This is a genomic window from Variovorax sp. KK3, from assembly GCF_001984055.1.
In the GTDB taxonomy this organism is placed as follows: domain Bacteria; phylum Pseudomonadota; class Gammaproteobacteria; order Burkholderiales; family Burkholderiaceae_C; genus Variovorax.
Map to the genome: position 1 here is coordinate 54,393 of NZ_LYVO01000003.1, position 109,302 is coordinate 163,694.

119 protein-coding genes and 1 pseudogene (2 of these 120 running past the window's edge) are annotated in these 109,302 nt (G+C 67.8%); 52 read left to right on the plus strand and 68 right to left on the minus strand.

Annotation, left to right across the window (positions count from 1 at the left end):
• A protein-coding gene (locus B0W80_RS02330) for a 3-keto-5-aminohexanoate cleavage protein (protein WP_076997491.1) crosses the window boundary here: on the plus strand, positions 1-388 show its final stretch. Its footprint begins 503 nt before the window's first position; the window shows 388 of its 891 coding nt (coding positions 504-891); its start codon lies off the left edge, out of view; its stop codon occupies positions 386-388.
• A 43-nt stretch (positions 389-431) separates the two neighbouring features.
• A complete protein-coding gene (locus tag B0W80_RS02335; protein WP_076997492.1) occupies positions 432-1,430 on the plus strand; it encodes a Bug family tripartite tricarboxylate transporter substrate binding protein in 999 nt (332 codons plus the stop codon).
• Between the two features lie 11 nt (positions 1,431-1,441).
• Here B0W80_RS02335 and B0W80_RS02340 read toward each other — a convergent pair whose 3' ends face one another.
• Both B0W80_RS02340 and B0W80_RS02345 read right to left on the minus strand, forming a co-directional pair.
• Positions 1,442-2,296 carry a fumarylacetoacetate hydrolase family protein gene (locus B0W80_RS02340; protein WP_076997493.1) on the minus strand — a complete coding sequence of 285 codons (855 nt, stop codon included), beginning with the start codon at positions 2,294-2,296 and terminating at the stop codon, positions 1,442-1,444.
• A 10-nt stretch (positions 2,297-2,306) separates the two neighbouring features.
• A complete protein-coding gene (locus B0W80_RS02345) occupies positions 2,307-3,122 on the minus strand; it encodes an alpha/beta fold hydrolase (RefSeq protein ID WP_076997494.1) in 816 nt (271 codons plus the stop codon).
• A 122-nt stretch (positions 3,123-3,244) separates the two neighbouring features.
• Between B0W80_RS02345 and B0W80_RS02350 the strand changes: the two genes are divergently transcribed.
• Entirely contained in the window at positions 3,245-4,231 is a 987-nt protein-coding gene (locus B0W80_RS02350; RefSeq protein WP_179106812.1) for a LysR family transcriptional regulator, read from the plus strand.
• A 25-nt stretch (positions 4,232-4,256) separates the two neighbouring features.
• On the opposite strand, the gene B0W80_RS02355 is transcribed toward B0W80_RS02350, so the two are convergent.
• From B0W80_RS02355 to B0W80_RS02365, 3 genes are all read right to left on the minus strand, one after another.
• Positions 4,257-5,222 (minus strand): tripartite tricarboxylate transporter substrate binding protein, encoded by a 966-nt coding sequence (locus tag B0W80_RS02355; RefSeq protein ID WP_076997496.1) that lies wholly within the window; start codon positions 5,220-5,222, stop codon positions 4,257-4,259.
• Positions 5,219-5,776, minus strand: coding sequence for a hypothetical protein (locus tag B0W80_RS35340; protein WP_076997497.1), 558 nt, complete (start codon positions 5,774-5,776; stop codon positions 5,219-5,221). The genes B0W80_RS02355 and B0W80_RS35340 overlap by 4 nt, the downstream gene beginning before the upstream one ends.
• A 97-nt stretch (positions 5,777-5,873) precedes the next feature.
• Positions 5,874-6,320 (minus strand): SRPBCC family protein, encoded by a 447-nt coding sequence (locus B0W80_RS02365; protein ID WP_076997498.1) that lies wholly within the window; start codon positions 6,318-6,320, stop codon positions 5,874-5,876.
• Between the two features lie 172 nt (positions 6,321-6,492).
• Between B0W80_RS02365 and B0W80_RS02370 the strand changes: the two genes are divergently transcribed.
• Positions 6,493-7,572, plus strand: a complete 1,080-nt coding sequence (locus tag B0W80_RS02370; RefSeq protein WP_076997499.1) for a hypothetical protein — start codon at positions 6,493-6,495, stop codon at positions 7,570-7,572.
• Between the two features lie 5 nt (positions 7,573-7,577).
• Here B0W80_RS02370 and B0W80_RS02375 read toward each other — a convergent pair whose 3' ends face one another.
• The 5 genes from B0W80_RS02375 to B0W80_RS02395 are packed head-to-tail and all read right to left on the minus strand — an operon-like array spanning position 7,578 to position 12,668.
• Positions 7,578-8,420, minus strand: coding sequence for a citryl-CoA lyase (locus B0W80_RS02375; protein WP_076997500.1), 843 nt, complete (start codon positions 8,418-8,420; stop codon positions 7,578-7,580).
• Positions 8,417-9,619, minus strand: a complete 1,203-nt coding sequence (locus B0W80_RS02380; protein ID WP_076997501.1) for a CaiB/BaiF CoA-transferase family protein — start codon at positions 9,617-9,619, stop codon at positions 8,417-8,419. Before B0W80_RS02380 ends, B0W80_RS02375 begins: the two co-directional genes overlap by 4 nt.
• A 12-nt stretch (positions 9,620-9,631) precedes the next feature.
• Positions 9,632-10,594 carry a tripartite tricarboxylate transporter substrate binding protein gene (locus B0W80_RS02385; protein ID WP_076997502.1) on the minus strand — a complete coding sequence of 321 codons (963 nt, stop codon included), beginning with the start codon at positions 10,592-10,594 and terminating at the stop codon, positions 9,632-9,634.
• 25 nt (positions 10,595-10,619) lie between these two features.
• A complete protein-coding gene (locus tag B0W80_RS02390; protein WP_083745140.1) occupies positions 10,620-11,594 on the minus strand; it encodes a tripartite tricarboxylate transporter substrate binding protein in 975 nt (324 codons plus the stop codon).
• 39 nt (positions 11,595-11,633) lie between these two features.
• Positions 11,634-12,668, minus strand: a complete 1,035-nt coding sequence (locus tag B0W80_RS02395) for an amidohydrolase (RefSeq protein ID WP_373038106.1) — start codon at positions 12,666-12,668, stop codon at positions 11,634-11,636.
• A gap of 234 nt (positions 12,669-12,902) precedes the next feature.
• Between B0W80_RS02395 and B0W80_RS02400 the strand changes: the two genes are divergently transcribed.
• A complete protein-coding gene (locus B0W80_RS02400) occupies positions 12,903-13,715 on the plus strand; it encodes an IclR family transcriptional regulator (RefSeq protein WP_076997504.1) in 813 nt (270 codons plus the stop codon).
• Positions 13,716-13,742: 27 nt separating this feature from the next.
• Here B0W80_RS02400 and B0W80_RS02405 read toward each other — a convergent pair whose 3' ends face one another.
• From B0W80_RS02405 to mnmH, 3 genes are read right to left on the minus strand one after another with little or no spacing between them, the layout of a single operon-like run.
• Entirely contained in the window at positions 13,743-14,279 is a 537-nt protein-coding gene (locus B0W80_RS02405) for a TlpA disulfide reductase family protein (protein ID WP_143684445.1), read from the minus strand.
• 20 nt (positions 14,280-14,299) lie between these two features.
• The gene (locus tag B0W80_RS02410) at positions 14,300-15,412 is read right to left on the minus strand and encodes a transglutaminase-like domain-containing protein (RefSeq protein WP_076997506.1); all 1,113 of its coding nucleotides are present in this window, start codon (positions 15,410-15,412) and stop codon (positions 14,300-14,302) included.
• A gap of 50 nt (positions 15,413-15,462) precedes the next feature.
• Positions 15,463-16,569, minus strand: a complete 1,107-nt coding sequence (gene mnmH, locus B0W80_RS02415) for a tRNA 2-selenouridine(34) synthase MnmH (RefSeq protein ID WP_076997507.1) — start codon at positions 16,567-16,569, stop codon at positions 15,463-15,465.
• Between the two features lie 59 nt (positions 16,570-16,628).
• On the opposite strand from mnmH, the gene selD reads away from it, so the two are divergent.
• The 5 genes and pseudogenes from selD to B0W80_RS02440 all read left to right on the plus strand — a co-directional run bounded on the left by selD (position 16,629) and on the right by B0W80_RS02440 (position 20,242).
• A complete protein-coding gene (gene selD / locus B0W80_RS02420; protein WP_179106813.1) occupies positions 16,629-17,696 on the plus strand; it encodes a selenide, water dikinase SelD in 1,068 nt (355 codons plus the stop codon).
• Positions 17,697-17,894: 198 nt separating this feature from the next.
• Positions 17,895-18,028: pseudogene (locus B0W80_RS36115) on the plus strand (Fe-Mn family superoxide dismutase); the annotation flags it as partial.
• Between the two features lie 30 nt (positions 18,029-18,058).
• Positions 18,059-18,967, plus strand: a complete 909-nt coding sequence (locus B0W80_RS02430; RefSeq protein WP_143684446.1) for a ZIP family metal transporter — start codon at positions 18,059-18,061, stop codon at positions 18,965-18,967.
• The gene (locus B0W80_RS02435) at positions 18,964-19,425 is read left to right on the plus strand and encodes a DUF2325 domain-containing protein (RefSeq protein ID WP_256856450.1); all 462 of its coding nucleotides are present in this window, start codon (positions 18,964-18,966) and stop codon (positions 19,423-19,425) included. Before B0W80_RS02430 ends, B0W80_RS02435 begins: the two co-directional genes overlap by 4 nt.
• Positions 19,426-19,600: 175 nt before the next feature.
• Positions 19,601-20,242: a dihydrofolate reductase family protein gene (locus tag B0W80_RS02440; protein ID WP_076997608.1), complete on the plus strand. Its 642-nt coding sequence runs from the start codon at positions 19,601-19,603 to the stop codon at positions 20,240-20,242.
• On the opposite strand, the gene B0W80_RS02445 is transcribed toward B0W80_RS02440, so the two are convergent.
• Genes B0W80_RS02445 through B0W80_RS02460 form a run of 4 tightly spaced genes read right to left on the minus strand, consistent with a single transcriptional unit; the run spans position 20,223 to position 23,656 of the window.
• Complete coding sequence (locus tag B0W80_RS02445; protein ID WP_076997509.1) at positions 20,223-20,480, minus strand: hypothetical protein; 258 nt, start codon at positions 20,478-20,480, stop codon at positions 20,223-20,225. The two genes, B0W80_RS02440 and B0W80_RS02445, sit on opposite strands and share 20 nt — an antisense overlap.
• A gap of 59 nt (positions 20,481-20,539) precedes the next feature.
• Entirely contained in the window at positions 20,540-21,718 is a 1,179-nt protein-coding gene (locus B0W80_RS02450; RefSeq protein ID WP_076997510.1) for a CoA transferase, read from the minus strand.
• 42 nt (positions 21,719-21,760) lie between these two features.
• A complete protein-coding gene (locus B0W80_RS02455) occupies positions 21,761-22,756 on the minus strand; it encodes a tripartite tricarboxylate transporter substrate binding protein (protein WP_256856451.1) in 996 nt (331 codons plus the stop codon).
• Between the two features lie 30 nt (positions 22,757-22,786).
• The gene (locus B0W80_RS02460) at positions 22,787-23,656 is read right to left on the minus strand and encodes a CoA ester lyase (protein WP_076997511.1); all 870 of its coding nucleotides are present in this window, start codon (positions 23,654-23,656) and stop codon (positions 22,787-22,789) included.
• Between the two features lie 76 nt (positions 23,657-23,732).
• Here B0W80_RS02460 and B0W80_RS02465 point away from each other — a divergent pair, with 76 nt between their 5' ends.
• Positions 23,733-24,593: a LysR family transcriptional regulator gene (locus tag B0W80_RS02465; RefSeq protein ID WP_076997512.1), complete on the plus strand. Its 861-nt coding sequence runs from the start codon at positions 23,733-23,735 to the stop codon at positions 24,591-24,593.
• Positions 24,594-24,602: 9 nt separating this feature from the next.
• Here B0W80_RS02465 and B0W80_RS02470 read toward each other — a convergent pair whose 3' ends face one another.
• Positions 24,603-24,959, minus strand: a complete 357-nt coding sequence (locus B0W80_RS02470) for a nuclear transport factor 2 family protein (RefSeq protein ID WP_076997513.1) — start codon at positions 24,957-24,959, stop codon at positions 24,603-24,605.
• A 123-nt stretch (positions 24,960-25,082) separates the two neighbouring features.
• Between B0W80_RS02470 and B0W80_RS02475 the strand changes: the two genes are divergently transcribed.
• Positions 25,083-25,757, plus strand: a complete 675-nt coding sequence (locus tag B0W80_RS02475; RefSeq protein ID WP_076997514.1) for a GntR family transcriptional regulator — start codon at positions 25,083-25,085, stop codon at positions 25,755-25,757.
• 5 nt (positions 25,758-25,762) lie between these two features.
• Entirely contained in the window at positions 25,763-26,425 is a 663-nt protein-coding gene (locus B0W80_RS02480) for a hypothetical protein (RefSeq protein ID WP_143684447.1), read from the plus strand.
• A gap of 51 nt (positions 26,426-26,476) precedes the next feature.
• Here the strand turns inward: B0W80_RS02480 and arr are convergent, their stop codons facing one another.
• Together arr and B0W80_RS02490 are read right to left on the minus strand one after the other, a co-directional pair.
• Positions 26,477-26,872, minus strand: a complete 396-nt coding sequence (gene arr, locus B0W80_RS02485) for an NAD(+)--rifampin ADP-ribosyltransferase (protein WP_076997516.1) — start codon at positions 26,870-26,872, stop codon at positions 26,477-26,479.
• Between the two features lie 45 nt (positions 26,873-26,917).
• On the minus strand, positions 26,918-28,000 hold the full coding sequence (locus tag B0W80_RS02490; protein WP_256856452.1) for an AraC family transcriptional regulator: 1,083 nt from the start codon (positions 27,998-28,000) through the stop codon (positions 26,918-26,920).
• A gap of 128 nt (positions 28,001-28,128) precedes the next feature.
• On the opposite strand from B0W80_RS02490, the gene B0W80_RS02495 reads away from it, so the two are divergent.
• The 9 genes from B0W80_RS02495 (at position 28,129) to B0W80_RS02535 (ending at position 36,508) form a co-directional block, all read left to right on the plus strand.
• The gene (locus B0W80_RS02495) at positions 28,129-29,700 is read left to right on the plus strand and encodes a long-chain-fatty-acid--CoA ligase (RefSeq protein WP_076997517.1); all 1,572 of its coding nucleotides are present in this window, start codon (positions 28,129-28,131) and stop codon (positions 29,698-29,700) included.
• A gap of 36 nt (positions 29,701-29,736) precedes the next feature.
• Positions 29,737-30,921, plus strand: coding sequence for a lipid-transfer protein (locus tag B0W80_RS02500; protein ID WP_076997518.1), 1,185 nt, complete (start codon positions 29,737-29,739; stop codon positions 30,919-30,921).
• Positions 30,922-30,925: 4 nt separating this feature from the next.
• Positions 30,926-31,366 (plus strand): MaoC family dehydratase N-terminal domain-containing protein, encoded by a 441-nt coding sequence (locus tag B0W80_RS02505; protein WP_076997519.1) that lies wholly within the window; start codon positions 30,926-30,928, stop codon positions 31,364-31,366.
• 24 nt (positions 31,367-31,390) lie between these two features.
• Entirely contained in the window at positions 31,391-31,810 is a 420-nt protein-coding gene (locus B0W80_RS02510) for a MaoC family dehydratase (RefSeq protein ID WP_076997520.1), read from the plus strand.
• Positions 31,811-31,879: 69 nt separating this feature from the next.
• A complete protein-coding gene (locus tag B0W80_RS02515; RefSeq protein ID WP_076997521.1) occupies positions 31,880-32,710 on the plus strand; it encodes an SDR family NAD(P)-dependent oxidoreductase in 831 nt (276 codons plus the stop codon).
• 28 nt (positions 32,711-32,738) lie between these two features.
• Complete coding sequence (locus B0W80_RS02520; RefSeq protein WP_076997611.1) at positions 32,739-33,890, plus strand: acyl-CoA dehydrogenase family protein; 1,152 nt, start codon at positions 32,739-32,741, stop codon at positions 33,888-33,890.
• Positions 33,891-33,942: 52 nt separating this feature from the next.
• On the plus strand, positions 33,943-35,154 hold the full coding sequence (locus tag B0W80_RS02525; protein WP_076997522.1) for an ABC transporter substrate-binding protein: 1,212 nt from the start codon (positions 33,943-33,945) through the stop codon (positions 35,152-35,154).
• A gap of 243 nt (positions 35,155-35,397) precedes the next feature.
• A complete protein-coding gene (locus B0W80_RS02530) occupies positions 35,398-35,616 on the plus strand; it encodes a hypothetical protein (RefSeq protein WP_076997523.1) in 219 nt (72 codons plus the stop codon).
• A gap of 64 nt (positions 35,617-35,680) precedes the next feature.
• Positions 35,681-36,508: a transglutaminase family protein gene (locus B0W80_RS02535; RefSeq protein WP_076997524.1), complete on the plus strand. Its 828-nt coding sequence runs from the start codon at positions 35,681-35,683 to the stop codon at positions 36,506-36,508.
• Between the two features lie 243 nt (positions 36,509-36,751).
• Here B0W80_RS02535 and B0W80_RS02540 read toward each other — a convergent pair whose 3' ends face one another.
• The 5 genes from B0W80_RS02540 to B0W80_RS02560 all read right to left on the minus strand — a co-directional run bounded on the left by B0W80_RS02540 (position 36,752) and on the right by B0W80_RS02560 (position 40,398).
• Positions 36,752-37,459: an RNA ligase family protein gene (locus B0W80_RS02540; RefSeq protein WP_076997525.1), complete on the minus strand. Its 708-nt coding sequence runs from the start codon at positions 37,457-37,459 to the stop codon at positions 36,752-36,754.
• Positions 37,456-37,983, minus strand: coding sequence for a hypothetical protein (locus B0W80_RS02545; RefSeq protein WP_076997526.1), 528 nt, complete (start codon positions 37,981-37,983; stop codon positions 37,456-37,458). Before B0W80_RS02545 ends, B0W80_RS02540 begins: the two co-directional genes overlap by 4 nt.
• A complete protein-coding gene (locus tag B0W80_RS02550) occupies positions 37,983-39,386 on the minus strand; it encodes a DUF3696 domain-containing protein (RefSeq protein WP_076997527.1) in 1,404 nt (467 codons plus the stop codon). Before B0W80_RS02550 ends, B0W80_RS02545 begins: the two co-directional genes overlap by 1 nt.
• A 46-nt stretch (positions 39,387-39,432) precedes the next feature.
• On the minus strand, positions 39,433-39,882 hold the full coding sequence (locus tag B0W80_RS02555) for a hypothetical protein (RefSeq protein ID WP_076997528.1): 450 nt from the start codon (positions 39,880-39,882) through the stop codon (positions 39,433-39,435).
• Between the two features lie 324 nt (positions 39,883-40,206).
• Positions 40,207-40,398 carry a helix-turn-helix domain-containing protein gene (locus B0W80_RS02560; protein ID WP_076997529.1) on the minus strand — a complete coding sequence of 64 codons (192 nt, stop codon included), beginning with the start codon at positions 40,396-40,398 and terminating at the stop codon, positions 40,207-40,209.
• 196 nt (positions 40,399-40,594) lie between these two features.
• On the opposite strand from B0W80_RS02560, the gene B0W80_RS02565 reads away from it, so the two are divergent.
• On the plus strand, positions 40,595-40,834 hold the full coding sequence (locus B0W80_RS02565) for a hypothetical protein (protein ID WP_143684448.1): 240 nt from the start codon (positions 40,595-40,597) through the stop codon (positions 40,832-40,834).
• Positions 40,835-40,955: 121 nt separating this feature from the next.
• Here B0W80_RS02565 and B0W80_RS02570 read toward each other — a convergent pair whose 3' ends face one another.
• Positions 40,956-41,414: a DUF3237 domain-containing protein gene (locus B0W80_RS02570; RefSeq protein WP_076997531.1), complete on the minus strand. Its 459-nt coding sequence runs from the start codon at positions 41,412-41,414 to the stop codon at positions 40,956-40,958.
• 371 nt (positions 41,415-41,785) lie between these two features.
• Between B0W80_RS02570 and B0W80_RS02575 the strand changes: the two genes are divergently transcribed.
• From B0W80_RS02575 to B0W80_RS02585, 3 genes are all read left to right on the plus strand, one after another.
• The gene (locus tag B0W80_RS02575) at positions 41,786-42,022 is read left to right on the plus strand and encodes a hypothetical protein (protein WP_076997532.1); all 237 of its coding nucleotides are present in this window, start codon (positions 41,786-41,788) and stop codon (positions 42,020-42,022) included.
• Positions 42,023-42,101: 79 nt separating this feature from the next.
• Entirely contained in the window at positions 42,102-42,545 is a 444-nt protein-coding gene (locus B0W80_RS02580) for a hypothetical protein (RefSeq protein WP_143684449.1), read from the plus strand.
• A 131-nt stretch (positions 42,546-42,676) separates the two neighbouring features.
• On the plus strand, positions 42,677-42,880 hold the full coding sequence (locus B0W80_RS02585; protein ID WP_256856453.1) for a DUF3606 domain-containing protein: 204 nt from the start codon (positions 42,677-42,679) through the stop codon (positions 42,878-42,880).
• A gap of 28 nt (positions 42,881-42,908) precedes the next feature.
• On the opposite strand, the gene B0W80_RS02590 is transcribed toward B0W80_RS02585, so the two are convergent.
• The 10 genes from B0W80_RS02590 to B0W80_RS02630 form a co-directional block, all read right to left on the minus strand.
• Positions 42,909-43,787, minus strand: a complete 879-nt coding sequence (locus tag B0W80_RS02590; protein WP_179106814.1) for a DnaJ domain-containing protein — start codon at positions 43,785-43,787, stop codon at positions 42,909-42,911.
• Between the two features lie 62 nt (positions 43,788-43,849).
• The gene (locus B0W80_RS36120) at positions 43,850-43,972 is read right to left on the minus strand and encodes a hypothetical protein (RefSeq protein WP_256856454.1); all 123 of its coding nucleotides are present in this window, start codon (positions 43,970-43,972) and stop codon (positions 43,850-43,852) included.
• Positions 43,973-44,134: 162 nt separating this feature from the next.
• A complete protein-coding gene (locus B0W80_RS02595; RefSeq protein WP_076997536.1) occupies positions 44,135-45,049 on the minus strand; it encodes a LysR family transcriptional regulator in 915 nt (304 codons plus the stop codon).
• 36 nt (positions 45,050-45,085) lie between these two features.
• Positions 45,086-45,433, minus strand: a complete 348-nt coding sequence (gene fdxA, locus B0W80_RS02600; RefSeq protein WP_076997537.1) for a ferredoxin — start codon at positions 45,431-45,433, stop codon at positions 45,086-45,088.
• Between the two features lie 10 nt (positions 45,434-45,443).
• On the minus strand, positions 45,444-46,220 hold the full coding sequence (locus tag B0W80_RS02605; protein ID WP_076997538.1) for an enoyl-CoA hydratase-related protein: 777 nt from the start codon (positions 46,218-46,220) through the stop codon (positions 45,444-45,446).
• 55 nt (positions 46,221-46,275) lie between these two features.
• Positions 46,276-47,451: a CaiB/BaiF CoA-transferase family protein gene (locus tag B0W80_RS02610; RefSeq protein ID WP_076997539.1), complete on the minus strand. Its 1,176-nt coding sequence runs from the start codon at positions 47,449-47,451 to the stop codon at positions 46,276-46,278.
• Positions 47,448-48,827, minus strand: a complete 1,380-nt coding sequence (locus tag B0W80_RS02615; protein ID WP_076997540.1) for an FAD-dependent oxidoreductase — start codon at positions 48,825-48,827, stop codon at positions 47,448-47,450. The genes B0W80_RS02610 and B0W80_RS02615 overlap by 4 nt, the downstream gene beginning before the upstream one ends.
• A gap of 124 nt (positions 48,828-48,951) precedes the next feature.
• Complete coding sequence (locus B0W80_RS02620; protein ID WP_076997541.1) at positions 48,952-49,797, minus strand: ABC transporter permease; 846 nt, start codon at positions 49,795-49,797, stop codon at positions 48,952-48,954.
• Positions 49,798-49,831: 34 nt separating this feature from the next.
• Positions 49,832-50,614, minus strand: coding sequence for an ABC transporter ATP-binding protein (locus B0W80_RS02625; RefSeq protein WP_076997542.1), 783 nt, complete (start codon positions 50,612-50,614; stop codon positions 49,832-49,834).
• Positions 50,615-50,616: 2 nt separating this feature from the next.
• Positions 50,617-51,651 carry an ABC transporter substrate-binding protein gene (locus B0W80_RS02630; protein ID WP_076997543.1) on the minus strand — a complete coding sequence of 345 codons (1,035 nt, stop codon included), beginning with the start codon at positions 51,649-51,651 and terminating at the stop codon, positions 50,617-50,619.
• Positions 51,652-52,000: 349 nt separating this feature from the next.
• Between B0W80_RS02630 and B0W80_RS02635 the strand changes: the two genes are divergently transcribed.
• Positions 52,001-52,243, plus strand: a complete 243-nt coding sequence (locus B0W80_RS02635; protein WP_076997544.1) for a DNA-directed RNA polymerase subunit alpha C-terminal domain-containing protein — start codon at positions 52,001-52,003, stop codon at positions 52,241-52,243.
• A 7-nt stretch (positions 52,244-52,250) separates the two neighbouring features.
• Here the strand turns inward: B0W80_RS02635 and B0W80_RS02640 are convergent, their stop codons facing one another.
• From B0W80_RS02640 to B0W80_RS02685, 10 genes are all read right to left on the minus strand, one after another.
• Complete coding sequence (locus B0W80_RS02640) at positions 52,251-53,453, minus strand: beta-ketoacyl synthase (RefSeq protein ID WP_076997612.1); 1,203 nt, start codon at positions 53,451-53,453, stop codon at positions 52,251-52,253.
• A 9-nt stretch (positions 53,454-53,462) separates the two neighbouring features.
• Positions 53,463-53,717, minus strand: coding sequence for an acyl carrier protein (locus B0W80_RS02645; protein ID WP_076997545.1), 255 nt, complete (start codon positions 53,715-53,717; stop codon positions 53,463-53,465).
• A gap of 40 nt (positions 53,718-53,757) precedes the next feature.
• Positions 53,758-54,465, minus strand: coding sequence for a phosphatase PAP2 family protein (locus B0W80_RS02650; protein ID WP_076997546.1), 708 nt, complete (start codon positions 54,463-54,465; stop codon positions 53,758-53,760).
• A 184-nt stretch (positions 54,466-54,649) separates the two neighbouring features.
• Positions 54,650-55,975, minus strand: coding sequence for a fumarylacetoacetase (gene fahA / locus B0W80_RS02655; RefSeq protein ID WP_076997547.1), 1,326 nt, complete (start codon positions 55,973-55,975; stop codon positions 54,650-54,652).
• Positions 55,972-56,781 carry a cyclase family protein gene (locus B0W80_RS02660; RefSeq protein ID WP_076997548.1) on the minus strand — a complete coding sequence of 270 codons (810 nt, stop codon included), beginning with the start codon at positions 56,779-56,781 and terminating at the stop codon, positions 55,972-55,974. The genes fahA and B0W80_RS02660 overlap by 4 nt, the downstream gene beginning before the upstream one ends.
• Before the next feature lie 25 nt (positions 56,782-56,806).
• Complete coding sequence (locus B0W80_RS02665) at positions 56,807-57,586, minus strand: ABC transporter permease (protein WP_076997549.1); 780 nt, start codon at positions 57,584-57,586, stop codon at positions 56,807-56,809.
• Entirely contained in the window at positions 57,583-58,365 is a 783-nt protein-coding gene (locus B0W80_RS02670; RefSeq protein ID WP_076997550.1) for an ABC transporter permease, read from the minus strand. The genes B0W80_RS02665 and B0W80_RS02670 overlap by 4 nt, the downstream gene beginning before the upstream one ends.
• Complete coding sequence (locus B0W80_RS02675; RefSeq protein WP_076997551.1) at positions 58,358-59,134, minus strand: ABC transporter ATP-binding protein; 777 nt, start codon at positions 59,132-59,134, stop codon at positions 58,358-58,360. The genes B0W80_RS02670 and B0W80_RS02675 overlap by 8 nt, the downstream gene beginning before the upstream one ends.
• A 19-nt stretch (positions 59,135-59,153) precedes the next feature.
• A complete protein-coding gene (locus B0W80_RS02680) occupies positions 59,154-60,098 on the minus strand; it encodes an ABC transporter substrate-binding protein (RefSeq protein ID WP_076997552.1) in 945 nt (314 codons plus the stop codon).
• Positions 60,095-60,832, minus strand: a complete 738-nt coding sequence (locus B0W80_RS02685; protein ID WP_076997553.1) for a TetR/AcrR family transcriptional regulator — start codon at positions 60,830-60,832, stop codon at positions 60,095-60,097. Before B0W80_RS02685 ends, B0W80_RS02680 begins: the two co-directional genes overlap by 4 nt.
• 186 nt (positions 60,833-61,018) lie before the next feature.
• Between B0W80_RS02685 and B0W80_RS02690 the strand changes: the two genes are divergently transcribed.
• The 8 genes from B0W80_RS02690 to B0W80_RS02725 all read left to right on the plus strand — a co-directional run bounded on the left by B0W80_RS02690 (position 61,019) and on the right by B0W80_RS02725 (position 71,746).
• Positions 61,019-63,007, plus strand: a complete 1,989-nt coding sequence (locus B0W80_RS02690; RefSeq protein ID WP_076997554.1) for a sigma-54-dependent Fis family transcriptional regulator — start codon at positions 61,019-61,021, stop codon at positions 63,005-63,007.
• 205 nt (positions 63,008-63,212) lie between these two features.
• Positions 63,213-64,340 carry an ATP-NAD kinase family protein gene (locus tag B0W80_RS02695; RefSeq protein ID WP_076997555.1) on the plus strand — a complete coding sequence of 376 codons (1,128 nt, stop codon included), beginning with the start codon at positions 63,213-63,215 and terminating at the stop codon, positions 64,338-64,340.
• Positions 64,337-65,341, plus strand: coding sequence for a thiamine pyrophosphate-dependent dehydrogenase E1 component subunit alpha (locus B0W80_RS02700; protein WP_076997556.1), 1,005 nt, complete (start codon positions 64,337-64,339; stop codon positions 65,339-65,341). Before B0W80_RS02695 ends, B0W80_RS02700 begins: the two co-directional genes overlap by 4 nt.
• A gap of 24 nt (positions 65,342-65,365) precedes the next feature.
• A complete protein-coding gene (locus B0W80_RS02705; RefSeq protein ID WP_076997557.1) occupies positions 65,366-66,385 on the plus strand; it encodes an alpha-ketoacid dehydrogenase subunit beta in 1,020 nt (339 codons plus the stop codon).
• The gene (locus B0W80_RS02710; protein WP_076997558.1) at positions 66,385-67,509 is read left to right on the plus strand and encodes an acetoin dehydrogenase dihydrolipoyllysine-residue acetyltransferase subunit; all 1,125 of its coding nucleotides are present in this window, start codon (positions 66,385-66,387) and stop codon (positions 67,507-67,509) included. The genes B0W80_RS02705 and B0W80_RS02710 overlap by 1 nt, the downstream gene beginning before the upstream one ends.
• 39 nt (positions 67,510-67,548) lie before the next feature.
• Positions 67,549-68,295: a hypothetical protein gene (locus B0W80_RS02715; protein ID WP_076997559.1), complete on the plus strand. Its 747-nt coding sequence runs from the start codon at positions 67,549-67,551 to the stop codon at positions 68,293-68,295.
• A gap of 34 nt (positions 68,296-68,329) precedes the next feature.
• Positions 68,330-70,342 (plus strand): acetoacetate--CoA ligase, encoded by a 2,013-nt coding sequence (locus tag B0W80_RS02720; RefSeq protein ID WP_076997560.1) that lies wholly within the window; start codon positions 68,330-68,332, stop codon positions 70,340-70,342.
• A 168-nt stretch (positions 70,343-70,510) separates the two neighbouring features.
• Positions 70,511-71,746 (plus strand): MFS transporter, encoded by a 1,236-nt coding sequence (locus B0W80_RS02725; RefSeq protein ID WP_076997561.1) that lies wholly within the window; start codon positions 70,511-70,513, stop codon positions 71,744-71,746.
• Positions 71,747-71,753: 7 nt separating this feature from the next.
• Here the strand turns inward: B0W80_RS02725 and B0W80_RS02730 are convergent, their stop codons facing one another.
• Positions 71,754-72,155, minus strand: a complete 402-nt coding sequence (locus B0W80_RS02730; protein ID WP_076997562.1) for a phage holin family protein — start codon at positions 72,153-72,155, stop codon at positions 71,754-71,756.
• Between the two features lie 4 nt (positions 72,156-72,159).
• Positions 72,160-72,756 (minus strand): hypothetical protein, encoded by a 597-nt coding sequence (locus tag B0W80_RS02735; RefSeq protein ID WP_143684450.1) that lies wholly within the window; start codon positions 72,754-72,756, stop codon positions 72,160-72,162.
• Between the two features lie 494 nt (positions 72,757-73,250).
• Between B0W80_RS02735 and B0W80_RS02740 the strand changes: the two genes are divergently transcribed.
• The 3 genes from B0W80_RS02740 to B0W80_RS02750 all read left to right on the plus strand — a co-directional run bounded on the left by B0W80_RS02740 (position 73,251) and on the right by B0W80_RS02750 (position 75,619).
• Entirely contained in the window at positions 73,251-74,066 is an 816-nt protein-coding gene (locus B0W80_RS02740) for a hypothetical protein (RefSeq protein WP_076997564.1), read from the plus strand.
• A gap of 197 nt (positions 74,067-74,263) precedes the next feature.
• Complete coding sequence (locus tag B0W80_RS02745) at positions 74,264-74,632, plus strand: hypothetical protein (protein WP_143684451.1); 369 nt, start codon at positions 74,264-74,266, stop codon at positions 74,630-74,632.
• Between the two features lie 33 nt (positions 74,633-74,665).
• The gene (locus tag B0W80_RS02750) at positions 74,666-75,619 is read left to right on the plus strand and encodes a LysR family transcriptional regulator (protein WP_076997566.1); all 954 of its coding nucleotides are present in this window, start codon (positions 74,666-74,668) and stop codon (positions 75,617-75,619) included.
• Positions 75,620-75,631: 12 nt separating this feature from the next.
• On the opposite strand, the gene B0W80_RS02755 is transcribed toward B0W80_RS02750, so the two are convergent.
• The 5 genes from B0W80_RS02755 to B0W80_RS02775 form a co-directional block, all read right to left on the minus strand.
• A complete protein-coding gene (locus B0W80_RS02755) occupies positions 75,632-76,120 on the minus strand; it encodes a RidA family protein (RefSeq protein ID WP_076997567.1) in 489 nt (162 codons plus the stop codon).
• Between the two features lie 107 nt (positions 76,121-76,227).
• Positions 76,228-77,043, minus strand: coding sequence for a phytanoyl-CoA dioxygenase family protein (locus B0W80_RS02760; protein ID WP_076997568.1), 816 nt, complete (start codon positions 77,041-77,043; stop codon positions 76,228-76,230).
• 4 nt (positions 77,044-77,047) lie between these two features.
• Complete coding sequence (locus B0W80_RS02765; RefSeq protein ID WP_076997569.1) at positions 77,048-78,088, minus strand: rhodanese-like domain-containing protein; 1,041 nt, start codon at positions 78,086-78,088, stop codon at positions 77,048-77,050.
• A 13-nt stretch (positions 78,089-78,101) separates the two neighbouring features.
• Entirely contained in the window at positions 78,102-78,761 is a 660-nt protein-coding gene (locus B0W80_RS02770; RefSeq protein WP_076997613.1) for a peroxiredoxin, read from the minus strand.
• Between the two features lie 131 nt (positions 78,762-78,892).
• Entirely contained in the window at positions 78,893-79,801 is a 909-nt protein-coding gene (locus B0W80_RS02775; protein ID WP_076997570.1) for a LysR substrate-binding domain-containing protein, read from the minus strand.
• A gap of 176 nt (positions 79,802-79,977) precedes the next feature.
• Between B0W80_RS02775 and B0W80_RS02780 the strand changes: the two genes are divergently transcribed.
• The 4 genes from B0W80_RS02780 (at position 79,978) to B0W80_RS02795 (ending at position 84,849) form a co-directional block, all read left to right on the plus strand.
• Positions 79,978-81,174, plus strand: a complete 1,197-nt coding sequence (locus B0W80_RS02780; RefSeq protein ID WP_076997571.1) for an acyl-CoA dehydrogenase — start codon at positions 79,978-79,980, stop codon at positions 81,172-81,174.
• A gap of 125 nt (positions 81,175-81,299) precedes the next feature.
• Positions 81,300-82,544, plus strand: coding sequence for a CaiB/BaiF CoA-transferase family protein (locus B0W80_RS02785; protein WP_076997572.1), 1,245 nt, complete (start codon positions 81,300-81,302; stop codon positions 82,542-82,544).
• A gap of 199 nt (positions 82,545-82,743) precedes the next feature.
• On the plus strand, positions 82,744-83,202 hold the full coding sequence (locus B0W80_RS02790) for a type III secretion system chaperone (RefSeq protein ID WP_076997573.1): 459 nt from the start codon (positions 82,744-82,746) through the stop codon (positions 83,200-83,202).
• Positions 83,203-83,469: 267 nt separating this feature from the next.
• Positions 83,470-84,849, plus strand: coding sequence for a hypothetical protein (locus B0W80_RS02795; protein ID WP_143684452.1), 1,380 nt, complete (start codon positions 83,470-83,472; stop codon positions 84,847-84,849).
• A 44-nt stretch (positions 84,850-84,893) separates the two neighbouring features.
• Here the strand turns inward: B0W80_RS02795 and B0W80_RS02800 are convergent, their stop codons facing one another.
• Positions 84,894-86,330, minus strand: a complete 1,437-nt coding sequence (locus B0W80_RS02800; protein WP_076997575.1) for a PLP-dependent aminotransferase family protein — start codon at positions 86,328-86,330, stop codon at positions 84,894-84,896.
• A gap of 98 nt (positions 86,331-86,428) precedes the next feature.
• Between B0W80_RS02800 and B0W80_RS02805 the strand changes: the two genes are divergently transcribed.
• Together B0W80_RS02805 and B0W80_RS02810 are read left to right on the plus strand one after the other, a co-directional pair.
• Entirely contained in the window at positions 86,429-87,175 is a 747-nt protein-coding gene (locus B0W80_RS02805) for an NAD(P)-dependent oxidoreductase (protein ID WP_076997614.1), read from the plus strand.
• The gene (locus tag B0W80_RS02810; RefSeq protein WP_076997576.1) at positions 87,172-87,693 is read left to right on the plus strand and encodes a cupin domain-containing protein; all 522 of its coding nucleotides are present in this window, start codon (positions 87,172-87,174) and stop codon (positions 87,691-87,693) included. Before B0W80_RS02805 ends, B0W80_RS02810 begins: the two co-directional genes overlap by 4 nt.
• A 17-nt stretch (positions 87,694-87,710) precedes the next feature.
• Here the strand turns inward: B0W80_RS02810 and B0W80_RS02815 are convergent, their stop codons facing one another.
• From B0W80_RS02815 to B0W80_RS02835, 5 genes are read right to left on the minus strand one after another with little or no spacing between them, the layout of a single operon-like run.
• A complete protein-coding gene (locus B0W80_RS02815; protein ID WP_076997577.1) occupies positions 87,711-88,691 on the minus strand; it encodes a tripartite tricarboxylate transporter substrate binding protein in 981 nt (326 codons plus the stop codon).
• A gap of 44 nt (positions 88,692-88,735) precedes the next feature.
• Positions 88,736-89,737 carry a zinc-binding alcohol dehydrogenase family protein gene (locus B0W80_RS02820; protein WP_076997578.1) on the minus strand — a complete coding sequence of 334 codons (1,002 nt, stop codon included), beginning with the start codon at positions 89,735-89,737 and terminating at the stop codon, positions 88,736-88,738.
• Positions 89,738-89,739: 2 nt separating this feature from the next.
• Entirely contained in the window at positions 89,740-90,627 is an 888-nt protein-coding gene (locus tag B0W80_RS02825) for a 3-keto-5-aminohexanoate cleavage protein (RefSeq protein WP_076997579.1), read from the minus strand.
• Complete coding sequence (locus tag B0W80_RS02830) at positions 90,624-91,394, minus strand: SDR family NAD(P)-dependent oxidoreductase (protein ID WP_076997580.1); 771 nt, start codon at positions 91,392-91,394, stop codon at positions 90,624-90,626. Before B0W80_RS02830 ends, B0W80_RS02825 begins: the two co-directional genes overlap by 4 nt.
• 25 nt (positions 91,395-91,419) lie before the next feature.
• A complete protein-coding gene (locus B0W80_RS02835; protein WP_076997581.1) occupies positions 91,420-92,286 on the minus strand; it encodes a dioxygenase in 867 nt (288 codons plus the stop codon).
• Positions 92,287-92,444: 158 nt separating this feature from the next.
• Here B0W80_RS02835 and B0W80_RS02840 point away from each other — a divergent pair, with 158 nt between their 5' ends.
• The 4 genes from B0W80_RS02840 (at position 92,445) to B0W80_RS02855 (ending at position 97,229) form a co-directional block, all read left to right on the plus strand.
• Entirely contained in the window at positions 92,445-93,470 is a 1,026-nt protein-coding gene (locus B0W80_RS02840; protein WP_076997582.1) for a LacI family DNA-binding transcriptional regulator, read from the plus strand.
• Between the two features lie 312 nt (positions 93,471-93,782).
• On the plus strand, positions 93,783-95,612 hold the full coding sequence (locus B0W80_RS34635; protein WP_076997583.1) for a serine/threonine-protein kinase: 1,830 nt from the start codon (positions 93,783-93,785) through the stop codon (positions 95,610-95,612).
• Complete coding sequence (locus B0W80_RS02850; protein WP_083745144.1) at positions 95,603-96,793, plus strand: OmpA family protein; 1,191 nt, start codon at positions 95,603-95,605, stop codon at positions 96,791-96,793. The genes B0W80_RS34635 and B0W80_RS02850 overlap by 10 nt, the downstream gene beginning before the upstream one ends.
• Positions 96,794-96,818: 25 nt before the next feature.
• The gene (locus B0W80_RS02855; protein WP_076997584.1) at positions 96,819-97,229 is read left to right on the plus strand and encodes a hypothetical protein; all 411 of its coding nucleotides are present in this window, start codon (positions 96,819-96,821) and stop codon (positions 97,227-97,229) included.
• 15 nt (positions 97,230-97,244) lie between these two features.
• On the opposite strand, the gene B0W80_RS02860 is transcribed toward B0W80_RS02855, so the two are convergent.
• Positions 97,245-97,439: a DUF1127 domain-containing protein gene (locus B0W80_RS02860; protein ID WP_076997585.1), complete on the minus strand. Its 195-nt coding sequence runs from the start codon at positions 97,437-97,439 to the stop codon at positions 97,245-97,247.
• A gap of 90 nt (positions 97,440-97,529) precedes the next feature.
• Between B0W80_RS02860 and B0W80_RS02865 the strand changes: the two genes are divergently transcribed.
• Positions 97,530-98,426, plus strand: a complete 897-nt coding sequence (locus B0W80_RS02865) for a LysR family transcriptional regulator (RefSeq protein WP_076997586.1) — start codon at positions 97,530-97,532, stop codon at positions 98,424-98,426.
• A 15-nt stretch (positions 98,427-98,441) separates the two neighbouring features.
• Here the strand turns inward: B0W80_RS02865 and B0W80_RS02870 are convergent, their stop codons facing one another.
• From B0W80_RS02870 to B0W80_RS02895, 6 genes are all read right to left on the minus strand, one after another.
• Positions 98,442-99,356 (minus strand): glutaminase, encoded by a 915-nt coding sequence (locus B0W80_RS02870; protein WP_076997587.1) that lies wholly within the window; start codon positions 99,354-99,356, stop codon positions 98,442-98,444.
• Between the two features lie 28 nt (positions 99,357-99,384).
• Complete coding sequence (locus B0W80_RS02875) at positions 99,385-100,323, minus strand: DMT family transporter (protein WP_076997588.1); 939 nt, start codon at positions 100,321-100,323, stop codon at positions 99,385-99,387.
• Between the two features lie 63 nt (positions 100,324-100,386).
• Positions 100,387-100,920 (minus strand): BON domain-containing protein, encoded by a 534-nt coding sequence (locus B0W80_RS02880; RefSeq protein ID WP_083745145.1) that lies wholly within the window; start codon positions 100,918-100,920, stop codon positions 100,387-100,389.
• Between the two features lie 31 nt (positions 100,921-100,951).
• Positions 100,952-102,361, minus strand: coding sequence for an amidohydrolase family protein (locus B0W80_RS02885; RefSeq protein ID WP_076997589.1), 1,410 nt, complete (start codon positions 102,359-102,361; stop codon positions 100,952-100,954).
• A 20-nt stretch (positions 102,362-102,381) separates the two neighbouring features.
• Complete coding sequence (locus B0W80_RS02890) at positions 102,382-103,131, minus strand: sulfite exporter TauE/SafE family protein (RefSeq protein WP_256856456.1); 750 nt, start codon at positions 103,129-103,131, stop codon at positions 102,382-102,384.
• Between the two features lie 24 nt (positions 103,132-103,155).
• A complete protein-coding gene (locus B0W80_RS02895; RefSeq protein ID WP_076997590.1) occupies positions 103,156-104,142 on the minus strand; it encodes a tripartite tricarboxylate transporter substrate binding protein in 987 nt (328 codons plus the stop codon).
• Between the two features lie 122 nt (positions 104,143-104,264).
• On the opposite strand from B0W80_RS02895, the gene B0W80_RS02900 reads away from it, so the two are divergent.
• Positions 104,265-104,984 (plus strand): GntR family transcriptional regulator, encoded by a 720-nt coding sequence (locus B0W80_RS02900; RefSeq protein ID WP_076997591.1) that lies wholly within the window; start codon positions 104,265-104,267, stop codon positions 104,982-104,984.
• A 16-nt stretch (positions 104,985-105,000) separates the two neighbouring features.
• On the opposite strand, the gene B0W80_RS02905 is transcribed toward B0W80_RS02900, so the two are convergent.
• Together B0W80_RS02905 and B0W80_RS02910 are read right to left on the minus strand one after the other, a co-directional pair.
• Positions 105,001-105,546 carry a flavin reductase family protein gene (locus B0W80_RS02905; RefSeq protein WP_179106815.1) on the minus strand — a complete coding sequence of 182 codons (546 nt, stop codon included), beginning with the start codon at positions 105,544-105,546 and terminating at the stop codon, positions 105,001-105,003.
• 37 nt (positions 105,547-105,583) lie between these two features.
• Positions 105,584-106,813 (minus strand): nucleoside recognition domain-containing protein, encoded by a 1,230-nt coding sequence (locus B0W80_RS02910; RefSeq protein WP_076997618.1) that lies wholly within the window; start codon positions 106,811-106,813, stop codon positions 105,584-105,586.
• A gap of 87 nt (positions 106,814-106,900) precedes the next feature.
• Here B0W80_RS02910 and B0W80_RS02915 point away from each other — a divergent pair, with 87 nt between their 5' ends.
• Together B0W80_RS02915 and B0W80_RS02920 are read left to right on the plus strand one after the other, a co-directional pair.
• Positions 106,901-108,478, plus strand: coding sequence for a phospholipase D family protein (locus tag B0W80_RS02915; protein WP_076997593.1), 1,578 nt, complete (start codon positions 106,901-106,903; stop codon positions 108,476-108,478).
• A gap of 14 nt (positions 108,479-108,492) precedes the next feature.
• A protein-coding gene (locus tag B0W80_RS02920) for an alkaline phosphatase (protein ID WP_076997594.1) crosses the window boundary here: on the plus strand, positions 108,493-109,302 show its 5' portion. It continues 732 nt past the right edge of the window; the window shows 810 of its 1,542 coding nt (coding positions 1-810); it begins with the start codon at positions 108,493-108,495; the stop codon falls past the right edge of the window.

Consider the following 109,302-nt stretch of genomic DNA (forward strand, 5'->3'; position numbering starts at 1 on the left):
CCTGGTGCAGGACGTGCCACGGGCGCTGGCCGAGGGCGTGGACGAGGCGCCGCATTTCATCAACATCGTGATCGGCGCGAATGCCTTCCAGGGCGCCCTGCCTTACACGCCCAAGATGCTGCAGCTCATGGTGGACCACCTGCCGCCGCGCTCGGTCTTCAACGTCAGCGCGATCGGCGCGGCGCAACTGCCCGCCGCGATGAACGCGCTGCTGCTCGGCGGCCACGTTCGCGTGGGACTGGAGGACAACCTGTACTTCGAGCACGGCGTGCTCGCGACCAACGTTCAGCTGGTCGAACGCATCGTGCGGCTCGTGCGCGAGATGGGCTACGAGCCTGCCACGCCCAGCGAGGCGCGCGAAATCATCGGGCTGCGGCCCCTGCGCTGAGATGGCGCCCGTTCACACCTTCATCCGTCATCGAGAGACACCCATGTTCACCCGCCGCCACCTCATCACCACCGCGCTGTCGACCCTCGGCACCGCGACCCTTCTCGCAGCCGCTGCACCGGCCGGCGCGCAAACCGTGCTCAACAAGCCCGTCAAGACCGTCGTCGGATTCCCGGCCGGCGGCGCGGCCGATTCCGTGGCACGGCTGCTGGCCGAGCAATTGCGCGGCAGCTATGCGCCGACCGTGCTCGTCGACAACAAGCCCGGCGCCGGCGGGCGGCTGGGCGCGCAGACCGTGAAGGCCGCCGAGGCGGACGGCAGCGTGATCCTGCTGACCCCGGCATCGATCCTGACCATCTACCCGCACGTCTACAAGAAGCTGGGCTACGACTCGCTGGCGGACTTCACGCCCGTGGGCTCGGTCGCGAAGGTGACCTTCGCGCTCAGCGTGAGCCGCGCCGTGCCGGCCAGCGTCAAGACGGTGTCCGACTACGTCGCCTGGGCCAAGGCCAACCCCAAGGACGCCAACTTCGGTTCGCCCGCGGCGGGCGCCACGCCGCACTTCGTCGGCACCATGCTGGCCCGCGCAGGGGGAGTGCCGCTCAATCACATCCCCTTCAAGGGTGGTGCGCCACTGGTGGCCGACCTGTTGGGCGGCCAGGTGCAATCGGGTGTGAACGTGTTGCCCGAAGTGCTGCCTCACGCGCCCGACGGAAAGCTCCGCATCCTGGCCGTCAGCGGCGCGAAGCGTTCGCCCTTCCTGCCGAACGTGCCGACCATGGCCGAGAGCGGCTTCAAGGACGTGGCGGCGGACGAGTACTTCGGCGTGTTCGCGCCGGCGAAGACGCCACCCGCGGTGGTGGCCCGACTCAACGCCGCCATCCGCACAGCGTTGAAGGCCAAGCCGATGATCGCCGGGCTGGAGAAGCTGTCCTTCGAGGTGGCCGGCGAACCGGCGCCCGAGTTCGACAAGATCGTCCGCGACGAACTCGTGCGCTGGGGGCCGGTCGTCAAGGCATCGGGCTTTTCGTCGGAGGACTGAGGGCGGAGAGGTCAGTCGATGCTGGCCTGCACCGCACGCTGGCGTTGCTCGCCGAGCCCGTCGATCCCGAGCCGCATCGTCTGCCCTGCACGCAGGTACACCGGCTCCGGCTTCTGGCCCATGCCCACGCCGGGCGGCGTGCCGGTGGCGATGATGTCGCCGGGCTGCAGGCTCATGAAGCGGCTCACGTAGGCCACGAGGGTCGGCACGTCGAAGATCATGGTTCGCGTGTGGCCGGTCTGGTAGCGCTTGTCGTCCACGTCCAGCCACAGCGCGAGCGCTTGCGCGTCGGGCAGTTCGTCGCGAGTCACCAGCCAGGGGCCGAGCGGCGCGAAGGTGTCGCAGCCCTTGCCCTTGTCCCATTGGCCGCCGCGCTCGAGCTGATACGAGCGCTCCGACACGTCGTTGACGATGCAGTAGCCGGCGACGTGCTGCAGCGCGTGGTCCTTCGCGATGTAGCGGCCCGGCTTGCCGATGACGATGCCGAGCTCGACTTCCCAGTCCACCTTCTCGGCGTCCGGCGGAATCTCGACGTCGTCGTTCGGGCCGCAGATCGCGCTGGTGGCCTTGAGGAAGACGATCGGCTCCTTGGGCAGCGGCATGTTCGCCTCGGCGGCATGGTCCGAGTAGTTGAGGCCGATGCAGACCAGCTTGCCGACCTGCGCCACGCAGGGCCCCAGGCGCGGGTTGCCTTGCACAAGCGGAAGCGCGTCGATGTCCAGGGTGGCGAGGCGGTCCAGCGACGCGGGCAGCAGGGCGCTGCCGTCCAGGTCCGGCAAGTACGCGGAAAGGTCGCGGATGCGGCCCTGCGCGTCGAGCAGGCCCGGCCGTTCCTGGCCGGCGATGCCATGGCGAAGCAGTTTCATCGCAGCTCCCTCACTCGGCGTCGGCTTGGTCGCCGAAGTGCTGCTGGAGCGCGGCGATGAACTCTGCCGGGTTCAGCAGGGCCGGGTAATGTCCGCCCGTCGCGAAGCGGAACTGGCGGCTGTCGGCATAGCGCTCGCGCATGGCGGCGCGCGTGGGGCCGTCCACCACCGGATCGTCGTCGGCGTCGAGCACGGCGATCGTCTCCGCGGGCTTCGACACCTTCGGCAGCACCTTCGTGCCGAGCACCGCCAGCAGCACCGCCTTCGCCATCTCGGCCGTCTGCGCGGGGCCGACCAGCGCCAGCATGGTCTTCTTGAAGTCGGCCTTCTCGGGCGTGTCTTCCGGCGCCGACTGCAGCTGCTTGATCGAGTTGGCCAGGTGCGTGTCGGCCGGCGTCTTGCGCAGCGCGTCGCGCGACATCTTGTTGCGCAGCCAGGCCGCGTCGTAGAAGGTGTTGGCGAACATGCAGCGGCGAACGCGCTCCGGCGCCTGCAGCGCACAGGCCTGCGCGAGGTAGCCGCCGAGCGAGCTGCCGAAGAGATCGAAGCGCTCGATGCCGGCCTCCGACAGCGCGGCCAGCAGGCCCGTTGCCAGCAGGTCCGCATCGTCGAGCGCGGGGTAGCTCACGCTCACGATGCGCCGCGTGTCGCGCAAGCCTTCGATCGCGCGGAAGAGCACGTCGCCCGTCGCGCCCGCGCCGGGCAGCATCACGAGCGGGATGCGATCGGCGTCCTGGTCGGTGTCGCGAAAGACCCAGGTGGCGCCTGCGACGGTGCAGGAGGTGGAGGGGAAGCGGCGTTGAAATTCGGCCAGTGCAATGTTCACGAGAGTCCTTCGGGAAAAGCGTCATTCGACCAGCGGCCGCCGCTGCCCACAAGAAAGCCGGTCGAATGGCGCCATTCGGCAGACCGATGCCCGAATGGGCGATCCGCGGCCAGAATGCCGGGGTGATCCCGCCCAGAAAGAACATCGACCTCAACCTGCTCGTCTGCCTGGACGCGCTCTTGACGGAGGGCTCGGTCACCCGCGCGGCCGAGCGGCTGAACATGAGCCAGCCCGGCATGAGCCACGCACTGTCACGCCTGCGCACGTTGACCGGCGACGCGCTGTTCGTGCGCACCGGCAACGACTTCATCCCCACCGAGCGCGCGCAGGTGCTGAGCGGCAAGGTGCGCTCCAGCCTAGCGGCGCTGGAAGAGATCTTCTCCGAGGAAGGGCCGTTCGACCCCGCGTCGACGGCCGGCACGCTCACGGTGGCCGCGGTCGACTCGGTCAGCTTGATGATCGTGCCGCGGCTCACGCAAGCGTTGGCGCAGCAGGCACCCCTGATCAAGCTGCACGTGCGGCTGCCCGATCCCGACAAGCTGCACGGATGGCTGGCCGAGGGCGAGTGCGACATCGCACTCGGCTACTTTCCCGACCCGATGCCCGAGCTGCGCGCGAGCGAGCTGTTCGGCCAGACGCTGTCGTGCATCAGCGGCCCCCGGTACCCGGGCCACGGCCAGCCCATGGATGTGGCGCGATACGTGGCGGCGAGCCACGTCGTCTTCGGTTCGCCGTTCTCGCTGCGCTCGCCCATGGAAAGCGCCATCGACGACGCGCTGGCCGCGCAGGGCATGGAACGAACGCGCACGGTGCAGGTGTCGTCGATGCTGCTGGTGCCGTACGTGGTCGCCAACTCGTCGCATGTTGCCGCGCTGCCGGATGCGCTGGCCCGCCATTGCGCGAGCTTCCTGCCGCTGGCGCTGTGTCCGTTGCCCGTGAAGGTCGAGCCGATCGTCATTCGCATGCTGTGGCACGAGCGCACCCATCGCGTCGGCTTGCAGCGCTGGGTGCGCAGCCTGATCCGGTCGACCATGCAGGAAGTGGCGCGGGACCAGGGCGTGTCGCCGCTGGCCGCCGGTGCCGACGACCTCCCTGCGATCGACGGCTAGGGCGGCTGGGGCCTGTCAACAGGCCCTAGTCCATCGAGATGTGGCGGGCCTTGATGATGCGCCCCCACTGCTCGGATTCGCGCTCGATGGCTGCCGCCATCTCCTGCGGCGAACTCGTCATCGGCGTGGAGGCCAGGTCCGCGATGCGCTTCTGCATCTCGGGCGTGCGCGTGATGCGGGCGAATTCGGCGTTGAGCTTGGCGATCACCTCGGCCGGCGTGCCCGCTGTGACCCACACGCCCTGCCATCCGGTGAGGTTGAGGCCCGGCACGGCCTCGTTCATGGCCGGCACGTTGGGCAGGTCGGCCACGCGCTTCTCGGAGGTCACGGCCAGCCCCTGCACCTTGCCCGACTTGACGAGCGGCACGCCCGATGGAAACGGCTCGAAGAGCATTGCCACCTGGCCGCCCATCACGTCCGCCACCATGCCCTGCTTGTAGGGCACGTGCAGCATCTGCACCTTCGCGCGGTCCTGGATCAGCTCGAAGCCCAGGTGCGAGGCCGTGCCCGGGCCGTAGCTGGCATAGGCCACCTTGCCCGGGTTCTTGCGGGCATAGTCGATCACGCCGGCCAGGTCGTGCGCCGGCAGGTCGTTGTTGCCCAGCAGCACGTAGGCCGTCGACAGCGTCTGCGTCACGGGCGCCAGGTCACGCACCATGCTGTAGCCGAGCCTGGAGAACAGGTGCGGGTTCATGGTGGGAATCTGGTTGTAGGCGTAGAGCACCCTGTAGCCGTCGTGCGGCGCCTTGGCCACGAACTCGGCGCCGATGTTGCCCGAGGCGCCGGCCTTGTTCTCGACCGTGAAGGGCTGGCCCAGCGAGCGGCCCAGCTGTTCGGCGTAGAGCCGCGCCAGCACGTCGGGGCCGCTGCCCGCCGGTGCGGGCACGATGATGCGAACCGGCCGCGTGGGGTAGGGCGCCTGTGCCGAGGCGGTGCCGGCCAGCGCTGCGGCGCCGAGCCCGGCGATCAGGATGCGTGCGAAGGTCTTCATGCCGCGATCTTCTGCTGCCCGGCCGCCTCGGCCTGCGCCATCCGCGCCACGCCTTCGGGCGAATACTCTGCGCCCGGCGAATCGCCGCCGATGATGCCCAGCAGAAGGCCTTCGCGCTCGCCTTCGGCGGCCTCGATGCATTCGAAGCGGCGCTGCGCGCCGATCGGGCAGGCGATGAAGTCTTGCGGCCCCAGGGCTACCGCTTCGATGCCGTGCTCGCCCTCGAACTCGATCTTCCAGCGGCCCTTGATGACGAGAAAGGTCTCGACCGTGTCGTGGTTGTGCATGAGCACGCCCTTGCCCGGCTCCGCCGCGACGTAGGCCACGCCGAAGCCGGCCTTCAGGTGCGTGATGCGTGCGCGCGCCTTGTCGCCGAAGGGCGAGTACTGGCCTTCCGCCTTGGGCTGCTCGAAGCCCAGCACGTTGAGAAAGGTGCGCCGGCTTTCGGGCAGCACCATGTCGGGCAGCCCTTCGCTGCAGCGGCTCAGGTCGGCGAAGCGTGCGACGCAGCGCTCGATCTCGCGGGTGGTGGGCTTGATCACGGGGATGGGCATGTCTTTCCTTGGAGTGTGTGGCGGCTATTCGAGCAGCCCATCGACATGCGCACAATCAAGCACGGTGAATGGACGCATTCGCGCGCCCGATGCCTGGCTACCCGGGGATGTCGGGCTCCACCAGCTGCGCCAGCGAGATCAGCGACTCCTGCCAGCCCAGGTAGCACATCTCGACCGGAATCATCTCGGGAATGCCTTCCTGCACCACCGACATGTCGGTGCCGCAGGACACCGCGGTCAGCGTCACGCTGGTCTTCATGGTGCCCGGCAGGTTGGGGTCGTCGAAGCTCGCCTCGTAGGCGATGCGCTTTCCGGGCACGAGCTCCAGGTACTTGCCGCCGAAGGAATGGCTGTTGCCGCTGCCGAAGTTGGTGAAGGACATGCGGTAGCTGCCGCCGACCACGGCGTCCATGCTGTGCACCTTGCCGACGAAGCCGAAGGGCGGCAGCCAGCGCTCGAAGGCGCCGGCGTCGGTGAAGGCGCGGTAGAGGCGATCGGGCGGGCAGCGCAGCACGCGGTGCAGGCGGACGGTATGGGTGGGCATGGCGCGGTCTCCTGTCATGAAGGGGTGAATGCCGATCTTGCGGCGGACGGTGTCGGGCACTGTAGCCGTTGAGTCGACCCCAAGCCAACCCTGCCGGCGCACGGCGAGCGGCAGCTGCTTTGACATCCTCGAGCGCAGGCCCTAGCCTTGCGCAAACGCTGGAGGTACCCGCATGACGTTTCAGGAGTGCGAGAAGATGAGGGCGAAGTGGGCCGCGGACCTCAAGGCCGCCGGCAAGCCAACCCCATCGGGAAAGCTGCTCGACATCAGCGACGCCCTCGGCGCGCTCTGGAGCACCTACCAAGGTTCCAAGCTCGGGCTGTCGATCCTGCTCGAGATGATCGACAGGTGGCACGCCGACAATGCGAGCCCATCGTCGACCGACAAGACATGGCTGGCCGTCACGGCGCTCGAAAGATGGGCGACGACGCTCGTGCACAAGAGCAGCGCTGCCGTCAACGCGCGTGGCGCCGATTTCGGCCAGAAGGTGGTTTCGCAGCGGGCCGCGGTCCTCAAGACCGTCCGGCTGCCGCTCAAGGTCTGCTACGCGATCCGCCAGAAGCAGCAGTGGCCCTCGGAGCGCTTGAAGACCTTCAGTTGGGACACCTACCTGGAGGTGTCGGAGCACGGCCCGGTCATGCTCGTTCGCGTTTTCGCTGCCTACGACCCGGGCGGGCCGCACAGCCAGGCAATCCAGCAGTCGATGAAGAACGTGATCGAGAGTTTCTGGAACGTCGCTCGGGTGAATCTCGGCGACGGACGCAAGGCCCGCGACCTGCAGTTCGACCTGACCTGGGTCGACCCCAGTGCCGGCGCGTATCACCAGCGCATCGTGCCCAAGACCACGCCCATCGGTCCGCCGCCCAAGCCGCTCGACCAGATGAATGCGGCAGAGCTGAAATCATGGCGCGACCAGGTGTCGGAGACCCGCGGCGGCGGCGCCAGCCTCAGCACGTGGGACGTCGAAGATCGCGTCGAGGTGATTCACGAGTTCGGGCACATGATCGGCAACCCCGACGAGTACTACGTCAAGAGCTTCGAGAACGTTCCGACGCCCTACCGTGCGGACATCTACGACAAGCCGGGCTTCACCACCGACAGCATCATGAACAACACCGACAACTACGACAAGAACAACAACAAGTCGTACGGGAAGATTCACCTCCGGCACTTCGACACGGTCAAGCGCGCCGTTCAGGAGTACTTGTCGAACACCGGGCGATCGGGCAACACGGTGACGATCACGCTTTGATTCGGCTACTCGCCGTCGGGCACTTCGCGCTGCGCAGGCCCGTCGTAACGCCAGATGTACTCGCGCGGGATCGGCCCCTTGTTGCGGCCGCCCTGCTGCGTCTGCTCCCAGGCATGCGCCAGGATGCCGACGGAACGTGAGAGGCAGAACAAGCCGCGGGCCAGCGGCGCCGGAAAGCCCAGCTCGGCGTAGATGACGGCGGTCGCGCCGTCGATGTTCATCGGAATGCGCTTGCCGCCCTTGCGGGAGGCCAGCTCGGCTTCGACGCCGCGTGCGATCTTCGCGAAGCGACCGGCGACGTGGCCTGCAGCGGCCGCCTCGTCGACGAGCTCCAGCAGCCGCGGCGCGCGCGGATCGATGGGGTGGAAGCGGTGGCCGAAGCCGGAGACGAACTTGCCGTGCAGCGCGATCGCGTCGTCGAGGCCCGCGCGCACCGCGGCCGCTTCGTCCTCGCCGCGGTCGATGCGGGCCGCGATGTTCATGTACATGTCCACCGCCTGCTCGCCCGCCCCGCCGTGCACGTCGCCGAGCACGTTGACGGCCGAGGCCATCGCGTTGTTGAGGCCGACGCCGCAGGTGGCCGCCATGCGCGCGATGCCGATGCTGGGCGCCTGCGGGCCGTGGTCGACGGCCGACATCAGGGCCGCATCGAGCAGGCGGCCCTGGCCCTCGGTGGGCAGCTCGCCGCGCGTCATGAGCCAGATCATCTGCGCGAAGCTGACGCGGCCGATCAGTTGCTCGATGGGGTAGCCGCGGTAGCGGATCTCGCCGGGCGCCATGTCGATGATCGACGTGCGCCACCAGTCGCGCACGCCTTGCTGGACGTCTTCGACGGTTCTTGTGCTCATATGGCTTGCTCCTGTTGCAGGGATTGGATGTCTTCGGCGCTGAAGCCCAGGTCCGCGAGGATCTCGTGGGTGTGCTGGCCCAGCTCCGGCGGGGGCGCGTCGACCGACGGCGCCTCGCCGTCGAGCTTGAAGCCGGTGCGCACCAGGCGCACGTCGCGCCCCACGCCCGGCACGTTCTTGTAGGTAGCGACCATGCCGCGGCTCGCGATCTGGGGTGCTTCGAGCACTTGCGGCACAGAGTACACCGGGCCGGCCGGCACGCCCACTTCGTTGAAGGCCTGCCACCAGTCTTCGGTCGACCGGCTCTGCATGGCCTGCTCCAGCAGTGCCTTGAGTTCGGTGCGATTCTTGAGCCGCGCGAAGCGATCGGCGAAACGCTCGTCCGCGATCCATTCGGCATGGCCCACGACCCGGCAGACGGCCTCGAACTGCTCCTGCTTGTTGGCTGCGATGTTGATCAGCCCGTCGCCGGTCTTGAAGGTGCCCGAGGGGCTGGCGGTGACGTTGTCGTTGCCCATCGGCGCCGGCACGCGGCCGGCCACCAGGTAGTTGGAGACGGCCCATCCCATGGTGGCCATCGTGGCCTCGAGCATCGACACGTCGATGAAGACGCCCTCGGTGCGCTGCCGGTTGGCCAATGCGGCCGCCACCGCGAACGCGGCGGTCATGCCGCCGATCGTGTCGGCCACCGGGTAGCCGACGCGCAGGGGCGCGCATGCGTCGTTGCCGGTGATGCTCATCACGCCCGACATGCCCTGGATGATCTGGTCGTAGGCCGGCAGGTCGCGCAGCGGGCCCGACTGGCCGAAGCCGGAAATGGCGCAGTAGACGAGGCGCGGGTTCTCTTCCAGCAGCGCGGTGTAGCCCACGCCCAGGCGGTCCATCACGCCGGGCCGGAAGTTCTCCACCACCACGTCGGCGGTCTTCACGAGCTTGCGAAAGACGCTCTTGGCCCGCGCGTTCTTGAGGTTCAGCGTGATGGAGCGCTTGCCCGGGTTCTGGGCCAGGAAGGACACGCCCATGTTGCGGCGGTTGAGTTCGACGTCCGCGCCGAGCTGCCGTGCCAGGTCGCCGGTCTCGCGGGCTTCGACCTTGATGACGTCGGCGCCCATGTGGGCCAGCTGGTGGCAGCAGAAGGGGCCGGCCAGAACGTTGGTGAGGTCGAGGACGCGGACGCCCTTCAGCGGTTGAATGGCCATGGCACGCTCCGCCTACTCGGGCTTGATGCCGGCTTGCTTGATCACGGCGCTCCAGCGCTGGATCTCGCTGGCGACGAGCTGCGTGGCCTGCGCGGGCGTGTTGCCGACCACGGTCAGGCCCATCTCGGCGATCTTCTTGCGTGCTTCGGGTTGCGCCAGTGCCGTGTTGATGTCCTTGTTGAGCTTGTCGACGACGGCCTGCGGCGTGCCGGCGGGCGCACCGATGCCGATCCAGTAATCCATGTCCATCTTCGGAATGCCGGCCTCCTTGGCCGAGGGCACGTCGGGCAGCATCGCGTTGCGCTCGTTGCCCGTCACCATGAGCGCCTTGAGCTTGCCGCTCTTGATGTGGGGCAGTGCAGTGGGCACCGACGTGATCAGGGCCTGCACCTGGTTGCCCATCAAGTCGGTCAGCACCGCGCCGGCGCCCTTGTAGGGCACGTGCACGATGTTCGTTCCGGTCGTGCTCTTGAACAGCTCGCCGGCCAGGTGGGTGTTGGTGCCGTTGCCGCCCGAGCCGTAGTTGAGCTTGCCGGGCTGCGCCTTGGCCAGCGCGATGAATTCCTGCACGTTCTTGGCGGGCACGGACGGATTCACCACGAGCACGTGCGGCACTTTCACGGCCGTCGTGATCTGGGTGAAGGCCTTCTGCGGGTCGAAGGGCATGCTCGGCAGCAGCCCGGCGGCGATCGCGTACGACAACTCGACCGTCAGCAGGTTGGTGCCATCCGGCGCGGCGCGTGCCGCGGCGCCCCAGCCGATCAGGCCGCCGCCGCCCGTGCGGTTGTCGACGATCATGGGTTGTCCCACGGTCGGCGCGGCGAACTGCGCGATGACGCGGGTCGCGAGGTCCGCGCTGCCGCCGGGTGCATACGGCACGATGATCGTGATGGGCTTCTGGGCGAAGGCAGGGCTGCCGAATAAGAGGGCCGCGCCGGCGATGGCGAGGCTGCGGCGAACGAGGTCGATGCGCATGAGAGGTCTCCGTTTGGTTGGGTGGTCAATCGAGCTTGGCGCCCGACTCGCGAACCGCGGCGCCCCAGCGCGTCTGCTCGCTTTTCATGAAGCTGCCGAGCTCGGCCGGCGTGCCGCCGCGCGCCACGCTGCCTTCGTCCTTGAGCCGCGCGATCACCTCGGGGCGCGTGAGCGCGGCGTTCATTACCTGGTTGATGCGGGTGATGGCCTCGGGCGGCGTGCCGGCCGGCGCGACGACGGCCTTCCAGTCTTCGGCCACGAAGCCCGCATAGCCCGACTCGGCGATGGTCGGCACATTGGGCAGCACCTCGAGGCGCTTCTGCGAGGTCACGGCCAGCGCGCGCAGCTTGCCGCTCTTGATCAGCGAAATCACGCTGGGCGGCGTGGCGAAGTAGTAGTCGGTGGTGCCGCCCATCAGGTCGGTGGTGGCGGGGCCGGCGCCCTTGTAGGGCACGTGCATCATCTTGACGCCGGCCCGCTTGGCGAACATCTCGCCTGCGATGTGGCCCACGGTGCCGGTGCCGGCCGATGCCATCGTGAGCTGCTTCTGTTCCGACTGCGACTTCAGGTCGGCCAGGGTCTTGATCGGTGACTCGGCGCGCACGACCAGCACCACGGGCTGCGATGCCAGCAGCACCACCGGCGCGAAGTCCTTGGCCGCATCGAAGGGCATCTTGGTGTACAGCGTCGGGTTGATGGCGAGGTTGGCCGTCTGCCCCGTGCCCAGCGTGTAGCCGTCTTTCTTCGCCTTCGCCACGGCGTCGAGGCCGATGTTGCCGCCGGCGCCCGGCTTGTTGTCGACCACGAAGCTCAGCTTGTCCTTGAGCGTCACTTCGTTGGCCACGAGCCGCGTCAACACGTCGGTGCCGCCGGCGGGCGGGAACGGCACGATCACCTTGATGGGCTGGCTTGGGTAGCCGGCCTGGGCCAGGGCACTGGCTGCCAAGAAAGACGCACCGATGGCCAGTGCGCCGCGAACCAGGATCTGTCGAGCTTGCATGAGGTCTCCGTTGGAAAAGAGGGTGAGATGAGGGGCGGGTCAGTCCAGCCGGTACACGCGGCTGGCCGTGCCTTCGAAGAGGGCCTGGCGTTCGTCCGCGCCGGCGCCGGCGGCCAGGCGCTTGAAGGCGTTCCACAGCGTGCGGTAGCCGTACGAGCCCTTGTCGACGGGGAAATTGCTTTCGAACATGCAGCGCTCGGCGCCGAAGGCTTCGATGCAGGTTTCCATCCACGGACGCCAGGTGTCTGCGAGCTGCTGCGAGCTCGGCGGCCGTTCGCCGAGTTCGAATTCGAATCCGTTGATGCGCATGCCCAGGCCGCCCAGCTTGACGAACACGTTCGGCAGCGTCGCGAGTTCGCGGATAGAGGTCGACCAGAGGCCGAAGATCTCTGCGCGGCGTTCTTCGTAAGCGCCGATGCGCACGATGCCGCCGCAGTGGTTGATGACGATCGCGGTGTCGGGGAAGGCCTTGGCGAGGTCGAGCAGTTCGGGCAGTTGCGGGAAGAACAGCCATGCGTCGTACGACAGGCCCAACGGGGCGAGCTGTGCGACGCCCTGGCGGTACACCTTGTCGAGCAGCAGGCCGCGCGGTGCGGCCGACAAGGGGTTCACCAGCGAAGGATGCGCGTCCCAGGTCGTGAGATGCCGCACGCCGCGGAAGCGGCCGGCGCCCGCCTCGATGTGGGCCTCCAGCACCTCGCGCACGTCCGCGCCGAGGCGCAGGTTGCCGTAGCCCACGATGCCGTGGGCGAGCTTCGGGGCCTCGCCGTTCGGCGTAGCGGTCGAAGCGACGACGAAGCTTGTTTCACCGATCGGCTTCAGGGCCTCCGGGCCTTCCGTGCGGTAGCGCGTCAGCGCCTGCATGTAGACGGAGGCGCGCACGTCGTGGCCCGTGCGCGTGTCGGCCAGGTAGTCGTCGGCGAGGTAGACCCAGCCCAACCGGTCGTAGAAATGGTGGTGCGCGTCGACGATCGGCAGCTCCGGCAGCAGGACGGGCTCTTCCGGCGCCAGGGCCAGCCAGTCGTCGCGCACGGGCAAGTAGTTGCCGCTCATGAACGCGTCCCTCGGCCGCATGGGGTCGGGTGCGAGCGAGCTGGGCTCGGAGGCATGTTGGAGGGCTGGTTCATTTGTCTCTGGACTGAGCGTTGAGTTCTGTTAGAAAGAACTGTGATCTATCAAACAGAACTATAAGCGGACTCTAACGCATGGTTTCGAGGGTTAACCCTGGTTGGAGCCGCGCTGGCGACGCCGGTCGTGACCCACATCGACCCGTGCCAAACTCCGCGCTTGCCCTTCACATCCACAGCCATGACCGCAGACGCGCTCGATCCACCCGCCGCGGAAACGGCCCCTGCAGACACCAGCGGCGTCGCGGTCCTCGACCGCGCCTTCGCGCTGCTCGCGGCCTTCGGTCCGGCCGACGAACGGCTCACCATGACCGAGCTGTCCCGCCGCACCGGCATGTACAAGAGCACGGTGCTGCGATTGCTCGCCGCGCTCGAACACGGCGGCTTCATTCGCAAGCTGCAGGACGGGCAGTACGCCGTCGGCCCGCAGCCGTTGCGCCTGGCCGCCATCTACCAGCGCTCGTTCCACGTCGGACACGTCATCGAGCCTTTGCTCAAGACCCTGAGCACCACGAGCGGCGAGACCGCGTCCTTCTACGTCCGGCATGGCGAGTCGCGCATCGCGGTGTTTCGCGTGGAGCCGGCCCGCTCGGTGCGCGCGTCCGTCGCGATCGGTCAGGCCTATCCGGTGGCCCAGGGCGCGTCGGGCAAGGTGCTGCTCGCCTTCACCGAAGCGCCGAGCGCGGCCAGCGAGTCGATCCGCGATCGGCTCTGGGCGGTGTCGTACGGAGAGCGCGACCCAGACACGGCCTCCGCCTCGGCGCCGGTCTTCTCGGTCACGGGCGAACTGCAGGGCGCCATCGCGATATCGGGGCCGCGCCAGCGGCTCGCGCCGCCCGAGGCCATGCTCGCCGCCTGCCGCGACGTGCTCAGGGCCGCGGGCGAGGCCACGCGAGGCTTGGGCGGCGATGCCGCGCCTTACGAAGCCAGCGCGAGCGGGCTCCGTTCGGACATGTTCGGCCAGCCGGCCTCAGGCTCGCCTGCCGGCACTTAGCGTCGACGCGGGCTGCGTCGTTTCGCGTTATCCGGCGCCGACGCTTTCGAGCGCCTCCAGCACAGGCGGCGCGGTCCAGTCGATCTCGCCGAAGGCACTGAAGCGCGGCCGTCCCTTGGCGTCGAGCACGAAGCTCGCCGGCAATCCGCGCGCACCCCAGGCGCGCAGCTGGGTCTGGCTGCGGTCGAGCAGCACGGTGCCGTGGATCGGCACCTCTTGCAGAAAGTGGTCGACGCGCTCCGGCATCTCGCCATGGTTGACGGCCAGCAGCCGCAAGCCTCGCGCGGCGTAGCGGTCCATCGCCGCGTTGAGCGTGGGCAGCTCGAGCCGGCACGGCGCGCACCAGCTTGCCCAGAAGTTGATGACGAGCGCGTGGCCGACGAAGTCGGCGAGGGAGCGGGCCTCGCCCGACTTCAGGTCGACGGCCTGCAGGCCGGGCCGCGCCTTGGGCTGCCAGGGCGACAGCGTGTTGGCGCTTTCGGCTGCGGCGCATGCACTCGGCAATGCCATCGCGAAGCCCGCCGCCAGCACCGCACGCCGACGCGGCTCGACTGGCGTGCGCACTCTGCGACGGCCTGCGCCGATCAGGCCGCCACGCGGGTCGAGCGGATGGCGTACCTGAAGGTCGCCGGGTCCAGGCTGTCCAAGCGGCCCTTGACGGTCTCGCCGTTCGGGTACATCAGGAACGCGACCGGCGGGCTCTGCCGGCTGCTGCCGGGCAGGCGAAGGTCTTCAGCGCTGCTGTAGCCCATCCAGTTCATTTCCCACGCGCCGAACAGCATCGCATTGGCGGCGCGCACGCGGGCATCGGTGGCGGGCAGGCCGCCTTTTTCTTCTTCGAGCATGACCTTGCGCACGTCCGCCGGGTCGACGGGCACCCAGCCGATGCCCTGTGCGTAGAACTCGGCGCGGCAATGCTGGGCCCGGGAGATGTCGCCGCTCTTGCCCATGCTCTTGTAGCCGCGTGCCGAATCGTCCACGCGCACGCCGTACACGTCGCGTGCGGGCACGCCGCCGGCACGCGACAGCGCGACGAACAGGCCGTTGAGGTCGGCACACTTGCCGCCCAGGTTGCCGGTGGTCAGCAATGCCTTCACGTCGCCCGTGCCACAGCCGCGCACGGCGCCTTCGCGGTGGCAGTTGGCGACGATCCAGTCGTAGATGGCCTTGGCTTTTTCGATGTCGGTCTGCGCACCGGCGTCGCGCACGATCTTGCGCGCGGTGTCCGCCACGACGCCATCGAGCGGCTTGTAGTCGCTGGCACGCAGCCAGGGCCGCAGCGACTGGGCGCTCGCAGGATTCGCGTTGGGGGCGGCATCGCCCAGGTCGACGGCCCGGTCGCGCAAGGCCACGCGGTTGCTCAGCGTGAGCTGTTGGGCGGCGCCCGGGTCGGCCCACTCGACCATCAGCATGCGGGCCCCGTCGTTGCCCGTGACCACCTTGGCCTGCTTCGCGCCCGGTGCGTCGAAGCGGGTGTCGAGGAGGCGCTGGTAGGCACCCGACGCGTCGGCCAATTGCCGGGCCGGCAGCGGCACCCACACGCGGCCTTGCGCCGTGCGCTCGCTCAGCTCGACGGTGGTGACGACGTCGTAGGCGCGCCAGTCCGCGGCGGCCGCCTGGGTGGACGACAGGGGGCGTGCCACGGCCAGCGAGGGCAGGGCGATGGCGGAAAGGCTGAGGAAGTGGCGGCGTTGCATGTGAAGTCTCCTATCGGTGGATTGGATGTCTGGAACGCGCACCGCATTATTCACGCGGGCGGCGCAGACGTGTGTGGATGAGTCGAACGCCGGTCCCCGAGCCGCTGGATCGCGTCGGCCACGTCGTCGATGCCCGATGGCGTCAGCTCGGAAGCCTGCACGCGGTCGCGCAGTTGCCAACCCGCGAAGTGCCGCGCCTGAGAGCGCCCGTAGTGCGGATCGTAGTGCAGGCGCATGAGCTCGCCGAAGAGCGGCGGCAAGTCGCCTGCCAGCGCCCAGGCCTGCCAGCGTTGCACGGTCTCCTTGCCCTGCATTTCCTTGAGCCGCCCCAGCGTCGCTGCCAGTGCGTCGCGATCGTCGCCCAGGTACGCGTAGTCGCGCAGCAGAAAGGCGAGTCGCGCCTCGGGCGATGCCTCGATCTCGATGCAATGCGCCGCGCGCATCTTCTCCACCAGCGGCACCGGCAGCGCGATGCGGCCGATGCGTGCGCTCTCGCCTTCGACGTAGAGCGGGCGTGCCAGGTCCACCGCTTCGAGCACGGTCGCCAAGCGCGTCTCGAACTGCTTTTGCGAGGGCTGCGGCACGCCGGGCCAAGCACCCAGCAGCGAGCCCTTGTGGCTGGCGCAGTGTTCCAGGTCGAGCACCTGCTCGCCGCGCGCGGCCAGTGCTTCGAGCACGCGCGTCTTGCCGCTGCCGGTGGCGCCGCAGATCACCTGCAGGCGCAGCAGCGGCACGACCGCCTCGACGATTTCGAGCACGTGCCGGCGAAAGGACTTGTAGCCGCCGGCGAGCTGGCGCGCGTCCCAGCCGACCAGGCGCATCCAGTTCACCATCGAGCCGCTGCGCAGCCCGCCGCGCCAGCAATAGACCATCGGGCGCCAATCGGCGGGCTGCTCGGCCCATCGCTCGCGCAGGTGGCGCGCAAGGTTGGCGGCGACCATCGCGCCGCCCACGCGCCGCGCTTCGAAGGCGCCTGTCTGCTTGTAGAGCGTGCCGACGATCCGGCGCTCGTCGTCGTCGAGCACCGGGCAGTTGATGGCGCCGGGAATGTGGTCGATCGCGAACTCGGCCGGCGAGCGCGCGTCGATGATGGTGTCGAAGTCGTGCCGGTCGGTCACGCGGGTCGGTTGGCGGCGGGGGTCGTTGTCGTTGGCCATGGGCAGCTCGAGTGTGCGCCTGTCGTTGTGGAAATCGATGCGACTTCGATAATCGCCCGATGACCGCCACCCTCATGAACCCGCTCGCCCCCTTGCGCCTGACCAGCTTTTCGCACGGCGGCGGCTGCGGTTGCAAGATCGCGCCGGGCGTGCTGTCTGAGATCCTGAAGGGCAGCGCAGGCGGCTTCATTCCGCCCGAGCTGATTGTCGGCATCGAGACCGCCGACGACGCGGCGGTCTACAAGCTCAACGACGAGCAGGCGCTGGTCGCCACCACCGACTTCTTCATGCCGATCGTGGACGACCCCTACCAGTTCGGCCGCATCGCCGCGACCAACGCCATCAGCGACGTCTACGCCATGGGCGGCAAGCCGATCATGGCGCTGGCCCTGGTCGCGATGCCGGTCGGCCAGCTGCCCGTCGAAGTCATCGGCGACATCGTGCGCGGCGGGCAGGACGTGTGCCGCGTCGCAGGCATTCCCATCGCCGGCGGCCACACCATCGATTCGGTCGAGCCCATCTACGGCCTCGTCGTGATGGGCCTGGTGCATCCCGACCAGGTGCGGCGCAATGCTGGTGCCAAGGCGGGCGACGTGCTGGTGCTCGGCAAGCCGCTCGGCGTCGGCGTGCTGTCGGCGGCACTCAAGAAGGAGCAACTGAGCGAGGCGGGCTACCGGCAGCTCATCGACACCACGACCCGGCTCAACACGCCCGGCATCGCGCTGGCGGGGCTCGACGGCGTGCATGCGCTGACCGATGTCACGGGCTTCGGTCTGGCCGGGCACGCGCTCGAACTGGCGCGCGGGGCCGGCCTTGCTGCGGTGATCGAGTGGTCGCGCGTGCCCTTGCTCGACGGCGTGGACGCGATGGTGGCCGAGGGCTTCGTGACCGGCGCTTCATCACGCAACTGGGCGGGCTACGGCGCCGAGGTCGATCTGGCCGACGGCTTGCCGTCCACCGCGCAGGCGCTGCTCAGCGATCCGCAGACCTCGGGCGGGCTGCTCGTGAGCTGCGACGCGGGCGCGGTCGCAGCAGTGTTGAAGGTGTTCAGGGACGAGGGCTTCGCATTGGCGGCCGTCATCGGCCGGGTGGAGCAGGGCCCGCCGACCTTGCGCGTGACGCGCTGATCGGGCTTGCAGTAGACGTCGCAAATGAGAATGGCTATCATCTAGACGCCCGAGTACGTAAGTCTTGTTCGACGCAAAGGGCTCCGAAAAGGAGTTGTCGATGGAGACTTTCGCCACCAAAGCCGCGCTCGCCTGCTCCGTCAGCGGCTGGCCAATCGCGGCGGTGATGCCGTCGACCCCCTCGCGGCCGAAGGCGGAGGCCTCGGCGTGTGGGAGTGCGCTGACTGTCTCTGCTACCAGAATCGTCGCCCTGGAACCGTTGCGGCGTTCTACAACGTGATGCCTGGGCGGACGTCGCGCGGCGCGACGTTCACGCGCGCCGCGTGGCCTGATGCGTGGGCCTCAAGCACAGATCGATCGACATGAACGAAATCCGCAGCGAAGCCATCCCCGTGGAACGCACCCGTGTGCGCGCATGGATCGGCCGCGCCATCGCCTGCGCCGGCGTGATCGTGCTGTTGGTGCAGTCGTGGCAATTCGTGTCGACGCATCCGGTGGTGCTCAGCGCCTTGATCGGCGGCTCGGCCGCGGCGCTCGCCACGGCGCTCGGCACGCTGCCGGTGCTGCTGTCGCAACGCCTGTCCGACCGCGTGCAGGACACGCTGTTCGGCTTCGGCGCCGGCGTGATGCTCGCTGCCAGCGCCTTCTCGCTGATCATTCCGGGCATCGCGGCGGCGAAGGAGGTCGGCGTTTTCGGCGGCAGCGCGTGGGCCGCCGGCGGCGTGGTCGGCGCATCGATCCTGCTGGGCGCGCTGGCGCTGCTGATGATGGAGCGCGTGCTGCCGCACGAGCATTTCATCAAAGGCCGCGAAGGCAACGCCGCACGCAAGCTGCGCCGCACCTGGCTGTTCGTGATCGCCATCGCCCTGCACAACCTGCCCGAAGGCCTGGCCATCGGCGTGGGCTATGCCGGCAACGAAGGCTTGCGTGGCAACGCATTGGCCATGGGCATCGCCATCCAGGACGTGCCCGAGGGGCTGGTGGTCGCCGTCGCACTGCTCGGCGCGGGCTACCGGCGCTCCTTCGCGGTGGCGCTGGGCGCGGCGTCGGGGCTGGTCGAGCCCATTGGGGCCGTGCTGGGCGCGGCCGTCATCGGCTATTCGGCGGCCATGCTGCCGTGGGGCCTGGGTTTCGCAGCCGGCGCGATGCTCTTCGTGATCAGCCACGAGATCATTCCCGAATCGCACCGCAAGGGCCACGAGGCCTTCGCCACCGGCGGGCTCATGGTGGGCTTCGTGCTCATGATGCTGCTCGACACCGCGCTGGCATGAACGACAAAGAGATGCCCCCTTCGACGCTGGGCCCGCACGGCATGGACGACATGAACGACCTGGTCGTCGAGCACCGCGCGCTGCTGCGCCACTACGGCCAGGTCCAACTGCGCTGCGGCGAACTCGTCCGCGCGCAGGCCGCCGAGATCGACAAGCTGCGCGCAGAGGCCATCCGCCTGCGCGCCGCCGTCATCGTGCGCGACACCGCGCTGGCATGGCAGAAAGAACAGTGCACCAGCCTCGACGTGCAGGTCGAGAACCTCTCGGCGCTCCACGAGAGCCTGGTCGCCGCAGACCTGGTGATCTGCCAGACCGGCTGCCTGAGCCACGGCGCCTACTGGCGCGTGCAGGACATGTGCCGGCGCACCGGCAAGGCCTGCGTGCTGGTCGAGGAGCCCGACGCGGTGCGCATCGTGCGGCTTCAGAAGCCGGTGCTGCCCGAACCGCACGGGCACTGAGGCAGCGCAGATGGCCCCGCGGCGCGTGCGAGCTCCGTCCCGCCCGCAGGGGCGTGGTTCGCGCGGAGACCCATCGCCCGGATGCCGCGGCATGAATTGCGGCTTCGTTGTCATTGCTGCACCCGTTCACCGCTCCTAGACTGGCCGCATCGAGTCTTACGAGCAGGTGAACAGCATGTCGAAACTTCGATTCCGCATCTCGATGTCGCTGGACGGGTACGTCGCCGGTCCCGGCCAGACCGTGAAGGAGCCGCTCGGCATCGGCGGCGAGCGGCTGCACGAGTGGGTGTTTCCGCTGGAGGCCTGGCGTCGCCCCCACGGCATGAAGGGCGGCGTGGTGAACGAAAGCACGCCGGTGATGGCCGACGAGCTGGCCAACATCGGCGCGACCATCATGGGCCGCAACATGTTCGGCGGCGGGCCTGGTCCGTGGAACGAGGCCGACCCATGGATGGGCTGGTGGGGTCGCAACCCGCCCTTTCACCACCCCGTGTTCGTGCTGACGCATCACGTGCGCGAGCCCTTGGCGATGGAGGGCGGCACGCGCTTCACCTTCGTCACCGACGGCATCGAGAGTGCGCTGGCGCAGGCGCGCCACGCGGCGGGTGGACAGGACGTGGCGTTGGCAGGCGGCGCACGCGCCGCGCAGCAATACTTGAAGGCGGGGCTCGTCGACGAGATGCAGATTCACCTGGCGCCCATCCTGCTCGGCGGCGGCGAGCGCCTGTTCGAGGACGCCGGCGCGCTTCAGGACTTGGCGCTGGTGAAGACCGTCCATGCGCCGGACGTCACGCACCTCAAGTTCGTGAGGACGTAGCAGGCGCTCCCTCGATCACCCGCAAGCGGCGCACGACCAGTTCGTCGATCTCCAGCCGTCGGATGCGCGCCTTGCCGATGAAGAGCCAGCCGATCGACAAGGCACCGATCGCCACTGCGCCCACTGCGATGGCGCCCAGTGCGATCGAGCCCAGTGCGGCGGTGCCGACCGCGTGCGCGCCGGTCGCGGCTGCCGGCAATTTGAGAGAGCGAGCAACGTGCAAGGGCACTGATTTCATAGGCCGCCTCGTTCGAAGAAGACGCGAAGTTTAGGCCTCGGAAGGCGCGCCCCGAGTGCTCAGTCCTGCTTCTGCGACGCGATCACCAGCGACGTGTGCTGCCCCAGCGTCGGCGCCGCGAAAGGCAGCGGCCCGGGCGTGCGGGCGAACTTGATCGGCCGCGTGAAGCCGCGGTACGACCCGAGCGTGGGGTGTTCGAAGGTCGCCACCATGTCTTCCGCCAACACCTGCTCGTTGTCGAACATGTCCTCGACCGTGCGCGCCGCCGCGCAGGGCACGGCTTCGCCGAACAGCGCTTCCCATTCGAGTGCCGTGCGTGCTGCCAGCGCCTGGTGCAGCTTCGGCACGATCTCGGCGGCATGCTGCGCGCGCTTGCGCACGCTGTCGTAGCGTTCGTCGGCCGCCAGCTCGGGCAGGCCCACCTTGGCGCAGAGCGCTTTCCAGAAATGCGGTGTGTTGGCCGAGATGTAGATGTGGCCTTCCTTCGTCGGATGAATGCCGGTGATGCCGCCCGAGCGCATGTCGCGCCCCACGTCCTTGGGCTCGCCCTCGGCCCACACCATGCGGGCCGACTGCATCGTGAGCGCGGCGCGCAGCAGCGACACGCCGACGAACTGGCCCTGGCCGCTCTTCTCGCGCTCGTACAGCGCCGAGGCCACGCCGGCGGCCACCAGCGCGGCGGCGTAGTAATCGACCACCGAGCCGTACAGGATCTCGGGCGGCTCGCCGCGCTTGCCCTGCAGGGCGCACATGCCCGTCATGGTCTGCAGCACCTGGTCGTAGCCGGCCTTTTCCTTCAGCGGGCCGGTTTCGCCATAGCCGGTGACGTTGCAGTAGATCAGGCGCGGATTGATCTCCTTGAGCTGCTCGTAGGCGATGCCCAGCCGCGGCGGCACGTTGGGGCGAAAGTTGTGCACCAGCACGTCGGCCGTGCGCACCAGCGCCATCAGCGCGGCATGGTCCTCCGGCTGCTTCAGGTCGAGCGCCACGCCGAGCTTGCTGCGGTTGACGCCGATGAAGGCGCGGCTCTCGGCTTCGAGTGTGCTGGGGTACTTGCGCAGGTTGTCGCCCGTGGGCGGCTCGATCTTGATGACCTCGGCGCCCTGGTCCGCCAGCAGCGAGCAGCCGTAGGGCCCGGCGATGTAGGCGCTCAGGTCGAGCACCCGCAGGCCGGACAGCGGCCCCTGCGGGCCTTTGCGTGCGGGGAGTGTCGCGTCGGTGCGGGTGTCGGGGTTCATGGCGGTCCTCGGGTCTCGGTTCGCGGGCTTCGGCGCGCGGGCTCAGTCGGCGGTGATGTTCTGTTGCTTGGCCAGCTTCTTCCAGCGCTCCACGTCGTCGGCGATCACCTTGGTGAACTGCGCGGGCGAGATGGGCGTGGCGATCGCGCCTTCCTTCAGGAAATTGGCGGCAAGCTCGGGCTTGGCCAGCGACGTGTTCACGGCCTTGTTCAGCTTGGCGACGATGTCGGCCGGCGTGCCGGCCGGCGCGAGCAGGCCCCACCAGAGTTCGAACTCGTAGCCGGGCACTGCGGTCGCCATCGGCGTCAGGTCGGGCGCGATCGGGCTCGGCTTCAGGCTCGTGATGCCGACCGCGCGCAGCTTGCCGGCGCGCACCATCGGCAGCAGGGACGGGCCGCTCGAAATCAGCAGCTGCGTCTGCCCGCCGACCAGGTCGGTCACGGCCGGGCCCATGCCCTTGTAGGGGATGTGCGTGATGTCGAGCTTGCCGACCTGCGCCTTGAGCAGCTCGGTGCCGAACTGGTTCACGCTGCCCGAACCCGACGACGCGTAGTTGTACTGGGCGGGCTTGGCCTTGATCGCGGCGATCAGTTCGGCGGGCGTCTTGGCCGGGAAGTCGTTGTTCACGGCCACGATGAAGGGGCCTTTGGCGAACATCGCCACCGGCGCGAAGCTCGTGTTCGGGTCGTAGGGAATCTTCGACTGCACGGCCGCGTTGGTCGTCATGCTCGACGACACCGCGACCAGCGTGTAGCCGTCCGGCGCGGCCTTCGCCACCTGGCCGGTGCCCGTGTTGCCGCTGGCGCCGGGGCGGTTGTCGATGATCACCGGCTGCTTGAGCGCATCGCCCAGCTCCTTGGCGACCTGGCGCGCGAAGGTGTCGTTCGATCCGCCCGCCGGGTAGGGCACCACGATCGTGATGGCCTTGTTCGGATAGGCGCCCTGCGCGATGGCGAGGGTCGGCACGATGCAGCAGGCGAGGGCCAGCTTGCGCAGGGAGAAGGGCTTGGCGGCGGTGGCCATGGTGGCGATGGGCATGGGTTGTCTCTCTCGGTTTGAAATGAACGCTCAGCCGGCCAGGAGGCCGAGGCTGCGGGCGCTGGCAACGATCGCGTGGGCCCGGCGAACGAAGGGGATGTCGATCATCTTCCCGTCGACCACGTACGCGCCGACTCCCTTGGCGTCGGCGTCGCGCGTGGCCTCGATCACCTTCAGCGCGTGCGCGATCTCTTCGTCGGTCGGGCGGAACACCTCGTTGGCAACGGCCACCTGGCTCGGGTGGATGCATGTCTTGCCGAGGAAGCCCATGCGCCGCGACTGCATCGCCTCGGCCCTGAAGCCTTCGGCGTCGCGGATGTCCGCGAACGCGCTGTCGTAGGCGTACACGCCCGCTTCGCCCGCCGCGATGCGCGTGGCGAACATGGCTTGCTGAATGGCGGCCGGCTCGCGCCGCACGATGCCCAGCGGCTCGAACAGGTCGCCCAGCCCGAGCTGCAGGCCGACGACGCGCTTGTCGGCCAGGGCCAGCGCGGCTGCAGTGCGCAGCGCTGCGGGCGTCTCGATGTTGAGCAGCAGGCCGATGGGCCGGTCGACGCCGTTCGCGCGCTCGGCGCGCGCGATGGCCGCGACCGCCTCGCGCACGTGGTCCGGGCTTTCGGGCTTGGGCAGGTTGATCAGGTCGACCCCGGCCTGCACCACGCACGCCACGTCCTGCTCGAAGTGCGGGGTGTCCATGGCGTTGACGCGCACGATCAGCGTCTTGCCCGAGCCGCCGGCCTTGTCGCCTTGCAGCAGGTCGCGCACGACGTGGCGCGCCTCGTCCTTGCGCGCTTCGGCGACCGCGTCCTCCAGGTCGAGGCAGATGCCGTCGGCCGCGCTGTCGAGCGCCTTGGCGAACAACTCGGGGCGGGTGCCCGGAACGAACAGTTTGCTTCTCATGGCCCGCAGTATGTGCCTGCCGCGAAGAAAGAAAAACACATGCTTTCTATGATCAGGTCATAGAAAATGTTTGTTCATGGAAACGGCTTACCTGCAAAGTTTTCTGCTGGTGGTCGAGTGCGGATCGATGTCGGAGGCCGCGCGCCGGCTCGACCTCACCCCGGCCGCGGTGGCGCAACAGATCCGCACGCTCGAGCGCGAACTCAACGCGCCATTGCTCGCGCGCGCCGGCCGCACGGTGCAACCCACCGAGGCCGGCCATCAACTAGTGCAGCGGGCGCGGAGCGTGCTGCGCGAAGTCAGCGACATCAAGGCCTTCCTGGGCAGCGGCCAGGCCGGCGGCGAACTGCTGATCGGCACCATCAACACCGCGCTGCACAGCGTGCTGCCGACCATGCTGGCGCAATTCGTCAAGACGCACCCCAACGTCAAGGTGTTCCTGCAGTCGGGCAACACCGCGGCGCTCCACAAGGCGGTGCAACAGGGCGAGCTGGACGCGGCGGTGTGCCTGCACCCCAGCTTCGCGCTGCCCAAGACCTTCGACTGGTCGCTGCTGCGCGAAGAGCCACTGGTGCTGCTGGCACCGGCCCGGCTCGCGCGGCGCGACCCGCACGAGCTCTTGCGCACCTCGCCCTTGATCCGCTACGACCGTGCGCTGGGCGGCGGCAAGCAGGCCGATCGCTACCTGCGCGCCGCCGGCATCGTGCCGCAGGAGCGCTTCGAGCTGAGCTCGCTTCTGGCCATCGCGATGATGGTGGACCGGGGCCTGGGTGTGTCGATCGTGCCCGACATCGCCTCGCCGCTGCTCGACGGCCAACGCATCGCGAAGATCGCGCTGCCGCTGCCTTCGGAGCCGCGTCGCTTCGGCATCCTGTGGCTGCGCTCGTCGGCGCGGCTGCGGTTGATTCAGGGGCTGGTCGAGAGCGCGAGCCAGTGAAACGCGGGGTCAGTCGAGGCGGGCTTCGATGACGAAGGCGTGCAGCTCGGCCAGCTTGCCATCTTCAAAGCGCCAGACGTCGCAGTAGGCATGCGTCGTCGCCTTGCCCGCGTCGTCCTTCAAGGTGATCTCGCCGATGGCCGTGACGAATTCGCCCTCGGCGATCAGGCGATGCACGTCGAAGGTGGGCGGCTCCTTGTACGCGGTCGGCATCCATTCGCGAACCGCCTTCTTGCCGTCGAGTGTTCTGTCACCCACGAATATCCATTTCGTGTCTTCTGTGCAGAACTTCAGGAATCCTTCGAAGTCGCCTTGGGTGATGGCTGCGTTGGCTTTCTCGAGGGTTTGTTTGTTGGCATCCGACATGGATATCTCCTGTTCGAAAGCCATGTTCGCGAATGTGGCGGTGGCTGTCTGTAGGTCGGTGCTTGCAGGCCATGGCCAAGGTTGTCTGTTCTTTGTGCTCTGTATCCAAACTAAACTGACGCGATGCGCCTTCTCGTCGACAAGCTCCCCGTCCGGTCCGATTTCGTGGACACGGTGTACCGGGTGCTGCTCGACGCCATCGCCGACGGCTCCCTGGCCCCCGGCGAACGCATCACACAGGAAGAGATCGCCGAGCAACTCCACGTGTCGCGCTCTCCGGTGCTGCAGGCGCTGCGGCTGCTCAAGAAAGACGGGCTCATCGAAGACGCGCCGGGCCGGGGCGTGCAGGTGGCGCAGCTCGACCCGGCATGGGTCGGCCAGGTGTACGAAGTGCGCAGCGCCCTCGATGCGCTCGCCGCGCGTCTCGCCGCCAAGGCACGCCACGCCATCGATCCGGCGCTGATCGAGCGTGGCCGCATCGCTGCCGAAGGCTCGGACCTCAAGGCCATCATCGATGCCGACCTGGCCTTCCACAACGCCGTGTACGACGCGTCGGGCAATCCGCTCATCGCCGAAAGCGCCAACCGCTACTGGATGCATCTGCGTCGCGTGATGGGCGCCGTGCACCGCACGGCCAAGCGTCGCGCCACCATCTGGGACGAGCACCAGGCCATTGCCGATGCCATTGCCCAGGGCGACGCCGAGCGCGCCGTGCGACTGAGCGATCAGCACATCAGCCGGGCCCGGACCAACGTGGTCGCCCAACTCGGCGAACTTCTCGGATCACAGAAGGCTTGACGTCCATGGTGGCAGAGCACCCGTCGAAACCCGGTCTGCTTCGGTCTTCAGCGCCGTGGTTGATTGCGGCTGCGCTGGCGGTCGGCCTGTTCCTGTACTTGCGCCCGGCGCCCTTCGCGATCGTCGAGAAGCAAGTCTCCACGCTCGACCCCGCGCAAGTCATCGTCCTGCGCACGCCCGGCGGCACGCTCGAAGTGTCGACCCTCGTGAAGAACGAGGAGTTCGGGTGGCGCTCGACCTACACCTGCGCGTGGATCGACTGCGGCCAGCGTGTCGGCAAGGTGCGCCTGCCGGTTCACTACACCTACCGCATTCCGCTCGCGGAAACCTGGACCTTGAGGCTGCAGGGCGACACCTACGTGCTCAGCGTGCCGGCACCCGAGCCGCGGCTGCCACCCGGCATCGACCTGTCGAAGGCCGAGTTCAGCAGCGAGCGCGGCGGCCTCATCGCGCCGAGCGTTGCGGCCAACCGCGACATGATGTTGAAGAACCTCGGGCCGGAGCTTGCGCAACGGGCGCAGCGGGCGGAGTACCTGCAGCAGCAGATGCCGTCGGCCGAGGCCACCGTCCGCGAGTTCGCGCAAAAGTGGATGCGCGAGCAGATGGGTGAGAAGGGCGAAACCAAGAAGGCGGTGCGGGTGGAGTTCAGGGTTGGAGAGATCAACTAGCAGCCAGCGGCCGGCAGCAGCCCACTGCACATCGCGCCCTGGTGGCGGCCTTCAGTTGATGATCTCCCCCATCCCGACGCGCACGCGCTCCCTGAGCTGCCGGATGTACTCCGCATCGAAGGGCTCCCAGCTCTCCAATTCGCCGACGATCCGAAGCGGCTCCCGGCTGCGGTACGAGCGTGTGGGATTGCCTGGAAACTTCTTGTCGGTGACGTTGGGGTCGTCCTCATACGCGCCGGTGGGTTCGACGATGTAGACGCGGCCACGGCCGTCGCCCTTCGCCATCTCGGCGGCCAGCCCCGCGCCCTTGGGCCAGGCGGTGAAGTAGATGTGGTTCATGACCACGCTGCCGTCGTAGTTCGAGCGAAAGCCCGCGGTGAGCAGGTCGCCCACCTGCAGGTCGGCCCGCGTGCCGTGGAAGAAAGGGCCGGTGTCCGAGACAGCCATCGCCGGTCGCTCCTCTGCAAAAAAGAAAGCCGCGGAGTCTACCGGTCAACCCGCGCCCTTGCGATACGCACCCGCCGCGCTGCCCGTCCAGCCCTTGAACGCCCGTTGGAACGCCGGGCTGTCCGCAAAGCCCAGGTCATACGCGAGCTGCGCCAGCGGCACGCTGCTGGTGTTGAGCCGCACGATGGCCATGTCGCGGCGCAGCTCGTCCTTGAGCGACTGGAAGGACGTGCCCTCCGCCGCCAGCTTGCGCTGCAGCGTCGACGCCGACATGCTCATCGCGCCGGCCGTGGCGCCCAGGTCGGGCCAGGCGGGCATGGTGCGCTGCAGGTGCTCGCGCACACGCGCGCCGACCGCGTCGTTGCCGCGGCGCGGCACGATCATCTGCGCCTGCGCGTCGGCCAGAAAGGCGCGCACGGCCGCGTCGTCGCGGCGAATGGGGTCGGCCAGCCGGCCCGCGGCGAACCAGAAGGCCGACTCCTTGCAGCCGAAATGCAGCGTCGCCGGAAACACCTTGCCGTACTGGCTGGCATACGAGGGGCTGTTGAAGGCGAAGTCGAAGCGCGCCGCCGGCAGCTGCCCGCCGACCAGCCACGCGCACAGGCGCCACAGGATGCGCAGCAGCAGCTCGTGCAGAAAGGGCTCGTACGTGCGTGCCGCGGGGTCGACCAGGCGAATCGCCAGGCCCGCCAGCTCGTTCGCGCCGTCGCCCGCGCGCACCGGCTGCAGCGTCACGTCGTCCTGCAGCAGCCTGAAGATGTGCGCCACGCGGCGAATGGCCGCCTGCAGCGTGGGCGCACCGGCCGCGGCCCGCACCAGCATCGCCAGGCTGCCGCGCTTGAGGCGCCGCGACAGCAGGCCCAGGCATTCGTCGTCGAGCCGGTCCATCAGCAGCCGGAACAGCGTGTGGTACTGCTCGGCCGTGACGCGCGCGCCGGGCTCGTCGAGCAGCTCGGGTGCGATGCCCACATCCACCAGGCAGCGCGTGCGCATCTCGCTCGCCTGCGGCACGCCCGACAGCATGCCCTGCACGAACACGATGGGCACGGTCGCCGGCGGCCGCAGGAGCGGCGGTGGATGTGGATGGGGCTGCTGCATGGCCAGACGTAGCGTGACGTGATTTGCCATCGAATCGGTGCGATGCGCCATCGCCCGTGCGGCCCGGGGTTTCTAACATGAGCCCACATCGGCACGCGACCCGCGAATTCCCGCAGTCGACGTCGGCGGCAAAGACCCGAGCCACAGGAGACGACACCATGTACATGACCCAAGGCCTGCACCGCGCGGTGCAGCAGAACCCCGAGCGCATCGCGTCGCGCTTCGGCGACCGGCACCGCAGCTACGCCCAGTTCGCCGACCGCGTGGCGCGCCTTGCCGGCGCGCTGCAGAGCCTGGGCATGCAGGTGGGCGACCGGGTCGCGATGCTGTCGCTCAACTCCGACCGCTACCTCGAATACCAGATGGGCGTGCCCTGGGGCGGCGGCGTGCTCAACCCCTGCAACATCCGCTGGTCGGCAGCGGAGATCCTGTACTCGCTCAACGACTCGGGCTCGACCATCCTGCTGGTCGACGACGCCTTCATCCCGCTGCTCGCGCAGTTTCGCGACCAGGCCAGCAGCCTGCGCCACGTCATCTACTGCGGCGACAAGCACGGCCGCGGCGAGGCGCCGGCCGGCATGCTGCATTACGAAGACATCGTGGCCGCCGCTCAGCCGGTGGTCGACTGCCTGCGCAGCGGCGAAGACCTGGCCGGCATCTTCTACACGGGCGGCACCACCGGCTTCCCCAAGGGCGTGATGCTGAGCCACGCCAACATCGTGAGCTCGTCGCTCATGTCGCTGGCCGGCGGGCTGGCCGTGCCGGGCGGCGTGTACCTGCACGCGGCGCCCATGTTCCACCTGGCCGACATGGGCATCTCGGGCCCGCACTGGCTCGAGGGCAACACGCATTCGATCGTGCCCGCCTTCGCGCCCGAGCTGGTGCTCGACACGCTGGCGCGCGACCGCGTCACGCACCTGCTGCTGGTGCCCACCATGATCCAGATGATGGTCGACCACCCGTCGATGAAGAAGGAGCGCGACCTGAGCGCGCTGCGCGCCATCGTCTACGGCGCATCGCCGATTTCGGAAGCGGTGCTCGACCGCGCCATGGCCGCGCTGCCGGGCGTCGAGTTCACGCAGTGCTACGGCATGACCGAACTCTCGCCCGTGGCCACGGTGCTCTCGCCGCTGTATCACAAGGCCGAATCGCGCCACCTGGGCAAGCACCGCTCGGCCGGCCGCGCGAGCTACGTCACCGAGGTGCGGATCGTCGATGCGCAAGGCGCCGAAGTGCCGCGCGGCACCGTCGGCGAAGTGACTGTGCGCGGCCCCAACGTGATGCAGGGCTACTGGAACCAGCCCGAGATGACGGCCGCCGCCTTGCGCAACGGCTGGATGCACACGGGCGATGGCGCCTACATGGACGACGACGGCTTCGTCTTCATCGCCGATCGCCTGAAGGACATGATCATCAGCGGCGGTGAGAACGTGTACTCCGTCGAGGTGGAGAACGCCGTCGCCAAGCATGCGGCCGTGGCGGCCTGCGCGGTCATCGGCATCCCCAGCGACGAATGGGGCGAGTCGGTGCATGCCGTGGTCGTGTGCAAGCCGGGCCAGACGCTGTCGGCGCCCGACCTGATCGCGCACTGCAAGACGCTGATCGCCGGCTACAAATGCCCGCGCAGCCTCGAAGTGGTGGAGGCACTGCCCATCTCGGGCGCCGGCAAGGTGCTCAAGATGAACCTGCGCAAACCCTACTGGGAAGGCCGCGAGCGCGCGGTAGCCTGAAGTGGGCCGCATGCCCGAACGACAAGGAGCAATCGAATGAGCCGTGATGTCTACATCGGTGGGGTCGGCATGATCCCCTTCAAGAAGCCGGGCACCCATGCCCCCTACCCGGAGATGGCCGCAACCGCCACCCGCGCCGCGCTGGCCGATGCCGGCATCGGCTACGAGGTGGTGCAGCAGGCCTACGTCGGCTACGTGTACGGCGACTCCACCGCCGGCCAGCGTGCGCTGTACGAGGTGGGCATGAGCGGCATCCCCATCGTCAACGTCAACAACAACTGCTCCACCGGCTCGACCGCGCTCTTCCTGGCGCGCCAGGCCGTGGCCAGCGGCGCGGCCGAATGCGTGCTGGCGCTGGGCTTCGAGCACATGAACCCCGGCGCGCTCGGCGCCGTGTTCAACGACCGGCCCAGTCCCTTCGAGCGCTTCGACGACGCCACGCGCGAGCTGGTCGGCAAGGACGACATTCCGCTCGCGCTGCGCTACTTCGGCGGTGCCGGCCTCGCTCACATGGAAGCGCACGGCACGCAGCTGTCGACCTTCGCGAAGATCCGCGCCAAGGCCAGCCGGCACGCGGCCCACAACCCGATGGCGCTGTTCCGCACGGTGGTGACTGAAGACGACGTGATGAACTCGCCGGTGATGTGGCCCGGTGTCATGACCCGGCTCATGGCCTGCCCGCCGACCTGCGGCGCCGCGGCCGCCATCGTGTGTTCGGAGGCCTTCGCCGCTGCGCACAACATCGACCGTGGCGTGCGCATCCGCGCGCAGGCCATGACCACCGACACGCCCGTGAGCTTCGAGGCGCGCGACATGCGCGAGCTGGTCGGCTTCAGCATGGCACGTGATGCCGCGCGCCAGGTCTACGAAGCCGCGGGCATCGGGCCGGGCGACGTCGACGTGGTCGAGCTGCACGACTGCTTCGCGCACAACGAGCTGCTGAGCTACGAGGCGCTGGGCCTGTGCCCCGAGGGCGGCGCGGAGAAGTTCGTGATCGACGGCGACAACACCTACGGCGGCCAGGTGGTCACAAACCCCTCGGGCGGCTTGCTGAGCAAGGGCCACCCGCTCGGCGCGACCGGCCTGGCGCAGTGCACCGAGCTCGTGCAGCAACTGCGCGGCACGGCCGAGCAACGCCAGGTGCAGGGAGCCAGGCTCGCGCTGCAGCACAACCTGGGCCTGGGCGGCGCCTGCGTCGTCACCCTGTACGAGAAGGTCTGACCCGATGATCGACCGCCAATGGATCGGGCACGAGCTGCCGCCTTCTGTGCTGCCCATCGAGCGCACGCGCCTCGTCTTCTTCGCCAAGGCCATCGGCGAGACCGACCCCGTCTACACCGACACCGAAGCCGCGCGCGCGGCAGGCTATGCCGACCTTCCCGCGCCGCCCACCTTCTTGTTCGCGGCGGAGCTGGATTCAGGCGCGACCGACCGGCTGCTCGATCAGCTGCAGATTCCGTTGGCCAAGCTGCTGCACGGCGAGCAAAGCTTCGACTACCACGCCCCCGTGTGCGCGGGCGACACGGTCACGGTGCAATCGCGCATCACCGACATCTACGACAAGAAGAACGGTGCGCTCGAATTCGTCGTCAAGTCGTCGGTCGCGACCAACCAGCGCGGCGAGCGTGTCGCCGAGCTGCGCACGGTGATCGTCTGCAAGCACTAGCGGCGTACCGCAACAGGAAGCCCCATGTCATTTCCCACATTCGCCGCGGTGCAGGTCGGCGACAGCCTGCCCGACGTGCAATTGCCGCCGGTCGACCGCACCACGCTCGCGCTCTTCGCGGGTGCCTCGGGCGACCACAACCCGATCCACATCGACCTCGACTTCGCACGCCGCTCGGGCATGCCCGACGTTTTTGCGCAGGGCATGCTCGGCATGGCCTGGCTGGGCCGCGTGCTGACCGGCTGGGCACCGCAAGGCCGGCTGCGCCGGTACAGCGTGCGCTTTCAGGGCATCACGCATCTTGGCCACGCCATGCGCTGCACCGGCCGCGTGGCCGAGAAGCTCGAGCACCACGGCGAGGCCTGCGTGCGCGTCGAGCTGTCGAGCGTCAACCAGCATGGCCAGGTGCGCATCGTGGGCGATGCGCTGGTCGCGCTGCTTTGACGCTGCCTCACGCTTCCCCGCTTTGAGCTTTCCCATTCAATCACCCAACACGAACACGGAGTCGAACACATGACACGCAAGCTCGAGGGCAAGGTCGCCCTCATCAGCGGCTCGGGCCGCGGCATCGGACGCGCCATCGCCCTCAAGCTGGCCAGCGAGGGCGCGCGCGTCGTCGTCAACGACCTCGACGCCGAGCCGGCCGACGAGACCGTGCGCACCATCCGCGAAGCCGGCGGCCAGGCCATCGCCTGCGTGGGCAGCGTGTCGGCGCCCGACTTCGCCGAGCGCTTCGTCGGCACGGCGGTCAGCGAGTTCAAGGGCCTCGACATCATCATCAACAACGCCGGCTACACCTGGGACAACGTGCTCCAGAAAATGACCGACGAGCAGTGGTACGCCATGATCGACGTACACCTGACCGCGCCCTTTCGCATCCTGCGCGCCGCGCAGCCCGTGCTGCGCGCGCTGTCGAAGGCCGACACCGAAGCCGGCCGCCGCGTCGTGCGCAAGGTGGTCAACATCTCGTCGATGGCCGGCCTGTTCGGCAACGCCGGCCAGGCCAACTACGCCACGGCCAAGGCCGGCATCACCGGCATGACGGCCACGCTGGCCAAGGAATGGGGCCGCATGAACGTCACCGTGAACTGCGTGGCCTACGGGCTCATCCAGACGCGCCTGACGCACAGCACCGCCGAAGCGTCCACCGCCAACATCGACGGCCGCGACATCAAGGTCGGCATCAACGCCGACCTGATGGCGATGATGGAGCGCAGCATTCCCCTGGGCCGCGGCGGCACGCCCGACGAGGCGGCCGGCGCGGTGTACATGCTCTGCATTCCCGAGTCGGACTACGTCAGTGGCCAGACGCTGACCTGCAGCGGCGGCCTCACCGGCATTTGAACGGCAGCGCAAGAACATGTCGCACCCCTTGCTGCCCCGGCTCCATCGCCACGCGTGGATGGACGAGAGCATCGACGCGTTTCGCGAGCAGGTGCGCCGCTACGTCACGAACGAACTCGCACCGCAGCTCGACGGCTGGCGCCGCCAGGGCTTCATTCCGCGCGAGGTGTGGCGGCCCTTCGGCGAGATGGGCTTCCTGCTGCCCGAGCTGAGCGAAGCGTACGGCGGCGCCGGCGCCTCGCTTGCCTACCAGATGGTGGTGCAGGACGAGTTCGCACGCGCCGAGATGCCCGCCAACACGGCCGTGCACAACCTGGCCGCCCACTACATCCTGGACTACGGCACCGAGGCACAAAAGCGCCGATGGCTGCCGCGCATGGCCAGCGGCGAGCTGCTCGCCGGCATCGCGCTTACCGAGCCCGGCTGCGGATCGGACCTGAAGGCGCTGCGCACCCGCGCGCGGCTCGACGGCGACCATTACGTCATCGATGGCGCCAAGACCTTCATCACCAACGGCTTCAGCGCCAGCCTGCTGGTCGTGGCCGTGCGCACCGGCGATGCGGGCAGCCGCGGCGTGTCGCTCGTCGTGCTCGAAACCCAAGACCTGCCGGGCTTTCGCGTCGGCCGCCGGCTCGAGAAGCTGGGGCAGCATGCGTCGGACACGGCGGAGCTTTTCTTCGACGGCGTTCGCGTGCCCGCCAGCCACCTGCTGGGCGAGGTGCCCGGCAACGGCTTCGTGCAGCTCATGAGCCAGCTGCCCTACGAGCGCACGCTGCTGTGCGTGCCCGCCGCCGCCGTCATCGAACGCGCGGTGGAGCTCACCGTCGAGTACACGCGCGAGCGCAAGGCCTTCGGCCACACGGTCTTCGACTTTCAGAACACGCGCTTCAAGCTGGCCGAGTGCGCCACCCTCGCGCACGTGGTGCGCACCTTCGTCAACGACTGCATCCAGCGCCTGCTCGACGGCACGCTCGATGACGAGGCCGCCTACATGGCCAAGTGGTGGTGCACCGAGCAGCAGGGCAAGGTCACCGACGAATGCGTGCAGCTCTTCGGCGGCTATGGCTACATGGCCGAGTACCCGATTGCACGCATGCATGCCGACGCGCGCGTGCAGCGCATCTACGGCGGCACCACCGAGATCATGAAAGACCTGATCGCCCGCAAGCTGGGCGCCTGAGCCGCTGCGCGACCCTGCGCTCTCGAGTTCCATCCACCGAGGAGACATCGCCATGAAGTTGAACCAGGCCGCGGCATGCGGCGCCATAGCCCTGGGCGCCATCTGCGCCCTTGGCACGTTTGCCACCACCGCCCACGCGCAAGAAGCCGTGCGCATCGGCTTCATCACCGACATGTCGAGCGCCTATGCCGACGGCGACGGCAAGGACGGCGCCATCGCCGTGCAGATGGCCATCGACGACTTCGGCGGCAAGCTGCTCGGCCGGCCGATGGAGCTGCTCAGCGTCGACCACCAGAACAAGCCCGACATCGCCGCCGCCAAGGCCAGGGAATGGTTCGACACCCGCAACTTGAAGATGCTGGTGGGCGGATCGAACTCCGGCGCCGGCCTGGCCATGGCCAGCGTGGCCGCCGAGAAAAAGTTTCCCTTCTTCGCCAACGGCGCCGGCACCTCGGCCCTGACCAACGAGCGCTGCACCCCCTACACCGTGCACTACGCCTACGACACCGTCGCGCAGGCCCGCGGCATCGGCAGCGCCATCGCCGACCAGGGCGGCAAGAGCTGGTTCTTCCTTTCGGCCGACTACGCCTTCGGTGCCGCGCTCGAAGCCGACGCCACGCGCGTCATCCAGGAAAAAGGCGGCACCGTCGTCGGCGTGTCGAGGCACCCCATCAACGCGCCCGACTTCTCGTCCAACCTGCTGCAGGCCCAGAACTCCAAGGCCCAGGTGCTCGGCATCGCCAACGCCGGCGGCGACTTCATCAACGCCATGAAGGCAGCGCGCGAGTTCGGCGTGACCAAGTCGATGAAGGTGGCCGGCTTCATCGTCTTCCCCACCGACATCAAGTCGCTGGGCCTCAAGAACACCGAAGGGCTGCTGCTGGTGACCAGCTGGTACTGGGATCTCGACGAGGAGTCACGCGCCTTCGCCAATCGCTTCATGGCCAAGGCGAAGCGCATGCCGACCGAGCTGCATGCGGCCAACTACTCCGCGACGATGACCTACCTGAAGGCCGCGACGGCGGTGAACTCGCTCGATGCCGATGTGGTGATGAAGCACCTGAAGAGCACGCCGCAGAAGGACTTCTTCGCCAAGGGCTACATCCGGCCGGACGGCCGGTACATCCACGACATGTACCTGATGCAGGTGAAAGCGCCGGCGGAGTCGAAGCGCGAGTGGGACTACTACAAGCACGTGGCGACGTTGCCGGGCGAGCAGGTGTTTCAGTCGAAGGAGTTGAGTCGGTGCGGGATGTGGAAGTGATCGGTTGGCCGCTGCAGTTGTCATGAGTTCGAGGCCGGACGTTGAACCGCCGGCCTAGGAACGCTTACTGAGTTCCTGAGGGTCTCAGTGGTCGCACGGACCGCCGCAAGCGGCCGGCCAGTCCCGTGCTCGTGCGCAAGGTAGGACGCCAACCACGTCAAGTCAGGTGAAACGCTGCGCTGCAGCATGGGGAGCGCAGTGCTTCATAGTCGCTTCGACTTCGGTCCTTGACGAAAGCACGCAATGAGCAACCCATGGACGAAGAAAAACCCGCTGATGAGCATGTGGCTGAGCGCAGCCAACAAGGCAGCGGGATCAGCGCGTGGCCAGGCTACGGCTGCCGCCAAGCGTCAGGTGGCGAGCTCGCAGGCTGACCTCAGCCGGCAGATCGTCGACTTCTGGACGGGGACCACACGGGCGGCGGTCAAGTCGAAGCCATCGGCCAAGAAGAGCCGGCGTTGATCCCATGCGACCGGGCCCCGGCGGCGCAACGAGCCTTGCAAGCGCACACAACTCAAAGGCTCCCATGAAATTCCACGTCGGCTTCGAGATGACGTACGAGTGCGTCCAGCCCACACCGATGCTGCTCCTGCTCAGCATCCACTTCGAGCGCGCCTCGGACCTCATTCGTCCGGACGCCCTGTCTGTCACACCGATGGTGAAGACGACCGGCTTCAGGGACGGCTTTGGAAACTGGTGTACCCGCCTGGTTGCGCCTGCAGGAAAAATGCGACTGAGCACCGACGCACTGGTCACGGACACCGGCGTTGCCGATGTCGTCGCAAAGGACGCGAAGCAGGTTGCTGTCCAGGCACTTCCGGATGCGACATTGCCGTTTTTGCTCGGCAGCCGCTACTGCGACACCGACAAGCTTTCCGACGCTGCATGGGAGCGCTTCGGACGCACCCCAGCGGGATGGGAGCGGGTGCAGGCGATCTGCGATTTCACGCACAAGCACATCAAGTTCGACTACCTGAAGGCCAGCCGCACGCGCAGCGCGTTCGAGGCGTATCAAGAGGGGCAGGGCGTATGCCGCGACTACGCGCATCTGGCCATCGCGCTTTGCCGATGCATGAACATTCCCGCGCGCTATTGCACGGGCTACCTCGGCGATGTCGGCACGCCGCCCCCGTATCCGCCAGGGGACTTTGCGGCCTGGTTCGAGGCCTATCTCGGCGACCGCTGGTACACCTTCGACGCACGAAACAACGTTCCTCGCATTGGGCGAATTTTGATGGCGCGCGGGCGGGATGCTTGTGATGTGGCGCTCTCCACTGCGTTCGGCAGCAACAAGCTCACTGGGTTCAAGGTTTGGACTGACGAGGTTGCTGAGCAGCAGGTTGCGGTGGTTTGAGTCATTCGACGAATCGAAGCGCCGGCCGGCACCGCTGAAGGTGGTGCTTAGACGCGGATAACAGAGCACCAGGACTTCATCAACGCCGTGAAGGCCGCGCGCGAGTTCGGTGTGGTCAAGCTGATGACGGTGGCGGGCTTCAAAGCGCTAGTTCCGATCAGAACCAATAAAGACGTCCTCGGCGGGCCAATCTCCAACCAGGAAGGTGCAGGAGTTTCGTGTGTTCGGCCTTTAAGTCGTATCTCAAAGGCCGTGGGAGTCGGCAGACGCTGAGCCTAAACTGTTCCATTCAATTCGCCGACTTCGCCAGTGCCGTTCAATCGCCTGAGTGAAATCTGGTCGAACGAGCTTTGCTCGAGCAGTCGTCGCGCCGGAATCCTCTCGTCGCACTATAAGGCCCTCTATTGGCCCTGCGCGATACCTGCTTGGTGTCTCCAACAAAAGCGCGCGAAGTTCATGCAGCTTGATTTGGCCACGAAACAATTCTGCAACCGTGGCTATACCCGCGTTTTTCGCAAACGCAGCACGGGCACTCGTAGACTGAAACTTTTGATTCGAAGAGTCGTAAAGGTCGAAAAGGAGCCACCAATCTGGGAGGCGGTCATAGGTCAAGGAGTGCTTGGCGGCACACCATTCTCCGAATGCGATCCACCCGGGCGGGAGAGCGGTGACCAGAGCATCGCTGTGAACAGCAGACCAATGCAGCAGCTTTGAGAACTGGCCCCCATACGGCATTTGAAGGTATTGTCCGCGGTTCTGCGCTCGCAATTGCCCCGCTCGATCAAGTGAGAATCCCAGATTTGCGCCGTCGATCTTTTCCTCAACGACAACATCACCTGCCAGCAGTGCTTTAGCTTCTGGCCCGGACAAGACCTTGTCATGACGGGGCGCACCCTCTCCGAGCCACATTAGATGCGGCGTATGCGGAAAGCGAAAGAATGCATCGATCATGGGAGCGGCGGAATGTCTCGACCCGGGAACTTCTTGGCGTAGAACTTGCAAAGGTCGTCACCGCAGAGAAATTGAACGGCCACGCCTGCAGCCTTGAGAGGCTGCCACCAGTCCAACCACTTGCTATCGGTTGCCTGCCAAACATCGGGGCGCCGAGGATGGGCGCCGGCAGCCGCAAGAAACTTGCGATCGGGCGCATCGACTGCTAGTTGCAGCGCCTGATCCGGAAAGTCGTCAAATAAATCCGGCTCAGGCTCTTTTAATGTAACGCGCTCGACGTGTTTAACATTGGCGGCATTTCTAAGCAGCCACATGACAAAGACATCGCCAGGTCGCTTATTTTTGATGGGAGTTGTCTTGTTCTGATACTCGCTCAGAATTCGATGTGCATCATCAATGACAACCTTGCCATTTTTCATCAGCTTCTCAAGGCGATCAACACATTCAATGACGCAGTCCGGCGACACATCGGCATGAGAGCCGTTCGCAACCAAAATCACGTTCGTATCTACAACGACGTGCATCACTCTGCCTCCGACCCTAACGCAGCTGCTTTGCGCCGTCGCTCTTGAACTGCACGCATTCGTGCAGCCACGTCTGCCATTTCGTCGCCGAAGAAATTTTCGGGCCAGTTTTCGATCTCCCCGTCGTCGTTGAGCCCCAACCCCTCGAGCTGTGCCGTCTGCCCCTCGCGAGTTACGAAGTAGATCGCAACATCTTCTTTCGCGATAGTCCCTTCCGCCACCCGCCTTTGAAGTCGTGATAAGAAGTGTTCAGAGTGGCTTTCAACGATAAGCTGCGTCCCGCGCGGACTGCCGCTTTCCCAGGCCTGGACCGCGCAGATCAATGCATCTGCCAAGTTTGACTGAACGCGAGGATGCAGGTGGATCTCGGGCTGCTCCATCCAGATCACTGAATTTGGCGGTGCGTAAAAGGCTTGAACCAGCGCAGGCAGAACCTGCGAAACACCAAATCCAACGTCCGTGAGTTTCACCTCTGGTGCATCCTCATGCGTGCGAAGCAGAACTTCATATTCCTTGCGGCCCTTCGCCACTGGCTTCACTGAAAAGTCGGAGATCACACCCAGTTCTTTCAGCCACGCAGCAATAAAGGTGTCGAAGCGCTGTTTGCGCTGCCGATGCCCGCGATTAAGTTGCCGCCCCTCTTGTGTCGCGGCCAGCAGTGCTGCGATCGCCGACTCTCCTTGCATGCCAACGTCGGCCGGAGTGTCGCCGGACCACTGATAGACACGTTCGGGGTGCTTCCGCAGGGGCCCAAGATAAAAAAACTGACTGAACACGCGCTCTGTCTGCAGCGCAAAGTCTGCCAAGAAGTCAGCATTCTGATAGCGCAACAGAGTCCGGTCGGTGAAGCGATAGAACTTCTCCGGTGGTTCAGCCGGCCACTTTCTGCCTGTGGCATGGACGAGACGAAGCGGCTCAGATGTCAAATTGCCACCCCCATTCTTGCGGGAGTGAATTACTTCAAGAATGTTCGTGCCGGAATCAATCACTCGATAGCGAAATTTTTCCGTTTCGGGTTGCTGCGTTGAAGTCGCCACAATTCGAGCGCCAAGCTCGATCTGGTCCCCAGCGAACTGCTTGGCCTTAGCGCTTGCCAGCGCATCTCGGACAGTGATTCCTCCAGGGACGCGCCACCCAAGAATGAACGACAGCGGCAGAGACATGTCATGACCATGCAAACAATCTGCGAACGTGCCGAGGTCGATCAGGCTGTTTGCATCGCCGAGATGAAGCGCCCTTTTTCGATCCGTTGATAGCACAGTTTGTTTCAAGGCCAGGAGCAAGTGTCCGAGGCTTGATTTGCCAGAGCTATTCGAGCCGAAAAGCACCGTCAACGGCGCAAGTCGAATGCTCCCGGTATCAGCCCAGGCTTTGAAGTTGCGGATGCGAAGATGGGTCAACATGACTTGGGCTCCTTTAGAGCGAGTGTGCGCTGGGCAGCAGCAAAATCTATCCCAGGCTTACAGCATTAATCTTCATGCTGCTGTTCGCCAGATTTGCGCTGTTTGCAGGCTGCAAGCCAGCGAATAGCTGAACTGTGCAAGTGCGGCTGATCGCGTCGTGTGGCTCCAGCGAGTACCGCATCGCATGGCGTTTCAAACCAAAAAGGTTCCGTGCGACTGCCAAAACTCGTTCGGCATCGAACTGGACGCGGCAGGTCGAGTAGGACCACCATTTCGCCTTGATCGGCTCGACGTCACCGGCAGCGTTCAGCACGTGAGTTGGGGCTCCAGGTTGGAAGTTGATCTTGATCGGGCGCCGCATCTTCGGCGAAAACTGGTCTTTGGCATCTAAGGCGCTGACCTGCGTGTGCAGGTGATCGACCTTGATCCGGATGACAACGCGGGCGAAGCTAGCAGAGGCATCGACGCCTTGCTGTCTTAGGTCTAACAACTCCATATCCTCCCATCTCCACTCTTGCGTGAAAACATGTTACCGGACAATGCCAATACAAACTCGCGTCAGTTATTAAACGCGAAGCGAATGGGCGTATGAAGACCTTGTGGATGCACTGATCCCGAGTCGATGCTGCTCCGCGACCCGAGTAGTAAGTCGGGTTGAGCAAGCCAATTGCCCAAGCAACTTATGGCCACGCTCGGAAATCCCGCCTTGCGGCGGCGAGTTGCTAGTCATGTCGCGTTAGCGATTGATCGCACTCAGGCTCTAGCAACTTCATATAGGCAATGTAACTTTCACGCAAGTCGTTGGTCGGGCCGCCACGCGCTACGCCTTGAGCAACCTGTAAGGTGCAACGTCCAAAGCCCGGGCCAAGCGCTCTAGGTTATCCAGCGAAATGTTCCGCGCCTGCCGCTCCACATGCGCCACGAACGTTCTATGCAGCCCCGCCTCAAGGGCAAGCGCTTCTTGCGACCAACCCCGCGCCGCTCTCAGCCGAATGAGATTGGTGGCCAACATCTCTCGTGCCGAGAGATCGACGGGGCCGGTGGGGTGGGCTTGGCGAGACACTGCGCGCAGTCTCGCGATTTGTAGCTTTTAAGTCAGCCGCGTTTAAGTCACAATATTTCGCCCGTCAGGTGCCATCGGCGTCTGAGCCGTGCGTTTGTTGCCGAGTTTTCAATTCACCCCTGTTGTCGTGACTCAACGGCGCACCATGTCCCTGGAACTGCTTCGTCAGATCGCTAGCGCTCAACGCTTCCCGGTCATCCTGATTGATGACTCGGATATTGAACGCTTTCGGACGCTCTTTCGAGCCGGCTACGCGACCGGCTTCCTGCAAGAGACTCCCGTCGGCGCCAGCTGGCAGGTCGGCGTCCACGTTACCGAGATCACTCCGCAAGGCCGTCAAGCATTGGCCAATGCCTTGGACTCAGCCGATCGCGAGGACCCGTAGCACGCCCTCGCTTTCATCCCGTTGCTTTGCGATCCGGAGGCGCATCTCCGGGTTAGCCACGCCGCACTTTGCGTCGTCAATGGCCCGGCGCCATCGCTTGCCAGCATCGCGAGCCCCGCGGTCACTCCAACCGAAACACCTGGTACTCAATCACCTTCGCCCCCCGTAGCCGCCCACGCGCGATGAACATGCTTTCCATCAGCCACGCATACCGCGGCGACTCGGTCTCGAAGAACATGGCCATGCGCATGTACTGGTCGCTCCACTCCGTGCCCTCGTCGCGCGCCACCGCGTCGTTGAAGCGGGAGGTCGCATGCACGATGCCGTGGTATTCCAGCAGCACCAGGGCGCCGTCGTCCGTGCGAAACGGCAGGCGCACGTGCGGGCGGCCGAAGCCGTTGGGCATCGGCGTGAACCAGTCGATGCCGGGCATGAGGGAGGTGGCGCTCAGGCGAGGGCCTTTCAGCGTGGCCTTCTTCATCTCCCACCATGTTCTGCGCGGGCTCGGGCTGCTTCCGTCGGAGGCGGCTGCGGGGCCGTCGATGTCGAGCTGGTAGTCGAACTCATGGATCAGTTGCATCGCGTCCTCTTTCAAAAGGCGTCGGCCGCGATCGTCGAGGCCGCAAGGGGGAGTGTGTCGCATGGGGTGCTCGGACGCATGTGTCCGTGACAACGCCGTTCTTTCAGGCAATGCCGCCAGTCGCGAGCCGGGCGGCGTGGGGGCGTAAGGGGTTGGGCGGCCTGCCCGTTTGCGTCGTGCGCCGGCGTTGCCGAGACGAGCCAACTAAAAAAGCCGCCCCCGTTTCATTCCACCCCCAAAGGTCGAGTAACTCACCAAGCCCTTCCTTTTGTCCGACATGCGCATACGCCAACTGGTTGATGTTGGCCCGTTGCGTGCTTGTTAGATTGCCATCCACAAGCTCCAACATCGATCAACCAGAGGGCGGCTCCATGCTCGACACGGTTTCCAAGGCTGGCGTACTTCGCCGCAACGGCATCAACGTTCCGGCCCCCTCGGCGCAGAACACACAGGCATGGCAGTCGGCCGTCGATGCGCTGTTCGATGTCTACGTCGTGCAGCGTGCGGCCCGCAGCCTGCGCGAGGCGGAAGAGGCTTACGAGCTGGAACTGCTGAGCCGGTTGGCCGCGACCTCCTACCAGCGGCGCCGGGCGACCAACTACGCCTGAGCCGTGCCCGCGCGCTTGCGGGCACCGGTTGTGGATGCGAGGATGCCGCACCGCCCGTCGGGCCGCATTGGAGAAGCCCATGCGTGTCGCCCGAGCCCTCGTCCACATGCTGGCCTGCCTGGCCCTTGCGGCGCCTTCCGTGTCGTGGGCAGCCAATGAGGGCACGCAGGGTTTCGATGGCCGGTGGAACGTCACGCTGACCTGTCCGCCCCACAACGATGACGACGACGGTGCGAAGGGCTACGTGCACCGCTTCCCGGCCGAGGTGCGCGACGGCATGCTGCGCGGCACGCATGGCACCGAGGGCGAGCCGAGTTTCCATCTGCTGACCGGCAACATCGCACCGGACGGCAGCGCGGCGCTGCGGCTCGAGGGCATCATCAACAACCCGGCCTATGCGGTGAACAACGCGCAGCGCGGCAAGCCTTACAGCTACCGGGTGCGGGCGAATTTCGAGGGCACGTCGGGCACGGGCCAGCGGGTGGGCAAGCGAAAGTGCGATTTCTCGTTCAGGCGGGCCTGAGTGGCCAACGGCCTGGGCCTGATCACGTCCGTCGGAGGCCGGTAGGACGATGCTGGTTTTTCCTACGAGCCCAGGCCCGCGCGTGCGGCACGCTTTGCATCGACTTCCTTCCTCGCACTCCGGACCTGACCATGCAACAACCCATGACCTCTTCCGCCAGGCTGTTCATTCCATCGCTGGCCGACACCGCCCGCGTGAACATCATCGACGTCACCGATCTGCGTGAGGTCGACCAGTGGACCGATGCCTTGGGCGTGAGCGAGACCGAGCTTCGCCTGGCTGTCGCAGCCGTCGGCACGTCGGTGCAGGACGTGCGCGATCACCTGGGCAAGTGAATGCCCGGCGGCCGGCCGGGCTGTGCGATCAACAGTCGTGGCGCCGGTAGTTGATGAAGCAAAGCTCGCGGATGCGTTGCCGGTCGGCGGCAATGCGGCGTTGGCTTTCGTTGATGCGCCGTTGCTCGTCGGCCCTGAACTCCCGTTCCTTGCGCTGTTCTTCGCGTAGTTCGTTGGCGCGTTGTTGCGCGACGAGCGAATCCTGGCGCGCCTGCAGGTTCTGAGCGCGGGCGACCGCTGCGTCGGATTCGCGCCTGAAGGCCTGGTCCTGGGCCAGCTGCGCGGCCTCTCGGCGGGACCTGTCGCTTGCTTCTTGTGCCGCGGCCAGCCGCAGCTCGGCCTCGGCTGCGGCCTTCTGCCGGGCCGTCTCGAGTTCCTTGGCCGCCAGCTCGGCCTGCGCTGCTTGCCGGCGCTGCTGAACGATGACGCCACCTGCGAAGAGCGCGATCGCCAAGAGGCCGATGATCACCAGCGCCCGTGGCATTCCGGATTCGCGCTCGATCACGGTGGTGGTGTAGGCGGCAGGTCGCGAGGGCGACGACGACGCCTGCCTGGCGAGTTTTCTGTCGTGCGCCTGGCGCGAGTCGGCGTCGCGCAGAACCTTGTAGGCATCGTTGACCTCGGTCAACTGCTCGGCAAAGCGGGAATCCTCGGCCATCTTCTGGGGCGTGTAGAACGCACGTGCGCGTCCGAAGGCCTCCTCGATGTCGGCCGCGGTCGCATTGCCCGGCACACCCAGGATCTGATAAGCAGACTTCACTCTTTTCTTCCTCGTTGTTCCGGCCTGTGCCGGCCGGTTCCCTCGATCCGCGCGGAATCTTATCGGCAGAGGAGCAAAAATGTGAGTAGCTGTCAGGTATGCGGCGGCACGCCGTGCGAATGAGTGCGTGGCCGAGGCTTTTGTCACAGCCGCGTGCCAGCCGACCTGCGACAGCGGGCTGCCGCTACGGCTTCAGTGCAAAACGAAACTCAGGCGGGTGTCTGCACCAGCGGTGCGGCGCTGGCCTTGGGCGGTTGCGGCTTGGGGTCGCAGCCGGCGAGTGCAACGAGAGCAAGGGATGCCAGTGCAAGGCAGAGGGTTCGAAGCTTCACGGGGTCTCCTTCAGGGCTTGGGCCTGGCGGGCCGGTGAAGTCATTCTGGTACCGGGGCGTGCGGGTTGGTTGTCAGCCGATGGCTTGCGTCGCTCTGCTGCTTGCGCCCGGTTTTGCCCCTCTCCCAGAGGGAGAGTGAGCAATGCGGGGACAGGAGCGCAGTCACAGTGCGGCGGCGTTCATTTCCAGCTGCGTCAGCCTCCGCGCCATGCGCCCCACGAAGTTCTGCGTCACGTGCGGCAGCGCACGCTGTGTCGGCACGATGATGCCGACCTGCAGCTGGTCGAGCGCAGGCAGCGCGAAGGGCCGCCACAGCAGGTCGCCGCGCCGCAGCTCCTCGACGAACGCGATCTTCGAGAAGCACGAGATCCCCTTGCCACCCATGATCAGCCGCTTGAGCAGCGGCGTCGAGTTGCAGGTCGCGGCCGGTTCCATGTCGTCCCAGAAGGCGGCGAATTCGGCCGACAGCGTGGCGCTGATCACCGGGTGCGAGCTGCTGCGCAAGAAGGGGTAGGGCGCGCAGTCCTTCAGCGCCACCCGCTCGTGCTTGGCCAGCGGATGGCCGGGCGGCATCACGATGCCGATCGGCAAGTCGGCCAGGCACACGGCCTTGACGCCGCCCGGCAGCCGGCTCACGAAGCTCAGTCCGACGTCGGCGTGGCCGGACATCACCATCTGCGGCACCTCCATCGGCTGGCTCGACGCGATGGTGTAGGTCACGGCGGGGAAGATCTGCAGAAACTCCTCGACCGCCGAGGGCAGCAGCTCTTCGAAGAAGGAGTCCATGGCCGCCACCTTGACGTGCCCGGTGCGCTCGCCGCGCAGCGCGTCGAGTTCGGTGCGCATCACCTGAAACTGGTGCAGCGTTTCCTGCGCATGCTTGAGCAGCCGCTCGCCCGCGGGGTTGAGCCTCAATCCGTTGGGCAGGCGGTCGAAGAGCTCGACGCCGAGCTCGTCTTCGAGCTTGTGGATCTGCCGGTTGATGGCGCTGGCGGCCACGTACAGCCGCTCCGATGCCTTGCGCACCGATCCGCAGCTGGCCACCTCGATGAAGTACTTCAGGACGCTGGCATGCATGGCATGGCCCTCCTGAAGGCGGAGTGTGTCTCCGCGTCAGCCGGCCGATGCTGCTGCCGTGGCCGCTGCCTCCATTGCCAGCACGCTGGGGTGGTCGCTGGCGACGCGCCTTCCGTCGGCGCCGCCGGGCGAGCCCAGGCCGCTGACCTCGGGCGCGAAGAACTCGCGGTTGATCGCGATCCAGTGGCCCATCTCCGGCGGCAGCCGGAACTCTTCGTAGATGGCCTGGGTCGGGCAGGCCGACACGCAGATGCCGCAGTCGATGCATTCATCGGGGTGAATGTACAGAGTGCGGCCGCCTTCGTAGATGCAGTCGACGGGGCAGCACTTCACGCAGGCGCCGTCCTTGATGTCGACGCAGGCGGCGGTGATGACATGGGCCACGGCGGTGTCCTCAGCGGCCCTGCCACACGGGCTTGCGCTTCTGCTGGAAGGCGCGCACGCCTTCGTCGGCATCTTCCGAGCGCAGCGCGGCCATCAGCGCGGGCAGGCGCTGGCCGTGGGCCTGCAGCGGGGTCAGCGTGCCGGTGCGGCGCACCACCTGCTTGATGGCCTTGAGCGACAGCGGCGCGCAGGCCAGCATCTGCTGCACCCAGCGGTTGACCGCGTTGTCGAGTTCGGCGCGCGGCACCACCTCGTTTATCAGGCCGATCTCGGCGGCGCGGGCAGCGCCGACGCGCTGGCCGGTGAGCATCATCCCCATGGCGTGTCTGAAGCCGATCTGCCGCTGCAGCAGCACCATGCCGCCATCGAGCGGCAGCCGGCCGACCAGCGGCTCGGGCAGGCCGAAGCTGGCTTCCTCGCAGGCCACGGCGATGTCGCAGCCCAGCACCATCTCGAGCCCGCCGCCGAGCGCCAGGCCGTTGACGCGCGCGATCACGGGCACGTCCAGCGTCTCGCGCAACGCGATGCCGCCGAAGCCGCCGGGCCGCGAGGCGCCCCAGTACTCCACGCCTTTGAGGTTCGACGTGTTCTTGAGGTCGGCACCGGCGCAGAAGGCGCGCTCGCCGGTGGCGCCCAGCACCACCACGCGCACGTCGTCGCGCTGCTCGATGTCGGACCAGATGCGCAGCAGTTCGGCCTCGGTCGCCATGTCGACCGCGTTCATGACCTCGGGGCGGTCGATGACGACGGTGGCGACGTGGTCGTCGACGTTGTAATTGACGCTCATTGAAAAACCTCCGCGCTACGCGCTGCGGTGTTCGCCTTCGGAACGGCCGTGCGGCTCATGCGTCGGCCTCCTCGATCAGCGCCCGTGCCTCGGCGAACAGCTCCTGCGTGTGCTCGCCGAGCTTCGGCGGCGCACGGCGGATGCCGGTTTGCGCACCCGACATGCGGATGGGGCTGGCGATGAACTTCAGCGCACGACCGCTGGGCGATGCACCTTCGAGAATCATGCGGTTGTGCAGCGTCTGCGGGTCGACCAGGGCCTCGCGCATGTCGCGCACCGGGGCCGACAGCAGGTCTTGCTCTTCGAGCCGCGCCAGCCAGTGCTCGCGCGTGTTGGTGGCGAAGCGCTCGCGGAAGATGGTGTGCAGCTCGGCCTTGTGCGCGAACTGCGCCGACAGGTCGGCGAAGCGCGCGTCGAGCGACAGGTCTTCGATGTCCAGCGCCGCGCAGATGTCGCGCAGCGGGTTGGCCTTGAAGGCGCCCACCAGCACCAGCGGCCCGGTCTGCGTGTGGAAGGTGCCCGACAGCGGCATCGCGGCCCAGTTGACCTCGGAGTTCTCCATCATGATCATCGCCGCCTCCTGCATCTGCATGGCGAGCATCGAGTCGTAGAGCGACACGGCGATCTTCTGGCCTTCGCCGGTGCGCTCGCGCTGCAGCAGCGCGAACAGAATGCCCTGCACCATGTGCATGCCGGCGGTGTAGTCGGCCAGCGCGGTCGGGTAGATCGACACCGGCACCGAGGCATCGGCGCGGCGCGCCATCACGCCGGTGAGTGCCTGCGCCAAGACGTCTTGCCCGCCCTTGTGCGCATAGGGGCCCGATTCGCCGAAGCCCGTGCCCACCGCGTAGACGATGCGCGGGTTGATGCGGCGGCAATCTTCGTAGCCCAGGCCCAGGCGCTCCATCACGCCAGCGCGGAAGTTGTTGGTCACCACGTCGGCGTCGGCGATGAGCGCCTTCACCAGCTCCATCTGCGTGGCGTCGCGCAGGTCGATTTCCACGCTGCGCTTGTTGCGGTTGAGGCTGCAGAAGATCGGGTTGTCTTCGCCGGCCACCGGCGCGAAGGTGGAGCGGCTCAGGTCGCCCGCGCCCTTGCGCTCGATCTTGATGACGTCGGCGCCGTGGTCGGCCAGCATCTGGGTGCAGACCGGGCCCATCATGACCTGCGTGAAGTCGATCACGCGGATGCCCGACAGGGGCAGCTTGTCCTGCGAGTTCATGGCGGTCATGCGGCCTCCGCGAACGAACGGGCGATGGCCGGGATGTCGGCGTTCGGGCCCTTCTGGTCGCCGGGGTCTGCGCCTTGCGCACGCAGCGTGCGCTGCAGCTTGCCGATGTCCACGTTGCGCACGGCCACGCCGGCATCGAGCGACAGCGCAGCGGCGGTGCCGGCGGCTTCACCCATGGCCATGCAGGGCGGGATCTCGCGCGAGATCTTCTGCGCGGCCGACGTCGACGAGTAGTGGCGCCCGGCCACCAGCAGGTTCTCGACACTGCGCGGCACCAGCGTGCGGTAGGGGTAGTAGTAGTCGCGGCCGCGCGCGATGCTGTCTTCGAAGCGCACGCGCTGGGCCACGTCGTCCTTGCTCATCACGTGCTCGCCCTCGAGCAGGCGCGTCTGGCGGATGCCGGTCTGCGGCGCCAGGTCGATCAGGTAGCAATCCTTGAAGCCGGGCAGCTTGGCGCGGATGAACTCGATCACCCTGTGGATGGTGGCGCGGCCCTGCACCTCGGCGCGCGTCAGGTCGGCCACCTTGAGGCCGTCGAGCCCTGCCATGTGCGGGCAGTTGCACCACACCACGCCGGGCAGCGGCGTCTTGAGCCACCACGAATCCCAGGCGCCGCCCAGGATGTGCTTGACCTCGCGGTCGATGGCCGCGAAGGCGGCAGGCTCTTCGTGCTCGAAGCGCTCGGCTTCGTCGGTGTCGACGCCGCCCAGGCGGAACACGGTGGTCACGATGTAGGCGCCGCTGATGTGCGGCGCGCCGGCCGAGGCCGCCACGTCCAGGTCGCCGGTGGCGTCGATCACCACCTTGCCGAGGATCGCTTCGCGGCCGCTCTTCGATTCGACCACCACGCCCTTGACCTGGCCGTCGCTCACCAGCGTGCGCGAGAACCACGAGTGCAAGCGCAGGTTGATGCCGGCCTGCTGCACCATGTCGAGCGACGCGCGCTTGAAGGCGTCGGGGTCGAAGGCGGCGGCGAAGCAGATGGGGTGCGGCTTCTCCTTGCTGTGGAAGTCGAAGGTGCCCCAGCGCTTCCAGCGGCGCACCGACTCGGGCAGCGCGCCCCAGTCCTTCTGCTTGGGGTATTCGGCCAGGCCGCGCTCGGCCATGCGCTCGATCATCTCGAGGCAGATGCCGCGCACCGAGATTTCCTGCAGGTGGCTGTCCCACATGTCGTCGAGCACCAGCACCATGCCGCCGGAGGCGAGGCCGCCCAGGTGGTTGTAGCGCTCCAGCAGCGTCACGCTGGCACCGTTGCGCGCCGCGGCCACCGCGGCGGCCTGGCCGGCGGGGCCGCCGCCGACCACCACCACGTCCGATTCGGCTGCCACGCGAATGTCGTGGGCGGGCTCTTGCATCCAATCGCCAATACGGCTCATGTCTATCTCCTTGTGAAGTCTTGACTGTGCGGGGAACACCGCGGAACTGGCTTTGCCAGGCCGCTGGTGTTGCCCCCTTGAGGGGGTACTCGGCTACACGAAGTGAGCCGATACGGGGGTGGGCTTACCTTTCTGGCTGCCAGCGGATGACCATGCGTTCGGCCAAGGTCACCAGCAGGAAGAAGAGGCCCGAGAGGGTGGCGCTCATCACGATCGCTGCGTAGAGCAACGGTGAATCGAAGTTGAAGGTGGCTTGCAAGATCATGGCGCCGATGCCGACGGTGGCGCCGACCCATTCGCCGATGACGGCGCCGATCACGCACATCGACGCGGCGATGCGCAGGGCCGAGAACAGGTAGGGCAGTGCATTGAGCAGCCGCAGCCGGAAGAAGATCTCGGTCTTGCTCGCAGACAGCACGCGCATCAGCTCCATGGCCTGCGGGTTCACCGACTCGAGCCCGCGCACCATGTTCACCAGCGTCGGAAAGAAGCACACCAGCGCGGCGATGGTGATCTTGGGCTCCATGCCGTTGCCCATGATCAGCACCAGCACGGGGGCCTTGGCCACCAGCGGCACGGCGTTGAACATCAGCACCACGGGGAAGAAGATGTCCTGCATCGTCTTGTTGTGGACGAACAGCGTCGCCACCGCGATCGCCGCCACGTTGCCCAGCAGGAAGCCGCCGGCGGCCTCCATGGCGGTGGGCAGAAGGTTGTCGAGCAGCACCGCGCGCTTGGCGTAGAGCGTCTCGACCACCGCCCAGGGCGAAGGCGCGATGAAGGGCTTGACGTCGAAGACCGCGATCACGGCCCACCACAGGAAGATCAGGCCGCCGATGCCCAGGGCGGGCAGGATGCGACGGCGCCACAGGCGGCGCTGGCGGGCCGCGGCCCAGGCCTGGTATTCGGGGTCGGCAGCGGGTGTGGCCGCAGCGGGTGCGCTGGTCATGTCGATGGAAGATGTGCTCATGGCTCGGGCCTTGTTGGGAGGTGCTCGCGGGTTCTCAGCAGGTTTCCAGCACGCGCCGCAGGTGGGCGGTGAGGCGCACGAATTCGGGGGTCTCGCGGATGTCGAGCGTGCGGTCTTCCGGCAGCTCCACCGGCACGATCTCGCGCACGCGGCCCGGGTTGGCCGCCAGCATCAGCACGCGCTGGCCGAGGAACGCGGCCTCGTGGATGCTGTGGGTCACGAAGAGGATGGTCACGCCCGTGTCCTTCCAGACACGGCGGATCTCTTCGTTGAGCCGGTCGCGCGTGATCTCGTCGAGCGCGCCGAAGGGCTCGTCCATCAGCAGGATCTTCGGGTCGCTGGCGAGCGCCCGGGCAATCGACACGCGCTGCCGCTGGCCGCCGGACATCTCGTGCGGCCAGGCGTTGGCGCGGTCCTTCAGGCCCACCAGTTCCAGCAACTCCATCGGCGAACGGCGGCCCTTGCGGCTCGCGCCGCCGCCCACTTGCAGCGGCAGCTCCACGTTCTGCAATGCCGTGCGCCATGGCAGCAGCGCTGCGTCCTGAAACACGAAGCCGATGTCGCGCTTCTGGCGCGCGGCCTGCGGGCTGGCCGACAGCACCTCGATGCGGCCGCGGCTGGGTTCGAGCAGGTCCGCCACCACGCGCAAAAACGTCGACTTGCCGCAGCCCGAGGGGCCCAGTAGCGTAAGGAACTCGCCCTGGGCCACGTCGAGGTCGAGGCTCTTGATGGCGGTGACGTCGCGGCGCTCGGTGAAGAAGCGCACGCCGATGTCGCGGCAGGAGATCGCCGGGGCGGCGTTCATGACGGCGGCCATGTTCAGGCTTTCCCCATCCGCAGGGCGGTGGTGGCTTTCAGGCCGTCGAGCCAGATCACGTCGTCGACCTTCGGCGTGCGGGCGGTGAACTGGCCCAGCTCCGAATAGGTGTTGATCTGGTCCTGCCACACGGCCGGATCCATCGCACCCCAGCCCTGGGTCTGCGCCAGGCCGCCGAAGCTGTAGTCGAGCATCACGTCGACGGCGGCGCGTTCGTCCTCGCGCTTGAGGTTGGGATATTCCTTGACCAGCAGGTCCACCGACTGGTCGCGGTTGGCGCGCACGTGCTGCCAGCCGCGGGCGGTGGCACGGATGAAGGCCTCGATCACCTTGGGCTGCGTTTCCAGCGTCTTGGTGGTGGCGTAGTAGGGCAGGGCGTAGAGCTGCACGCCGCCGTCCCACAGCGGGAGGTCGACGCGGTCCGGGCCCAGCGTCTTGAGCGCGGTGGTGCTGGTGAGCCAGCCGGTCACCACGTCGACCTGGCCGGTGAGCAGCGGGCCCATGTCGGCGCCGACGGTGACGAACTTGACGTCCTTCTCGGCGATCTTGTTCTTGGCGAGCAGCGCGCGCAGCAGCACGGCGGCGGTCGACGGAATGCCGACCTTCTTGCCCACCAGGTCGGCCGGCTTGCGCACCGGGTTCTTGGCCAGCGAGAAGAAGGTGAACGGGTGCTTCTGCGCGCCGACGGCGAAGCACTTGATCGGCAGGCCCTGCGACACGGCCAGCATCACCGAGGGGCTGGAGGACACCTGCCCCACCTCGTGCCGGCCCGAGGCCACGATGGCCACACCGTCGATGTTGGGGCCACCGGGCTGGATCGCGAAGTCGATGCCTTCCTGCTCGTAGAAGCCGAGGCGCTTGGCCACCACCTCGCCGATCTGGTTGACGCCGACGATCCAGCCGAGCTGCATGTTGATGCGGGTCTTGCCCTGGGCGTGAGCGTCGAGGGACAGCAGCCCGCCGGCCGAGAGGCCGGCAGCGGTCAGAAGCGAGGTCTGGAGAAGGCGTCGGCGACCAGGATCGCAAAGATGGGCCATGGCAGAGTTCCTTTGAAGACGAGACGGACGAAAGCGGGGACGAGCGGTGAACCGGGCCTTCGCGGCGTGCTGCAGAAGCGCATCGGCGAGGGCGTCTGAAGCGAATGCTAGGAGGCGAAGGCGTTGCCTCCAAGAACCGTTTTTCGCGCCGGGTGAGCTAAGAATTAGCGCAGGGCAGACTGAGGAAAACCCTGTGCGAGATTGAGGCAAGTGATCGAAATTCGGGCAGTTCGGATGCCCGGTTTCCAGTCGTTGCGTGCCGTTTGCCAATGAAGATCGAGCAGGTCGGTGGGGCGACGCCGATGGCACGAACTGTGCAAGTTCCAGGCATCGCTTTCTGGAGACACCCATGCACGAGGCTCAAACCACCCCCGATCGGCGGGCCGCCGAGTCGCTGCTGAACGCCGACATCGACGTCCTGAAACTCTCGCTTCGCACCACGAACGTGCTGCGCCTCAATCAGCTCCACACGGTGGGCGACGTGACGCGGGTGCCCGCGAAAAAGCTGTTCGTGCTGTCGCGGCTGGGCCGCAATTCGCTGCGCGAGATCGTCGACAGCGTCGGCCGGCGCGGCCTGCGCCTGGCCGACTGAAAACGCCTCAGGCGCGCCGAAAGGCCAGCACGGCGTTCGTGCCGCCGAAGGCGAAGGAGTTGCTGATCGCGGCTTCGAGTTGAGGCGCCGACGCACCTTGCTGCGGCACCAGGGTCAGGGCGCATTCCGGATCGGCCTGCGCGCAGTTCGCATTGGGCGGCAAGGCGCGCCGGTGCAGCGCCAGGACCGTGATGACGGCCTCCAGCGCGCCAGCGCCGCCGAGCAGGTGGCCATGCAGCGCCTTGGTGGAACTCACTTGCAGATCGCCGAGCGCGTCGCCCCAGACTTCGGCCAGCGCATTGCGCTCGACGACGTCGCCGATGCGCGTGGCGGTGCCGTGCGCATTGCAGTAGCCCACCTCGCGCGGCGCCATCCCGGCCGACTGCAGCGCGGCGCGCAGCACGCGGGACTGGCCGGCGGCGTCGGGCTTGGTGAGGTGGGTGGCGTCGCAGCCGATGCCCCAGCCGGCCAGCCGCGCGTAGCTGCGGGCGCCGCGCGCGCGGGCGCGCTCTGCCGATTCGAGCACCATGAACGCGGCGCCCTCGCCGAGCGCGAAGCCGCTGCGATCGGCAGCGAAAGGCCGCACCGCACGCGCGGCCTCGCCGGGCTCGAAGGCGGCCAGCGTCTGCATGGCCTGCCAGGCCAGCACCACGCCCGGCACGATCAGCGCTTCGCTGCCACCGGCGATGGCGATGTCGACCTCGCCGCGCTGCACCGCCTTGGCGGCCTCGGCCAGCGCCACGCCCGATGAGGCACAGGCCACCGAGTAGGTGAGCACGGGGCCCTGGGCCTGTCGGCGCAAGGCGATCTGTGCGGCCGGTGCGTTCGGCATGAAAGCGGGGATGGTCAGCGGCGGCACGCGGCCGTTGGTGCTGCGGTAGGCCGCCTCGAGCGCGGCGGCGCCCCCCATGCCGCAGCCGGCGTAGACGCCGATCCGCTCGGGCGCCACGTCGCTCGGCGACCCGGCGTCGCGCATCGCCAACTCTGCAGCGGCCACCGCGAGCTGGCTCACGCGGTCGACGCCGGCCAGTTGCAGCTTGGTGAACCATTGCAGGGGATCGAAAGGCGCGAGCGCGGCCGCGGCGGGCTTGGGCAGCTCGGGGAAGACGGGTTGCACGGCCGACTCGCTGCGCATGAGCGCATCGAACATGGCGGCCGCATCGTCACCATGCGGGCTGACGACGCCGAGCCCGGTGACTGCGACGTCCACGGCGCTCACCTATTTGGCCTGGGCCGTGGCGGCGCGCTCGGCCAGGAGCTTGTCGACCACCGCGGCCAGCTCGGCCAGCGTGTCGATGTTCGTGTCCTGGTCGGGCATGTTGATCTTGAAATGGTCTTCGATGGCGAACACGAATTCGACCAGCGCAAGGGAATCGAGGCCCTTGTCACGCATCGAAGCGTGGGGGTCGAGCGCCGCGGCATCGAGGCCGTATTTTTCCTGGATCAGGTTCTGTAATTCTTGGAGCGAACTCATTGAGCGATGTCCGTCGTCACGCGGAGGGCCATGGGGTCGTCTATCTGTGGGGGATGATAGCCGCTCGCCCGAATGCGCGCGTGGGCTTGCGGGCCGGCGTGGGCCGCCAGCGCAGGGACGGCACGGCGAAGGCGATGCCCAGCAACGCGCCGGCCAGCACGTCGAGCAGCACGTGCTGCTTGACGGCAAGCGTCGACCACGCGATGGCCGCGAACCACAGCCAGTTGACCCACCGCAGCGACAGCGGCGCACGCGCCTGGCGGAACACGTCGTCGATGCGGATCACGGTGAACATCGCGACCGCCACGTGCATCGACGGGCAGGCATTGCCGGGCGCATCCATGCCCTGCATCAACGAGAAGCCCGGAAAGTCGGAAACGCCCGCCATGCCGGCCGGCACCTGTGTCGGCAACAGCAAAAAGAGCCCGAGCCCTGTCAGGCACAGCGCGCCGACCCACAGCCCGTAGACCACCAGCTCCTTGAAGTTCGCCTGCAGCCCGGGCGCCACGCCCACGTAGAGCCACAGAGAGAAGTACGCGATGAGCATCTCGGGCTGGAAGGGAATGAGCGTGTCGAGCGTCGTGAGCGGCATCACGAACACGCTGTGCGCCGGATGCCGCAGCAGCTCGAAGTAGCCGATGAAGAAGAGCCAGGTGAAGACGCTGACGCCGATGAACTTGAGCGCGAACAGATGACGAAAGCGAAAGCGGAGATCGGCGGTCCAGGTCGGCGTGGGGGAAGGATGCATGTACGGAAGAGGTGAAGCGCGCGCGGTGCGGCATTCACCGTTTCTTGCACGAGTGCCGAGCATGCCTGTTTTCGGGGCGGGGTGGAACCCTTCAATGACTGTGTGTCAGTTGTTGAGTCGAGGTCTTCGACCACGAGCACCAGGGCACGGCATGGTTGCGTTGCAGTCAGCCAAATTGCCAGCCTCATCCGAGCGCAGGCAGCACCATCCCCCGGCTCTCCCCGAACCCGACGCGCGCAGCCCCCGGCTTCTCGCACCAGCCGCGCAGCAGAACCGCATCGCCGTCTTCGAGAAACCCGCGCTGCTCGCCGTTGCCCAGCGCGATCGGCGACTGGCCGGCTCGCGTGAGTTCGATCATGGCGCCGGCCTCGCCCGGCCCGGGGCCGGAGATGGTGCCGCTGCCGAAGAGGTCGCCGCCGTGCAGGGTGCAGCCGCCCACCGTGTGGTGCGCCACCATCTGCGCGATGCTCCAGTACTGGTGGCGGAAGCTGGTGGACGACAGGCGCGAGGGGCCGCTGCCATCGGCGCGTGCCTTGGCGCTTTCGAGCCAAACCTCGAGCTGGATGTCGAACGCGCCATGCGCGCGGTTGCCAGGGTCTTCGAGGTAAGCCAGCGGCTGCGGATGGTCCGCGGGCCGCGTCCAGGGCAGGCGGTAGGGCGCGAGCGCCTCCAGCGTCACGATCCACGGCGACACGGTGGTCGCGAAGTTCTTGGCCAGAAAAGGACCGAGCGGCGCCATCTCCCAGAACTGGATGTCGCGCGCCGACCAGTCGTTGAGCAGGCACAGGCCGAAGATGTGCTGGTCGGCATCGGCCAGCGGGATCTGTTCGCCACCCGCGTTGCCCTGGCCGATGTAGATGCCCAGCTCCAGCTCGTAGTCCAGCCGCGCGCAGGGGCCGTACACCGGCGCCTTCGCGCCCGGTGGCAGCATCTGGCCCATGGGGCGGTGAAAACGCTGGCCGCTCACGCCCAGCGTCGAAGCGCGGCCGTGGTACGCGATCGGTATCCACTGGAAGTTCGGTGTGATCGGATCGTCTGGCCGCACCAGCCGTCCGATGTTGAGCGCGTGGTCGATCGAGGTGTAGAAGTCCGTGTAGTCGCCCACGCGTGCCGGCAGCCTGAACTCCACCTCGACCAGCGGCACCAGGCACTCGCGCACTTCGGCGATCGACCGCTCCGCGGCGTCGTCCTTCAGCAGCGCGAAGAGCGCATGCCGCAGCGCCTGCCACACGGTGGGCCCCAACGCGAAGAAGCCGTTGAGCACCTCGTGCGCGCAGGCACGCGCGCCATCGAGCGCGGTGCCCTGCAGTTCCTGCCGCGCGGCCAGGGCCGCCAGGTCGAGCACCTGGTCGCCGATGGCCACGCCGCCACGGAACAGCTCGTTGCTGCCGGTGCGGCGGAACACCGCGTAGGGCAGGTTCTGGATCGGGAAGTCGCAGCCCGCCGCATTGGCCGCATCGAGCCAGCTGCGCGCGCCGGCGTCGTGGGTGTGGTTGAGTTCGACGGTCATTGCGCGCTCGCCATCAGAGCATCGTCGAAGATCGCGACGGCGCGCGTCCAGCCCGCCGATGCACCGCGGATCTTGTGCGGGAAGCAGCTGATGAAGAAGCCGTCCGCGGGCAGCGATTCGAGGTTGTGCAGCTTCTCGATGTGGCAGTAGCCGATATCGCGGCCGGCCTTGTGGCCTTCCCAGATCAAGGCGGCGTCCTGCGTTTCACCGTACTTCTTCGCGGTGTGGACGAAAGGCGCGTCCCAGCTCCAGGCGTCGGTGCCGGTCAGACGCACGCCGCGCTCCAGCAGGTACATGGTGGCCTCGTAGCCCATGCCGGCGCCGGAAGACACATAGTCGTCGTTGCCGTAGCGCGAGCCGGCACGCGTGTTGACGACCACGATCTCCAGCGGCTTGAGCGTGTGGCCGATGCGCTTCAACTCGGCCTCGACGTCGTCTGCCGTCACCACGTAGCCGTCTTCGAAATGGCGAAAGTCGAGTTTCACGCCGGGCTGGAAGCACCATTCGAGCGGCACGTCGTGGATGGCGATGGCGGGCTTCTTGTCGCCGAGCGCCTTGTCCATGGTCGAGTGGAAGTGGTACGGCGCGTCGAGGTGCGTGCCGTTGTGGGTCGACAGCTGCACCAGTTCCACCGCCCAGCCTTCGCCGTCGGGCAGGTCTTCCTTCTTCAAGCCGGGGAAGAAGGGCTCGATCTGCGCGAAGGTGTTGTCGTGCGTGAAGTACTGGATCTTCGGCGCGAAGGCCGGTGGGTCGGAAAGCACGTCGTTCTCCAGAAAGATCGAAAGGTCGACGAATCGGCGCGTCATGGGGGCTCCTTGTTTGTCTTTGCGTTCAGGGGCGCTGCCAGCGCAGCAGCTTGTTCTCGGCCAAGGCCAGCAGCGCGTTGCTCGCGAAGCCGATCAGGCCCAGCAGCGCGATGCCGGCGAACAACTCGCTGGCGCGAAAGGCGCGGGCCGCGAGCAGGATGGCCTGGCCCAGGCCGCTCTGCGAGGCGATCATTTCGCCGACCACCGCGACGATCAGCGAAATGGTGAGCGCGAGCCGCATGCCGGCCAGGATGTCGGGCATCGCGTTGGGCAAGCCGATCTTCCAGACGAAGGCCGCGCGCGGCATCTGCAGGCAGCGCGCGACTTCGGCGAGCCGCGGATCGACCGCCGCGAAGCCGTGCACGGTGGCCAGCAGCACCGGCCACATCGCACCGAAGGCGACGACGAACAGCACCATGGCCGGGTTCAGGCCGAAGATCGAGATGGCCAGCGGCAACAGCGCCGAGGCCGGCAGCGGGCGGATGAATTCGAGCGTGGGCTGCACCCAGGCGCGCACGGCTGGCGACACGCCGATGGCCGCGCCCAGCAGCACGCCGAAGAGCGATGCCAGCAGCCAGCCTTCGACCATGCGGCGCACGGTGGCGAGCGTGAAGGCCAGCAGCTCGCCCTGGCCGTCGCCGCGCAGGTTCAGGCCTTCGGCCAGGCTGGCGAAGGTGGCCTGCGGCGTGGGCAGGAAGACGCGGCTGACCCAGCCGGCGTTGCTGGCCGTCCACCACAAGGCGACCAGCACGAGAAAGAGGCCGGCAGAGGCGAGCCAGCCGTTCCGGCGCGCGCTGCCGCTCATGCCACGCTCCCCATGCGCCGCGCCACGTGGCGCTGCAGGCGCTGCATGGCGGCATTGACCACGAAGCCCACCACGCCGATCCAGCCCAGCCAGGCCAGCATCAACGCCGGGTCGAAGCTCTGCTGCGCGATCATCATCGCGTAGCCCATGCCGTGCGGATTGGCCGCGATCTCCACGGTCACCGCCACCACCAGTGCCACCGCGACGCCGAGCCGCAGCGCGACGAACAGGCGCGGCACGATGGCAGGCAGCACGATCTTCAAGGCGCGGTCGCGTGCCGACAGGCCGAGCACGCGGCTCACTTCGAGCAGCCGCGGCTCCACCTGCTGCACCGCGGCCTGCACGAGCACCAGCAGCGGCCAGAAGGTGGCGAAGGCGACGATGGCGAGTTCCATGCGCAGGCCGAAGCCGAACATCAGCATCGCGAGCGGAATCAACGCGACCGAGGGCACCGGCCGCAGCACCTCGATCGACAGCGCGCCGATCTGCGCGGCGCGGCGCGACAGGCCGAGCACGATGCCCAGCGCGATGCCGAGCACCGCGCCCAGCAGCAGGCCCAGCGCAGCGGTGCCGAGCGTGAAGCCGGTGGCCTGCCACAGCGAGCCGTCCGTCGCTGCACCGGCAAAGGCCTTGAGCGCGGCGCTGGGTGGTGCGAGCGCATCGCTGCCGAGCGCGGCGGCACGGCGCGCGTACCACTCGAACAGCGCGAGCAACAGCGCGGGAAGCACCCACGGCCGAAGGCGCAGCAGCATCGCGCGCGCCGCACCGGCTTCAGTCATGGCCTTGCTCGATGAAGGAGAACAGCTCACGGCGTAGCCGAAGGAACTCGGGGTGCTCCTTGGCCGTGAGCTGATCGCGCGGACGCGGAATGTCCACCTCGATCATGCGTGCCAGGCTCGGCCGGCCCGGTGCCGGATCGGCTTGCAGCGCGATCACGCGGTCGCCCAGGTAGATCGCCTCTTCGAGGTCGTGCGTGACGAACAGCACCGTCAGCCCGTCTTCGCGCACGAGCCGCGCCAGTTCGTCCTGCAGGCCTTGTCGCGTGAGCGCATCCAGCGCGCCGAAGGGCTCGTCCATCATCATGAGCTCGGGCTTCTGTGCGAGGCAGCGCGCGATCTGCACGCGCTGCTGCATGCCGCCCGAGAGCTGCACCGGAAACTTCTGCGCGTGCGCGGCCAGGCCCACTTTGCGCAGCACCTCGGCGATGCGCTGTGGGCGCTGGTCGGCCGGCACGCCTGCCGCTTCCAATGCGAGGCTCACGTTGCCTTCGACCGTGCGCCAGGGCAGCAGCGCGCGGCCATAGTCCTGGAACACGAAGGCCACCTCGCGCGAGGGCTCCGTCATGGGCAAGCCGCGGCGCCGCACTTCGCCGCCGCTGGCGCGCACCAGGCCGCTGGCCGCGCGCAGCAGCGTGGTCTTGCCGCAGCCGCTGGGGCCGACGATGCAGAGGAACTCGCCGCGCGCCACGTCGAATGAGGTGGGCGACAGCACCTCGCGCTCGCCGTAGCAGATGCGCACCTCGTCGATGCAGAGCAGGGCCTCGCTCATTTGCAAGCTCACTCGCCGCTTACTTGGCGACCAGCTTCGCGACGTCGATCGGCGTCTTGAGCATCTCCTGCTCTTTCATCAGCCCGACCCAGTAGGCCATCTGCTTCTCGCTCACCACCGGCCCGGGCGGCGAGATCTGCACCTTCGCCAGCACCTCGGGCGGCAGCTTGATGTACTTGCCGATGCTGGCGCGCACGCGCGCATCGTTCTTCGGCTGCTGAATGAAGGCGCCGCTCTCCTGCACGGCCTCGCGGAAGGCGCGGGCGGCCGCCGGGTTCTTCTGCACCCAGTCGCGGCGCGCGGCATGCACGATGGTCTGGTTGCCCTCGGGCAGGAAGGTCGAGTAGTACGAGGCCACGTAGCCCGCGCCGCTGTCGGTGATGCGGCTCATGAAGGGGTCGGCCGACACCACCGCATCGACCGAGCCGCCGCGCAGCAGGTCGCCGTGCTGCGGAAAGGCGGCTTCGACGAAGCTGACCTTGCGGTAGTCCACGCCCTGGTCCTTGAGCCAGGCGCGAAAGGTCACATGCAGGAAGGCGCCGAGGCCCGGCACGCCGACTTTCTTGCCCACGCAGTCCTGTGCGTTCTTGATGCCCGAGCCCGCGCGTGCGACCAGGCCGAAGCCGGTGATGGTCTTCGACGTGAGGCCGCCGCCGGCCACCAGCACCAGGTCGAGGCCGCCGTCCACCGCCTGCAGGAAGACCGAGGGCGTGGGCCCGCCGATCTGCAGCGACTCGGATTGCAGCGCGGCCGGAATGGTGGAGTTGAGCGGGATGAACTTGAGCTCCACGTCGAGGCTGCGCTTCTTGAAGTAGCCCTCGTCGGCCGCGACGAAGACCGAGGCGAAGTCGGTCACGGCGGTGTAGCCGAACACGATTTTCGTGGCGGCCTGCGCATGGGCGGGCAGCGCCAGGGCGGCCGGGCCGGCGGCAAGCGCCGCGATCAGGGAGCGTCGTTTCATCATGGCTTGTGTCTCCTGGAGGTCGTTGTCTTCTTCGCGGCGCGGGGTCGCGGCAGCGCTGCGCGCAGGCCGCCGACGATGAAGTTCACCAGCATCGGCGCCACGGCCGGGTCGCTGCGCTGGTTCTCGCCGTGCGACAGCCGTTCGATGCGGTTGTCGTTCAGGTGGTGCAGCAGCGTGCCCAGCGCGAACTGGTAGCCCCATGCCGCCTGGCCGCGCGTGGCATGCGGCAGCGCGACGTGCAGCGCGTCGATGTAGGCCTCGGCCAGCGGATCGAAATAGCCGCGCAGTACGCGGTCGGCTTCTTCGGTCGCGTGGTAGAGCTCGCGTGCCACCAGCAGCGCGTAGTACTCGCCCTCGGAGCTGGCGCGCAGCGCGAGCACCGGTGCGGTGAAGGCTTCGATGATGCGCGGCAGCGTGCGTGGGTCGTCGGCGTCGATCTGCACGGCGCGCAGGCCTGCCAGCCGCTCGTCGATGGTGTGGCTCCAGTGCTCGAAGATCGCGTGGAAGAGCTCCTGCTTGGGGCCGAAGTAGTAGCCCACCAAGGCCAGCGGCACGGCGGCTTCGTCGGCGATCTGGCGGAGGCTGACGGCGTGGTAGCCGTGCTGCGCGAAGAGCTTCTCGGCGGCCAGCAGGATGGCCTGGCGGCGATCGGTACGCGGGGCTTCGGCGCGCGCCGCCGCTGCGCGCCGCGGTGCTCGGCGAAGCGGGGGAGCGGGCTGCGAAGCGGATGCCATGGCCGCGATTGAACAAGCGTACAAACTTGTTGAACACTCGTGCAAACCCTGAAGCCTATGCGCCCCGCTGCATGCGGAAGCCGCTCGTTACACCCTTCTTGCGTCGCAGCATCGGCGCGGGCTACAGTGCTCGACCGGCGCGGTCGCCAGCGGTGCCGCGACACGAGCATCAACAGGAGACAGGCCATGGAGCTGCGGCAGCGCGAGCACATCGACGCCGTGGTCGAACTCACCACGCGCGGCGTGCCGCCGGATGCGCTGCTGCAGCGCCACGACGCGGTCATCCGCTCGTCGTGGCAGCGCTGCGTGCACGAGCACGGCCTCGACCCCACACGCATGCAGGAAGCCCGCATCCTGCCCTGGGCGGAACTGCGCGAGCACCAGGAGCGGCTGGAGGACTTTACGCAGATCGCCCGCCATGGCCTCACGGCGCTCTACCAGCAGGTGGCCGGCACGGGCTACGTGGTGCTGCTGACCGATGCGCAGGGCGTCACGGTCGACTACCCGGGCGACCCCAATTCAGGCATCAGCCTGCGCCGCGCGGGCCTCTACCTGGCCGCCGAATGGACGGAGACCTACGCCGGCACCTGCGCGGTCGGCACCGCGCTGGCGACCGGCGAAGCGCTGACGGTGCACCAGGCCGACCACTTCGACGCCACCCACATTCCGCTGACCTGCACGGCCGCGCCGGTGTTCGATTCGAGCGGCCGGCTCAACGCGATCCTCGACATCTCTGCGCTGGTGTCGCCCGGTCCCAAGGGCAGCCAGCAGCTCGCGCTGCAGATGGTGAAGATCTACGCCCACCACATCGAGAACGCGCAGTTCGCGCGGGCCCACCGCGACGACTGGATCCTGAAGCTCAACGCATCGCCGGCCTTCGTCGACGTCAACCCCGACTACCTGATCGCGCTCGATGCGCGCGGCCGCATCGTGGGCCACAACCACCGCGCGCGGCAGATGCTGGAAGCCGAGCTGGGCCTCGCGGCCGGTGATCCGCACGGCGAGAGCCCGCTGCTGGGGCAGAGCTTCGAGCGGCTGTTCGATGCCCGCTTCGACATGCTGGGCCAGTTCGTCTACGCGCGCCCGAGCGAGCAGCGGGTGGTGACGCTGGCGCGCAGCGGCGGCGCGCTGTTCCTGGGCGCGGTGCCGCCCATCGAACGCATCGCGACCGGCGAACGCGGGCAGGCGCCGTCGACCGCGCCGGCCATTCCAGAGCCATTGGCGGCGCTGAGCGGCGGCGACGCGGCCTTGCAGCGTCAGCTGCAGCGCGCCGCCCGGCTTGTCGATTCGCCGATCAACCTGCTGATCCATGGCGAGACCGGCAGCGGCAAGGAGTACTTCGCGAAGGCCCTGCACGCGGCGAGCGCGCGCAGCCGGCGGCCTTTCATCGCGGTGAACTGCGCGGCCATTCCCGAGACGCTGATCGAGAGCGAGCTGTTCGGCCATCTGCCGGGCAGTTTCTCGGGCGCGGGCAGCAAGGCCAAGCGCGGGCTGATCCAGGAATCCGACGGCGGCACCCTCTTCCTCGACGAGATCGGCGACATGCCGCGCGAGCTGCAGTCTCGCCTGTTGCGCGTGCTGGCCGAACGCGAGGTGCTGGCCATCGGCGCGTCGCGTGCGGTGCCGGTCGACATCCGCGTGATCTCGGCCACGCACCACCCGCTGGAGCGACTGGTGCGCGGAGGGCGATTCCGCGAAGACCTGTACTACCGGCTCAACGGCGCCCTGTTCGCGCTGCCGCCGTTGCGCGAGCGCGGCGATCTCGATTGGCTGATGCGCAAGCTGCTGGGCGAATCGGTCGTGTTGTCGCAGGCGGCGCGCGAGCGGCTGCATGCGCACCGCTGGCCCGGCAACCTGCGTGAGTTGCGCAACGTGCTGGAGTACGCGCGCGCCGTGTGCGAGTGCCGGCGCATCGAGGCGCACGACCTGCCGGACGGATTCGCCGCGGACGAGGCACGGCAGCCGGCCGCGCTGACGGGGCAGGTGGGGCAGGTGCATCCCAACGACCCGCATCACCTGCCGCCCGAGGGCATGCTGCTCATGCAATACCTGCGTGCGGCCAGCTGGAACCTCAGCGCGGTCGCGCGCCAGCTCGGCATCAGCCGCATGACCCTGTACCGGCGCATGACGCGCCTGGGCATTCAATCGCCGAACCGGCGCGACGCCGGCGAGTGAGCGCAAGGCCGGTTCAGCTGTATCGCCCGAGACAGGCGGACCTGTGACACCTGTATCGCCCATGGCGCGACGGGGGCCGTGAGGGGCTGATTTTCGAGGGTTATCCCGCGCTTTTCGGGCGCTTTGCGGGCACTTTGCGACGGGGCTCGGCGTGGCACGCCGATTGCGAAAACCTGGTGCGAACCACCACCAGGAGACACCCCGCATGCAAGGAATCGCGCCCGCACTGCAGCAGCAACGGCAGGCTACGGTCGGCATCATCGCCAACCCCGTGTCGGCGCGCGACATCCGACGCGTGGTGGCCAATGCCAACAGCCTGCAGCTGGCCGACCGCGTGAACATCCTGCTGCGTCTGCTGGCCGCGCTGGGCAGCTGCGGCATCGGCCGCGTGCTGCTGATGCCCGACCGTGAAGGCCTGCGGCTGATGCTGCGGCGCCATCTCGACCGGCTCCATGCCGCGGCCGACGAGGCGACGGTGCTGCCGCAGGTGGCATGGCTCGACATGCCGGTGACGGGAGGCGTCGACGACAGCTTCCGTGCCGCGCGGATGCTGCGCGAGGCAGGCGTCGCGGCCATCGTCGTGCTGGGCGGCGACGGCACGCATCGCGCCGTGGTGCGCGAATGCGGCGATCTGCCCATCGCAGGCCTGTCGACCGGCACCAACAACGCCTACCCCGAGATGCGCGAGGCCACCGTGTGCGGCCTGGCCGTCGGCTTGTTTGCGGCAGGCTGCATTCCCGATGCGCTCGCGCTGCAGCAGAACAAGCGGCTCGAAGTCGGCGTGAATGCGGGACGCGACGACGCGCGACACGACATCGCGCTGGTCGACGTGGCGATCTCCAGCGAGCACTTCATCGGCGCCCGCGCGCTGTGGAAGGCCGACACCCTGGCCGCCGTCTACCTGGCCTATGCGGAACCGGAAGCGATCGGCATTTCGTCGATCGGCGGCCTGCTGGAGCCCGTCGGCCGCCGCGAACCCGGTGGCCTGGCCATCGCGCTGGCCATCGAAGGGCCGACCTTGCTGCGTGCGCCGATCGCGCCGGGGCTGGTGCGGCCGGTCGGCGTGAGCGGCTGGCATCGCATGGTCGACGGTGCGCCCTGCCGCGTGCAGCAAGGCAGTGGCGTGATCGCGCTCGACGGCGAACGAGAGATCGCCTTCGGTGCCGGCGACGAGATCACCGTCACGCTGCGCGAGCGTGCCTTTCGCTCGATCGACATCGCGGCGTGCATGCGCCATGCCGCACGCGCGGGCCTGATGCGCGGCCCGCCGCCGGCGCCCGAAACCGAATCCGCTTCCCCCACCCCTCGTTCATTTCAAAGGAGACAGGCATGACCGCCAACGCCAGAAGCGCCGACACGGCGCACCTGCCCATCGACCGGCCCGAGCTGCTCGCGTGCTACCGGAAGATGCGCACCATCCGCGAATTCGAGGAGCGGCTGCACGTCGACTTTTCGCGCGGCGACATACCGGGCTTCGTGCATCTCTATGCGGGCGAGGAGGCCGCCGGCGTCGGCATCCTGCACCATCTGAACGACGGCGACCGCATCGCCAGCACGCACCGCGGCCACGGACACTGCATCGCCAAGGGCGTGGACGTGGTGGCGATGATGAAGGAGATCTACGGCCGCACGGGCGGCTCCTGCAACGGCAAGGGCGGTTCGATGCACATCGCCGACCTGTCGAAAGGAATGATGGGCGCCAACGGCATCCTGGGCGCCGGCGCGCCGCTGATCTGCGGCGCCGCGCTGGCCGCCAAGTTCCGCGGCAAGGGCGAAGTCGGCATCACCTTCACGGGCGACGGCGCATCCAACCAGGGCACCTTTCTCGAGAGCCTGAACCTGGCGGCGGTGTGGAACCTGCCCGTGATCTTCGTCATCGAGAACAACGGCTACGCCGAGTCGACCTCGCGCGACTACGGCACCGCGGTCGACAGCTACGTCGACCGTGCGGCAGGCTTCGGCATTCCGGGCGTGACGGTCGACGGCACCGATTTCTTCGCGGTGCACGAAGCGGCCGGCGAGCTGATCCGCCGCGCCCGCGAAGGCGGCGGTCCCTCGCTGCTCGAATGCAAGATGGTCCGCTTCTACGGCCATTTCGAGGGCGATGCGCAGACCTACCGCGGCACCGGCGAGCTCGACGACATCCGCGCCAACCGCGACTGCCTGAAGCTGTTCTCGGCCAAGGTGACGCAAGCCGGCGCGGTGGCCCAGGCGGAGCTCGACGCCATCGACGAGGAAGTCGCCGCGCTGATCGAGCGTGCCGTGCAGGAGGCCAAGGCCGCACCGCAGCCCACCGCCGCCGACCTGCTCACCGATGTGTACGTGACCTACTGAATCCCCACCATCCAGGAGACCCACATGGCCCGCAAACTCAGCATGAAGCTGGCGATCAACGAAGCGATCGACCAGGAAATGACCCGTGACCCGAGCGTGATCATGCTCGGCGAAGACATCGTCGGCGGTGCCGGCGCCGCCGGCGAGAAGGACGCCTGGGGCGGCGTGCTCGGCGTCACCAAGGGGCTGTACGCCAAGCACGGCGACCGTCTGCTCGACACGCCGCTTTCGGAGTCTGCCTATGTCGGCGCGGCCATCGGTGCGGCCGCTTGCGGCATGCGCCCCATCGCCGAGTTGATGTTCATCGACTTCATGGGCGTGTGCTTCGACCAGATCTACAACCAGGCCGCCAAGTTCCGCTACATGTTCGGCGGCAAGGCCGAGACGCCGGTGGTGATTCGCGCGATGGTGGGCGCGGGCTTTCGCGCCGCCGCGCAGCACAGCCAGATGCTGACGCCGCTGTTCACGCACATCCCGGGCCTCAAGGTGGTGTGCCCGAGCACGCCCTACGACACCAAGGGGCTGCTGATCCAGTCGATTCGCGACAACGACCCCGTCATCTTCTGCGAGCACAAGAACCTCTACGGCTTCGAGGGCGAGGTGCCCGAGGGTGCTTACACCATTCCTTTCGGCGAGGCGCGCATCGCGCGTGACGGCAAGCACGTGTCGATCGTCGGCTACGGGCTGATGGTGCACCGCGCACTCGAAGCCGCGGCGACGCTGGCGAAGGAAGGCATCGAAGCCGAAGTGATCGACCTGCGTTCGCTGTCTCCGCTCGACATCGACACGGTGCTCGAGACGGTGGAGAACACCGGCCGCCTGGTGGTGGTGGACGAGGCGAGCCCGCGCTGCAACATCGCGACCGACGTGGCCGCGCAGGTGGCGCAGCGGGCCTTCTCGGCGCTGCAGGCGCCCATCGAGATGGTGTGCCCGCCGCACACGCCGGTGCCTTTCTCGCCGGTGCTGGAAGACCTGTACATCCCCAGCGCCGCGCAGATCGCCGAGGCGGCGCGCCGCACGCTGGGCAAGGGAGGGAAGCACTGATGAGCGCTGCCGCCAACACGGCCATCACGCCGATCGTCATGCCCAAGTGGGGGCTGTCGATGAAGGAGGGCACCGTCAACGCCTGGCTGGTCGAGGAGGGCGCGGACATCGCGGTCGGCATGCCGATCCTCGACGTCGAGACCGACAAGATCGCCAACGCGGTGGAGGCGCCCGATGCCGGCCGCCTGCGCCGCAAGGTGGCGGCCGAGGGTGACGTGCTGCCGGTGAAGGCGCTGCTGGGCGTGCTCGCGCCGGCCGAGGTCAGCGACGCGGACATCGATGCCTACGTCGCGGCCTACGAAACGCCGGTCGACGACGAGGGCGAAGAGGCCGCGGCGCCTGCCTATCGCTTCGCCGACGTCGACGGCCTGCGCGTGCGCTACGCCCGCAAGGGCGAAGGCGGGCAGACGGTGCTGTTCCTCCACGGCTTCGGGGGTGACCTGGACAACTGGCTGTTCAACCTCGATGCCTTGGCCGAAGGCCGCGCGGTGGTGGCGCTCGACTTGCCGGCGCACGGGCAATCGAGCCCGCAGCTCCCCGGCACGACGCTGGCGGCGCTGGCGGCCTTCGTCGCGCGCTTCATGGACGTGCTGGACATCGAAGCTGCACACCTGGTCGGTCATTCGATGGGCGGCGGCGTGGCGGCGCAGCTTGCGCTCGATGCGCCCGAACGCGTTCGCTCGCTGGCGTTGATCGCCGGCGCGGGCTTGGGCGACGAAGTCAACAACGGCTACACCGATGGCTTCGTCGCCGCGCAGTCGCGCCGCGAACTCAAGCCGGTGGTGGAGCAGCTGTTCGCCGACCCGGGGCTGGCCAGCCGGCAGATGCTCGACGACCTGCTCGCGTACAAGCGCCTCGACGGCGTGGCCGAGGCGCTGGGCGCGCTGGGTTCCAGCCTGTTCGGCGAGGGACGGCAGCGAGAGCAACCGGGCCGTCGGCTCGATGCGCGAACGCTGCCCGTGCTGGTGGTCTGGGGCGAGCAGGACCGCATCATTCCCCCCGCGCATGCGCAGCAGGTGCCCGAGGGTGCGACGGTGCATGTGTTGCCGGGCGCCGGGCACATGCCGCAGATGGAAAAGGCGGGCGAGGTCAATGCGCTGCTCCGGCAGCACCTGGCGCGCTGAGCCGAAGGGCGTGCGCAGGCCATTCACAATGGCGCGCTGATGCCCTTCACCTTCGTCGACCCGGCCGCGCTGCCATCCGACCCGATGGCGGCCGAGTCTGCGCTGCTCGACCGCGCCGCGGCCGGCGATGCGGTGGCGCACCTTTGGGAGGCGCCGCTGTCGCTGGCCGTGCCGCGCAGCTACCGCCGCCACGCCAAGCTCGAAGAAGCCCGGGCGCGGTTCGCGGCCGAGGGCTGCCCGGTGCACCTGCGGCTGTCCGGCGGTGGCCTGGTGCCGCAAGGGCCCGGCATCCTGAACCTCAGCATGGCGTGGACGGAAGCCGGCGTTGCCGGCGAGCAGGCCGAGCCCATCTACCTGTGGCTGTGCGGACTGCTGCGCGATGCGCTGGCCGAGGTCGGCGTCGCAACGCATTGGCAGGCCGTCGAAGGGTCGTTCTGCGACGGCCGCTTCAACCTGGCCTGGGGCGAAGGCGAGGCCGCACGCAAGATCGTCGGCACCGCGCAGTACTGGCGGCCCATCGCCGGCAGCACGCCGCGCCGCCATGCCGTACTCGCGCACGCGGTGCTGCTGGTGGATGCAGACACGCAGGAAGCCAATGCGCGCGCCAATGCTTTCGAGGCGGCGATCGAGAGCGGGCGCCACTATCGTGAGGACCGCATCGTCAGCGTGGCGCAGGCGCGTGCGTTCGGTGGGCTGCCGGCCGGTGGGCCTTGCATGCCGGCCTTCCGGCAGGCATTGAGCGAACGGGTGCGAGAGGCGGCGCCGCCCATGGGGCATTCCCGCTGACACGGCGCGTGCGCCCGCCGATACGCTCGGCCGCATGACAGCGCCCTTCGTCCCTCGCATCCGCCTTTACCAAAACTGGCTGCGCGACCAGCGCGGCCTGGCCTTCGATTCGTACGACGCGCTGTGGCGCTGGTCGGTCACCGACCTCGATGGCTTCTGGCGCAGCATCTGGGATTACAGCGGTGTGCAGTCGCCCGCGACGCCAGGTCAGGTGCTGGTCGAAGCCCGCATGCCCGGCGCGCAGTGGTTCCCGGACGCGCAGGTCAACTACGCGTGCGAGGTGCTGCGCCACGTCGATGCCGCACATGCCGCCGGGCTGCCGGCCATCGTCAGCGAGGACGAACTGGGCCAGGTGCGCGAGATGTCGTGGCCTGAACTGCGCCGGCAGGTGGCCGCCGTCGCACTCACGTTGCGCGCGCTGGGCGTGGAACGCGGCGATCGCGTGGCGGCCTACCTGCCCAATCGGCCGGAGACCATGGTCGCCTTTCTGGCCTGCTCCAGCATTGGCGCGATCTGGAGCGTGTGCGCGCCGGACATGGGCACGGCGTCGGTCGTCGACCGGTTTCGCCAGATCGAGCCCAAGCTGTTGATCGCGGCCGATGGCGTGCACTACGGCGGCAAGGCGCTGGACCGCAGTGCAGTGGTGCAGGAACTCCGTGCCGCGCTGCCCAGCGTGCGCAAGCTCTTGCTGCTGCGCACGCCTTTCGCGGCGCAACAGGTTGCGGCCGATGCGGCGTGGGCCGAGGCCGTCGCGCGCGACGATGCGGACACGGCGGCTTTCGCGCCCGAGTGGCTGCCCTTCGATCACCCGGTCTGGATCGTCTATTCGAGCGGCACCACCGGCCTGCCCAAGCCCATCGTGCACGGGCAAGGCGGCGTCATTCTCAATATGTACGTGGGCGGCCTGCACCATGACCTGGGGCCCAGCTACGAGGCCAACAACGCGGGCGAGCGGTACCACTGGTACAGCTCCACCGGCTGGGTGATGTGGAACTCGCAGCTGGCGGGCCTATGCTGCGGCGCGACCATTTGCCTTTACGACGGCAACCCGGCGGGCAGCAAGGAGAAGCCCGACTGGACCGTGCTGTGGCGTTTCGTCGCGCGGCACCGTGTGACCTTCTTCGGCGCGGGTGCGGCTTACTTCGCCAACTGCATGAAGGCCGGCGTCGACGTGGGTGCGTGCGGCGACCTGTCGCGCGTGCGTGCGCTGGGCAGCACGGGATCGCCGTTGTCGGAGGAGGTGCAGCGCTGGGGCACGGCGCTCGTGCTGGCGGCCGGCTCGCCGGCGGTGTGGTGGTACAACATTTCGGGCGGCACCGATTTCTGCGGCGCCTTCGTCGGCGGCAACCGCGAACTGCCCGAGGTGCCCGGGCAGATGCAGTGCCGCTTTCTCGGCGCGGCCGTCGAGGCCTGGAACGAGCAGGGGCAGCCGGTCGTCGGCGAGGTCGGCGAGCTGGTCTGCACGCAGCCGATTCCGTCGATGCCGCTCTATTTCTGGGGGGACGAAGGGAACGCACGCTACATCTCGAGCTACTTCGACATGTACCCGGGCGTGTGGCGCCATGGCGACTGGATCCGCATCGGCGACGACGGCGGTTGCGTCATCTACGGCCGCAGCGACGCCACCATCAACCGGCAAGGCCTGCGCATGGGCACCAGCGAGATCTACAGCGCGGTCGAGGGGCTGCCGGAGGTGCTCGATTCGATGGTGGTCGACCTCGAATACCTGGGCCGCGACAGCTATATGCCGCTCTTCGTGGTGCTGCGGCCCGGCGTGGCGCTCGACGAGACGACGCGCGGAAAGGTCAACGACGCGATACGCACCCAGCTGTCGCCGCGCTTCCTGCCCAACGACATCTTTCAGGTCGCGGAAATTCCGCGCACGCTGTCGGGCAAGAAGCAGGAGCTGCCGATCAAGAAGCTGCTGCTCGGCCAGCCGATCGAGAAAGTGGTCAACCGGGAGGCGATGGCCAATCCGGGAAGCCTGGATTGGTTCGTGGCTTTCGCAGCGCAGCGGGCGGCGGAAGAGGGTGCTCGCGGGGCTTGATCCGAGCGGACTCGGCAGCAAGGTTCGTGCAGGAAACTTCGCCGACTGGGCCGGCAACTGTGTAACAACTTGAGCGGCGAGTGCCAGACTTCGCCGCCAAGTCTTTTGCGGCAGTGCAGCAAGATTTCGGCAGCCCGTGCTAAGTTCAGGGTTAACCCTAGCCCTGCCATGCCCGCTACTTCGACGCCCGCTGTTTCCGCTCCCCCGTCTGCATCGCCCGGATTCGTCCAGGCCGTCATCGCCCTCGGCGTCGGTGGATTCGCCATCGGCACCGGGGAGTTCGTGATCATGGGCCTCCTGCCCGAAGTCGCGACCGACATCGGCATCACCATCCCGCAAGCCGGCCACGTCATCAGCGCCTATGCGCTGGGCGTGGTCCTCGGCGCGCCGATCCTGGCGGTGCTGGCGGCCAACTGGCCACGGCGGGCGCTGCTGATCGCGCTGATGGCGGTCTTCGCGCTCGGCAATTTCGCCAGCGCGCTGGCGCCGGGTTACCTGTCGCTGAACCTGCTGCGCTTTGCCAGCGGATTGCCGCACGGCACCTATTTCGGCGTGGCGGCGCTGGTGGCGGCCTCGCTCGCACCGCCGGGGCGCCGGGCCAGCGCGGTCGGGCTGGTGATGCTGGGGCTGACGGGCGCGACGCTGGTCGGTGTGCCCATCGCGGCCTGGCTGGGCCAGCATCTGGGCTGGCGCTCGGCCTTCGTGTTCGTCGGCCTGATCGCGGTGCTTGCGATGGTCATGCTGCGCCGCGCCCTGCCGCCGCTGCCCGCGGAAACGGGCGCGAGCCCCTGGCGTGAGCTGGGGGCGCTGCGGCGCAAGCAGGTCTGGCTGACGCTGGGCATCGCTGCCATCGGCTTCGGCGGCATGTTCGCCGTGTTCAGCTACGTCAAGCCGACGCTGATCGAGGTGGCCGGCTTGCCTTTGGCGGGCGTTCCGCTGGTGCTGGCGATGTTCGGCGTTGGCATGGTCGGCGGCAACCTCGTGGGCGCGCGGCTGGCAGACAAGGCGCTCATGCCGACCATCGGGGCTTTGCTGGTGTGGGCGGCGCTCGTGCTCTGCAGCTTCTCCTTCGCGGCGCATCACGTGGTGACGGCGGCGATCTGCGTGATGCTGGTGGGCAGCATCGTGGCCATTGGCCCGGCTCTGCAAATCCGTTTGATGGACGTGGCCGGCGATGCGCAGACGCTCGCGGCGGCGCTCAACCACTCCGCCTTCAACATGGCGAACGCCCTGGGGGCGTGGCTCGGCGGGGCCGCCATCTCGGCCGGGCTGGGCTGGACGTCGACCGGTTGGGTGGGCGCGCTGTTGGCGCTGGCGGGGTTGGGGGTGTTCGCCTGGTCGCTGTCCAGCGAACGCCGCGCGGCCTCGAGCGGTGAGCCGGCCGTCGGGCGCGCAGGCGCCTAGCGCCCGGTTACAGCCAGTTGCCGCCGTCCGGCATCTGGATGGTAGTGGCCGGGTCGCTGCCGCCGACCAGGGCGCCGAAGACGATGCTCAGAAGCGATACGAAAAGGCTAGCGAACAGGGCCGTCCAGAAGCCGGAGACCCTGAAGCCCTTGACCAGCGCGGCCACCAGCAGCAGCACCAGGGCGTTGATGACCAGTAAGAAGAGCCCGAAGGTCAGGAGCGTCAGCGGCAGGGTCAGGAAGATCAGCACCGGCTTCACGAGCGCGTTGGCCAGGCCCAGCAACAGGGCGGAAACCACCAGCGCCGAGGTGCTCTCGAAGCGGATGCCACTGAAGATGTGACTGGCGATCCAGAGCGAGAGGGCGATGATGGCCCAGTGCAGAAGAAATGGGCCCAGGGCGTCCAGCATCGGCTCAGCCCTTGCCCTCGTCGCCCCGGGGTACCGCCTTGGGCATGAAGCGCCGCATCCAGGCGCCCAGGCCCGGCCGGCGGGCTTCTTCGGCAGACGCGAAGTCGACGCGGCTCGCGTAGTAGAGCTCGCGCTCGCTCTCGAGCACGGATGCCAGCGATTGAAGATTGACCGGGTTGTATTCCCAGAGCCCGCTCACGATGAAGTGGCCCATGTGCTCGGCATTGGGCTTGGGCGAGATCATGATGTTGCCGGCGCCCAGGCTCTGCAGAAAGGCGGAGCGTGCACCGGCCAGACGCATGCCATCGCCATAGCCCTCGACCTGGCGGCTCAGCGACAGGCTGATGGCCTGGACCGAGGTGAAGTTCTCGGCGACGAAGTACACCATTTCGACCAGCGCAAGCTTGCTGATCTCCATCTTGTGCTGGGTGACGATCGCCGTGGGGCTGAAGTGCTCGATGTGGACCTCGGTCCCCTCGCGGTTCACCGGCACGGGGTCGAGCGTGGCGATGTGCAGCGAACCGTCGTACAAGTACATCGGCGCACCGAGCACGTACGGGCTCGAATCAGGTCCCGTGATTCGCAGTTTCGCTCTGGTCATGATTCCCTTGGGTGCCTCACTGTAGACCGCCGCGCGGATTTGCAGGCCTGAAGTGACGTTGTTTTCGACGATTTGTGTAGGCAATTACCGATGATGACGGTGGGAAACCACACCATCGCTCGCGGGGCGCCCCGGAGCGTCCCGCCGATGAATAGCTTCGCCTTACAAGGCTGTTTGCCGTCTGAGCCGGCGGCTTTTGTTCCTGTCAGCGCGGACCTCCGAGTTGAACACCAAGACGGCCTCGAAGTCTCGATACAAACCGTAACCCACACCTGCCACCGCCGTGCCAAAAGTATTCATGTGAGTGCAGCGGAGCTAAGTTGAACGCTTACTTTACGTAACACTTCGTCGATTCCGCGCGACTAAGTCTGGACGAGCGTCACATACAACTTGCATCAAATCTGTGCAAGTGGAGTAATGCGCAATCGTTTGTGGGAATTTCCAAGTTTCTTAGCCCGCTGTGCGGGATTTGACATCACCTCGAGGGACTCGCCATGCAACTGTCGGAGATCGCGGAATACCAGGATCAACTCGTGCGCCAGCTGGAAGACTCCGGCCTGAACGTGACGTTTGGCGATGATCTTTCCGTGCTGTTGAAGACTTACGAGGCGGCCACCGGGACCGGCTATGTCCAGCTTCCCTTCGTGCTCGAAGACCCGAAGGACTTCAATCCGTACAACTTCTGGGTCTGCTTCGACGACGGCAATGCGCCGGTGGCGCTGACCGGTTACCGGACCATGAGCAACGGCAGTGCCCTGCGCCGCGTCGGCGAGGCCTACAACCAGGGCGCCCTGTACCGCTGCAAGGAAAAAGAGGGCTGGCTGCCGCAGTCCGGCCCGGAACTCGGCCCCGAGGCTCTCTTCGGCTATATCGGCGCGGGCTGGGTGCATCCCCGCTTCCGCGGCCACAACCTCGCCGGCTTCATCGCCCGCATCGCCCAGGCCGAAGCGCTGCTGCGCACCCGCGGCACTCTGGCCATCTCGACCGCGATGACGGCCGAGGCGCTCTATCTTTCGGGCATGAACCTGCGCGCCAGTGGCCTGCACCACCTGCACGTCGAACTGGTGCTCGACGGCTACCTGGGCATCGCCGAGCACGACATGCGGCTGTACTTGTCGCACAGCACCGGCGACGAGCTGATGCGCTTCTACGAGCACGAGCTCTCGCTGCTGCGTGAGGATGCGACCATTCCCTGGCTCCACGGGCACGACAAGACCCATGCCGAGGTCGTGCTGGCCGAGGCCGGGCAATTGGGCGCGCCCGCTGCCCAAGCCGACCCCATCAGCGTGCTGGCGGGCCTGACGGCCTGAGCCTGCGCGCTCGGCGCCGTCTTTCGGCGTCGCCCGACGGTGCGTCGTCATCGGCGCCGCCGATCGTGGAACGATCGATCCGCCCGGCGTGCGCGAGCCCGCTGGGCGACGCCGTGACCTCTCATAAGTTTGCATATCGAGATAGTTAGGATTACTATCCCGAAACTCGCAATTATTGAGGCGGCCGCCGAAACACCTTGAGCCTGCTTGGATATCTTCGCCGCTGGCGAGCGCCAGCGGAGACCCCTGATGAGTTGCTGAACAGCGCGCTGGACCTTGCGCTCGACTTCGGCAACTGGCTGAGCCCGATCCAGACACGCTTGAGAGCCCGGCATCCCACACTCGACGCGCGGCAGCTCGACGGGCTCGACGAAACCTGCCAAGCGGCCATCCTCTACGGGCAACAAACTGCGTTGAGCCTGTCCGCGACCTTGGAGCCGGCACAGGTCGAGGGCCGGTTCAATGCCCTGTTTGCAGAACGCTATCCATGGGCCAGCCAGGAGAACCGGGCGCGTGCCTGGCGGCACTGCATCTACTACGCGACCAAGACCGCCCGCGTCCGCTGAACGCCGCACGATCGCCCGTACCCCGACGCCAGCATGGCCATCAGCGACGCCAACGTTTCCACCACCCAGCTGCGCGCGGTCGTCGCCGTGGCCAAGTGCGGCAGCTTCGTGTCGGCCGCCTCGACGCTGGGGCTGTCGCAGTCGTCCCTGAGCCGCATCGTGCAGAGTGCCGAGGAGACGCTGAGCATGCCGCTCTTCGCGCGCAGCACGCGCCGGGTCGAGCTGACCGACGCCGGCCGCGAGTTCGTCGCGGTGGCCGAGCGCATCCTGAACGACCTCGGCATCGCCCTGCGCAACATGGAAGACCTGCGCTCGCTGCGGCGCGGGCAGATCATCGTGTCGTCGCTCCAGTCCTTCGCCCAGGGGCCGCTCGCGGTCATCCTCTCCAAGTACGCGGACAGCTTCAGGGGCGTCGAGATCCAGCTGCGCGAAGGCGTGCAGGAATCGGTCACGCAGGACGTGCAGAGTGGCGTGTCCGACTTCGGCATCTGCGCGGTCGACGGGTTGGAGGGCGAGTTCCACGTCGACGTGCTGGGCACCGAGTCCTTCCACCTGATCCATTCCGAAGGCACGGTCCGCGCGGACCCGGCATCGCTCGGGCTTCAGGCCATCGACGGCCGGCGCCTGGTGTCGCTGCCGCTCGGCTCGCGCACGCGTGCCTTGATCGACGCCGCCTGTGCTGCCGCCGGCATCGCCGTCGATGCGTCGATCGTCGCGGCCAGCTTCGCCACCGTGATCAGCCTGGTGCGGCAGGGCGCCGGCGCGGCCATCGTGCCGGCCGGCATCGTTCCCAGCGCGCGCGATGCGGGGCTGCAGTCGGTCGCGCTGGACGACCGCATCCTGGTGCGCACGCTCGGCATCGCCCGCCTGGCGAATCGCACGTCCAATCCCGCCGCCGGCGAGCTGTTGCGTCGCCTGATGGATGAAGTGAGCCCCACGATGCTGGCCGGGACCAGCGGCACGACGAGCGCCTCGGCGCGCGCCTGACCGGCTTGCAACTCAGGCGCCGTCGCGCACCGCCACCACCAGGTCGAGTTCGACCGCCGCGTTCTTCGGCAGCGCAAATACGCCGACCGAGGTGCGCGCATGCACACCGGCATCGCCGAACACTTCGTGCAGCAAGTCCGATGCGGCATCGGCCACCTCGCTTTGCTGCGTGAAGTCGCCGGTGCATTGAATGAAGACACACACGCGCAGCACCCGCTCGACCGCATCGAGCGAGGCCAGCATGCCGCGCAGGATGGCCAACGTGCGCAGCGTGCAGATCTGCGCGGCCCGTCGCGCGTCGTCCAGCGAAACCGTCTCGCCGACGCGCCCGGTCACGGCGACCTCGGTGCCGATGCGGGGCACCTGGCCGCTGATGTACACGGTGCGCCCGTCGCGCACCGCAGGCGCGTAGTGGCCGCCTACGCGGATCTCGTCCGAAAAGCGGAAGCCGATGTCGGCAGCGATGCGGTCTGCGATCGCGCTTCGTGTGGAGTCGCTCATGCCATGTCCGTGCTGTTGGTTGCGGGTCGATCGTCGCAGCATCGACGCGCGGCGAACAGATACAGACGGCAGGAAATCGCTGCGCAGCAGCAGGTGCCCGCAGCGTGTCAGGCTGCCCCGGCCCGCCGATGGCCCACGTCGAAATCGTTGCGCCCGCTGCGGTCCACGCCGCGCAGCAGCCACAGCGGCCGATGTGCGAAGTTCACCGCCACACCCGTCTTGCCGTCCGACGGCCGGATGTCGCGCTCGAACACCGACGTCGCGGGCATGTAGCGCAGTGCCACGCCGGTGCGCCGCATGGTCGAGGTGTTGGCGCGCGCGCCGTGGATCATGTAGACGTCGTGCAGCGACATCTGTCCCGGCTGCAGCTCCACGTCGACCGCCTGGCCCTCGTCGAAGCTGCCGGCCGCCATGCGCTGGTTGAGCGTGAGGTCGTTGCGGTCCTCGTGCAGATGGGGATGCAGCACCTGCGCCTCGTGCGAGCGCGGGATCACGCGCAGGCAGCCGTTGGCCGTGGTGGACGGCTCCAGCGCCACCCACACGGTGCAGTTGGCCAGCGGCCGGATCGGCCAGTAGTGCCCGTCCTGGTGCCACGGCGTCTCGAAGCCCTCGCTGGCCGGCTTGCAGAACACATGGCAGCCCCAGAGGATCACGTCCTCGCCGATCACGCCCGACACCAGCTCGACGATTTCCGGGTCCATCGCCAGGTCGAGAAACTGCCGGCTGCCGCGCACACCCTCGCCGTTGTCGCCCTCGATGTGGGCCGACACCAGCTTCTCGGGCCGCACGCCGGGGTTGCGGTGGATCAGCTCGTTGAGCGCGTCCTGCATCTGCCCAACGCGTCGCGGCGGCAGGCGGAATTCGGGAATCACCCAGCCTTCGCGTTCGTACCGGGCCACCTCGTCGTGGGAAAGTCTTGCCATGGGTTCAGGGCTCCTTGCCGGCTTTCAACGGATAGCTCGCCTCGCGCCAGGCCTTCATGCCGCCATCGAGCGCCACGGCGTGCTGAAAGCCCATGTCGCGCAGCGTGGCCGCGGCCAGCGTCGAGATGTAGCCCAGCTCGCAACAGCTCAGGATCCGCCGGGTGGGGTCGGGCAGGTCCTGGTTCACGCGCAGCTCGAGCTGCCCGCGCGGCAGGTGCCGTGCGCCCGGTACGTGGCCGGCTTCGTAGGCGTCGCGCTCGCGTACGTCGAGCACGATCAGGTCGTCCTCACCCGCTTCCACGCGCGCCTTGAGTTCGGCCAGCGACATGAAAGGCACCGTCGCGCCTGCCTCGGCCAGCAGCCGCGCCACCGTCTTGCCGCCGCTCATGTTGGTGCGCAGCGCCTCGGTCACATGCGTGGGCATCGTGAGGTTGAGGCTCTTCATCATCGCGACGAACTCGGTGCGCTCGCGTTTCTGCAGGCGCGGGTTGCTGGCCAGCTCCTCGCCGATGGTCGAATGCGTGCGCCCCTTGTAGTCGTGCGCCGGGCAGACCTTGAGCGACGGGTCCAGCTGCAGCACGCGGTTGAAGAGGCTGTCGTACAGCGCCTCCGGGTCGCCGCTGGGCAGGTCGGTGCGGCCGGTGGCGCCGATCAGCAGCGTATCGCCGGTGAAGAGCCGGTCTTCGACCTGCAGGCACATCGAGTCGGCCGTGTGGCCCGGCGTGTGAAGCACCGACAGGCGCAGCTTGCCCAGCACCAGCATCTCGCCGTCGGCCAGCCGCATGTCGACGAAGGGCGCCGGGCTCGACCGGTGCATGACCACCGGCAGCTTGAGCTGGCGCGCCAGCTCGCGCGTGGCCGAGAAATGGTCGGCATGCGTGTGCGTGTCGACCAGGTAGCGGATGCGCACGCCTTCGCGTGACGCCAGGCCGAGGTAGTGGTCGATCTGGCTCAGTTCGGGGTCGATCAGCGCTGCCACGCAGCTCTGCTCGCACCCCACCAGGTACGACTGGCAGCCGCCGGTGGCAACCTGCTCGAAGAGCATGCGCCCGCCGGGTTCAGCGCGGTTGCTTCACCACGCGCAGGTAAGGCTTGGGCGCGTTCCAGCCGTCGGGGAACAGCTTCTTGGCATCGTCGTCCGACACCGAGCCGGCGATGATCACGTCGTCGCCTTGCTTCCAGTTCGCCGGCGTGGCCACCTTGTGCCTGGCCGTCAGCTGCATCGAGTCGAGCACGCGCAGGATCTCGTCGAAGTTGCGGCCGGTGGTCATCGGGTAGGTCAGCATCAGCTTGATCTTCTTGTCGGGGCCGACGATGAAGACCGAGCGCACGGTGGCGTTGGTGGCCGCGGTGCGGCCGTCCGAGCTGCCCGGCTCTTCGGCCGGCAGCATGTTGTAGAGCTTGGCCACCTTGAGGTCGGTGTCGCCGATCATCGGGTACTTGGGGCGATGGCCCTGTGTTTCCTGGATGTCGTCGGACCACTTGTCGTGCGCATCGACCGGATCGATGCTCAGGCCGATCAGCTTCGCGTTGCGCTTGGTGAACTCGGGCTCGATCTTCGCCATGTAGCCCAGCTCGGTGGTGCACACCGGCGTGAAGTCCTTGGGATGGGAGAACAGGACGGCCCATTGGTCGCCGATCCAGTTGTGGAAATCGATGTCGCCCTGGGTGGTCTTGGCGGTGAAGTTGGGGGCTTCGTCGTTGATGCGCAATGACATGGTCGCTCCTTCGTGCGTGCGTGTGGCGGCAGTCGCCTTCTTGCCGGCCGGGCTGCCGGGCAGGAATCGAAGCATAGAAGACTCGCGCGCCGGATGCCAGTAAGGGGCGACCCGCGGGAACTTGCCGCCTGTCAGGCCTTGCTCGCGCTCGCCTCCGCCGTCAGCCACTCGCTGAATGCCATCAACGCCGGGCGCTCGTCGCCGCTGGCCGGCGTCACCAGGTAATAACCGCGCTCGGCCCGCAGCGGCCGGTCGCAGGCCACCACCAACTCGCCGCGCTCCAGCTCGGGCCCGATCAGCATGCGCGGCATGAGCGCGATACCCAGGCCGTGCGCCGCGGCCACCGCGATCATCGAGAACAGCTCGTACCTCGGCCCGCTGCGCGCACGAGGCGCGTCCACCTTCTGCGCGTCGAACCATTGGTGCCAGCCATCGGGCCGCGTGCTCTGCTGCAGCAGCGGCATCCTCGCGATGGCGGCGGGCGACAGCTGGGCTTTGGCACCGAGCAGGGTGGGGCTGCACACCGGCAGCACGTCCTCGTGCAGCAGCAGCACCGCGCGCGTGCCGGCCCAGTTGGCCGCCTGGGCCGGCGTGCCGGTGTAGACCGCCGCGTCGAACGGCGTTTCGTTGAACAGGAAGGGGCGGGTGCGCGTCTCGATGTGCACCGTGATGTCGGGGTGCCTGTCTGCGAAATCCGGCAGCCGCGGGATCAGCCAGCGCGTCGCGAAGGTGGGCACTGCCGCCAGCTGCAGCGCGCCGCCGATGCCCTGGCGCGCCATCGCGTCGAGCGTGTCGCGCTCCATGCTGTCGAGCTGGCGCGAGATCTGGCGCGCATAGTCGGCGCCGGCCGGTGTCAGCGCCACGCCGTGGCGTGTGCGGCGGAACAGCGCCATGCCCAGGAAGTCTTCGAGCGCCGTGATCTGCCGCGATACGGCGCTCTGCGTCAGCGCGAGTTCCTGCGCCGCGCGCGTGTAGCTTTCGTGGCGGGCCGCGGCCTCGAAGCAGATCAGGGCCTGGGTGGAAGGGAGTCTTCTGCGCATGGTATGCGGGGCCTACATAGTTGCCGGGCGCGTTTCGCCAATGGCGGCGCGGCGCCCATTGTGCTTTGAAGTGATCAAAGCGCATAACTGGGTTCCGAATCTTCGTTTGCGTGCCGCAGGCGTGGCGCTTAGGATCGCATTCAGCTTCCCCCCGCCACATCTACCGGAGACCGCACATGGCCCACGCCGCCTTTCATTGGGACGACCCGCTTCTGCTCGACCAGCAGCTCACCAGCGAGGAGCGCCAGGTGCGCGACGCCGCACACGCCTACTGCCAGGGCCAGCTCGCACCGCGCGTGCTCGAAGGCTTTCGCACCGGCGAGACCGACCCCAAGATCTTCCGCGAGATGGGCGAGCTCGGCCTGCTCGGCCCGACCATCCCCGAGCAATACGGCGGCCCCGCACTCAACTACGTCTGCTACGGCCTGATCGCCCGCGAGGTTGAACGCGTCGACTCCGGCTACCGCTCCATGGCCAGCGTGCAAAGCTCGCTCGTGATGGTGCCCATCAACGAATTCGGCACCGAGGCGCAGAAGCAGAAATACCTGCCCAAGCTCGCCACCGGCGAATGGATCGGCTGCTTCGGCCTGACCGAGCCCGACCATGGCTCCGACCCCGGCAGCATGGTCACCCGCGCCAAGAAGGTGCCGGGCGGCTATGCGCTCACCGGCGCCAAGATGTGGATCAGCAACAGCCCGATCGCCGACGTCTTCGTGGTGTGGGCCAAGGAAGTCAGCGAAGGCGGCGCCGTCGGCCCGATCCGCGGTTTCGTGCTTGAAAAGGGCATGAAGGGCTTGTCGGCCCCCGCCATTCACGGCAAGGTCGGCCTGCGCGCCAGCATCACCGGCGAGATCGTGATGGACAACGTGTTCTGCCCCGAGGAAAACGCCTTTCCCGAAGTGCAGGGCTTGAAGGGCCCCTTCACCTGCCTCAACAGCGCGCGCTACGGCATCTCGTGGGGCGCGCTCGGCGCCGCCGAAGACTGCTGGCACCGCGCCCGCCAGTACACGCTCGACCGCAAGCAGTTCGGCCGCCCGCTCGCCGCCAACCAGCTCGTGCAGAAGAAGCTGGCCGACATGCAGACCGAGATCACGCTGGGCCTGCAAGGCTGCCTGCAACTGGGCCGCATGAAAGACGCCGGCACGGCTTCGGTCGAAGTCACCTCGCTGCTCAAGCGCAACTCCTGCGGCAAGGCGCTCGACATCGCCCGCCTGGCGCGCGACATGATGGGCGGCAACGGCATCAGCGACGAGTTCGGCGTGGCGCGCCATTTGGTCAACCTGGAGGTGGTGAACACCTACGAGGGCACGCACGACATCCATGCGCTGATCCTTGGCCGCGCGCAAACCGGCATTGCCGCTTTCGCGAACTGATGCCCACCCCCGTCGCTTGCTCACTTCGTGTAGCCTCCTCCCCCCTCGAGGGGGCGGCGCGGCCGCTTCGGGCGGCCGTGCGTGGCGCGCCTGCTGGACCCACTTGAAACCGAAGGGCTTGATCGATGAATGCACCCGCTAAGGCTGCCGCGCTCGATGGCATCAAGGTCCTCGACCTGTCCCGCGTGCTCGCGGGCCCTTGGTGCACCCAGATGCTCGCGGATCTGGGCGCGGACGTCGTCAAGATCGAGCGCCCCGGCGTCGGCGACGACACCCGCACCTGGGGCCCGCCCTTCCTGAAAGACGCCCACGGCCGCGACACCGACCAGGCGACCTACTTCACGTCCTGCAACCGCAACAAGCGCTCGGTCACCATCGACATGGGCACGGCAGAGGGCCAGGCGCTGTTGAAGAAGATGGCGGCCCAGGCCGACATCGTGGTCGAGAACTTCAAGACCGGCGGCCTCAGGCAGTACGGCCTGGACTACGAGAGCCTGCGCGCCGCCAACCCGCGGCTGGTGTACTGCAGCGTCACCGGCTTCGGCCACGACGGCCCGCACGCCACGCGCGCCGGCTACGACCTGATGATCCAGGCGACCACCGGCATGATGAGCATCACCGGCCGCCCCGACGAAGAGCCCGGCGGCGGCCCGCTGCGCGTGGGCGTGGCGCTCACCGACCTGTTCACCGGCTGCTACGCCGCCACCGCCATCCTGGCCGCACTCGAAGTGCGGCACCGTACGGGCGAGGGCCAGCACATCGACATGGCGCTGCTCGACGTGGGCATGGCCATCCTGGCCAACCAGGCCAGCGCTTTCCTCAACACCGGCGTCGCGCCCAAGCGGCAGGGCAACAGCCACCCCAGCCTCGCGCCCTACCAGGACTTCCACACGAAGGACGGCGCGATGCTGCTGGCCATCGGCAACAACGGCCAGTTCGCGCGCTTCTGCGAAGCCGCCGGGCAAGCCGAGTGGGCGGCCGATCCGCGCTTTGCCACCAACACGCTGCGCGTGCGGCACCGCGAGGTGCTGATCCCGCTGATGGAAGCCGTCACCCGCACGCGCACTACGGCCGAGTGGATCGCGCTGCTCGAAGACAAGGCCGTGCCCTGCGGCCCCATCAACAACATCGCCCAGGCTTTCGAAGACGAGCAGGTGAAGGCACGCGGCCTCGCGGTGGCCTTGCCGCGCGATGCCGGCGACGGCATCCCGCAGATCGTCGGCGTGGCCAGCCCGCTGCGGTTGCAGGCCACGCCACCCGTGCTGCGGCATGCGCCGCCGGCGCTGGGGCAGCATACGGACGAGGTGCTGGCGGAGATGGGGTTGGATGAGAAGCAGCGGGCGGCGCTGCGCGATGCGGGTGTGATCTAAACGGCTCAACTCGTGGAAAAGGGAGCCATTGAAGCCCCCTTTTTAGCCAGCCTCGCAATGTTTCCTCGACACGTGCGATGTGTGCCCGGATCGTCGTGATCGAATAGCCGATCAAGACGAGACGGAACCGACTTCCTCAAAACGTTACATAGCCGCCACGTTTGCTCACTTCCGAGCAACGTAAACGTTGAGGAAAATCTTGAACCACACAGAAACCGATGGGCTATTCAGGTCGGCCGCTTACGCATTGGGCGCCGTCATGACGCAAAAAGACAATGAATATCACTTGGCAATCGAAGACCTCGAGGTCCTGTTGTCGGTCGATCGGCAAAACGACGATGACGCGATCCATTGCTATGTCAATTTAGGTCGGCCTGCCGCTGATGAACGAGCCGCAGTATGCGAGCAGCTGCTGGAACTGAATATCGAAGGCGATCCTTTTTTGAACGTCGCCTATGCGTTCGACACCCATTCTGGACGAGCCATATTTCGCGCACGGTTGCCCGATCCCGACGAGTTGGACGGCGACTATCTTGCGTTCTTGATCGAGCGCTTCATTGAACAGACATCGCATGCCAGGGGCATTGTCGGTGACGCCTGTTCCTCAATGCCCATTGGCAACAGCGACCACCTTCTGAAGGTTGCGGCATTGGCCTGATCAAGCATGATTTATTGACAGATTTTCGACATCACAAATATGCGCTCCGAGCCTTTCATCATTCGTAATAAAACTCCAAATTCGCCGGGTCAAACGCCACCTAAGGTGCCGTCCATAGAGTCGAGCAATATCCCGTCGAGTCAACATGTAGATGGCACGGAATTCAGTTTGAGAGATAAAAGAATAAAAAACTCTCCTAGTTTCGAATCGTCGACGGGTCGTATACCGCGTAATTTGTCCACGGGCGCCGAAACACAGCGCTCGATCGTGAGACGCAAGCCGACGATCGGGTCCAAGAAAACGACGACGGACAGCAAGCAAAGCGTCTCCCCGACAAAATTTTCATTGCTCAACTCGGGTAGCGACGAAAGCAGCACCAGTGATCAACCCTTGAAGCCGTTGCCATTTCCTGATCTGGCCGCTTCAACGACGTGGAGATCGCCGGAATCTCCGAATCAGAAACCTGATGTTCAGACTTTGCGCTCCGACGCCGGAGTGCCTGAAGAGGTTTCCACAAAACAGTCGACGCACCACCGTGCGAAAAGCACTGTGACATCGAAGAAGCCTGAGAAGGTTTCCGGTGGGCCGCCACGGTCTGACCGACCACTCAGTCGTAACTCGACCGTGCATTCGAAGCGACTCGAGGCTTCAAAAAACACGCGATCGCAACACGTCGCGAATTGGGCTCAATTGTTTCCTGAGGTGTTTACCAAGGCCTTGAGACAACAGCACACAAGTGAGATGCGGCAAAAAAAGCGGCCTGACGGTTTCAGTGATAATGCAGACGTAGAGGGCGCGCTCAAACGCGCGGCGCTCACGGAAATCTGCCTTTTGGGATATGCGAAAATTTTAGCTCCTGGTGTCGAGGTCGGCGACCGTCTTTTCGGCATCTTGAACGAAAAATTGGCGGACCGAATCGGTGTGATCTACCATGACTATTTTCGTTCTTTCGATGAAGCGGTGCGGACATCGTCGGTTGACGCGTTGAAGAAAGATATTGAACTCGAAATTGAGAAGTTTGTGCTTAATGAGGCAAAGATTTATATCGAATTCAAAATTCAAAATGCCGACATCAAGGATGGTATTTTTCGCGATTCAGCTGCTCTGGCGATAAAGAACTTTTCACGTCTCTACGAGAAATTTGGCATTCAAATGGCAGAGCGCCTCGAGAAGTCAATTGTCGAGAGATCAAAAAAGATGGACTTGAAAGACAAAGAGCTGAACGAGTTTCTCGTGCCGAAAGCCAAAAACGAAGAATGGGATGCTTTTGTGTCTAAAACACTCGAAGATCTCGAAGCGCAGCTTTTGAAATTCAAATTCGACGACGAATTCGAAGGAATTCTGTTGCAGATGATGAATGAGGTTGGTCAAAGCATTTCCAGTAGACAGCTGAGCGATGAGGACATTGCCCGCCAGGTGAAGCTGGCGCTATTGCGCGACATCGTGCATTTGATGGTCGTTCCTCACGTCGAACGCGAGGCCATGCGGACCAAATCCGCCGCGGGGAGGAGCTTCGTTGCGGTGTTGAAGTCGGTCTTCGACGGCGAGAGCAAGGAAACGTTGGTCCAGAAGAACTATCCGTCGTCCGTGGCGACCTATGTCGCCAGCGTTGCGGACGACTTCGCATCCGCCTTGCTACCGGCCTGACGACCGGACAGTCGCAGTCTTCACGACTGCGGCTCGCGCGGTCCTCAGCACGCCGCGAATGCGCAGCGAAGCCTCTCGGCGAGGCTTTGCGCCACCTGAAGTGACGGCACGTTGGTGAAGCTCATCAACAGACCCTCGCGACGCGGCGCAGCAACGTAGCGCTCCGAGAGTGCACTGCATCGGAGGCCAGCAGCCTTGGCCCGCTGGTCCAACGCAAGGTCGCTGCCGAGGCCGTCGAACCTTGCGATCAAGTGCATGCCACCGCTTTGCAGTTCGATGTCGACCGCCGCGCCGAAGGTTCGCAGGAGCTCTCCGGCCAGCAGAGCGCGACGCCGCGCGTAGAGCAGTCGCATCTTCTTGATGTGGCGTGCGAAGTGCCCTTCACGCATGAAGTCGCACACCACTGCCTGGGTGAACTGGGGCGGTCCGTTGGAAGCGCGGGCCGTTGCCCGCGCGAACCGCTCGATCAAAGGCGCCGGCACGACCAAGTAGGCCAGCGCCAGTCCGGGACAGAGCACTTTGGAGAAGGTCCCGGCGTACACGACACGCTCCCGTCGATCCAGACTCTTGAGTGCCGGCAGCGGATGCCCGGAGTAGCGGTACTCGCCGTCATAGTCATCCTCCATCACCCAGGCGCGGGCCGACTGCGCCCAGTCGAGCAATTCCAGGCGGCGCGCCATGCTCATCGCATGGCCGAGGGGCGCCTGGTGCGACGGCGTGACGACGGCCAGCCGGGCCGTGGGCGCGCGGCGCCGACCGTCCGAAACGGACAGGCCTTCGCCATCGACCGGCACCGGAACCAGTCGCTGCCCCGATGACTTCAGCACGTCGTTGGTGGGCGGAAAGCCGGGCTCCTCGACCCACACGCGGTCACCCGGCGACAGCAGCGTGCTCGCCACGAGCCCCAGGCTTGCCCGGTGGCCGGCGGTCACGAAGACCTGTGCGGGGCTGCAGGCGACACCACGCGCCACCAGCAGGTGGGCCGCGATGGCCTCGCGCAAGGGGGCATAGCCTGCCGGATCGCCGTAGTTCAGATGAGCCAGGCTCAGCGACCGTGCACGCCGTGCCACGAGCCGCGCCCACAGCTTGCGCGGAAAGGCGTCGAGGGCGGGCAGGCCCAGTTGGAGCGGCGCGGGCTCGCCGACCGGCATCAGCGCCGGCATCGATGGCGGTGGCGCAGGCGCGGCGCCGCCGCGCGCGAGCGCGCGCGGCGGAAGTGTCAACGAGACCGTCGTTCCGGCTTGGCCACGTGCCATCAAGTAGCCCTGGCCAGACAACTCGGTATAGGCCAGCTCGACAGTGCCGCGCGCCACGCCCAACTCGCCGGCCAGGCTGCGTGCCGAGGCCACGCGCTCGCCGGGTTTCAGCAGGCCTTTGTCGATGGCGGCGCGGAAGCGGTCGCAGATCTGCCGGTAGAGCGGCGTTGGCTGCCGGCGATCCAGGCTCAGCAGCGTCGCGAGTGAAGGAGTTGGTTCAGCCATGGCCCAGTCATTTCGACGATTCTTGGATCTTTTGTTTGATCCATGTTAGTCATAGGCTGCAAACTTCCAAGTTGAAATCCGAGGTGAAGAGGATGGGCATGAGCGACAACAGGATCTTCCTGGCCGGCGCGACCGGCGCCGTCGGCTCGGTGCTAGCGCCGTTGCTGATCGACGCCGGCTACGCCGTCTACGGCGGCACGCGACGGGCCGATCGGGCGCAAGCGCTCGAAGCGCAAGGCATCGTGCCCGTGGTGGTCGACGTGTTCGATGCGCCCGCGCTGGCACAGGCCGTGAAGCGCATCGCACCGGATGCCGTGATTCACCAGCTCACCGACCTGCCGTCGAAGCCGGACCCCGAGGCGATGGCCACCGCGGTGCCGCGCAATGCGCGCCTGCGCAGCGATGGCACGCGCAACCTGGTGGCGGCCGCGCTGGCGGCGGGCTGCGACCGCCTGATCTCGCAGAGCATCGCCTGGGCCTATGCACCCGGGCCGCAACCCTGGCGCGAAGATCAGCCGCTCGACCGAAGCGCGGCAGACCCGCGGGGCATCACGGTCCGCGGTGTCGTGGCGCTGGAGCAGTCGACGCTCGGCACGGTGGGCCTGCGCGGGGCGGTGCTGCGCTACGGGCAGCTCTACGGGCCACGCACCTTCTCCCCGACGCCCAGGGGCGCAAGCCCCGTGCACGTCGAAGCCGCAGCCTGGGCGGCGCTGCTCGCGCTGCAGCGGGGCGCCGCCGGCATCTTCAACATCGCCGAGGACGGCGCGGTGGTGAACAGCGACAAGGCGAAGGCCGAACTCGGATGGCGAGCCGATCTGCGCTGGCCCGCGGAGGTGCTGGCATGAACGCGATGCGCTTCGCCACCCGCCGCGGGATGTCGGTGGGCCTGCTCGGGCTGGCCGCGGCCTGGATGGTGCTCGTGCCGGCCGCGCCCCGGTCGGCCGCGCGATGGATCGACGACCTGTGCACCAGCGCCCTGGGCCGGCCGATGTTCGCGTCGGCGCCCGCCCCCGCGGGCAGCGCCGCGCGGCCCGCCACCATCGTCAAGCCGCTGTCCTGCGAGCCGCTGCCCAACGTGCCGGGCAAGTCGCAGACCACGGTGATGGTGGAGTTTCCGCCGCTGGCCTATTCGCCGGCGCACCGGCATCCGGGCTCGGTCACGGCCGTGGTCGTCGAAGGCACGGTGCGCTCGCAGTTGAACGGCACGCCGCCGCAGGACTACCAGGCCGGCCAGAGCTTCTTCGAGCCGCCGGGCACCCTGCACGTGTTCGCCGAGAACCCCGACCCCACGCGCACCGCCAAGCTGCTGGCCTTCTTCGTCACGGACGAGAACTGCGGCCCGCTCACGGTCTACGAAAAGTAGCCGGGCGCGCCGCGCCTTCAGTCGACCTTGATGCCCGCAGCCTTCACCACCTGCTGCGCCTTGGCCGTCTCGTCGACGATGAACTTGTCGAATTGCGCCGAAGGCATGGTGAAGGGCTCGGCGCCGAGCTTGTCGAGCCGGTCTTTCAGGTCCGGCGCGGCCATGATCTTCGCGACCTCGGCCTGCAGACGGTCGACCACGGCCTTGGGGGTTTTCGCCGGTGCGAACAGGCCGACCCAGAACAGGTATTCCGAGCCCGGCACGCCGGCCTCGACCGTGGTGGGCAACTGCGGCATCACCGCCGAGCGCTTTCCGGTGCCCACGGCCAGCGCCTTGAGCTTGCCGTCTTTCACCAGCGGCAGCGCCGACACCATGGGCGCGAAGAACCAGTCGATGCGCCCGCCCATCACTTCGGTCATGGCCTCGGGCGTGCCGCGAAAGGGCACGTGCTGCGCCTGCACGCCCGCCGCCAGGCGGAACACCTCGGCGTTCATGTGGGTGGCCGATCCGTTGCCGGCCGAGCCGTAGTTGAAGCCGCCGGGCTTGGCCTTGGCCTGCGCCACGAGATCCTTCACGTCGGCGAAGCGGTTGGGCGCCACCACCAGCATGTTGGGCAGGCTGGCCATGGGCGTGATGCCGGCGAAGTCCTTGAGGGTGTCGTAGGTCAGCCCCGGATAGATGGACGGGTTCACCAGGTGGCCCGCCGAATGCACGAGCAGCGTGTAGCCGTCGGCCGGCGCCTTGGCCACCTGCGCCGCGCCCAGGGTGCCGCCGGCGCCCGGCTTGTTGTCGACGATGACCGAGCCGCCCAGCGCTGGCCCGAGCCGCTCGGCGACCAGGCGCGCCACGATGTCGGTGCCGCTGCCGGCGGTGAAGGGCACGACCAGCTTGACGGTCTGGCCCTTGGGCCAGTCGCCCTGGGCATGCACGCCGCCCCATGCGCAGGCGGCCAGGGCGGCCGTGATCAGCTGGCGGCGGGCGGGAAGAAATCGGTTCATGGTTGCTGTCTCCGTGGGTTTGTCGTGAAGGCGTGCCGTGCCGCTCAGGGCCGCAGCACCACGCGGTCGGTGCTGCCCGACAGCACCAGGCGATAGGCGTCCTGTGCTTCGTCGAGCACGAAGGCGCGCGCGATCGAAAAGGGCTTGAGCGTGCCGCGCTCGAAGCCCTCGCGCATGGCGTCGAGCTGCGCGGTGGCCGCCACGCAATCGAGCGCCAGCGAGTCGATGCCCACATAGGTGTGCATGCCGCGGTAGAACGCGAAGATGTCGAAAGGCACGGCGCGGTCGTGCGTGGCGATGAAGATCTGCGTTGCGCCCTTCGCCATCGACTTGTTGGCGGCTTCGAAATAGGCGCTGCCGACGGTGTTGTAGACGACGTCGGCGCCGCGGCCGCCCGTCAATTCACGCACCACGGCGGCCACGTCCTGCGAGCGCGCATCGACCACGTCGACCGGCCCGCAGGCGAAGCCTTCGAAGGGCCCGGCGCGCCGCTGCACCGCGATGACCCGGGCGCCGCCCTGCGCAGCCAGCTGCACCGCGGCCTGCCCGACCTTGCCGTTGGCGCCGAGCACCAGCACGGTCTGGCCGGCCTGCGGCATACCGCTGCGCCTGAAGCCTTCGTAGGCGGTGACGAAGGGCACGCCCACCGCGCCGGCCTCGTCCATCGAGATGCTGCGCGGCCGGGCGCGCAGCGCCTCGACCGGCAGCAGCAGGTAGCGGGCATGCGAGCCGTCGCGTGTGATGCCGATGTCGCCGCCGGAGCCGTAGACCTCGCGGCCCACCCATTCGGTGGGGCCGGCGATCACGGTGCCCGCGAAGTCGCGCCCCGGGCTGCGCGGCCACACGGCCTGTGGCATCAGTCCCAGGCTGGCCTTGACGTCGCTGGGGTTCACCGCAGCGGCATCGACCCGCACCACCGCGAAGCCGGGTTTGGCCGCGGGCTCCTGCTGCGGTGCCAGGTCGAGCTTCAGCGCATCGAGGTCGGCGGCCTTCTCGTGCACGCGCACGGCGCGCGCGGCGGTCGTCGGGTTCAACACTGCACTCATGGTCACTTCCCTCCCGCCAGGCCGAGCAGCGTGCGCGCCTCGCGCGCGCTGGCGATCTCGCCACCCAGGCTCCGGATGATGTCGCGCGCCTTGGCCACCAGCTGCGCGTTGCTTTCGGCCAGCACGCCCTTCTCGAGGTAGATGTTGTCTTCCATGCCGACGCGCACGTGGCCGCCCATCAGCCAGGCCTGCGCCACGATCGGAAACTCCATGCGGCCGATGCCGAAGGCGCTCCAGAAGGCGCCGCGCGGCAGCATGTCGCGGGCGTACATCACGGTCTGCGGCGTGGCCATGAAGCCGTACTTCACGCCGAGCACCAGGGTCCACATCGCTGGGCCTTCGAGCGTGCCGTCGGCGATCAGGTCAAGCGCCATGTGGATGTCGCCCGAATCGAAGATCTCGAGTTCGGGCTTCACGCCGGCCTCGCGGATCACCTTGGCCATGCGGCGCACGTTCTTCGGCGTGTTGATGACCACGTCGGGGCCCGAGTTCATGGTGTTGAGGTCGAGCGAGCAGACGTCGGGCTTGATCAGCGCGATGTGCTCCACACGCTTCTCGGGCGGCAGCAGGCTGGTACCTGGCGCGTAGACCTTGGGGTCGTCCTCGCTCGGAATGAAGCGGCCACCGGGGCCGGTGGTGAGGTTGATGATCAGCTCGCGATTCTTCTGCCGGATGCGGTCGACCACGTCGCGGTAGAGCTCGACCTGCATCGATGGCTTGCCGCTCTCCGGGTCGCGCACGTGGATGTGGACCTGGCCTGCGCCGGCCTCGGCGGCGGCCAGGCATTCGTCGGCGATCTGCGCGGGGGTGATGGGCAGGTGCGGTGTCTGGTCGGGCTTGACCAGGTTGCCCGTCACCGCACACGTGATGAGTGTCTTTTGCGTGTTCACAGGTGCCGCCCTCCGTCCACGACGATGCGCGTGCCCGTCACGAAGCGCAGCGTGGTCGCCAGCGCTTCGACGGTGGCCGCCACGTCGTCGGGCCTGCCGATGCGGCCCAGCGGCGTGGTCTGCGCCATCTTGGCCTTGAAGTCGTCGCCGCGGCCCGGCACGAAGCCGGACTCCACCGCGCCCGGCGACACCGAGACCACGCGCACGGCCGGCGCCAGCGCCCGGGCCAGCGCATCGCCGACCACGTCGAGCCCGGCCTTGGCCGCGACGTAGGCGAGGTTGCTGCCGACGCCGGTGAACCCGGCGATCGAGGAAATGTTGACCACCAGCCCGTCGCCGCTCGCCTTGAGCAGCGGCGCGAAGGCGCGGATGGTGGCGAACACGCCGCGGAAGTTGGCGCGCACGATGTCGTCGATCAGCTCGTCGGTCAGCCCGTCCAAATCACCGGGCGGCACGGGCCGCGTGTGGCCGGCGCTGTTGACCAGGATGTCGCAGCGGCCGAAGTCCTGCGCCACGCCGGCCGCGGCCTTCTGAAGGCTGGGCGTGTCGACGATGTCGGCCGCCAGCGCCGCATGGCGCTGGCCGGCCGCGGCAGGCAGCTCTGCCAGCCGTGCTTGCGGCGAGGTGCCGGCGCGCTCGCGGTGCAGCAGCACGCAGCTGGCACCGAGCGCGGCCAGGCGCTGCGCCGTGGCGTAGCCGATGGCGCCAAGGCCGCCGGCGATGACGGCCAACTTGCCGTCGAGTCGAGGTGTGGGGTCGAAGCTCATGGTGCGTTGAAAGTCGGTGGGTGGTTCAGGGAATGGGCGGGCGCGGAAACTTCATCTCGCCGGGTTCGAGCACGAAATCGTGTTCGAGCGTCGCGGCTGCGTTGCCTTGCTGCGGCTGGAAGCGGCCGATCAGCCGGCGCGTGACGCCGAACACCGGGTCGCTTTCGAGGTTCTCGTCGTCGTCGGCGAAGACCTGCGTGATCAGCACCTTGTGGCCGGGCTTGCTGACCATGAAGTGGATGTGCGCCGGGCGGTTGGGGTGGCGCTGCTGTGCCTGCAGCAGCACGCCGCAGGGTCCGTCGACCGGCACCGGGTAGCCGGCCGGGCGCACCGTGCGAAAGCGGAAGCGGCCGTCGGCGTCCGTCTCGAAGCGGCCGCGCAGGTTCATGTCCTGCTGGGCCGGGTCCTGGTTCTCGTACAGGCCGACGGGCGAGGCCTGCCAGGCGTCGACGATGGCGCCGGCCACCGGGCGGCCGGCGCTGTCGCGCACCACGCCCGTCACGTCCAGCGGCACGCCGGGCGTGGTCGAGCGCGCGATCGATTCGCCGGGCGTGCACAGCGGTGCGTTGGCGCGCCAGAAGGGGCCGAGCAGGGCGGCCGGCGACTCGCCCTGCGGGTCCTGGTTGTTCTGCAGCGCGACCAGGGTCGACACGCCCAGAAGGTCGGCGGCCAGCACCACCTCGTTCTTCTTGTCGCCGGTGGCCTGGCCGATGCCGACGATGAAGTCGAGCGCATGCTCGAACTCTTCTTCCGTCAAGCGGGTTTCCTGCACGAAGGCATGCAGGTGCCGGGTCAGCGAGGCCATCACGGTACGCAGGCGCTCGTCGGGCGTGCGTGACATGGCGGCGAGCGTCATCTCGAGCACGGAGTCGGGGGTGGTCACGATGTTCATGGGGTGCCTCGGTTGAGTGCTTTACTAAATGCAATCGTTTGCACGACAGGCGAATTATGGCGGGATCCGACGTTTTGGCAAGCTCGGGGTTTTCCAGCACCATCGTCCGGAACGGGTGGATACTTCGTTCGGCCGTTTCGATCAATCGTTTGCACCCCATGAGCGCCACAACCCCGTCCACTGTGACCATCCGCGACGTCGCGCAGGCCGCCGGTGTCCACGTCTCCACCGTCTCGCGCGCCCTCAGCCCCGACAAGCGCGGGCTCATCAGCGAAGAGGTGCTGCGGGTGGTCGAGGAAGCGGCGCAGCGGCTGGGCTATCGGCCCAACCGCGCCGCATCGGCGCTGCGGACGGGCCGCACGCACACCATCGGCGTGCTGGTGCCCGACATCACCAATGCGGTGTTCCCGCCGATCCTCCAGGGCATCGAGGCCAGCGCGTCGGCGCGCGGCTATTTCGTGTTCGTCGCCAACGTGATGGATCAGGCGCTGGCGCGCCCGATCGTCGAGCGCATGCTGGCGCAGCAGGTGGACGGCGTCGTGCTGGCCATCGCCACGCGGGACGATCCGCTCATCGACTACCTGCGCCAAGTCGGCATGCGCGCGGTGCTGGTCAACCGCGGCGACGAGCGCGGGCGCCTGCCGGCGGTGGTGAGCGACGACCGGCTCGCGATGAAGCTGGCCGTCGACCATTTGGTGGCCACCGGCCACCGCCGCATCGCGCATCTGGCGGGGCCGCAGGGCGTGCCCACCGGCGTGGCGCGGCGGCAAGGCGTGGAGCAGGCGCTGCGCGACTGTGGCCTGCCCCTGGTGGCCGTGGCCGAGTGCGAGAGCTACAGCCGCGAGGCCGGCCGGCAGGCGATGGCGCAGCTGCTCGCGCAGCCGGAACGGCCCGAGGCGGTGGTCTGCTGCAACGACCTGGTGGCGCTGGGGGCCTACGACGAACTGCGCGCACGCGGACTGCGCGTGCCGCACGACATCTCGATCACCGGCCACAACGACATGCCGCTGGTCGACATGGTCGACCCGCCGCTCACCACCATCCGCCTGCCACACCGCGAGCTGGGCTGGCGCGCCGCCGAGACCTTGTTCGACGAGATCGATGGCCGGGCCTTGTCGGCTTCGACCGTGGTGCTGCGACCGGAACTGGTCGTGCGCCAGTCCACGCGCGACTGCACAGTGTAGGACTGCACCTCGCGCCGTGTAGGCGCACCGCCCATGCGTGCGAAGGGTCACGAGAGCCGCTGTCGTCTATGTCAAAAGACGTAAGTAGTTCTAACGCGCTCACTAATACTTTCGGTGATGCGAGATCATGAAACAAACACGGGCTGGTGGACCGAAAGGCCCGACAGGGAAGACCGCCCGTCTTCCTATGCGTCGCTCGGACACGGCGGGCCTCGGGCACGCCGTCGAGAAAGCGTGTGGGGCCGCGCTGCGCTCGTCATCGCGCTGATGGTGGCTCTGGGCTGGGCCGTGGTCCGCCTCGCGAGCTTTTGAATGAACGCGACCGCGGCGGCCGAGCCTGAGCCGGTGCATGCGCCGGCGCGCAGTGGTCCCTCATCGGGTTCCCAGGCCATCTGCCCGGCATGCGGGACGCGCAACCGGGCGGCCGCCACCTTCTGCATCGGATGCGTGGGCGCGCTGAAAGGCGGCGCCTTCGACGAGTCGGCATCGCTCTTCGAATCGCCCCCGCCCTATGTCGCCACCGAGGCCTTCACACGGCTGCAGACCGCCGTGACGCAGGAGCGCCGCGCCGTGGCGCCGCTGCGCGATGCGCTGGCGGAAGGCACGGAACTCGCGGGCTTCCAGGTGCTTCGGCCGCTCGGCGAAGGCGGCTTCGGCATCGTGTACCTGGCCTGGGACCCGATGCTCGAACGCCACGTGGCGCTCAAGGAATACATGCCCGCGAGCTTGGCGATGCGCGCCGACGATTCGCTCGGCGTGTCGATGCGTTCGGAGCAGCATCGCGACACCTTCGAGGCCGGTCTCAAGAGCTTCGTCAACGAGGCCCGCCTGCTCGCCAGCTTCGACCATCCGGCCCTGCTCAAGGTGTTCCGCTTCTGGGAAGCCAACGGCACGGCTTATATGGCGATGCCGTACTACGAGGGCCCGACGCTCAAGGAGATGCTGGCCGGTGAGTCGCACCCACCGTCCGAAGCGCAGTTGCGCGCATGGCTGCATCCGCTGCTCGACGCGCTGGCGGTTCTGCATCGAGCGAAGTGCCTGCACCGCGACATCTCGCCCGACAACATCCTGCTGACCAGCGCCGGGCCGGTGCTGCTGGACTTCGGCGCGGCCCGCCGCGTGATCAGCGACATGACGCAGGGCCTCACGGCGGTGCTCAAGCCGGGCTTCGCGCCGATCGAGCAATACGGCGGCGTGATGACGCAGGGCCCGTGGACCGACCTCTATGCCCTCGCCGGCGTCGTCTACTACGCCATCACGGGCCGGCTGCCGCCCGCGTCGGCCGGCCGGGTCGTCAGCGATGCGTTGCAGCCGCTGGCCCGCACGCACGGCGGGCTGTACGGCGCACGCTTCCTCGAAGCCATCGATGCGGCCTTGGCGCTGCGACCTGAGGCCCGGCCGCAGGACGTGGGGCAGTTCCGTGCGTTGATCGGCGATCTGCCTGCTGAGGATGCATCCGAGGCCACGTCGATGGCAGCCGAGCGCACGGAGGGCAGCGATGCTGCGGCCTCGCATGCGGCCGATGCAGGTGACGACACGGGCCCCGCGACTTTGCACGCCCCGCTCGCCGATGCCGACCCGGGCCACACGCGAGGCCGCGTACGCCGTGGGCATGTCGCGCTACTCGTCCTCGCGCTGGCCGGTACCGGTGCATGGTGGCTGGGCACGGGCTCATCGAATGCGCCGCCGGAAGCACAGCGTGCCGAAACGCCGCGCGCCGCGCCGACGGCCACCGTCTCGGCGCCCGCACAGCCTGATTCCACGCCAGTGCCTGTCCCGGTGCCTGTGCCGGTGCCTGTGTCGACGCCGGTCAAGGCCATCGCTTCTGCCGAAACTCCGGCGCCTGCCAGCGTCGTCGTGCCGCGCCAGCCGACCGCTCGCACAGCCGATGCACCTGCACCCACGACGCGGCCCGAAGTCGTTGCCGTGGCACGGCCGACAGCCGCGCGTGCGAAGCCTGTCGCGGCCGCGCCGGAGCCTCAGCAGCCTGCTGCACACACGACCCGATCCGAGCCGCCCGAGGCCACGCCCGCCGTCGCACAGTCCGCGCGCGCCCTGCGCTGCAGCGACCTCGTTCTCAAATCCTCGTTGGAGGGCCTGAGCCCCGACGAAGCCGCCTTTCAGAAAAATCAATGCAGATGAGATCCCCCACCTTCGCAGCACCGCTGCTCTCCGGCCTGCTGCTGGCCGCAACCGCCTGCCTCGGCCTAGGCGGTTGCGCGACCCGGCCCGCGACCGTGAGCGAAGAGGCGATGCCCTACGACCGCGCCATCGTCGTGGCCGCCGACGCGCTCTTCGAGCAGACGCGCACGCTGTCGAAGCGGTTGGCGGGGCAGGACCGGGGCACCGTGATCCTCGACCCGGCGATCGCCGCCGACACCGGCCAGCAGACCGTCGCGACCCAGCAGCTCGACCGCGCCATCGGCGAGCGGGTGCAGCAGTCGCGCCAGTTCGAGCTCTTGCCATTCCAGGCATCGAGCCTGGCGAAGGCGCAGTACCTGCTCGTCGGTTCGCTGGCCAAGGCGCAGGCCGATGTCCGCGTGAGCGTGGCGCTCGTCGCGCTCGACGGCGGCGAAGTCATCGCGCAGTCGTCGGCGCTGGCGCGCATGGACGGCATCGACATGAAGCCGATGAGCTACTACCGCGACAGCCCGGTTCTGATGAAGGACGAGACCGTCGACGGCTACGTGCGCACCAGCACCACGCCGGTGGGCAAGCCGGCCGACGCCACCTACCTGGGCCGGATCTCGGCGGCGACCGCCGTGCACGAAGCGGCCTCGCTCTACAACGCGGGGCGCTACCGCGAAGCGCTGGCCGAGTACCGCAGGTTGTCGGCGGCGCCGGCCGGCAACCAGATCCGGGTGCTCAACGGCGTCTACTTGGCGAGCGCCAAGCTCGGGCGAACGGCCGAAGCCGAAGACGCCTTCGGCCGCCTGGTGGCCTACGGGCTTACGCAGAAGAACCTGAGCGTCAAGTTTCTCTTCAACCCCGGCAGCACCGAGTTCTGGGCCGACACCCGGCTCACCAGCGCCTACGGCATGTGGCTGCGCCAGATCGCGCGGCAGGCGGGCAGCGCCAGGACCTGCATGGACATCGTGGGCCACAGCAGCAAGACCGGCCCCGAAGCCGTCAACGACAGCCTCTCGGCCCGCCGCGCGAACTCGATCCGCCAGAAGCTGAGCAGCGAGTCGCCCGAGCTCGCGAGCCGCACGCGCACGCTGGGCATGGGCTCGAGGAACAACCTCGTCGGCAGCGGTACCGACGACGTCGTCGATGCGCCGGACCGGCGCGTCGAATTCAGCATCGTCGACTGCCCGGCCTGACGGCCCCAAAACACGGACATCCCCCATGAGCCCCGACCGCAACGACAAAAGCCCGATGTCGAACATCGAGAAAGCCCTGGCCGAACTCGACGAGGCGCTGGGCGCCGGCAGCATCGACCGGCGCGCGGTTCCGTTCTACGGGCCCACGCTGCTGGCATCGATGAACGAGAAGGACCAGTCGATGGCCCTGCATGCCGAGCAGGCCCGCTACCACGAAGACCCGGAGCAGTCGGCGGTCCACTTCTGTCTGACCGCGGCCATATCGCTGCTCGAGGTGAGCCAGGCCCTGATCAACCAGCGCAGCCCGATGAGCCCGCAGGACCGCGAGCGGCAGTGGAAGACATTGATGGCGTACACCAAGACCGCGGGCCGCTCGGCCTATCGCGCCGCGTCCATCCTGGCGGACCAGAAGGACTACGACCCGCCGGCGCGCTGAAGCCCGCGCGCGGCGTCAGCGCGGCCGCGTGGCGTGCACGAGGCCCGGCACTTCGCTGCGGCCGATGCCCAGGTCGAGCAGCTCGTGCTCGCTCATCCCGTTGAGTTGCTGCGCCTGCCGACGGGCCCGGCGGCGCGCCTGGGCCGCTGCGGCCCGCTCGACCAGGGCCTGCAGCAGCCGGTGCAGGGACTGTTGCATCTTCGATTCCATCGCATGTACTCCTGTGTTGGAGCCCGATGGTGCGCCGGCGCGTGATATTGTGGAAGTTGAGATTTCTGAGGCGACCAATCAGGATTACTGATGAGAGAGCTGAACCTCGACCAACTCCGCACCCTCGTGGCCATTGCCGACCTGGGCACGTTCTCGGCCGCCGCGCAAGCCCTGCACCTCGCGCAGCCGACCGTGAGCCTGCACGTCAGCGAACTCGAATCGCGCCTGGGCGCCACGCTGGTGCTGCGCGGTGCGCGACGCGTCACCACCACGCCGGCCGGTGCCGTGCTGGTGGAGCGCGGCCGCCGCCTGCTGCGCGATGCCGACGATGCCATCGAGGCCGTGCAGCGGCAGCACCAGGGCCTGGCCGGGCGCGTGCGCATCGGCTGCAGCACGACCAGCGTCGTGGTCGACCTGCTGCCGCCCGTGTTCCACGCGCTGCTTAAGCACTACCCGGACATCGTGTTGACTCCCAGCTTCCTGGGCTCCGAATACTCGGTGTCCGGCGTGCTGGCTGGCGCGCTGGACCTGGCCATCATCGCGCTGCCGCAGCCCGCCACGCCGGGCCTGGCGCTCACGCCCTGGCGACAGCATTCCATGGCCGCCTTCATCCCGGCGAGCTGGGAGGCGCCGCGGCGCGTCACGCCGGCCTGGCTGGCGCAGCATCCGTTGATCATGAACCAGCCGGGGTCGCGCATGTACGCGCTGACGATGGAGTGGTTCGCGCAGGCCGGCTTCGCGCCGCGCGCGCGCATCGAGCACGACTACGATGTCGCGATGCGCGGGCTGGTGGCCGCGGGCTACGGCGTTGCGTTGCTGCCGGCACCCGACGAAGGCAAGGTCGCCGATGCCGGCGAGCACGTGCAGACGCGGCCCTTGAGCCCGAAGCTCACGCGCCACCTGGCCATTGCCTACCGCGCCAACGGCCCGCTGGACGGGGCGACGCAGCGGGTCATCGAGATGCTGCTGGCCTTCGGCCGCGGATGACGCGCTGCGCTTCGCTCAGAACACGGACAGGCCGGTCTTCGCGACGAAGAGCTCCAGCGCCTTCATGCCCAGCAGCGAATTGCCCGTCGCATCGAGCGCCGGCGACCACACGCACAGCGTGAGCCGGTCGGGCACCACGGCCACGATGCCGCCGCCGACGCCGCTCTTGCAGGGCAGGCCGATCGAGAAGGCCACGTCGCCGGCCGCGTCGTAGGTGCCGCAGGTCAGCATCAGCGCGTTGATGCGCCGTGCCTGCCGCTCGGTGGTGATGTCCGCTTCGCCACTGCGCGGATGGGCGCCGTCGCGGCACAGAAAGCCGGCCGCGCGCGCCAGCTGCACGCAGCTCATGCGCAGCGAGCACTGGTGGAAGTACATGTCGAGCACCGCCTCGACGTCGTTGTCGAGCTTGGCGAAGCTCTTCATGAAATTGGCGAGCGCGTAGTTGCGATAGCCGGTCGCGGCCTCGGAGGCGGCGACCTCGTCGTCGAAACCGATGGATTCGCCGCACAGGCTGCTCATCAGCGCCACCAACTCGGCCTTGGCGTCGCCACGGCTCAGCAGGCGGTCGGCCACGGCGATGGCCCCGGCATTGATGAACGGGTTGCGCGGCTTGCCTTGCTCGCTTTCGAGTTGCACCAGCGAATTGAAGGGGTTGCCCGACGGCTCGCGCCCGATGCGCTCCCACAGCGCGTCGCCCATGTGGCGCATCGCGAGCGTCAGCGTGAAGAGCTTCGAGATGCTCTGGATCGAGAAGGGCGTGGCCGCATCGCCGGCCTGCGCCTCCGCGCCCTGGCAGGTGCGCAGCGCGATGCCGAACTGCGCGGCCGGCACGCGGGCCAGTGCCGGGATGTAGCTGGCGACCGTGCCGCCGTGACCGAGCAAGGGGCGGATCTCGCGATCGATCTCGTCGAGAAGGGGCTGGAAGTTCATCGCGCTCGGGGCCTCGTGTTGGCTCGGTTCAGTTTGCACGGCGCACGGATTCGGCCGATTCGTCTTGGGCGACGGGCGCCGTCTTCCGGTTGACCAGCACGATGCCCAGCGCGACGCCGCAGAGCGCCAGCACCAGCTGCAGCGTCAGCGGCTCCTCGAGCAGGACGACGCCGAACACCAGCGCGAACAGTGGCGTGAGGAAGGTGAAGGACGAGATGCGGGTGGCGGGGTAGTGCCGCAGCATCCACATCCAGGCCAGGTAGCTCGCGAAAGCGCCGATCACGGTCTGCAGGGTGATCGAGAACCATGCGTATCCGGAGTACGAGATGCTCCAGGTCTCGCCGAGCCCGATCGAGAGTAGCGGCGACACGGCGGCCGTCACGGCGATTTGATAGAAGAGCGTCTTCTCCGCGCTGGCCGTGGCGAGCCGCGTGCTGCGGATCGCCAGCGTGGTCAGCCCCCAGGCGATGCCCGCCATCAATGCCAACGCATCGCCCAGCAACTGGCCCGAGCTGCTGTGGCCGAAGCTTTCGCTGAAGGCCACGACCACGCCGATGAAGGCCAGCGCGAGGCCCACCCATTGCATGCCGCGCAGGCGCTCCGAGGGCACGAAGCGCGGCAGCAGCAGCGCGACCACGAAGGGCGCGGTGTACAGGAACACGGTGAGCCGCGATGCGCTGGTGTGCTGCAGGCCGATGTAGATGCCGATGAATTCGGCCGTGAAGAGCAGGCCGGCGACCAGGCCGCCGGGCAGGGTGCCGTCACGCTCGAACAGCGGCACGCGGCGCCACAGGCACCACAGCCACAGCAGCACCACCGCGCCGCCCATGCGGATCGAGGCCTGCCACAGCGGCGGCACCTCGGTCACGGTGGTCTTGATGAGGATCTGCTGCAGGCCCCAGAAGGAGCAGCAGACCAGCAAGAGGCTGATGGCGCGGGTGTCGAGGTGGCTTTTTCTTTCGATCATTCGGGTGCGTCTCGGGCTTGTCTGTCGCTTGTTCTGGGAACTTGTGTTCTTGCAATGTCTTGCTCAGGGCGCCGCGACCGCGTAGGGCGGCCTGCTCCGCGTGCCCACCATGAGGTCGTCGACCACCAGCTCGACATCGGGCACGGCGCGCGCCGCGGCCTCGAGCCGCTTGGCCAATGCGCGCGAAGGCACGCAGCCTTGCAGAAAGACCCAGCGGCGCTGGACCATGGCCCAGACGCTCGCCTGCTTCACGCCCGGCACGGCGGACAGCGCGGCCTGCACGCGTGGTGCGATCGTCTTGTCGTAGCGGTATGCGTTGCTGTCCTTGCAGCGGCCTTCGAGCCAGCAACTGGTGCCGCGTTCGAGCCGTGCGTGCATCTGCGTGCGACGCTCGGCCTCGGTGTAGAGCGGTCCCTCGGGCACCGGGCATGTGCGCAGGCCGGAGGAGACTTGAAAGAAGGGGTCGTCGAACCAGTTCTGCTTGAGCGGCTCGGCCGATGCGGCCGGCGCAGCGACGACGATCGCCAGCAGGGCAACCGTCGCCGCGCAACACTGCCGGTGTGCACGCGGCGGCAGGCAGGCAGGGCGGGCGGGCATCCGCCGATCGTAGCCTGCCGGCGTAGATCCTTCAGGCGGGGCTGGAAGGCTGCCGCTGTTGCGCGCGGTGCAGGTCCGACGCAGGATGCACGCGCTGGATCGGCGCGCGCCGCACGTCGCGGCGCGCCACCTCGCGCACCTCGCGCATCAGGGCGCGCGCGTCCCAGTCGACCGGCCAGCCCTGCCACAGGCGCAGCGCGCCGTTGACGAACACGGCTTCGATCTGGTCGCGGTTGCCGAAGCGCACCAGCTCCCAGTTGAGGTCCCAGCTCGGCACGAACTCGGGGATGTCGAGGTCGACGACGAGGAAGTCGGCCGCCAGACCTTCCGCGATGTGGCCGGTGAGCGCGCCCAGCCCTGCCGCCCGCGCGCCGCCGTGCGTCGCATGGTCGAGCCAGAGCCAGCCGCCGCCGCAGGACGAGTCGCCGTTCGCAAGGCCGCTGGTCAGCCGCTGCGTGGCTTCGGCCGCATCCATCAGGCGGAAGCCGTCGGCACGCGTACCGTCGGTGCCCAGGCCAAAGGGCACGCCGAGCAGGGCGAGCAGGCCGGCGTCGAGCACGGCATTGCCCTTCCACTGGCTGGCCACCGGGTTGTAGGCGACGGCGGCGCCGCTGTCGCGCAGGAGGCCGATTTCACGCGGCGTCAGCAGCGTCGCGTGGGCCAGCAAGGCCGACGCATTGAGCGCGCCGCAGGCGTGCAGCACTTCGAGCGGACGCAGTCCGCGTGCGACCAGCGAGCGTTCGACCGCGGCGAGGTGTTCGTTGACGTGCGTCTGGAAGCGCCGGCCGCTTTCGAGCGTGAGCGCGGCGACCGCCTGGAGCATGCGGTCGCTGGCCGCCTCGGGGATCGAGATGGCGAGCGAAGGATGCACGAGCGGGTCGTGTTCGAGGCGTGCGAGGAAGGTCGCGGCGTCGTCGAGGATGCGGCGCTGAGCGGCCTCGTCGCCGTCGAGGTCCGCGTCGTTGCAGATCATGCCCAGCACGCAGCGGATGCCGGTGTCGCGCGCGGCGCTGGCCACCGCATCCAGGCCGACCTGCGAGCGCGTGCCGGCATCGACCACGGTGGTGAAGCCGCCGCGCAAAGATTCCAGCGCCGCCAGCTTCGACGACAGGTACGCGGCGTTCTCGTCGAGCGTCGCCTCCATCGGCACCCAGATGCGCTTGAAGATCTCGGAGGGCTCGCCGAAGGCCAGCGCCTTGCCGAAGGACTGGGTCAGGTGCGTATGGGTGTCGACGAGGCCCGGCATCAACAGGCGCTGCGGCATCTCGACGGGCGCCAGGCCGGGATGCGCCGCGCGCAAGTCGTCCAGCGCAGCGACACGGGCGAAGCGGCCGTTCTCGACCAGCACGGCCATGCCTTCGCGCGGGCCCTCGGGCAGCATGAGCCATTCGGGAGCGAGCAGCAGGGGCTCGCGGGAATTCAGGCGTTCGGGGGACAGCATGGTCGTTCCTCTTTGTCGGGTCAGGCGTAGAGCAGCCAGGCGAACCAGGCGCCGACTGCGAGCAGCAGCATGGAGACGAAGCGCTGCAGCTGGCGCACGTCGAGGCCGGCTGCAGCGCGCTGCCCGGCGATCGAGCCGGCCAGCATCAAGACGCCGCACACCGCGGCGAGCGGCAGGTCGAGCCGGCCCTCGATCGCATGCACCGTGCTGCTGGCCAGCGCGATCGGCAACTGCACCGCCTGCGCCGCAACGACCGCGAACACGATGGGCTGGCGCAGCAGCATCATCAGCGGCAGCACCAGGACCGGGCCGCCGGTGCCGGTGAGCGCCGAGCCCAGCCCGACCACCGCGCCGATGGCGAGCAGCGCAGCGTTGCCCAGGGGCGCGGCCGGCGCCGCCGCGGACTTCGCCGCACGCAGACCGCGCCAGCCCGAGAACAGCACGAGCACCGTCACGCCGGTCATGAGCGCGCTGCCCGGCAGCCAGCGCACGAGCAGCGCACCGGCGGCGGCGCCGGCCAGCGCACCGCCCAGCAGAGGCAGGCAGCGCATCGCCATCGCGCGCTCGCGGCGCAGCGGCTTCAGCACCACCAGCGCCGGGAGTGCGAAGCCCAGCGAGGCGGCGGCGATGGCCTGGGGCAGCGGCACGCCACCGAGCTGGGTCAGCACCGGCACCAACAGCACGCCACCGATGCCGCTGGCGCCGATCAGGCCGCCGGCCAGCAGCACGGCCGGCAGCAGGATCCAGACGCTGGACAGCGACATCAGCATGAACGTGACTCCTGTGGCAGACGGCTATTCGGTCTTGATGCCGGCAGTCTGCACCACGCCTGCGATGGCCTTGCGCTCCTTGGCCAGGTATTCGCCGAAGGCAGGGCCGGCGATCAGCTGCGGCTTGACCGCGATGTCGCCGAGCTTGCGCGCGATCTCCGGGTCTTTGAGCGTGGCGTCGAGCGCGGCCACCCAGGCGGCCGTCACGGCCGGCGGCGTGTTGGCGGGCGCGAGCACGCCGAGCCATGCATCCATTTCGAGCCCCTTGAGTTCCGCCGATTCCGACAGCGCCGGAATGGTGGGTGCGTTCGGCGAACGCGCCAGCGAGGTGACGCCGAAGGCGCGCACCTTGCCGTCTTTGATGAAGGGCTGCGCCAGCGACAGCGGCAGCACCGCCAGGTCGACCTGGCCGCCGGCCACGTCGGTCAGCACCTGCGGGCCGGACTTGTAGGGCACGTGCACGAGATCGAGGCCGGCGCGCTGCTTGAACAGCTCGGCCGTGACGTGCAGCGAGGTGCCCACGCCGTCGGTGCCGAAGTTGAGCTTGCCGGGCTGCGACTTGGCGAGCTTGATGAGGTCGGCGGTGGTGTTGGCGGGAAGCGCGGTCTTGCCGATCAGCACGAAGGGAGAGGTGCCGATCGTGGCCACCGGCACGAAGTCCTTGAAGCTGTCGTAGCGCACGGCCGCGGGCGCAACCAGCGGCGCCACGTTGAGCGGGCTGGCCACCGCGAATAGCATCGTGTAGCCGTCGGCTGGCGAGCGTGCGGCCTTCTGGGTGCCGATGGTGCCGGCGGCACCGGCCACGTTCTCGATGACGACCGGCTGCTTGAGCAGCTCGCCCAGCTTCGCGGTCAACAGCCGCGCGGTGGCATCGACGCCGCCGCCTGCGGCGAACGGCACAATCAGCGTGATCGGCTTGGTGGGGTAGCCCGGTGTCTGGGCGAAGCCCAGGCCAGCGGTGAAGGCCAGCACGGCGGTGCTGGAACGGATGAAGGCTCGGGCTGCGGACATGGTCGATTCCTTGGGTTGTGATGAACGGAAAAGAAGCACCCTGGCGGTGCAGAATCTACTTGTTATGACAAGTTATGACAAGCGACGCAAATCGCATGCCAGCGTTGCCGGTGGGGCCATGAATGGTTGAGCTGCCGCAATCGCTCCACGCCCAGCTGCGCGACGCGCTGCGCGCCCGCATCCTCGACGGCGTGCTCGCGCCGGGGGCCAAGCTGCCGTCGGAGGCCGAGCTGACGGCCGAGCACGGCGTGAGCCGCATCACCGTGCGGCAGGCCTTGGCGGCACTTCAGACCGAAGGCCTGATCGTCAAGCTGCACGGAAAGGGTGCCTTCGTGTCCCATCCCAGGGCGGCGCAAAGCCTGAACCGGCTGCAGGGCCTCAACGAGGCGATGGCGCCCGAGCAGCACGCGGTGAGCAGCAAGCGGCTGGCCTGGCGCGAGATGAAGCCGCCCGCGGCCGTGGCGCGCCAGCTCCAGCTGCCGGCCGGCGAGACCGTCTATCACCTGCAGACGCTGCGCTACCTCGACCGCGAGCCGCTGTCGCTCAACAGCTCCTACCTGCCGTGCTTTCTGGGCGAACGGCTCGCCCGGGTCGATTTTTCGCAGCGCGACCTGATCGAGGTGTTCGAGCGCGAAGGCGGCCTGGAGATCGGCGAGGCCCAGCTCGAGATCGGCGCCGGCCTCGCGAAGGCGCAGGATGCGAAGCTGCTGCAGCTCTCGCCCGGTGCGCCTGTGCTGCTGGTGGAGCGGTTGCTGCACCTGGCCGGCGGCGGCCCGGTGCACGTGGAAACCGCGGTCTACCGCGCCGACACCTTCCGCTACAAGCTCAGCGTGCGGCGCTAGGTCGGGCTACATCGCGCTACAGCGGGTGCTCGGTGTAGAAGCGCCCGCCGTGGAACAGCAGCGGCGAAGCACCCGGGCTGTGCGTGCAGCGCTCCACCTCGCCGACGAAGATCACGTGGTCGCCTTCGTCGTAGCGGCTGCGGTTGAAGCACTCGAAACTCGCCGCCGCGCCGGCCAGCACCGGCGCGCCGCCCAGGCCCTCGGTGAAATCGACTTCGGCCCAGCGGTCCACGTCCTTGGTCGCGAAGCGCTCGGCCAGCGACTTCTGATCGGCGCCCAGGATGTTGATGGCGTAATGCGAGCCGGTGCTCAGTGCCGCCATCGAAGCGGCACTGCGCGCCAGGCTCCACAGCACCAGCGGCGGCGCCAGCGACACCGAATTGAAGGAGTTGGCCGTCAGCCCCACCAGCCGGCCGTTGGCCGCGCGCGCGGTGACGATGGTGACGCCTGTGGCGAACATGCCGAGCGCGGCACGAAACTCGTCGACGGTGAAGGAGGGCGGCTGCGCCCGTGCGGGAACGGTCACGGAAAAGCGGGGAAGTGAAGGCCTATTCTGGCCCATCGTGTCTTGCCGCCCGCCCGGGAGGGCTTCCGGCCCGTTATCCGAAGAACCAGTAACCCACGGCGATCGCGCCCACTACGCCGGCCAGCTCGGCCAGCAACGCACAACCCACCGCGTGCCGCGCGCGCTGGATGCCGACCGCGCCGAAGTAGACCGCCAACACGTAGAAGGTGGTTTCGGTGCTGCCCTGGATGGTGGCGGCGACGAGCGCGGCGAAGCTGTCCACGCCCTGGCTCTGCATGGTCTCGATCAGCATCGCGCGCGCAGCGCTGCCGGAGAACGGTTTGACCAGCGCGGTCGGCAGCGCGTCGACGAAGCGCGCATCCAGGCCCGTTCGCTCGACCACCCAGCGGATGCTGGCCAACACCATGTCGAGCACGCCCGAAGCGCGCAGCACGCCGACCGCGCACAGCATCGCCACCAGGTAGGGCAGCAGGTTCTTCGCGACGTCGAAGCCTTCCTTGGCGCCCTCGACGAAGGCTTCGTAGACCTTCACCCGCTTCCACGCGCCGGCCAGCAGGAAGACCACGATGATCCCGAACAGCGTGAGGTTGCCGAGCAGCGAAGAGAGCGAGGCGAGCGCTGCCGCCGAGAGCGTGGTCAGCATGGCCATGAAGCCGCCCAGCAGCAGCGCGCCGGGCAGCAGGTAGGCGAGCACCACCGGGTCCCACAGCCTGAGGCGCTGCACGAACGCCACCGAGAACAGGCCCACCAGCGTGGAGCAGCTGGTGGCCAGCAGGATCGGCAGGAAGACCAGCGTCGGATCGGCCGCGCCCTGCTGCGCGCGGTACATGAAGATGCTGACCGGCAGCAGCGTCAGCGACGAGGCGTTGAGCACCAGAAACAGGATCTGCGCGTTGCTGGCCGTGTCGGTGCTGGGGTTGAGGCTCTGCAGCTCGCGCATCGCCTTCAAGCCGATCGGCGTGGCTGCGTTGTCCAGGCCCAGCGCATTGGCCGCGAAGTTCATCGTGATGAGGCCGAGCGCCGGATGCCCGGACGGCACCTCCGGCATCAGGCGGCGGAACAGCGGGCCGAGGATGCGCGCGAGAAACGCGACCAGGCCCGCCGCCTCGGCGATGCGCAGGAAGCCCAGCCACAGCGTGAGCGTGCCGAAGAGCAGCACCATCACTTCGACCGAGAGCTTGGCCATCGCGAACAGGCTCTCGACCAGGGCCGCGAACACCGTGGCATCGCCGCCGACGAGCCAGCGCACGAACGCGGCCAACGCCGCTGCCAGAAAAAAACCGAGCCACAAGCCGTTGAGCACGCGAATCCCTTGCTGCTGCCGATGGGCGCCGATCATAGGGGGCGGCTCTGCTGCGCATGGTCAGGCAGCGGCGTTACATTGCGGCCCATGCCGTCGTTCGCGAATGTCCGCGCCTTTCTGCTGCTTGCCCTGGCCGTCTGGCTCGGCGGCTGCGCGACGCTGCCGCCGCCGGGGCGAGTCGTGCCGAGCCAGGCGCTGACCGACGTGGCCGACACGCGGCTGGCGCGCATCGTCGCATCGGGGACGCCCGCCGCATCGTCCGGCCGGTCGGGCTTCCGGCTGCTGCCGGAAGCCGAGTTCGCTTTCGAAGCGCGCATCGCGCTGATCCGGCAGGCGCAGAAGTCGCTCGACGTGCAGTACTACCACATCCAGCGCGACGAAGTGGGGCTGCTGTTCCTGCGAGAGCTGCGCGACGCGGCCGCGCGCGGGGTCCGGGTGCGGCTCTTGATGGACGACCTCTACACCGGCGGCGAGGACGCGATGCTGGTCGGCATGGCGGCCCATCCGAACGTCGAACTGCGCCTGTTCAACCCGCTGCCGTCGCGCGCCGAGTCGCTGTCGATGCGCTTCCTGTTGTCGCTGCACGAGTTCGGCCGCATCAACCACCGCATGCACAACAAGCTGCTGGTGGCCGACAACACCTGCGCGGTCACGGGTGGCCGCAACATCGCGAGCGAATACTTCATGCGCAGCACCGCGGCCAACTTCATCGACATGGACCTGCTGTCCTGCGGGCCGGTGGTGCGCGAGATGTCGGCGGGCTTCGACCGCTACTGGAACAGCGAGCAGGTGCGTGCGGTCGGCGACGTGATCTCGAGTGCCGATTCGCCCGAGCTTCGGCGTGCGCATTTCGACGCGCTTGCAGGCGCCGCGCTGTCCGAGCTGCCGGTGCGCTCGCACGACGTGATGGAACGCAGCCCGGTCGGTCGGCAGCTCGACGGTGGCGCGCTCGAACTGCGCTGGGCCACGGCCCAGTTGTACGTGGACGACCCGGCCAAGATCACACGCGGCAACGATGCCGAAGCGTTTCGCGGCAGCGTGACCGAAGGTGCGCTGCGGGCGCTCGATTCCGCCCGCAGCGAAGTGACCATCGTGTCGCCCTACTTCGTGCCCGGCGAGCGAGGCATGGCGATGATGAAGCAGGCCACCGGTGGGCAAACGGGGCGCATCTTCCTGGTCACGAATTCGCTGGGCGCGACCGACGAGCCGCTGGTCTACGCCGGCTACACGCGCTACCGCGCCGACATGCTGCGCATCGGCGTCACCATCCGCGAGGTCGCTCCGGAACTCACCGGCCGCTCGGGCCACTTCGGCGACTTCGGTCACTCGATCAGCCGGCTCCATGCCAAGCTGGCGGTGGTCGACGAGCGGCTCCTCTTCGTCGGATCGATGAACATGGACCATCGCTCGGCGGCGGTCAACACCGAGTCGGGCCTGCTGATCGACAGCCCGGAAATCGTGGCCGACTACCAGACCCTCATCACGGCCAGCCGCACCAACTCGGCCTACCGGCTGCGCCTGACGCCCGACGGCCGACGCGTGCAATGGGTGGAGTCGGACGCCAAAGGCGACGACGTCGTCCACGATGACGAACCCGGCGGCCACTATTGGCTGCGCTTCAAGAACTGGCTGCTCTTGCCCTGGGTGGGCGAGTCGCTGCTGTAGGAACACGGTCTTTCATGCCTCTCCATCGACGGGATTTGAACCGCGCGGCCTTGTGGCTGGCGCTCTGCGGCTGGCCCGCCATGCGTGTCGCGCACGCGCAGGCGGCGCCGCGCTGGCGTTCCGACCCGTTCACGCTGGGCATCGCAAGTGGCCAGCCGCGACCCGACAGCGTGGTCCTGTGGACCCGGCTCGCGCCAGCGCAGGGTGAAGACCTCGACGGCGTGCGCAGCTGCGCCGTGCAGTACGAGGTGTTCGGCGACGAGGGGCTCGAGCGCCGCGTGGCGAAAGGCGAAGTGATCACCGATGCCGAGCGTGCCTTCAGCGTCCATGCGCACGTGCAGGGCCTGGCGCCGCAGCGGCAATACTGGTACCGATTTCGCTGCGGCGATGCGCAGAGCCCGGTAGGGCGCACGGGCACGGCGCCAGCAGCCGACGCGCAGGTGCAGCGTCTGCGCCTGGCGCTGGGGGCTTGCCAGAACTATGAGCACGGCTATTTCGCGGCCCACCGTGATATCGCCTCGCGCGACCTGGACTTCGTGCTGTTCGTCGGTGATTACATCTATGAAGGCTTCAGCCGAACACCCGAGATGCGGCGCCACGGCGCGCCGATGCCGCTGACGCTGGAGGCGTATCGCGAGCGCCACGCCCTCTACAAGCGCGACGCGGATCTGCAGGCGGCGCACGCAGCGCATCCGTGGGTGCTGACGTGGGACGACCACGAGGTGGTCAACGACTACGCCAACGACCGCGAGCCGGAGTACACCGATCCCGAGGTCTTCCTGCGCCGGCGGGCCGCAGCCTATCGCGCCTACTTCGAGCACATG

Coding starts and splice junctions, on each gene's coding strand:
- B0W80_RS02565 (WP_143684448.1), top strand. CDS start 40,595: ATGTCCCTGGAACTGCTTCGTCAGATCGCTAGCGCTCAACGCTTCCCG.
- B0W80_RS02805 (WP_076997614.1), top strand. CDS start 86,429: ATGAGCGACAACAGGATCTTCCTGGCCGGCGCGACCGGCGCCGTCGGC.
- B0W80_RS02835 (WP_076997581.1), bottom strand. CDS start 92,286: ATGAACATCGTGACCACCCCCGACTCCGTGCTCGAGATGACGCTCGCC.
- B0W80_RS02475 (WP_076997514.1), top strand. CDS start 25,083: ATGCGCCTTCTCGTCGACAAGCTCCCCGTCCGGTCCGATTTCGTGGAC.
- B0W80_RS02770 (WP_076997613.1), bottom strand. CDS start 78,761: ATGTCATTGCGCATCAACGACGAAGCCCCCAACTTCACCGCCAAGACC.
- B0W80_RS02675 (WP_076997551.1), bottom strand. CDS start 59,134: ATGAGCGAGGCCCTGCTCTGCATCGACGAGGTGCGCATCTGCTACGGC.
- B0W80_RS02450 (WP_076997510.1), bottom strand. CDS start 21,718: ATGAACCCCGACACCCGCACCGACGCGACACTCCCCGCACGCAAAGGC.
- B0W80_RS02775 (WP_076997570.1), bottom strand. CDS start 79,801: ATGCGCAGAAGACTCCCTTCCACCCAGGCCCTGATCTGCTTCGAGGCC.
- B0W80_RS02445 (WP_076997509.1), bottom strand. CDS start 20,480: ATGAAATCAGTGCCCTTGCACGTTGCTCGCTCTCTCAAATTGCCGGCA.
- B0W80_RS02490 (WP_256856452.1), bottom strand. CDS start 28,000: ATGGCAAATCACGTCACGCTACGTCTGGCCATGCAGCAGCCCCATCCA.
- B0W80_RS02580 (WP_143684449.1), top strand. CDS start 42,102: ATGCGTGTCGCCCGAGCCCTCGTCCACATGCTGGCCTGCCTGGCCCTT.
- B0W80_RS02595 (WP_076997536.1), bottom strand. CDS start 45,049: ATGCATGCCAGCGTCCTGAAGTACTTCATCGAGGTGGCCAGCTGCGGA.
- B0W80_RS02515 (WP_076997521.1), top strand. CDS start 31,880: ATGACACGCAAGCTCGAGGGCAAGGTCGCCCTCATCAGCGGCTCGGGC.
- B0W80_RS02650 (WP_076997546.1), bottom strand. CDS start 54,465: ATGCATCCTTCCCCCACGCCGACCTGGACCGCCGATCTCCGCTTTCGC.
- B0W80_RS02850 (WP_083745144.1), top strand. CDS start 95,603: ATGCAGATGAGATCCCCCACCTTCGCAGCACCGCTGCTCTCCGGCCTG.
- B0W80_RS02635 (WP_076997544.1), top strand. CDS start 52,001: ATGCACGAGGCTCAAACCACCCCCGATCGGCGGGCCGCCGAGTCGCTG.
- B0W80_RS02785 (WP_076997572.1), top strand. CDS start 81,300: ATGAATGCACCCGCTAAGGCTGCCGCGCTCGATGGCATCAAGGTCCTC.
- B0W80_RS02760 (WP_076997568.1), bottom strand. CDS start 77,043: ATGGCAAGACTTTCCCACGACGAGGTGGCCCGGTACGAACGCGAAGGC.
- B0W80_RS02385 (WP_076997502.1), bottom strand. CDS start 10,594: ATGCGCATCGACCTCGTTCGCCGCAGCCTCGCCATCGCCGGCGCGGCC.
- selD (WP_179106813.1), top strand. CDS start 16,629: ATGACCGCCACCCTCATGAACCCGCTCGCCCCCTTGCGCCTGACCAGC.
- B0W80_RS02560 (WP_076997529.1), bottom strand. CDS start 40,398: ATGTTGGCCACCAATCTCATTCGGCTGAGAGCGGCGCGGGGTTGGTCG.
- B0W80_RS02685 (WP_076997553.1), bottom strand. CDS start 60,832: ATGGCATCCGCTTCGCAGCCCGCTCCCCCGCTTCGCCGAGCACCGCGG.
- B0W80_RS02575 (WP_076997532.1), top strand. CDS start 41,786: ATGCTCGACACGGTTTCCAAGGCTGGCGTACTTCGCCGCAACGGCATC.
- B0W80_RS02460 (WP_076997511.1), bottom strand. CDS start 23,656: ATGAGAAGCAAACTGTTCGTTCCGGGCACCCGCCCCGAGTTGTTCGCC.
- B0W80_RS02900 (WP_076997591.1), top strand. CDS start 104,265: ATGGTTGAGCTGCCGCAATCGCTCCACGCCCAGCTGCGCGACGCGCTG.
- B0W80_RS02395 (WP_373038106.1), bottom strand. CDS start 12,668: ATGCGGCCGAGGGACGCGTTCATGAGCGGCAACTACTTGCCCGTGCGC.
- B0W80_RS02815 (WP_076997577.1), bottom strand. CDS start 88,691: ATGAACCGATTTCTTCCCGCCCGCCGCCAGCTGATCACGGCCGCCCTG.
- B0W80_RS02390 (WP_083745140.1), bottom strand. CDS start 11,594: ATGCAAGCTCGACAGATCCTGGTTCGCGGCGCACTGGCCATCGGTGCG.
- B0W80_RS02610 (WP_076997539.1), bottom strand. CDS start 47,451: ATGACCGCCATGAACTCGCAGGACAAGCTGCCCCTGTCGGGCATCCGC.
- B0W80_RS02400 (WP_076997504.1), top strand. CDS start 12,903: ATGACCGCAGACGCGCTCGATCCACCCGCCGCGGAAACGGCCCCTGCA.
- B0W80_RS02535 (WP_076997524.1), top strand. CDS start 35,681: ATGAAATTCCACGTCGGCTTCGAGATGACGTACGAGTGCGTCCAGCCC.
- B0W80_RS02505 (WP_076997519.1), top strand. CDS start 30,926: ATGATCGACCGCCAATGGATCGGGCACGAGCTGCCGCCTTCTGTGCTG.
- B0W80_RS02430 (WP_143684446.1), top strand. CDS start 18,059: ATGAACGAAATCCGCAGCGAAGCCATCCCCGTGGAACGCACCCGTGTG.
- B0W80_RS02730 (WP_076997562.1), bottom strand. CDS start 72,155: ATGCTGGACGCCCTGGGCCCATTTCTTCTGCACTGGGCCATCATCGCC.
- B0W80_RS02440 (WP_076997608.1), top strand. CDS start 19,601: ATGTCGAAACTTCGATTCCGCATCTCGATGTCGCTGGACGGGTACGTC.
- B0W80_RS02695 (WP_076997555.1), top strand. CDS start 63,213: ATGCAAGGAATCGCGCCCGCACTGCAGCAGCAACGGCAGGCTACGGTC.
- B0W80_RS02570 (WP_076997531.1), bottom strand. CDS start 41,414: ATGCAACTGATCCATGAGTTCGACTACCAGCTCGACATCGACGGCCCC.
- B0W80_RS02800 (WP_076997575.1), bottom strand. CDS start 86,330: ATGGCTGAACCAACTCCTTCACTCGCGACGCTGCTGAGCCTGGATCGC.
- B0W80_RS02860 (WP_076997585.1), bottom strand. CDS start 97,439: ATGGAATCGAAGATGCAACAGTCCCTGCACCGGCTGCTGCAGGCCCTG.
- B0W80_RS02885 (WP_076997589.1), bottom strand. CDS start 102,361: ATGCTGTCCCCCGAACGCCTGAATTCCCGCGAGCCCCTGCTGCTCGCT.
- B0W80_RS02875 (WP_076997588.1), bottom strand. CDS start 100,323: ATGATCGAAAGAAAAAGCCACCTCGACACCCGCGCCATCAGCCTCTTG.
- B0W80_RS02545 (WP_076997526.1), bottom strand. CDS start 37,983: ATGCACGTCGTTGTAGATACGAACGTGATTTTGGTTGCGAACGGCTCT.
- B0W80_RS02630 (WP_076997543.1), bottom strand. CDS start 51,651: ATGGCCCATCTTTGCGATCCTGGTCGCCGACGCCTTCTCCAGACCTCG.
- B0W80_RS02670 (WP_076997550.1), bottom strand. CDS start 58,365: ATGACTGAAGCCGGTGCGGCGCGCGCGATGCTGCTGCGCCTTCGGCCG.
- B0W80_RS02355 (WP_076997496.1), bottom strand. CDS start 5,222: ATGAAGACCTTCGCACGCATCCTGATCGCCGGGCTCGGCGCCGCAGCG.
- B0W80_RS02550 (WP_076997527.1), bottom strand. CDS start 39,386: ATGTTGACCCATCTTCGCATCCGCAACTTCAAAGCCTGGGCTGATACC.
- B0W80_RS35340 (WP_076997497.1), bottom strand. CDS start 5,776: ATGCCCATCCCCGTGATCAAGCCCACCACCCGCGAGATCGAGCGCTGC.
- B0W80_RS02455 (WP_256856451.1), bottom strand. CDS start 22,756: ATGCCCATCGCCACCATGGCCACCGCCGCCAAGCCCTTCTCCCTGCGC.
- B0W80_RS02470 (WP_076997513.1), bottom strand. CDS start 24,959: ATGTCGGATGCCAACAAACAAACCCTCGAGAAAGCCAACGCAGCCATC.
- B0W80_RS02365 (WP_076997498.1), bottom strand. CDS start 6,320: ATGCCCACCCATACCGTCCGCCTGCACCGCGTGCTGCGCTGCCCGCCC.
- B0W80_RS02480 (WP_143684447.1), top strand. CDS start 25,763: ATGGTGGCAGAGCACCCGTCGAAACCCGGTCTGCTTCGGTCTTCAGCG.
- B0W80_RS02880 (WP_083745145.1), bottom strand. CDS start 100,920: ATGCCCGCCCGCCCTGCCTGCCTGCCGCCGCGTGCACACCGGCAGTGT.
- B0W80_RS02435 (WP_256856450.1), top strand. CDS start 18,964: ATGAACGACAAAGAGATGCCCCCTTCGACGCTGGGCCCGCACGGCATG.
- B0W80_RS02525 (WP_076997522.1), top strand. CDS start 33,943: ATGAAGTTGAACCAGGCCGCGGCATGCGGCGCCATAGCCCTGGGCGCC.
- B0W80_RS02865 (WP_076997586.1), top strand. CDS start 97,530: ATGAGAGAGCTGAACCTCGACCAACTCCGCACCCTCGTGGCCATTGCC.
- B0W80_RS02620 (WP_076997541.1), bottom strand. CDS start 49,797: ATGAGCACATCTTCCATCGACATGACCAGCGCACCCGCTGCGGCCACA.
- B0W80_RS02705 (WP_076997557.1), top strand. CDS start 65,366: ATGGCCCGCAAACTCAGCATGAAGCTGGCGATCAACGAAGCGATCGAC.
- B0W80_RS02625 (WP_076997542.1), bottom strand. CDS start 50,614: ATGGCCGCCGTCATGAACGCCGCCCCGGCGATCTCCTGCCGCGACATC.
- B0W80_RS02710 (WP_076997558.1), top strand. CDS start 66,385: ATGAGCGCTGCCGCCAACACGGCCATCACGCCGATCGTCATGCCCAAG.
- B0W80_RS02680 (WP_076997552.1), bottom strand. CDS start 60,098: ATGATGAAACGACGCTCCCTGATCGCGGCGCTTGCCGCCGGCCCGGCC.
- B0W80_RS02605 (WP_076997538.1), bottom strand. CDS start 46,220: ATGAGCGTCAATTACAACGTCGACGACCACGTCGCCACCGTCGTCATC.
- B0W80_RS02690 (WP_076997554.1), top strand. CDS start 61,019: ATGGAGCTGCGGCAGCGCGAGCACATCGACGCCGTGGTCGAACTCACC.
- B0W80_RS02540 (WP_076997525.1), bottom strand. CDS start 37,459: ATGATCGATGCATTCTTTCGCTTTCCGCATACGCCGCATCTAATGTGG.
- B0W80_RS02915 (WP_076997593.1), top strand. CDS start 106,901: ATGCCGTCGTTCGCGAATGTCCGCGCCTTTCTGCTGCTTGCCCTGGCC.
- B0W80_RS02810 (WP_076997576.1), top strand. CDS start 87,172: ATGAACGCGATGCGCTTCGCCACCCGCCGCGGGATGTCGGTGGGCCTG.
- B0W80_RS02750 (WP_076997566.1), top strand. CDS start 74,666: ATGGCCATCAGCGACGCCAACGTTTCCACCACCCAGCTGCGCGCGGTC.
- B0W80_RS02840 (WP_076997582.1), top strand. CDS start 92,445: ATGAGCGCCACAACCCCGTCCACTGTGACCATCCGCGACGTCGCGCAG.
- B0W80_RS02755 (WP_076997567.1), bottom strand. CDS start 76,120: ATGAGCGACTCCACACGAAGCGCGATCGCAGACCGCATCGCTGCCGAC.
- B0W80_RS02335 (WP_076997492.1), top strand. CDS start 432: ATGTTCACCCGCCGCCACCTCATCACCACCGCGCTGTCGACCCTCGGC.
- B0W80_RS02700 (WP_076997556.1), top strand. CDS start 64,337: ATGACCGCCAACGCCAGAAGCGCCGACACGGCGCACCTGCCCATCGAC.
- B0W80_RS02740 (WP_076997564.1), top strand. CDS start 73,251: ATGCAACTGTCGGAGATCGCGGAATACCAGGATCAACTCGTGCGCCAG.
- B0W80_RS02665 (WP_076997549.1), bottom strand. CDS start 57,586: ATGAGCGGCAGCGCGCGCCGGAACGGCTGGCTCGCCTCTGCCGGCCTC.
- B0W80_RS02870 (WP_076997587.1), bottom strand. CDS start 99,356: ATGAACTTCCAGCCCCTTCTCGACGAGATCGATCGCGAGATCCGCCCC.
- B0W80_RS34635 (WP_076997583.1), top strand. CDS start 93,783: ATGAACGCGACCGCGGCGGCCGAGCCTGAGCCGGTGCATGCGCCGGCG.
- mnmH (WP_076997507.1), bottom strand. CDS start 16,569: ATGGCCAACGACAACGACCCCCGCCGCCAACCGACCCGCGTGACCGAC.
- B0W80_RS02660 (WP_076997548.1), bottom strand. CDS start 56,781: ATGACGCGCCGATTCGTCGACCTTTCGATCTTTCTGGAGAACGACGTG.
- B0W80_RS02715 (WP_076997559.1), top strand. CDS start 67,549: ATGCCCTTCACCTTCGTCGACCCGGCCGCGCTGCCATCCGACCCGATG.
- fahA (WP_076997547.1), bottom strand. CDS start 55,975: ATGACCGTCGAACTCAACCACACCCACGACGCCGGCGCGCGCAGCTGG.
- B0W80_RS02410 (WP_076997506.1), bottom strand. CDS start 15,412: ATGCAACGCCGCCACTTCCTCAGCCTTTCCGCCATCGCCCTGCCCTCG.
- B0W80_RS02375 (WP_076997500.1), bottom strand. CDS start 8,420: ATGAGCACAAGAACCGTCGAAGACGTCCAGCAAGGCGTGCGCGACTGG.
- B0W80_RS02720 (WP_076997560.1), top strand. CDS start 68,330: ATGACAGCGCCCTTCGTCCCTCGCATCCGCCTTTACCAAAACTGGCTG.
- B0W80_RS02895 (WP_076997590.1), bottom strand. CDS start 104,142: ATGTCCGCAGCCCGAGCCTTCATCCGTTCCAGCACCGCCGTGCTGGCC.
- B0W80_RS02370 (WP_076997499.1), top strand. CDS start 6,493: ATGACGTTTCAGGAGTGCGAGAAGATGAGGGCGAAGTGGGCCGCGGAC.
- B0W80_RS02645 (WP_076997545.1), bottom strand. CDS start 53,717: ATGAGTTCGCTCCAAGAATTACAGAACCTGATCCAGGAAAAATACGGC.
- B0W80_RS02725 (WP_076997561.1), top strand. CDS start 70,511: ATGCCCGCTACTTCGACGCCCGCTGTTTCCGCTCCCCCGTCTGCATCG.
- B0W80_RS02765 (WP_076997569.1), bottom strand. CDS start 78,088: ATGCTCTTCGAGCAGGTTGCCACCGGCGGCTGCCAGTCGTACCTGGTG.
- arr (WP_076997516.1), bottom strand. CDS start 26,872: ATGGCTGTCTCGGACACCGGCCCTTTCTTCCACGGCACGCGGGCCGAC.
- B0W80_RS02340 (WP_076997493.1), bottom strand. CDS start 2,296: ATGAAACTGCTTCGCCATGGCATCGCCGGCCAGGAACGGCCGGGCCTG.
- B0W80_RS02495 (WP_076997517.1), top strand. CDS start 28,129: ATGTACATGACCCAAGGCCTGCACCGCGCGGTGCAGCAGAACCCCGAG.
- B0W80_RS02380 (WP_076997501.1), bottom strand. CDS start 9,619: ATGGCCATTCAACCGCTGAAGGGCGTCCGCGTCCTCGACCTCACCAAC.
- B0W80_RS02905 (WP_179106815.1), bottom strand. CDS start 105,546: ATGGGCCAGAATAGGCCTTCACTTCCCCGCTTTTCCGTGACCGTTCCC.
- B0W80_RS02735 (WP_143684450.1), bottom strand. CDS start 72,756: ATGACCAGAGCGAAACTGCGAATCACGGGACCTGATTCGAGCCCGTAC.
- B0W80_RS02585 (WP_256856453.1), top strand. CDS start 42,677: ATGCAACAACCCATGACCTCTTCCGCCAGGCTGTTCATTCCATCGCTG.
- B0W80_RS02615 (WP_076997540.1), bottom strand. CDS start 48,827: ATGAGCCGTATTGGCGATTGGATGCAAGAGCCCGCCCACGACATTCGC.
- B0W80_RS02500 (WP_076997518.1), top strand. CDS start 29,737: ATGAGCCGTGATGTCTACATCGGTGGGGTCGGCATGATCCCCTTCAAG.
- B0W80_RS02830 (WP_076997580.1), bottom strand. CDS start 91,394: ATGAGCTTCGACCCCACACCTCGACTCGACGGCAAGTTGGCCGTCATC.
- B0W80_RS02780 (WP_076997571.1), top strand. CDS start 79,978: ATGGCCCACGCCGCCTTTCATTGGGACGACCCGCTTCTGCTCGACCAG.
- B0W80_RS02890 (WP_256856456.1), bottom strand. CDS start 103,131: ATGCTGATGTCGCTGTCCAGCGTCTGGATCCTGCTGCCGGCCGTGCTG.
- B0W80_RS02820 (WP_076997578.1), bottom strand. CDS start 89,737: ATGAGTGCAGTGTTGAACCCGACGACCGCCGCGCGCGCCGTGCGCGTG.
- B0W80_RS02465 (WP_076997512.1), top strand. CDS start 23,733: ATGGAAACGGCTTACCTGCAAAGTTTTCTGCTGGTGGTCGAGTGCGGA.
- B0W80_RS02855 (WP_076997584.1), top strand. CDS start 96,819: ATGAGCCCCGACCGCAACGACAAAAGCCCGATGTCGAACATCGAGAAA.
- B0W80_RS02555 (WP_076997528.1), bottom strand. CDS start 39,882: ATGGAGTTGTTAGACCTAAGACAGCAAGGCGTCGATGCCTCTGCTAGC.
- B0W80_RS02510 (WP_076997520.1), top strand. CDS start 31,391: ATGTCATTTCCCACATTCGCCGCGGTGCAGGTCGGCGACAGCCTGCCC.
- B0W80_RS02530 (WP_076997523.1), top strand. CDS start 35,398: ATGAGCAACCCATGGACGAAGAAAAACCCGCTGATGAGCATGTGGCTG.